The sequence below is a fragment of the Flavobacterium piscis genome (genome assembly GCF_001686925.1).
Taxonomy (GTDB): domain Bacteria; phylum Bacteroidota; class Bacteroidia; order Flavobacteriales; family Flavobacteriaceae; genus Flavobacterium; species Flavobacterium piscis.
The window spans coordinates 1-115,343 of record NZ_LVEN01000044.1 but is presented as its reverse complement, the minus strand read 5'-3'; the positions used below and the strand labels follow the sequence as shown (position 1 = coordinate 115,343).

General features: G+C 33.8%; 102 protein-coding genes, 1 tRNA gene and 1 pseudogene (1 of these 104 running past the window's edge). 62 read left to right on the top strand and 42 right to left on the bottom strand.

Annotated elements, in window-relative coordinates; translation table 11 throughout:
• The 4 genes from FLP_RS20205 to FLP_RS20190 form a co-directional block, all read right to left on the bottom strand.
• A protein-coding gene (locus FLP_RS20205) for a dihydrolipoamide acetyltransferase family protein (RefSeq protein ID WP_065451301.1) crosses the window boundary here: on the bottom strand, nucleotides 1–93 show its start. It extends 1,227 nt beyond the left edge of the window; only the first 93 of its 1,320 coding nucleotides appear in the window; its start codon is at nucleotides 91–93; its stop codon lies off the left edge, out of view.
• A gap of 84 nt (nucleotides 94–177) precedes the next feature.
• Complete coding sequence (locus FLP_RS20200; protein ID WP_065451300.1) at nucleotides 178–1,341, bottom strand: glycosyltransferase family 2 protein; 1,164 nt, start codon at nucleotides 1,339–1,341, stop codon at nucleotides 178–180.
• Nucleotides 1,342–1,371: 30 nt separating this feature from the next.
• Nucleotides 1,372–2,553, bottom strand: coding sequence for a BamA/TamA family outer membrane protein (locus FLP_RS20195; protein WP_243397539.1), 1,182 nt, complete (start codon nucleotides 2,551–2,553; stop codon nucleotides 1,372–1,374).
• A 348-nt stretch (nucleotides 2,554–2,901) separates the two neighbouring features.
• Entirely contained in the window at nucleotides 2,902–4,092 is a 1,191-nt protein-coding gene (locus FLP_RS20190; RefSeq protein ID WP_065451299.1) for a DUF5009 domain-containing protein, read from the bottom strand.
• 116 nt (nucleotides 4,093–4,208) lie between these two features.
• Between FLP_RS20190 and FLP_RS20185 the strand changes: the two genes are divergently transcribed.
• Nucleotides 4,209–4,946: a tyrosine-protein phosphatase gene (locus tag FLP_RS20185; protein WP_065451298.1), complete on the top strand. Its 738-nt coding sequence runs from the start codon at nucleotides 4,209–4,211 to the stop codon at nucleotides 4,944–4,946.
• On the opposite strand, the gene FLP_RS20180 is transcribed toward FLP_RS20185, so the two are convergent.
• Complete coding sequence (locus FLP_RS20180) at nucleotides 4,947–6,365, bottom strand: undecaprenyl-phosphate glucose phosphotransferase (protein ID WP_065451297.1); 1,419 nt, start codon at nucleotides 6,363–6,365, stop codon at nucleotides 4,947–4,949.
• A gap of 118 nt (nucleotides 6,366–6,483) precedes the next feature.
• On the opposite strand from FLP_RS20180, the gene FLP_RS20175 reads away from it, so the two are divergent.
• The 5 genes and pseudogenes from FLP_RS20175 to FLP_RS20155 all read left to right on the top strand — a co-directional run bounded on the left by FLP_RS20175 (nucleotide 6,484) and on the right by FLP_RS20155 (nucleotide 11,219).
• On the top strand, nucleotides 6,484–7,476 hold the full coding sequence (locus FLP_RS20175; protein ID WP_317044555.1) for a T9SS C-terminal target domain-containing protein: 993 nt from the start codon (nucleotides 6,484–6,486) through the stop codon (nucleotides 7,474–7,476).
• Between the two features lie 91 nt (nucleotides 7,477–7,567).
• Entirely contained in the window at nucleotides 7,568–9,430 is a 1,863-nt protein-coding gene (locus FLP_RS20170; protein ID WP_065451296.1) for an ABC-F family ATP-binding cassette domain-containing protein, read from the top strand.
• A 110-nt stretch (nucleotides 9,431–9,540) separates the two neighbouring features.
• A pseudogene (locus tag FLP_RS20165) lies at nucleotides 9,541–9,910 on the top strand (four helix bundle protein).
• A gap of 79 nt (nucleotides 9,911–9,989) precedes the next feature.
• On the top strand, nucleotides 9,990–10,445 hold the full coding sequence (locus FLP_RS20160) for an FKBP-type peptidyl-prolyl cis-trans isomerase (RefSeq protein WP_065451490.1): 456 nt from the start codon (nucleotides 9,990–9,992) through the stop codon (nucleotides 10,443–10,445).
• 231 nt (nucleotides 10,446–10,676) lie between these two features.
• Nucleotides 10,677–11,219, top strand: coding sequence for a DUF4564 domain-containing protein (locus tag FLP_RS20155; protein WP_065451295.1), 543 nt, complete (start codon nucleotides 10,677–10,679; stop codon nucleotides 11,217–11,219).
• Between the two features lie 106 nt (nucleotides 11,220–11,325).
• Here the strand turns inward: FLP_RS20155 and FLP_RS20150 are convergent, their stop codons facing one another.
• Nucleotides 11,326–12,876: an SDR family oxidoreductase gene (locus FLP_RS20150; protein WP_065451489.1), complete on the bottom strand. Its 1,551-nt coding sequence runs from the start codon at nucleotides 12,874–12,876 to the stop codon at nucleotides 11,326–11,328.
• Between the two features lie 151 nt (nucleotides 12,877–13,027).
• Between FLP_RS20150 and FLP_RS20145 the strand changes: the two genes are divergently transcribed.
• Nucleotides 13,028–13,819, top strand: a complete 792-nt coding sequence (locus FLP_RS20145) for an O-methyltransferase (protein ID WP_065451294.1) — start codon at nucleotides 13,028–13,030, stop codon at nucleotides 13,817–13,819.
• 55 nt (nucleotides 13,820–13,874) lie between these two features.
• On the opposite strand, the gene FLP_RS20140 is transcribed toward FLP_RS20145, so the two are convergent.
• Nucleotides 13,875–14,534, bottom strand: a complete 660-nt coding sequence (locus tag FLP_RS20140; RefSeq protein ID WP_065451293.1) for a DUF6565 domain-containing protein — start codon at nucleotides 14,532–14,534, stop codon at nucleotides 13,875–13,877.
• A gap of 309 nt (nucleotides 14,535–14,843) precedes the next feature.
• On the opposite strand from FLP_RS20140, the gene FLP_RS20135 reads away from it, so the two are divergent.
• The 4 genes from FLP_RS20135 to secA all read left to right on the top strand — a co-directional run bounded on the left by FLP_RS20135 (nucleotide 14,844) and on the right by secA (nucleotide 20,142).
• Nucleotides 14,844–15,530, top strand: coding sequence for an ABC transporter ATP-binding protein (locus FLP_RS20135; RefSeq protein WP_065451292.1), 687 nt, complete (start codon nucleotides 14,844–14,846; stop codon nucleotides 15,528–15,530).
• A gap of 174 nt (nucleotides 15,531–15,704) precedes the next feature.
• Complete coding sequence (locus tag FLP_RS20130; RefSeq protein WP_065451291.1) at nucleotides 15,705–16,274, top strand: cob(I)yrinic acid a,c-diamide adenosyltransferase; 570 nt, start codon at nucleotides 15,705–15,707, stop codon at nucleotides 16,272–16,274.
• Between the two features lie 217 nt (nucleotides 16,275–16,491).
• Entirely contained in the window at nucleotides 16,492–16,713 is a 222-nt protein-coding gene (locus FLP_RS20125) for a DUF2795 domain-containing protein (protein WP_007138072.1), read from the top strand.
• An 87-nt stretch (nucleotides 16,714–16,800) separates the two neighbouring features.
• On the top strand, nucleotides 16,801–20,142 hold the full coding sequence (gene secA, locus FLP_RS20120; protein ID WP_065451290.1) for a preprotein translocase subunit SecA: 3,342 nt from the start codon (nucleotides 16,801–16,803) through the stop codon (nucleotides 20,140–20,142).
• A 205-nt stretch (nucleotides 20,143–20,347) separates the two neighbouring features.
• On the opposite strand, the gene FLP_RS20115 is transcribed toward secA, so the two are convergent.
• A complete protein-coding gene (locus FLP_RS20115) occupies nucleotides 20,348–21,082 on the bottom strand; it encodes a GntR family transcriptional regulator (RefSeq protein WP_065451289.1) in 735 nt (244 codons plus the stop codon).
• Nucleotides 21,083–21,343: 261 nt separating this feature from the next.
• Between FLP_RS20115 and FLP_RS20110 the strand changes: the two genes are divergently transcribed.
• The 12 genes from FLP_RS20110 (at nucleotide 21,344) to FLP_RS20055 (ending at nucleotide 41,270) form a co-directional block, all read left to right on the top strand.
• Nucleotides 21,344–24,025 (top strand): ROK family protein, encoded by a 2,682-nt coding sequence (locus FLP_RS20110; RefSeq protein ID WP_083195917.1) that lies wholly within the window; start codon nucleotides 21,344–21,346, stop codon nucleotides 24,023–24,025.
• A 50-nt stretch (nucleotides 24,026–24,075) separates the two neighbouring features.
• Nucleotides 24,076–27,138, top strand: a complete 3,063-nt coding sequence (locus FLP_RS20105) for a SusC/RagA family TonB-linked outer membrane protein (protein WP_083195916.1) — start codon at nucleotides 24,076–24,078, stop codon at nucleotides 27,136–27,138.
• 11 nt (nucleotides 27,139–27,149) lie between these two features.
• Nucleotides 27,150–28,739: a RagB/SusD family nutrient uptake outer membrane protein gene (locus FLP_RS20100; protein ID WP_065451287.1), complete on the top strand. Its 1,590-nt coding sequence runs from the start codon at nucleotides 27,150–27,152 to the stop codon at nucleotides 28,737–28,739.
• Nucleotides 28,740–28,750: 11 nt separating this feature from the next.
• The gene (locus tag FLP_RS20095) at nucleotides 28,751–29,935 is read left to right on the top strand and encodes a SusE domain-containing protein (RefSeq protein WP_123921691.1); all 1,185 of its coding nucleotides are present in this window, start codon (nucleotides 28,751–28,753) and stop codon (nucleotides 29,933–29,935) included.
• A gap of 51 nt (nucleotides 29,936–29,986) precedes the next feature.
• Complete coding sequence (locus tag FLP_RS20090) at nucleotides 29,987–31,180, top strand: glycoside hydrolase family 76 protein (RefSeq protein ID WP_065451285.1); 1,194 nt, start codon at nucleotides 29,987–29,989, stop codon at nucleotides 31,178–31,180.
• Complete coding sequence (locus FLP_RS20085) at nucleotides 31,177–32,346, top strand: glycoside hydrolase family 76 protein (protein WP_065451284.1); 1,170 nt, start codon at nucleotides 31,177–31,179, stop codon at nucleotides 32,344–32,346. The genes FLP_RS20090 and FLP_RS20085 overlap by 4 nt, the downstream gene beginning before the upstream one ends.
• A 21-nt stretch (nucleotides 32,347–32,367) precedes the next feature.
• Nucleotides 32,368–34,719: a GH92 family glycosyl hydrolase gene (locus FLP_RS20080; RefSeq protein ID WP_065451283.1), complete on the top strand. Its 2,352-nt coding sequence runs from the start codon at nucleotides 32,368–32,370 to the stop codon at nucleotides 34,717–34,719.
• A 34-nt stretch (nucleotides 34,720–34,753) separates the two neighbouring features.
• Nucleotides 34,754–35,920, top strand: a complete 1,167-nt coding sequence (locus tag FLP_RS20075; protein ID WP_065451282.1) for an MFS transporter — start codon at nucleotides 34,754–34,756, stop codon at nucleotides 35,918–35,920.
• Nucleotides 35,921–36,120: 200 nt separating this feature from the next.
• Nucleotides 36,121–36,498, top strand: a complete 378-nt coding sequence (locus FLP_RS20070) for a hypothetical protein (protein WP_243397592.1) — start codon at nucleotides 36,121–36,123, stop codon at nucleotides 36,496–36,498.
• A 368-nt stretch (nucleotides 36,499–36,866) separates the two neighbouring features.
• The gene (locus tag FLP_RS20065; protein ID WP_243397591.1) at nucleotides 36,867–37,244 is read left to right on the top strand and encodes a hypothetical protein; all 378 of its coding nucleotides are present in this window, start codon (nucleotides 36,867–36,869) and stop codon (nucleotides 37,242–37,244) included.
• Between the two features lie 92 nt (nucleotides 37,245–37,336).
• Nucleotides 37,337–39,499 (top strand): TonB-dependent receptor, encoded by a 2,163-nt coding sequence (locus FLP_RS20060; RefSeq protein WP_065451279.1) that lies wholly within the window; start codon nucleotides 37,337–37,339, stop codon nucleotides 39,497–39,499.
• A 172-nt stretch (nucleotides 39,500–39,671) separates the two neighbouring features.
• Complete coding sequence (locus FLP_RS20055) at nucleotides 39,672–41,270, top strand: PepSY-associated TM helix domain-containing protein (RefSeq protein ID WP_065451278.1); 1,599 nt, start codon at nucleotides 39,672–39,674, stop codon at nucleotides 41,268–41,270.
• A 602-nt stretch (nucleotides 41,271–41,872) separates the two neighbouring features.
• Here FLP_RS20055 and FLP_RS20050 read toward each other — a convergent pair.
• The 4 genes from FLP_RS20050 to cysC all read right to left on the bottom strand — a co-directional run bounded on the left by FLP_RS20050 (nucleotide 41,873) and on the right by cysC (nucleotide 44,806).
• Nucleotides 41,873–42,535, bottom strand: a complete 663-nt coding sequence (locus FLP_RS20050) for a TrmH family RNA methyltransferase (protein WP_065451277.1) — start codon at nucleotides 42,533–42,535, stop codon at nucleotides 41,873–41,875.
• 72 nt (nucleotides 42,536–42,607) lie between these two features.
• Nucleotides 42,608–43,567, bottom strand: coding sequence for a hypothetical protein (locus FLP_RS20045; protein WP_065451276.1), 960 nt, complete (start codon nucleotides 43,565–43,567; stop codon nucleotides 42,608–42,610).
• 15 nt (nucleotides 43,568–43,582) lie between these two features.
• Nucleotides 43,583–44,260 (bottom strand): aspartyl/asparaginyl beta-hydroxylase domain-containing protein, encoded by a 678-nt coding sequence (locus tag FLP_RS20040; protein WP_065451275.1) that lies wholly within the window; start codon nucleotides 44,258–44,260, stop codon nucleotides 43,583–43,585.
• A gap of 18 nt (nucleotides 44,261–44,278) precedes the next feature.
• Nucleotides 44,279–44,806 (bottom strand): adenylyl-sulfate kinase, encoded by a 528-nt coding sequence (gene cysC, locus FLP_RS20035; RefSeq protein WP_065451274.1) that lies wholly within the window; start codon nucleotides 44,804–44,806, stop codon nucleotides 44,279–44,281.
• 454 nt (nucleotides 44,807–45,260) lie between these two features.
• On the opposite strand from cysC, the gene FLP_RS20030 reads away from it, so the two are divergent.
• From FLP_RS20030 to FLP_RS20015, 4 genes are all read left to right on the top strand, one after another.
• Complete coding sequence (locus FLP_RS20030; RefSeq protein WP_065451273.1) at nucleotides 45,261–45,962, top strand: SIR2 family NAD-dependent protein deacylase; 702 nt, start codon at nucleotides 45,261–45,263, stop codon at nucleotides 45,960–45,962.
• Entirely contained in the window at nucleotides 45,959–46,651 is a 693-nt protein-coding gene (locus FLP_RS20025) for a sterol desaturase family protein (protein ID WP_065451272.1), read from the top strand. The genes FLP_RS20030 and FLP_RS20025 overlap by 4 nt, the downstream gene beginning before the upstream one ends.
• Nucleotides 46,652–46,741: 90 nt before the next feature.
• The gene (gene purB / locus FLP_RS20020) at nucleotides 46,742–48,088 is read left to right on the top strand and encodes an adenylosuccinate lyase (protein ID WP_065451271.1); all 1,347 of its coding nucleotides are present in this window, start codon (nucleotides 46,742–46,744) and stop codon (nucleotides 48,086–48,088) included.
• Between the two features lie 174 nt (nucleotides 48,089–48,262).
• Nucleotides 48,263–50,512: a cation:proton antiporter domain-containing protein gene (locus FLP_RS20015; protein ID WP_065451487.1), complete on the top strand. Its 2,250-nt coding sequence runs from the start codon at nucleotides 48,263–48,265 to the stop codon at nucleotides 50,510–50,512.
• A gap of 94 nt (nucleotides 50,513–50,606) precedes the next feature.
• Here the strand turns inward: FLP_RS20015 and FLP_RS20010 are convergent, their stop codons facing one another.
• Nucleotides 50,607–51,245, bottom strand: coding sequence for a peroxiredoxin (locus FLP_RS20010; protein ID WP_065451270.1), 639 nt, complete (start codon nucleotides 51,243–51,245; stop codon nucleotides 50,607–50,609).
• A gap of 111 nt (nucleotides 51,246–51,356) precedes the next feature.
• Nucleotides 51,357–52,268 carry an AEC family transporter gene (locus FLP_RS20005; RefSeq protein ID WP_065451269.1) on the bottom strand — a complete coding sequence of 304 codons (912 nt, stop codon included), beginning with the start codon at nucleotides 52,266–52,268 and terminating at the stop codon, nucleotides 51,357–51,359.
• A gap of 116 nt (nucleotides 52,269–52,384) precedes the next feature.
• Here FLP_RS20005 and FLP_RS20000 point away from each other — a divergent pair, with 116 nt between their 5' ends.
• From FLP_RS20000 to meaB, 3 genes are all read left to right on the top strand, one after another.
• Entirely contained in the window at nucleotides 52,385–52,792 is a 408-nt protein-coding gene (locus tag FLP_RS20000) for an Rrf2 family transcriptional regulator (RefSeq protein WP_065451268.1), read from the top strand.
• Nucleotides 52,793–52,849: 57 nt separating this feature from the next.
• Nucleotides 52,850–53,491 carry an NAD(P)-dependent oxidoreductase gene (locus FLP_RS19995; protein WP_065451267.1) on the top strand — a complete coding sequence of 214 codons (642 nt, stop codon included), beginning with the start codon at nucleotides 52,850–52,852 and terminating at the stop codon, nucleotides 53,489–53,491.
• Nucleotides 53,492–53,641: 150 nt separating this feature from the next.
• Complete coding sequence (meaB, locus tag FLP_RS19990) at nucleotides 53,642–54,739, top strand: methylmalonyl Co-A mutase-associated GTPase MeaB (protein ID WP_065451266.1); 1,098 nt, start codon at nucleotides 53,642–53,644, stop codon at nucleotides 54,737–54,739.
• A gap of 61 nt (nucleotides 54,740–54,800) precedes the next feature.
• Here meaB and FLP_RS19985 read toward each other — a convergent pair whose 3' ends face one another.
• A complete protein-coding gene (locus tag FLP_RS19985) occupies nucleotides 54,801–56,735 on the bottom strand; it encodes an LTA synthase family protein (protein ID WP_065451265.1) in 1,935 nt (644 codons plus the stop codon).
• Nucleotides 56,736–56,874: 139 nt separating this feature from the next.
• Nucleotides 56,875–57,102, bottom strand: a complete 228-nt coding sequence (locus FLP_RS19980; protein ID WP_041517047.1) for a hypothetical protein — start codon at nucleotides 57,100–57,102, stop codon at nucleotides 56,875–56,877.
• Nucleotides 57,103–57,561: 459 nt separating this feature from the next.
• Between FLP_RS19980 and FLP_RS19970 the strand changes: the two genes are divergently transcribed.
• Nucleotides 57,562–58,077, top strand: coding sequence for a hypothetical protein (locus tag FLP_RS19970; RefSeq protein ID WP_065451263.1), 516 nt, complete (start codon nucleotides 57,562–57,564; stop codon nucleotides 58,075–58,077).
• A 387-nt stretch (nucleotides 58,078–58,464) separates the two neighbouring features.
• On the opposite strand, the gene FLP_RS19965 is transcribed toward FLP_RS19970, so the two are convergent.
• The 3 genes from FLP_RS19965 to FLP_RS19955 form a co-directional block, all read right to left on the bottom strand.
• A complete protein-coding gene (locus FLP_RS19965; protein WP_065451262.1) occupies nucleotides 58,465–60,246 on the bottom strand; it encodes a cytochrome-c peroxidase in 1,782 nt (593 codons plus the stop codon).
• 95 nt (nucleotides 60,247–60,341) lie between these two features.
• Complete coding sequence (locus FLP_RS19960; protein ID WP_065451261.1) at nucleotides 60,342–61,799, bottom strand: PhoX family protein; 1,458 nt, start codon at nucleotides 61,797–61,799, stop codon at nucleotides 60,342–60,344.
• Between the two features lie 193 nt (nucleotides 61,800–61,992).
• A complete protein-coding gene (locus tag FLP_RS19955) occupies nucleotides 61,993–62,874 on the bottom strand; it encodes a PPK2 family polyphosphate kinase (RefSeq protein WP_065451260.1) in 882 nt (293 codons plus the stop codon).
• A gap of 268 nt (nucleotides 62,875–63,142) precedes the next feature.
• Between FLP_RS19955 and FLP_RS19950 the strand changes: the two genes are divergently transcribed.
• The 13 genes from FLP_RS19950 (at nucleotide 63,143) to FLP_RS19890 (ending at nucleotide 73,152) form a co-directional block, all read left to right on the top strand.
• Nucleotides 63,143–63,844, top strand: coding sequence for a TPM domain-containing protein (locus FLP_RS19950; RefSeq protein ID WP_065451259.1), 702 nt, complete (start codon nucleotides 63,143–63,145; stop codon nucleotides 63,842–63,844).
• A gap of 38 nt (nucleotides 63,845–63,882) precedes the next feature.
• Nucleotides 63,883–64,719, top strand: a complete 837-nt coding sequence (locus tag FLP_RS19945) for a DUF6929 family protein (protein ID WP_065451258.1) — start codon at nucleotides 63,883–63,885, stop codon at nucleotides 64,717–64,719.
• Between the two features lie 482 nt (nucleotides 64,720–65,201).
• On the top strand, nucleotides 65,202–65,702 hold the full coding sequence (locus tag FLP_RS19940) for an RNA polymerase sigma factor (RefSeq protein ID WP_065451257.1): 501 nt from the start codon (nucleotides 65,202–65,204) through the stop codon (nucleotides 65,700–65,702).
• Nucleotides 65,703–65,704: 2 nt separating this feature from the next.
• The gene (locus FLP_RS19935; protein WP_065451256.1) at nucleotides 65,705–66,646 is read left to right on the top strand and encodes a hypothetical protein; all 942 of its coding nucleotides are present in this window, start codon (nucleotides 65,705–65,707) and stop codon (nucleotides 66,644–66,646) included.
• Nucleotides 66,647–66,850: 204 nt separating this feature from the next.
• Entirely contained in the window at nucleotides 66,851–67,045 is a 195-nt protein-coding gene (locus FLP_RS19930; protein WP_065451255.1) for a TonB-dependent receptor plug domain-containing protein, read from the top strand.
• Nucleotides 67,046–67,184: 139 nt separating this feature from the next.
• Entirely contained in the window at nucleotides 67,185–67,772 is a 588-nt protein-coding gene (locus FLP_RS19925; protein WP_065451254.1) for an LURP-one-related/scramblase family protein, read from the top strand.
• A 113-nt stretch (nucleotides 67,773–67,885) separates the two neighbouring features.
• A complete protein-coding gene (locus FLP_RS19920; RefSeq protein ID WP_065451253.1) occupies nucleotides 67,886–68,602 on the top strand; it encodes a 3-ketoacyl-ACP reductase in 717 nt (238 codons plus the stop codon).
• 86 nt (nucleotides 68,603–68,688) lie between these two features.
• On the top strand, nucleotides 68,689–69,198 hold the full coding sequence (locus FLP_RS19915; protein WP_065451252.1) for a hypothetical protein: 510 nt from the start codon (nucleotides 68,689–68,691) through the stop codon (nucleotides 69,196–69,198).
• A gap of 159 nt (nucleotides 69,199–69,357) precedes the next feature.
• Entirely contained in the window at nucleotides 69,358–69,819 is a 462-nt protein-coding gene (locus tag FLP_RS19910) for a hypothetical protein (protein ID WP_123921690.1), read from the top strand.
• Nucleotides 69,820–70,450: 631 nt separating this feature from the next.
• Nucleotides 70,451–70,822, top strand: coding sequence for a hypothetical protein (locus FLP_RS19905; RefSeq protein ID WP_065451250.1), 372 nt, complete (start codon nucleotides 70,451–70,453; stop codon nucleotides 70,820–70,822).
• Between the two features lie 99 nt (nucleotides 70,823–70,921).
• Nucleotides 70,922–71,494, top strand: coding sequence for a hypothetical protein (locus FLP_RS19900; RefSeq protein WP_065451249.1), 573 nt, complete (start codon nucleotides 70,922–70,924; stop codon nucleotides 71,492–71,494).
• Nucleotides 71,495–71,510: 16 nt separating this feature from the next.
• Nucleotides 71,511–72,332: a hypothetical protein gene (locus tag FLP_RS19895; protein ID WP_065451248.1), complete on the top strand. Its 822-nt coding sequence runs from the start codon at nucleotides 71,511–71,513 to the stop codon at nucleotides 72,330–72,332.
• Between the two features lie 7 nt (nucleotides 72,333–72,339).
• Nucleotides 72,340–73,152, top strand: coding sequence for a hypothetical protein (locus tag FLP_RS19890; RefSeq protein ID WP_065451247.1), 813 nt, complete (start codon nucleotides 72,340–72,342; stop codon nucleotides 73,150–73,152).
• A 172-nt stretch (nucleotides 73,153–73,324) separates the two neighbouring features.
• Here FLP_RS19890 and mtaB read toward each other — a convergent pair whose 3' ends face one another.
• Nucleotides 73,325–74,659 carry a tRNA (N(6)-L-threonylcarbamoyladenosine(37)-C(2))-methylthiotransferase MtaB gene (gene mtaB / locus FLP_RS19885; RefSeq protein WP_065451246.1) on the bottom strand — a complete coding sequence of 445 codons (1,335 nt, stop codon included), beginning with the start codon at nucleotides 74,657–74,659 and terminating at the stop codon, nucleotides 73,325–73,327.
• Between the two features lie 503 nt (nucleotides 74,660–75,162).
• Between mtaB and FLP_RS19880 the strand changes: the two genes are divergently transcribed.
• Complete coding sequence (locus FLP_RS19880; protein ID WP_065451486.1) at nucleotides 75,163–75,681, top strand: hypothetical protein; 519 nt, start codon at nucleotides 75,163–75,165, stop codon at nucleotides 75,679–75,681.
• A 102-nt stretch (nucleotides 75,682–75,783) separates the two neighbouring features.
• Here FLP_RS19880 and FLP_RS19875 read toward each other — a convergent pair whose 3' ends face one another.
• The 12 genes from FLP_RS19875 to hisS all read right to left on the bottom strand — a co-directional run bounded on the left by FLP_RS19875 (nucleotide 75,784) and on the right by hisS (nucleotide 86,915).
• The gene (locus tag FLP_RS19875; protein WP_065451245.1) at nucleotides 75,784–76,311 is read right to left on the bottom strand and encodes a GNAT family N-acetyltransferase; all 528 of its coding nucleotides are present in this window, start codon (nucleotides 76,309–76,311) and stop codon (nucleotides 75,784–75,786) included.
• Nucleotides 76,312–76,323: 12 nt separating this feature from the next.
• On the bottom strand, nucleotides 76,324–77,115 hold the full coding sequence (locus FLP_RS19870; protein ID WP_280513379.1) for a Cof-type HAD-IIB family hydrolase: 792 nt from the start codon (nucleotides 77,113–77,115) through the stop codon (nucleotides 76,324–76,326).
• Between the two features lie 87 nt (nucleotides 77,116–77,202).
• The gene (locus FLP_RS19865) at nucleotides 77,203–77,421 is read right to left on the bottom strand and encodes a putative signal transducing protein (RefSeq protein WP_065451243.1); all 219 of its coding nucleotides are present in this window, start codon (nucleotides 77,419–77,421) and stop codon (nucleotides 77,203–77,205) included.
• A 19-nt stretch (nucleotides 77,422–77,440) separates the two neighbouring features.
• Nucleotides 77,441–78,250, bottom strand: coding sequence for an alpha/beta hydrolase (locus tag FLP_RS19860; RefSeq protein WP_243397615.1), 810 nt, complete (start codon nucleotides 78,248–78,250; stop codon nucleotides 77,441–77,443).
• A gap of 83 nt (nucleotides 78,251–78,333) precedes the next feature.
• Nucleotides 78,334–78,999: a DEAD/DEAH box helicase gene (locus tag FLP_RS19855; RefSeq protein WP_065451241.1), complete on the bottom strand. Its 666-nt coding sequence runs from the start codon at nucleotides 78,997–78,999 to the stop codon at nucleotides 78,334–78,336.
• A 51-nt stretch (nucleotides 79,000–79,050) separates the two neighbouring features.
• Entirely contained in the window at nucleotides 79,051–80,214 is a 1,164-nt protein-coding gene (locus FLP_RS19850) for a sigma-54-dependent transcriptional regulator (RefSeq protein WP_065451240.1), read from the bottom strand.
• A 111-nt stretch (nucleotides 80,215–80,325) separates the two neighbouring features.
• Nucleotides 80,326–81,642 carry an ABC transporter permease gene (locus FLP_RS19845; protein ID WP_065451239.1) on the bottom strand — a complete coding sequence of 439 codons (1,317 nt, stop codon included), beginning with the start codon at nucleotides 81,640–81,642 and terminating at the stop codon, nucleotides 80,326–80,328.
• Nucleotides 81,643–81,741: 99 nt separating this feature from the next.
• The gene (locus tag FLP_RS19840) at nucleotides 81,742–82,662 is read right to left on the bottom strand and encodes an ABC transporter ATP-binding protein (protein WP_065451238.1); all 921 of its coding nucleotides are present in this window, start codon (nucleotides 82,660–82,662) and stop codon (nucleotides 81,742–81,744) included.
• A gap of 162 nt (nucleotides 82,663–82,824) precedes the next feature.
• On the bottom strand, nucleotides 82,825–83,937 hold the full coding sequence (dnaJ, locus tag FLP_RS19835) for a molecular chaperone DnaJ (RefSeq protein WP_065451237.1): 1,113 nt from the start codon (nucleotides 83,935–83,937) through the stop codon (nucleotides 82,825–82,827).
• A gap of 81 nt (nucleotides 83,938–84,018) precedes the next feature.
• Nucleotides 84,019–84,597 carry a nucleotide exchange factor GrpE gene (locus tag FLP_RS19830; RefSeq protein WP_065451236.1) on the bottom strand — a complete coding sequence of 193 codons (579 nt, stop codon included), beginning with the start codon at nucleotides 84,595–84,597 and terminating at the stop codon, nucleotides 84,019–84,021.
• A gap of 549 nt (nucleotides 84,598–85,146) precedes the next feature.
• Nucleotides 85,147–85,217, bottom strand: a tRNA-Trp gene (locus tag FLP_RS19825).
• A 270-nt stretch (nucleotides 85,218–85,487) separates the two neighbouring features.
• A complete protein-coding gene (hisS, locus tag FLP_RS19820) occupies nucleotides 85,488–86,915 on the bottom strand; it encodes a histidine--tRNA ligase (RefSeq protein ID WP_065451485.1) in 1,428 nt (475 codons plus the stop codon).
• A 203-nt stretch (nucleotides 86,916–87,118) separates the two neighbouring features.
• Between hisS and FLP_RS19815 the strand changes: the two genes are divergently transcribed.
• Nucleotides 87,119–88,363 carry an ABC transporter permease gene (locus tag FLP_RS19815; RefSeq protein ID WP_065451235.1) on the top strand — a complete coding sequence of 415 codons (1,245 nt, stop codon included), beginning with the start codon at nucleotides 87,119–87,121 and terminating at the stop codon, nucleotides 88,361–88,363.
• A 206-nt stretch (nucleotides 88,364–88,569) separates the two neighbouring features.
• Here the strand turns inward: FLP_RS19815 and prmC are convergent, their stop codons facing one another.
• The 3 genes from prmC to FLP_RS19800 all read right to left on the bottom strand — a co-directional run bounded on the left by prmC (nucleotide 88,570) and on the right by FLP_RS19800 (nucleotide 90,820).
• Complete coding sequence (gene prmC / locus FLP_RS19810; RefSeq protein ID WP_065451234.1) at nucleotides 88,570–89,436, bottom strand: peptide chain release factor N(5)-glutamine methyltransferase; 867 nt, start codon at nucleotides 89,434–89,436, stop codon at nucleotides 88,570–88,572.
• 81 nt (nucleotides 89,437–89,517) lie between these two features.
• Nucleotides 89,518–90,327, bottom strand: a complete 810-nt coding sequence (locus tag FLP_RS19805; RefSeq protein WP_065451233.1) for a hypothetical protein — start codon at nucleotides 90,325–90,327, stop codon at nucleotides 89,518–89,520.
• Nucleotides 90,328–90,334: 7 nt separating this feature from the next.
• A complete protein-coding gene (locus FLP_RS19800; RefSeq protein WP_065451232.1) occupies nucleotides 90,335–90,820 on the bottom strand; it encodes a GNAT family N-acetyltransferase in 486 nt (161 codons plus the stop codon).
• A gap of 106 nt (nucleotides 90,821–90,926) precedes the next feature.
• On the opposite strand from FLP_RS19800, the gene ribD reads away from it, so the two are divergent.
• From ribD to FLP_RS19785, 3 genes are all read left to right on the top strand, one after another.
• Nucleotides 90,927–91,976, top strand: coding sequence for a bifunctional diaminohydroxyphosphoribosylaminopyrimidine deaminase/5-amino-6-(5-phosphoribosylamino)uracil reductase RibD (ribD, locus tag FLP_RS19795; RefSeq protein ID WP_065451231.1), 1,050 nt, complete (start codon nucleotides 90,927–90,929; stop codon nucleotides 91,974–91,976).
• Nucleotides 91,969–92,571: an HAD family hydrolase gene (locus FLP_RS19790; RefSeq protein ID WP_065451230.1), complete on the top strand. Its 603-nt coding sequence runs from the start codon at nucleotides 91,969–91,971 to the stop codon at nucleotides 92,569–92,571. Before ribD ends, FLP_RS19790 begins: the two co-directional genes overlap by 8 nt.
• 222 nt (nucleotides 92,572–92,793) lie before the next feature.
• Nucleotides 92,794–93,426, top strand: coding sequence for an IMPACT family protein (locus tag FLP_RS19785; protein WP_065451229.1), 633 nt, complete (start codon nucleotides 92,794–92,796; stop codon nucleotides 93,424–93,426).
• Between the two features lie 31 nt (nucleotides 93,427–93,457).
• Here the strand turns inward: FLP_RS19785 and FLP_RS19780 are convergent, their stop codons facing one another.
• Nucleotides 93,458–93,862, bottom strand: coding sequence for an acyl-CoA thioesterase (locus FLP_RS19780; protein WP_065451228.1), 405 nt, complete (start codon nucleotides 93,860–93,862; stop codon nucleotides 93,458–93,460).
• Between the two features lie 187 nt (nucleotides 93,863–94,049).
• Here FLP_RS19780 and dnaA point away from each other — a divergent pair, with 187 nt between their 5' ends.
• From dnaA to scpA, 10 genes are all read left to right on the top strand, one after another.
• Nucleotides 94,050–95,477, top strand: a complete 1,428-nt coding sequence (dnaA, locus tag FLP_RS19775; protein WP_065451227.1) for a chromosomal replication initiator protein DnaA — start codon at nucleotides 94,050–94,052, stop codon at nucleotides 95,475–95,477.
• A gap of 9 nt (nucleotides 95,478–95,486) precedes the next feature.
• Nucleotides 95,487–95,951, top strand: a complete 465-nt coding sequence (locus tag FLP_RS19770) for a low molecular weight protein-tyrosine-phosphatase (RefSeq protein ID WP_065451226.1) — start codon at nucleotides 95,487–95,489, stop codon at nucleotides 95,949–95,951.
• 69 nt (nucleotides 95,952–96,020) lie between these two features.
• Nucleotides 96,021–96,734 carry an SAM-dependent methyltransferase gene (locus tag FLP_RS19765; protein ID WP_065451225.1) on the top strand — a complete coding sequence of 238 codons (714 nt, stop codon included), beginning with the start codon at nucleotides 96,021–96,023 and terminating at the stop codon, nucleotides 96,732–96,734.
• Nucleotides 96,735–96,755: 21 nt separating this feature from the next.
• Nucleotides 96,756–97,166, top strand: a complete 411-nt coding sequence (locus tag FLP_RS19760) for an energy transducer TonB (protein ID WP_083195914.1) — start codon at nucleotides 96,756–96,758, stop codon at nucleotides 97,164–97,166.
• Between the two features lie 46 nt (nucleotides 97,167–97,212).
• The gene (locus FLP_RS19755) at nucleotides 97,213–98,340 is read left to right on the top strand and encodes a methionine aminotransferase (RefSeq protein ID WP_065451223.1); all 1,128 of its coding nucleotides are present in this window, start codon (nucleotides 97,213–97,215) and stop codon (nucleotides 98,338–98,340) included.
• Nucleotides 98,341–98,417: 77 nt separating this feature from the next.
• Nucleotides 98,418–99,299 carry an SDR family oxidoreductase gene (locus tag FLP_RS19750; RefSeq protein WP_065451222.1) on the top strand — a complete coding sequence of 294 codons (882 nt, stop codon included), beginning with the start codon at nucleotides 98,418–98,420 and terminating at the stop codon, nucleotides 99,297–99,299.
• A gap of 275 nt (nucleotides 99,300–99,574) precedes the next feature.
• A complete protein-coding gene (gene udk / locus FLP_RS19745) occupies nucleotides 99,575–100,183 on the top strand; it encodes a uridine kinase (RefSeq protein ID WP_065451221.1) in 609 nt (202 codons plus the stop codon).
• Between the two features lie 204 nt (nucleotides 100,184–100,387).
• Nucleotides 100,388–100,723: an FtsB family cell division protein gene (locus tag FLP_RS19740; protein WP_065451220.1), complete on the top strand. Its 336-nt coding sequence runs from the start codon at nucleotides 100,388–100,390 to the stop codon at nucleotides 100,721–100,723.
• Nucleotides 100,724–100,745: 22 nt separating this feature from the next.
• Nucleotides 100,746–102,110 carry a methylmalonyl-CoA mutase subunit beta gene (locus FLP_RS19735; protein WP_065451219.1) on the top strand — a complete coding sequence of 455 codons (1,365 nt, stop codon included), beginning with the start codon at nucleotides 100,746–100,748 and terminating at the stop codon, nucleotides 102,108–102,110.
• Nucleotides 102,111–102,154: 44 nt separating this feature from the next.
• The gene (gene scpA / locus FLP_RS19730) at nucleotides 102,155–104,296 is read left to right on the top strand and encodes a methylmalonyl-CoA mutase (RefSeq protein ID WP_065451218.1); all 2,142 of its coding nucleotides are present in this window, start codon (nucleotides 102,155–102,157) and stop codon (nucleotides 104,294–104,296) included.
• Between the two features lie 53 nt (nucleotides 104,297–104,349).
• Here scpA and FLP_RS19725 read toward each other — a convergent pair whose 3' ends face one another.
• The 4 genes from FLP_RS19725 to dapF form a co-directional block, all read right to left on the bottom strand.
• Complete coding sequence (locus tag FLP_RS19725) at nucleotides 104,350–105,000, bottom strand: peptidoglycan-binding protein LysM (protein WP_065451217.1); 651 nt, start codon at nucleotides 104,998–105,000, stop codon at nucleotides 104,350–104,352.
• A 579-nt stretch (nucleotides 105,001–105,579) separates the two neighbouring features.
• The gene (mltG, locus tag FLP_RS19720; protein WP_065451216.1) at nucleotides 105,580–106,620 is read right to left on the bottom strand and encodes an endolytic transglycosylase MltG; all 1,041 of its coding nucleotides are present in this window, start codon (nucleotides 106,618–106,620) and stop codon (nucleotides 105,580–105,582) included.
• A gap of 10 nt (nucleotides 106,621–106,630) precedes the next feature.
• Complete coding sequence (locus FLP_RS19715; protein ID WP_065451215.1) at nucleotides 106,631–107,164, bottom strand: GNAT family N-acetyltransferase; 534 nt, start codon at nucleotides 107,162–107,164, stop codon at nucleotides 106,631–106,633.
• A 63-nt stretch (nucleotides 107,165–107,227) separates the two neighbouring features.
• Complete coding sequence (gene dapF, locus FLP_RS19710) at nucleotides 107,228–108,010, bottom strand: diaminopimelate epimerase (protein ID WP_065451214.1); 783 nt, start codon at nucleotides 108,008–108,010, stop codon at nucleotides 107,228–107,230.
• Nucleotides 108,011–108,169: 159 nt separating this feature from the next.
• On the opposite strand from dapF, the gene FLP_RS19705 reads away from it, so the two are divergent.
• Nucleotides 108,170–109,570 (top strand): trypsin-like peptidase domain-containing protein, encoded by a 1,401-nt coding sequence (locus FLP_RS19705; RefSeq protein WP_065451213.1) that lies wholly within the window; start codon nucleotides 108,170–108,172, stop codon nucleotides 109,568–109,570.
• Nucleotides 109,571–109,802: 232 nt separating this feature from the next.
• A complete protein-coding gene (locus FLP_RS19700) occupies nucleotides 109,803–111,251 on the top strand; it encodes a glyceraldehyde-3-phosphate dehydrogenase (RefSeq protein ID WP_065451212.1) in 1,449 nt (482 codons plus the stop codon).
• A gap of 114 nt (nucleotides 111,252–111,365) precedes the next feature.
• Here the strand turns inward: FLP_RS19700 and FLP_RS19695 are convergent, their stop codons facing one another.
• Entirely contained in the window at nucleotides 111,366–111,824 is a 459-nt protein-coding gene (locus FLP_RS19695) for an Lrp/AsnC family transcriptional regulator (RefSeq protein WP_065451211.1), read from the bottom strand.
• Nucleotides 111,825–112,025: 201 nt separating this feature from the next.
• On the opposite strand from FLP_RS19695, the gene ald reads away from it, so the two are divergent.
• The gene (gene ald / locus FLP_RS19690; RefSeq protein ID WP_065451210.1) at nucleotides 112,026–113,144 is read left to right on the top strand and encodes an alanine dehydrogenase; all 1,119 of its coding nucleotides are present in this window, start codon (nucleotides 112,026–112,028) and stop codon (nucleotides 113,142–113,144) included.
• A 132-nt stretch (nucleotides 113,145–113,276) separates the two neighbouring features.
• Here the strand turns inward: ald and pafA are convergent, their stop codons facing one another.
• Nucleotides 113,277–114,896 (bottom strand): alkaline phosphatase PafA, encoded by a 1,620-nt coding sequence (gene pafA / locus FLP_RS19685; RefSeq protein WP_065451209.1) that lies wholly within the window; start codon nucleotides 114,894–114,896, stop codon nucleotides 113,277–113,279.
• Nucleotides 114,897–115,343: the final 447 nt, after the last annotated feature.

Here is a 115,343-nt window from a genome sequence, read left to right as displayed (position 1 = left end):
AATTTTGTCTCCCACTTCTTTCAACCAGTTGGTAATAGTTGCTTCAGCGACACTCTCTCCCATTTTAGGAAGTTTTAATTCAAATCTTGCCATATTGTTAATCTAAAGGATGATTTTGATTTTCTGATTGCGAAATTACTGAATATTTTAAATATAAATTACACTTAATTTAATTTTTTACTCAATTTTTATAATTTGCCCTCTGTCATTTCGGGAATTACTCCCAATAATAAAATTTGTGTTTTTGGGGAAAATCTTAAAAGTAACGTTCTTATCCTTAAGAGTTTTTATGATTTTGATACATTTTTTGAATGAAACATACTGATTATCCAAAATAATCTCCACCTTTTTACCCTTAAAAATCAGGGACGAATTTACCATTTTTTCTTTTTTTAAATCTAAAAACCGTACTTTATTTTTTAAAATAGAAGGTAATTTTTCAGACAAATATTTATTTGAAGAGTAAAAAATGATACTTTCAGGCAATGGTTTTGCCTTGGTTTTTCCCTGAAACATTTTTATAAAAGAGAAAAACCAAATACCAATTTGGATAAAAAATTCAAAAAACCAGGATTTCTTAAAATGTTTTTGATAAAAGAAATTCATCGCTTCCTGAAACCGTTGCATGTATTTTTCGTCTTTTACCGTACTTTCGCCTTTATAGTGCAAAACAGTTGTTTCATGAAAGTAGAAATTCGTTTTTTGTTGCTGTAACACCCTATACGACAAATCGATATCATCAGCATACATAAAACATTTTTCATCAAAACCGCCAAGTTCTCTGTATAAATCTCGTTGCATAAACATAAAAGCCCCAACAAGGATATCTACTTTTCCAGTTTCGTTTTTTCGTAAATGCTGGGCATAATATTGATTAAAGAGTTTCCATTTTGGAAAAACTTTATATAAGCCAAAAACTTTTGTAAACGCCACCCAGGGCGTTGGAATGCCGCGTTTGCTTTCCGGTAGAAAATTTCCTGTTCCGTCAATTAATTTACAACCTACGATTCCAAGATTGATTTGCCTTTCGGCGAAAGCCAAAATCTTTATAAAGGTATCCCCTGCAACAACGGTATCCGGATTTAAAATGCAAATGTATTTTCCAGAAGCTTGCTCAACCCCGATATTATTTCCTTTTGGAAAACCAAAATTCGCATCATTCTCAATTAATTTTACATCAGGAAATTTACTTTTCATCATCAAACAACTCTCATCAGACGAATTATTATCTACTACAATAATTTCGGCATCAAGTTTAGAAAGTGCTTCCTGAACACTTAAAACACATTGTTCCAGAAAGTAACGAACATTATAATTAAGAATAATTACCGATAATTGCATGAAAAACGAAGGAATTGATTTTTGGGAAAGTTAGAAATTTTCGGCCAAACCCAATCGCAATGACCAATCGTTTTTACTAACACCAAAATCAAGCACCAGATTACTATTATTTTTTTTGTTCCATTTAATGCGCAAACCTGTACCAATAGCGGGATTCCATTTCTTAAAATCATAAGTATCCAATTTTGAAACCGAAGAAAGATTGGCGAAAAATACAGCGCCCCAAAATCCGTTTTTAGAAATATCGGTTCGATATTCGCTTTCAAAATAAAGCAATGCATTACTGCGGAATCTGTTTCTGGTAAAACCTCGGCCTGTTTTCCCGTCGCGGTCCCAGCCAATACTTGGCAAGTCGAGATAATGTGGTTTTCCGCCAAAAGTCGACCAATAAAAAGCTCTGTAAGCAAGAACTCTGTGTTTGTATTTACTAAAAGAGTGGTATTTTCGGGCATCAAAATAGATTGATTTCCATTTTTGTCCATCTACTCCACTGGTATTCATTCTATAATCTGCTTCGACATACAAACCCTGTTCCGGATTTACGTTGTTTTTTCTCGAATCGTACAATCCCTGAATGGCAACACCAAAAGAAGTTTCGTCAGAGAAATCGCCGTTCATATATTTCACATAATCGGTTTGATCATCAATATAAGAATCTTCAGAAATATTTTGATAATTATCATACAACAATCCTAAACCCAGCCGAAAATCTCCAATAATTTTTCGGGTTGCAAATTGATAAAAACGCCATTGCTGATAATCAAGAGTCGACATTTCTTTGTCTGTATTATGGCCGCCCAATCCGTAAGTATCCTGCGGATAAATCATAAAACGATAATCTCCAATAAAATTCCAGTTGTTGTTTTTGGTATAAATATAGGATTGAACAGGAAAAACATATTGTTTGGTAAAACTAAAATAAGGCGAAAAAGTAACCTGAGACATTCTCGTTGTATTACTGTCTCCAAGATAAAAAGTCGTTAAAAATGAAACTACTAATCCAGCATTTTTATTTGCATCTATAGGAACAGGAAGCAGAGAAAAGGCTACTTTTTTATCAGAATTTATTCGAAGCGAATCATTTTTATGAAAGAGCTGATACAAAACATCTAAAATATCTTTTTTGCTTTTCGCGATAGAATCATTTTGCGAATAACAAAAAGGCATCAGGAAAAAGAAAAATAAAACTGTAAGAGATTTTAGATTTTTCATTTCATAAAACTTTAAGAAACAAGTTCTTACAAATTTAAAATTAATTTTAAAAATGCAGCTGTTTTAGAAATAATAATAAAAAGAAAATCCTAACAGACACTAAGTTCGCAAAGCTTTGTGTTTATAGCTCTGCGAACTTAGCGGTTATATTTTGCCACTGATTATCAAGATTAAGAGGATTTCTCAAATTGCAATTCTAAAAAAACAAAATTTGCGTCTTCGCGACTTTGCGAACATATTAAAATCCAGCTTTAAAAAAACTTTACGAACTTTGCGTAAATCTTAGCGCCCTTTGCGGTTAAATTCTCATTACAAATAAACCCATAAAACTTTGCGGTTAAGCCATCTCTATAAATGCAATTGAATTTTATACTTATTACATAATTTCATCACAAACAGCATAATAGTCGAAAATACCAACGCCCAGAGAATTCCCGGAACTCCTTCGCGAAAGTATCCCGGAATAATATGAATATTAAAAGCTTTGCAGAAATAATAAATTACGCCGGGTAAAATATAAATCAGTAAAGGATTTGCTGCTGCAGGCATAAAGAAATTACTCCATTTGGTGATCTTTTTAATCTCCATTAACCAGTACAGAAAATAGAATAATACGGTACAGATTGCCGCAGAAAACATCGTCCAGGATGGCGTTCCTTTTATTTTTGAAATTCCAAAATAAGGTCTTAACAAATATCCTGTTACAAAAAATAAAACGGCAAAACCTATTACTGCCCAGTTGATTTTGGCAGCTACTTTTCGGTCAAAAAACAATAACGAAATTATTACTCCTGCAGCAACTAATGCGGCGTGGGTTAAATGTCCGGCAATAAAACTCAACCAGGACGTTTGCTGTATAAAAGATCCTTCGGTTAAATTGATTGTATTTGCTGCTACACAAACAATTAAGAAGGCAATCATTGCCCATAATTTTCCTGAAACCAGCCAATAATAAATTACTGTAAACAAATACGCCCAACCTATTAAGCCCAAAATACCCCACCATTTTGGCGTCATTCCTATTTCGCCCGTATCCCGAACATATAAAAAATACAACGCAACCAAAACTAACATTCCGCCATATTGCAATGTGTTTTTTAACCAAACCGGAAAATCTTTACCATATTTATTCCAGATCGGGATTGGCATTGCATAAGCTAAAAGTCCCCAGAAAACTGGCGCGATAATCATTTTTGAAGCATCATAACCATACTCTGCATTCACCATAAAAACACCAATGATAATTAAAGCTAAAGCCCTTTTTAAAGTATGCGTCCAGATTGTTTTGGCACTATCTCTTTTGAGTAATCGGGCGTTAAAAGCAAACGGAACAGACATTCCTACAATAAATAAAAAAGCAGGAAAAACAACATCTACAAAAGTCATGGCATCAGCATCAGCCGGCATGTGTTTCATCCATTGCGGAACATTTGAAATACTGGCCAGCTCATTTACGAAAATCATAACAAATATTGTAATTCCACGTAAAGCATCAATAGAAACAATCCTTTGATTGTATAGATTTTCTTTAATTTTCATAAAAAAGTAGGTTTATAGCAATCTCAAATATAATATAATTCTAAAATGTTCGGTTACATTTGTTACATTAAAAATTTAACCCTCACAAATTATTCTCATTTACATACTTTTGCAATATGCTATCCTTTTTAAAATCAAAACCGTTTCTTAAAGATCTTCTTTCGAATAATTACGTTGATATTCATTCTCATTTAATACCGGGAATTGATGATGGTGCAAAAAACATAACTGACACAACAAAACTTATCACTGCATTTCAGGAAATTGGAATATCCCACATTATTACTACCCCTCATATAAGTCATTATATTTATACTAATTCTTCGGAAACTATTACTGTAAAACATAAGGAAACAGCATTGTTTTTAAAAGAAAATAATATCAAAATTCCTTTTCAGGCTGCTGCCGAATATTTTATGGATGATTGGTTTGAAAGTCATTTTAAAACCGAAAAATTGCTCACCTTAAAAGACAACTATGTATTGGTTGAAATATCGTACCAAAGAGCTCCAGTACGATTATACAAGACAATTTTTGAATTGCAGGTTGCAGGATATATTCCGGTTCTGGCCCATCCGGAGCGTTATTTATACTATCGAAAAGACTTTGGTGAATATGAAAAACTAAAAAAAGCGGGATGTTTATTTCAGCTCAATTTGCTGTCTACAGTAGGTTATTATGGAGAAAGAATAACCAAAATCGCAGAAGAGCTCCTTAAAAAAGGAATGTACGACTTTGCAGGAACTGATGTGCATCATATGAAACATGTTGCTTCATTGGGGCAAAAAATAAAAATTGACAGTATTTCGAATCTAAAAGAAGTGATCGATAACAATCAGTTTTTTAAACTTTAATTAATAGGCGTTCTCTTCGCCTTTGAATATATTGATGATTGTTTTGATGATAATTTTTATATCGAGTAATAAGCTCCAATTTTCGATGTACCAAATATCATATTCGACTCTGCTTTCCATATCGCTTAATATTTTTGTCTCGCCGCGAAAACCATTCACCTGTGCCCAGCCTGTAATTCCGGGTTTAGCATATTGTCGCACCAGGTAATTATTGATTAAATCACTGTACTCTTTTGCCAGATTTACCATGTGCGGTCTTGGTCCTACAACAGACATATCTCCCCATAAAACATTAAAAAACTGCGGCAGTTCATCTATACTTGTCTTACGAATAAAAGAACCAAATTTAGTAATACGGCTATCTCCTTTTTCTGCCTGTTTTCTATGTGCCAGACCATTAACATACATACTCCTGAATTTCAAACACATAAAAGACCGATTGTCACGTCCTGAACGTTCTTGCTTAAAAAAGATAGGTCCCGGCGATTCTATTTTAATAATCAGCATTATAATTGGAAACAGCCACGGAAAAACCAATAAAATGACAAAAGCCGCAAAACAAATATCGAATACTTTTTTTATGAGCCTGTTTACAGGAAATTCTAAAGGTTCTGTTCTGAACATTAATACCGGAGTGTTTTCATAAAAAGAAACCTCGACTTTGCTTGATTTTGTGTACAGCTGAAAATCAGGAATAAACTTAATCCGTACCATGTTTTGTTCGCAAATGCGCGTTAATTCGTTGATTACTTCAATATTATCAATATGCAAAGCCACATACATTTCATCGACTTTTTTTTCGATAACGAATTCCTGAATTGCCTTAAAACCTCCTAAAACCGCAGTGGGATTTACAATTGCTGTATCTATTTTTTCATCAAAAAAACCTAAAAAGCGATATCCATATGTTAAATCCCTGGCGAGTATTTTGCGGATTTTTTCTCCTGAGGGATTGGCTCCCACCACAATAAAAGTTTTAAAATTATACCCTTTTGCCCGAATATATTTTAAAAGCTTCATTGATAAATATCGACAGACCATCAACAATACGAAGAAAAACAGATAAAAATAACACAATCTCAATCTTGAAATATCTGTATAGTTTAAGTAAACAACAAAAATTGAGATTAAAGCGGCATGAATGATTAACTTTTTTATGGTTCTGACCAATATAGATTCTATAGGCTCGACCCTTATACTTCTGCTGGAATCGTTTTGAAGTAATAGTCCTACCCAGATTAAAATTGCCAACAACGCAACTGTTCTTTCTTCTTTGGATAAAAGCTTGTCTAAACTGCCAAATCTGGCCAACGCAGAAAGTACTGTGGCCATATTTAATAACACTACATCCACAGCCACAAACAAAAGTTTAAAATAGCGTGAAAAACGGTAATGTGACAATCTTTGTAAAATTTTCATACTAGGGAATTATACTTACAAATATTAAATAAAAATCTGATTAATCAGCACCGCAAAATACCATTTTAATTATATTTTTCAACAGTATTTTAAAGCTATTCTTTAAAACTTTACTTTTATGTTATGCAAATTTAATATTGCAGCCATGATAAAAACGATTTTCTTTTTTTTCCTGATTTTTTCATCGGGTTATGCTCAAATTCGAGGTTGCACAGATCCTCTTTCTAAAAACTATAATCCGGACGCAACAGTAAATGATGGAAGCTGCTTGTACAAAAATTTTAAAATAAAAGCGGACTACTCTGTAAGACTTAGCGATTCGCTTAAGGAAACTTCAGGATTAATTGCTTTCGACAATTTATTATGGACACATAATGACGATCACGACAAAACGATCTACGGATTAGATTCTTTGGGCAAAATCAGGAAAAAGATTGTATTAGACAAAGTAGTAAACCATGATTGGGAAGAGATTTCTCAGGACAGTACTCATTTATATATAGGTGATTTCGGAAATAACGCTTCGGGAAACAGAACGGATTTGAATATTTTAAAAATTGAAAAAAAATCTTTTTTAGAAGGAAATCCAAGCATTGAAAGCATTTCCTTTCGATATGCTGATCAAACTGATTTATCTGCTAAAAAACCAAATACTACCAATTTTGATTGTGAAGCCTTTATCGTTTCAAAAGACAGTATCTATTTGTTCACCAAAGAATGGCGCTCTTCTAAAACCAATATATATGTTTTACCCAACCAATCAGGCAATCACGTTGCACAACTAAAACATACGCTTGACACTAAAGGTTTGGTTACCGGCGCAACTTATTTAGAATCAAAAAAACTCGTTGTACTTTGTGGCTATTCTAAAATTGGAAAACCTTTTTTATATCTTTTATATGATTATAAAAACAATGATTTTTTATCCGGGAACAAACGCAGGATTACTTTAAAATTCCCCATTCTTCAGATAGAAGGAATCGCGACTCAAGATGGCTTGCATTATTATTTAACCAATGAATCTTTGGTTCGAAAACCTATTATTAATGTTCCGCAGCAAATTCATCGCATTGATTTAAGTCCTGTTCTTAATTCCTATCTCCATAAATAATTCGCAAATAGCGATATAAAAGTTTACTTTTGCAAAAAAGTTATGTTTTGCAAAACATTCTTAACTTATAATTTATAACACCTAGTTTATAGTGAATTACTTATCTGTAGAAAATATATCGAAGTCATTTGGCGAAAAAACGCTTTTTGACAACATTTCATTTGGAATCAATAAAGACCAAAAAATTGCTTTTATTGCCAAAAATGGTTCTGGAAAAACAACCATTATGAGCATTATTAATGGTTTAGACGAACCAGATACTGGTCAGGTAGTTTTAAGAAAAGGTATTAAAATGGCTTTTTTATCGCAAAACAACAATTTGCAGGAAGAATTGACTATCGAAGAAAGTATTTTCGCCTCAGATAATGAGACTTTAAAAGTAATTGAAAAATACGAAAAAGCACTTGAAAATCCGGATGACGAAGAAGCTTATCAAAAAGCTTTTGACGGAATGGACCAGCATAATGCTTGGGATTTTGAAACGCAATACAAACAAATTCTTTTCAAACTAAAACTGGAAGATTTTAAATTGAAAGTAAAAAATCTTTCGGGTGGACAAAAAAAACGTCTTTCATTGGCGATTATCCTAATCAATCGCCCTGATTTATTGATTCTGGATGAACCTACCAACCACCTTGATCTTGAAATGATCGAATGGCTTGAAAGTTATTTTGCCAAAGAAAATATTACGTTGTTTATGGTTACGCACGACCGTTTCTTCCTGGAACGTGTTTGTAACGAAATCATTGAATTGGACAACGGAAAATTATACCAATACAAAGGAAATTACTCGTATTACTTAGAGAAAAAAGAAGAGAGAATTAACTCTGAAAATGCCAGCGTTGACAAAGCAAAAAATCTATTTACAAAAGAATTAGAATGGATGCGCCGTCAGCCAAAAGCGAGAACGACAAAATCGAAATCGCGTCAGGATGATTTTTATGTAATTAAAGAAAAAGCGCAAAGTCGTCGTCGCGAAAACAAAGTCGAACTTGAAATTAATATGGAACGTATGGGAAGCAAGATTATCGAGCTTCACAAAATTTCGAAAAAATTCAAGGAGCATGTTATTCTGGACAACTTTAGTTTTGATTTTCAACGTGGAGAACGTATTGGAATTATTGGTAAAAACGGAACCGGAAAATCAACCTTCTTAAATCTCCTTACGGGAACACTTCCTCTAGATAGTGGTCGTGTTGTAAAAGGCGAAACGATCAAAATTGGTTATTATACACAATCCGGAATCAATCCGAAACCAGGACAACGTGTAATTGATATTATCAAAGAATACGGAGAATTTATTCCGCTTTCAAAAGGAAGAATGATTTCGGCTTCACAATTGTTAGAGCGTTTTCTTTTTGATGCCAAAAAACAATACGATTTTGTAGAAAAATTAAGTGGTGGAGAATTAAAACGTTTGTATTTATGTACTGTTTTAATTCAGAATCCTAACTTTTTAATTCTGGATGAGCCAACAAACGATTTGGATATTGTTACGCTAAACGTTTTAGAAAGTTTTCTTTTAGATTATCCGGGATGCTTATTAGTAGTTTCTCACGACCGTTATTTTATGGATAAAATTGTCGATCATCTATTCATATTTAGAGGGCAAGGTGTTATTGAAAATTTCCCAGGAAACTATTCTGATTTCAGAGCCTACGAAGACAGTGCCGATGTAGCTCAAAAAGAAGAAAACAAAGCCGAAAAGAAAGACTGGAAACAAAACAATCCAACTGGAAACCTGACTTTCAACGAGCAAAAAGAATATCAAAAACTAGAAAGAGAAATTAAAGATTTAGAAATTGACAAAACTAAAATCGAACAATTATTCTCTGACGGAAAAGTAGCAGATGCTGATATCGAGAAAAAAGCAAACGAATTACAAAACATCATCAATAAAATAGATCAGAAAGAAGAACGCTGGTTCGAGCTTTCGGCTAAGATTGAGGGATAGTTTTTTTAGTTTTCAGTCTCAGTGACAGTTTTCAGTTTGATATTGTAAATACAACTTTCTTAAAAGTAATCTTTTTCTTTCTTTTTTTTATTTTTGTAAAAAAGAAAGAAATGGATTTTAAGGAATTGTTGGCTTATAAAAAGTCGTTTGAACTTGCGATGGAAATTTTTGAACTTTCAAAAGATTTTCCAAAAGAAGAAAGATATTCATTAACTGATCAGATAAGACGTTCTTCAAGAAGCGTTTCAGCAAATATTGCAGAAGCATATCGAAAAAGAAGATATGTAAATCACTTTATAAGTAAATTGACTGACAGTGATGCCGAAAATTCAGAAACTAACGTATGGTTAGAATATTCACTTAAATGCGAATATATCAATCAGGAAAAATTTGACATCCTGAACATGAAAAATATTGAGATTGGAAAACTTATCAATTTATATGATCAACAATCCGAATAAATTTGGATGTAGTATTTAATATCCTCAAAACAAAACTGAAAACTGAGACTGAGACTGAAAACTTTATTATATTAGCCCCCTTAAAAAATCCACATTTTATGAAATACCTTTTAACTTCATTACTAGCGTTAACGCTTTTTATTTCTTGTTCAAAAGATGAACAAAAAGATTATACTGCTGAAAACGAAAAAGAAATCACTGATTATATTGCAAAAAATAAACTAACAGCTCAGAGAACTGAATCTGGTTTGTATTATGTAATCGATGTTCCGGGAACAGGAACTCAACCTACTGCAAAATCAAACGTTACTGTAGCGTATAGAGGTGCATTTACTAACGGAACTGTATTTGACCAAAGTAATTCAGACGGAGTTTCTTTTAACTTATATGAAGTTATACCAGGCTGGACAGAAGGAATTCCTTTTTTCAAGACTGGAGGAAGCGGTATTCTTTTAGTCCCTTCAAGACTTGCTTACGGAAATGGTGGAAGGGACAAAATTCCAGGAGGAGCAGTACTTATTTTTGATGTTAAATTGATAAAAGTTAACAACTAAAACAACAACTTTACAACTTATATAAAGCCACAGCAGATTTAAATTTGTTGTGGCTTTCTTATTTCTATCCAAATAATGACTGATGATATAATCCCAAAAAAGTGCTATCAATTTTATAAAAATAAGAATTGTATTATATAATGATTATGAAAAATTGTGTAAATACTAAATTAATCTATTTTACGAGCTTTGTTAAAGTGAAAATGAATTCACAATTTAAATATACATAAAATGGAAAATTTACATAATCCTGATGGAACAAAACGCGAAGTATTAACTGGAATGTTTTCAGATCGTGACAGCATCGAAAGAGCTTACACAAATTTAAATGAAAGAGGATATACTAAGGACGAAATAAACCTTATCATGTCAGACGAAACCAGAAAAAAACATTATTCTGACAAAGATGATCATTCAGAATTAGGAACAAAAGCAGCCGAAGGTGCAGGAACAGGATCTGCAATTGGAGGAACAATTGGTGCTATTGTAGGTGTTGTTGCTGCTTTAGGAACTAGCCTTGTTATTCCCGGATTAGGACTAATCATCGCTGGTCCGCTTGCTGCAGGATTAGCCGGTGCTGGTGCTGGAGGAATTACAGGAGGTTTAATTGGAGCTCTTGTAGGATCAGGAATTCCTGAAGACAGAGCAAAAATTTATGAAGACGGAATTAAAAATGGCCACGTAGTTCTAGGCGTTCACCCACGTAATAGTGAAGATGCTGAATATTTGGAACAGCAATGGCAAGCAAATAATGGTGTAAATATATACAGATAATCTATTTGCTTTTTATAAAAAACCACAACAGAATTAAATTTTGTTGTGGTTTTTTTTGGTTCAGGCAGAAAAACTGAAAACTGCGACCGGGACTGAAAACTAAAATCTACCAAGGAATCGGGTTGTAATCTTTCAGAAACTTTCCGCACCAATGCTTTCCGGTATTGATTCCGTCAAACAAAGGATCCATAACACGTGCAGCGCCATCAACAATATCCAATGGCGGTTGAAAATCTTCTAATTCCTGTTTCTTTTTGGCCAGTTCGGCAGGATCTTCATCTGTTACCCAGCCGGTATCAACAGCGTTCATAAAAATACCATATTTGGCCAAAGTTCCAGATGACGTATGCGTTAACATATTCAAAGCGGCTTTTGCCATATTAGTATGTGGGTGACGGTCTTCTTTAAAAAAGCGATGAAACTTCCCTTCCATTGCCGAAACATTTATAATATGTTTTTTACCTGTATTATCTTTTTTCATTACTTCCGAAAGTCGGTTGCATAATACAAAAGGTGCAACGGAGTTTACCAATTGCACTTCGATCATTTCTGTAGTTTCTATTTGTCCTAAACGCAAACGCCAACTATTGGTTTTACGTAAATCGACTTGCTGTAAATCGGCATCGAGTTCTCCTTCCGGAAAAACTTCATTAGCGACCAATGCATTATCAAAAGAATACGGAATTTGAGACAATTGAGCCGAAGCACGCAAACCAATTCCAGGTTCAGGTCCGTGCCAGGTTACCGGCATATTTTCATTAGATGAAGCGCCACTTGTCAGCATTTTCAATTCATCCAGACAATTCAAATGATCTCCTAATAATTCCTGCGCTTGTTTAGGCAATGCATTTATTGGTAATGCTTCATTTTGCATTAAATGCGAATAAAATCCAGCTGGGCGTCTCACGGTTTGGGCGGCATTATTAATCAAAATATCAAGGCGTTCGTATTTTTGTTCAATAAAATTGCAAAAAATCTCTACACTTGGTATATGTCGCAAATCTAAACCATGAATTTTTAAGCGATGTCCCCAATCCATAAAATCCTCTTCTTTCGCAAAACGCAAAGACGAATCGACCGGAAAACGGGTTGTAGCAATAACAGTTGCTCCTCCACGCAAAAGCATTAAAGTAATATGATAACCAATTTTTAAACGAGAACCGGTAATAATAGCAACTTGCCCTTTTACATCGGCTGTCTGGAAACGTTTGGCATAATTAAAATCACCACAATCTGTACACATCGTATCATAGAAGTGATGCATTTTAGTAAATTCTGTTTTACAAACGTAGCAATTTCTTGGAGTTTCGAGTTCTAATTGTTCTTTATGGGCAAGATCATTTAGAGCCAGTAATTTCGGCGCTACAAAAATACTTGCTTCACGCGCATGACGAATTCCGGTTTCTTTACGAGCGGTTTTGTCTTTCTTTTCTTTTTTTCGTTTGGCAGCCTGAAGTCCGTCTTTTACTCTTCGGGAAAATTCATCTCTATCAGGTCTCGAAAACATTCCGGCTTCTTTGATCAAAGCAATTCGCTGTTCTTTCGGAATATCAAATATCTGATCTGTATTAGAATTCAATTGTGCTAAAATAGCAATGCATCGATTAATTTCTTCAGAAGATATCTTACTTGTATCTTCTATTTCTTCCTTCAACATCATAAAAAACGTATTACTATTAGCTTAAATTAAAGTTGGCAAATATAGTGTTTTTGAATTCGGAAAGGTTTTAAAGAGAAAGCAACAAACTCTTCACTTTTGACTATTGATCATTATCTTACTATCTTCGCACACAGATGTAACTATTTCTATGCTATTTCAAATAAAATCTTATTTAAAATTCCTTTGGAATTCAAAAAACGAACACGGAGTTCATTCGCCATTCGTATTTAATTTACTAACGAAATGTTTTTACGATAAAAAGTCAAAACCGGAATATTCGATTCTAAAAAATTATAGAAAATCGCTTTTAAAAAATAAAAGTTTTATCGAAGTAACAGATTTTGGCGCGGGATCAAAAGTTTTTAAATCGAACAGAAGACAAATATCTAAAATAGCCAAGACAGCAGGAATCTCTTCAAGACGTGCCGAGTTACTTTTTAGAGTTACTAATTATTTTCAGCCTAAAAACGTTTTGGAAATAGGAACTTCATTAGGTTTAGCAACTTCTGCTTTGGCCTTAGGAAATCCAAAAGCAAAAATAATTACACTCGAAGGCTGTCCGGAAACAGCAAATCAATGTCAATTGCAATTTCAAAAATTCAATTTCAATAATGTAGATTCGGTAATAACTGAATTTGAAAATTATCTGCAAGACATCAAGCTGAGACTGAAAACCGAGACTGAAAATTTTGACCTGATATATTTTGACGGTAATCATTCAAAAAAAGCAACTTTAGCTTATTTCGATCTTTTATTAACCACTATAACCAATGATTCTGTTTGGATTTTTGATGACATTCACTGGTCTCCAGAAATGGAAGAAGCTTGGGAAGCGATCAAAAATCACCCAAAAGTCACCGTAACCATTGATACTTTTCAATGGGGTTTTGTATTTTTTAGATACGAGCAGGAAAAAGAACATTTTGTAATTAGGGCATAAAAAAAATGACAATCATTTCTGATTGTCATTTTAGTACTAATTCAAGAATACTTAATTATTTTTTAGCTTCTTTATTTTCTTCTGATTTTGCTCCCATTCTGTTAACAGTATACATTGGAGCAAATTTCAATTTTAAACCTGCGATTTTTCTATTATCTTCAGATGTAAGACCTTCTTTTTCAACTGTATTTTTACGGCTATCCAAAGCTTCATACATCAATTTCACTTCATCCCAGTCTTCACGAGTATATTTATCTTTATTATCCTCTACAGTATGTACAAATTGTTGGTATACACTATGAATATTTTTAGCGTTTACCCAGTCAAAATTCATATCATCACCAATTTTTCCTTCACCAAATAAGGCGTTTCTTAATTGTTGTTTTGGGCTTGGAGCCGGAGGGGCAAGAACGGTAGTCATTTCATTTTTGAACTCTTCGTATTTTACCTTACTTGCATTTATTTTTTCTGTTGCTGCAGAATTGTCTTTAAGATCTGCAAGTGCAGTTTGAGCTTCAGCAGCTTTTCTGTCATATTCAGCCTCAACAGTTGCCCAATCGGCTTTCAAATCATCAGCTTTTACATTTTTAACCGAATCCACGTAAGCTACGTAAGCATCGACTGTTTTTTGAGCTTTCTCTTGTTTTTCATCTTTACAAGATGTAAATGCTAATGCAATTAATGCAACTCCCGATAATAATTGTATGTTTTTCATAATTTTGATTATTTAAGATTAGATAACAAATATAGTTAAATTTTTAAATAAACTTAAATAATTATCATTTTTTTAATATTTAAAATTAAAATAATTCAACAAAATTTAATAAATATGATAATTATGTAAAAACATTTCACAATCATATAACAAGTTTTTAAATCAATGAAATATAATAGTATTAAAAAAATTTGACGAAAAAATGCGAAGCCTTATAAATGGCTGTTTTTGTAACAAAAATCAATTTCAGGCTACTTATCATTTATTGAAAAGTGTTTTGTACTTTTAAATCCAAAATTGTAAATCGAAATGGCAAATCCATTAATTAAAATAACCAACATCAAACGAGATTTTGTATTGGGCAACGAAATCGTCTATGTCTTAAAGGGTATAGATTTAGAAATCAACAAAGGCGAATACGTAGCTTTAATGGGGCCATCGGGATCCGGAAAATCGACTTTAATGAATTTATTAGGTTGTCTGGATACGCCCACTTCAGGACATTACGTATTGAATGGAAAAGATGTGAGCCAGATGAAAGACGATGAATTGGCCGGAATTCGAAATAAAGAAATTGGATTTGTATTTCAAACCTTTAATCTTTTACCCAGAACAACTGCTTTAGATAATGTGGCATTACCCATGATTTATGCAGGATATTCAAAATCTGAACGTAGCGAACGCGCGATTGAAGTTTTAAAACAAGTAAATCTTGCCGACAGAATGGATCACCAGCCCAATCAGCTATCAGGAGGACAACGCCAGCGTGTTGCCATTGCCCGCGCTTTGGTGAATAAACCTTCGATTATTTTGGCCGATGAACCTACAGGAAACCTAGACAGTAAAACTTCTGTAGAAATTATGAAATTGTTTGGTGACATTCATGCCCAGGGAAATACGGTAATTTTGGTAACGCACGAAGAAGATATTGCTGCTTATGCACATCGCGTAATTCGTTTGCGAGATGGTTTGATTGAAAGCGACACAACTAAATAATTTTAGATTTCTGATTTTAGATTCATTTGAAATTTTAGATTGTTGATTTTAGATTTTAGATTATTTTCTAAATCTTAAATTTCTGATTACATCATTAAATCTAAAATCAGAAATCTACATTCTAAAATAAACTTAGAATCTTAGCATCTCAGAACCTTAGCACCTCAAAAAAAAATGAAAGTATATACAAAAACCGGAGACAAAGGAACGACAGCTCTTTTTGGAGGTACGCGCGTTCCTAAAGATCACATTCGTATTGACAGTTACGGAACTGTTGACGAATTGAACTCTTATATAGGACTCATTCGCGATCAGGAAATCGATGCGCATTATAAAACGATTTTAATCGAAATTCAGGATAGATTATTTACTGTTGGAGCCATTTTAGCCACTCCCGCAGAAAAAGAAGTTTTAAAAAACGGTGAACTTCGATTAAAGAATCTGGGAATTATTGATTCTGACATTGAATTATTAGAAAACGAAATTGATAAAATGGAGGAAAGTCTTCCACAAATGACTCATTTTGTTTTACCAGGTGGCCATCAAACTGTGTCATATTGTCATATTGCGCGTTGTGTATGCCGCCGTGCCGAGCGTTTGGCAGTACATTTAAGTCATAATGAACACGTTCCAGAAATCGCAATCATGTACTTAAACCGACTTTCTGACTACCTTTTTGTCTTGGCACGGAAGTTGTCCTCAGACTTAAAAGCGGAGGAAGTGAAATGGATTCCGAGAAAGTAAACAGTCGCTGTTTTTAGTTTTCAGACTATAAACCAGCACCAAAAACTGAATACTAAAAAATACAGTAATTAGCAGCAAATTTTAGTTTTAAGACTGAAAACTGGCACTGAAAACTGAATACTAGTAAAGACGTTCTTAAATTTTATTAAAATAAATCAAAATTTACTTGTCTTTTTCAGTAAAAAATTTATTTTTGCACAAACTAAACAGATAACAGATGTATTGGACATTAGAATTAGCATCTTATTTAAGTGATGCGCCATGGCCTGCTAACAAAGATGAACTTATAGACTACGCCATTAGAGCTGGTGCTCCATTAGAAGTAGTAGAAAACCTTCAATCAATAGAAGATGAAGGAGAGATATATGAATCAATGGAAGAAATTTGGCCTGATTATCCAACAGACGAAGATTATCTTTGGAACGAGGATGAATATTAAAAAATAAACCAAAGAAAAAAGTCTCATCACCGAGGCTTTTTTTTTGGTTCAAATACACATTTACATAAAATAGAAATACAATAAATCATGAGTTTCATAAACAGTATTATTAAAGTCTTTGTAGGTGATAAATCACAGAAAGATGTCAAAGCTTTACAGCCCTATTTAAACAAAATTAAAACATTCGAAACCAGCTTAATGAGTTTGTCTCACGACGAATTGAGAGCCAGAACCGCGTATTTTAAAGAAAAAATAAAAGAAGCAAGAGCTGATAAAGATGCTAAAATTGCTGCACTTAAAGCAGAAGTTGAAAACATCGAAGACATCGACAAAAGAGAAGATCTTTATGATGCTATCGATTCTCTTGAAAAAGAAGCATACGAAATTTCAGAAAAAACTTTATTGGAGATTCTTCCTGAGGCTTTTTCTGTTGTTAAGGAAACAGCGCGTCGTTTTAAAGACAATTCATTTATTGAAGTTACTGCAACGCCAAAAGACCGCGAATTTTCTGCCACAAAAACGTATATCACTATTGATGGTGAAAAAGCAGTTTGGGCAAACAAATGGAATGCTGCCGGAAAAGAAATTACATGGGACATGATTCACTATGATGTTCAGTTAATTGGTGGTATGGTATTGCACGAAGGTAAAGTTGCCGAGATGCAAACGGGTGAAGGAAAAACTTTGGTGGCTACATTGCCGCTTTACTTAAACGCTTTGACCGGAAACGGTGTTCACTTAGTAACGGTGAATGATTACTTGGCAAAACGTGATAGTACATGGAAAGCACCTTTATTCGAATTTCACGGTTTAACTGTTGATTGTATTGATAATCACCAGCCAAGTACAGAACAAAGAAAAAAAGCATACGACGCTGATATCACTTACGGAACCAACAACGAATTTGGTTTTGACTACTTAAGAGATAACATGGCACATTCGCCAAACGATTTAGTGCAAAGAAAACACAACTACGCTATTGTCGATGAGGTCGATTCTGTATTAATTGATGATGCAAGAACACCGCTTATTATTTCAGGACCGGTTCCGCAAGGAGATCGTCATGAATTTAATGAGTTGAAACCAAAAATCGAAAACTTAGTAGCACAACAACGTCAGTTAGCGAATGGTTTCTTAGCTGAGGCTAAAAAATTAATCAAAGAAGGAAACACTAAAGAAGGTGGATTCTTATTATTGAGAGCTTACAGAAGTTTACCTAAAAACAAGGCATTAATTAAATTTTTGAGTGAAGAAGGAATCAAACAATTGCTTCAAAAAACTGAAAATCAATACATGCAGGATAACAATCGCGAAATGCATAAAGTGGATGAAGCTTTGTATTTTGTAATTGAAGAAAAAAACAATCAGGTTGAATTGACTGATAATGGTATTCAATACCTTTCTGGAGATACAGATCCTGACTTTTTTGTACTTCCGGATATTGGAACTGAAATTGCTGCTATCGAAAAACAAAAACTGGATAAAGATGGTGAAGCTGAAGCTAAAGAAAGATTATTTCAGGATTTTGGAGTAAAAAGCGAGCGTATTCACACGCTGACTCAACTTTTAAAAGCATATGCTTTATTTGAAAAAGATGTAGAGTACGTAATCATGGACAACAAAATTATGATTGTCGATGAGCAAACAGGTCGTATCATGGATGGTCGTCGTTATTCTGACGGATTACACCAGGCGATTGAAGCTAAAGAAAATGTAAAAATCGAAGCTGCTACGCAAACATTTGCAACTGTTACATTACAGAATTATTTCAGAATGTACAGCAAATTAGGTGGTATGACAGGTACAGCAGTTACAGAAGCTGGAGAGTTATGGCAGATTTATAAATTAGACGTTGTGGAGATTCCAACCAACCGTCCGATTTCAAGACAAGACAAAGAAGATTATATCTACAAAACTACACGTGAGAAATTCAACGCGGTAATTGAAGATGTTACTGAATTATCAAACGCAGGAAGACCAGTATTGATTGGAACAACTTCTGTAGAGATTTCAGAATTATTAAGCCGTATGTTGAAAATGAGAGGCGTTACCCATAACGTTTTGAATGCTAAAATGCACAAACAAGAGGCTCAAATCGTTGAAGAAGCAGGTAAAGCCGGAGTTGTAACTATTGCAACGAACATGGCTGGTCGTGGTACCGATATTAAATTATCTGCAGAAGTTAAAGCTGCAGGAGGTTTAGCAATTGTGGGTACAGAGCGTCATGATTCCCGTCGTGTAGACAGACAGTTACGTGGTCGTGCAGGACGTCAGGGAGATCCGGGAAGTTCTCAATTCTATGTTTCTCTTGAAGATAACTTAATGCGTTTATTTGGTTCTGAAAGAGTTGCTAAAGTTATGGACAGAATGGGATTGCAAGAAGGTGAAGTTATTCAACATTCAATGATGACTAAATCTATCGAGCGTGCTCAGAAAAAAGTAGAAGAAAACAACTTTGGTGTTCGTAAACGTTTATTAGAGTATGATGACGTAATGAACTCTCAACGTGAAGTAGTGTACAAACGTCGTCGTCACGCCTTATTTGGTGAGCGTTTGAAACTGGATATCGCGAATATGCTTTATGATACTTGCGAATTGATCGTAAGCAACAATAAAATAGCAAATGATTTCAAAACGTTTGATTTTGATTTAATTCGTTATTTCGGAATTACATCTCCAATCTCTGAAGCAGATTTTACAAGATTATCAGATATTGAAGTTACAGGAAAAGTATACAAAGAAGCGTTGGCTTTTTATACTGAAAAAACAGAAAGAAGCGCAAGAGAAGCTTACCCAATTATTCAGGGAGTTTACGAAGAGCCAAACAACCAATTCGAGCGTATTGTAGTTCCGTTTACTGACGGAATCAAAACTTTGAATGTTGTTACAGACCTTAAAAAAGCGTATGACAGCCAAGGTGCTCAGTTGATTGCTGATTTCGAGAAAAACATCACTTTATCAATTGTTGATGAAGCCTGGAAAAAACACTTACGTAAAATGGACGAATTGAAACAATCTGTTCAATTGGCCGTTCACGAGCAAAAAGATCCATTGCTTATTTACAAATTAGAAGCATTTAATTTGTTTAGAGGAATGTTAGACAACGTTAATAAAGAAGTGATTTCATTCTTGTTTAAAGGTGATTTACCAGCTCAAAACGTTCCTGAAATCCACGAAGCAAAAGAAGTTCGACAAAAAGAAAACTTCAAATTGAGCAAAGACGAAATTGTAAACAGCGAAGACATCAACCGCGAAGCTGGAGAAACACAACAACGTCAGGTTACAGAAACTATCGTAAGAGACATGCCGAAAATCAACCGTAATGATACTGTTACAGTTCAGGAAGTTGCAACAGGCAGAACTGAAGAAATGAAATTTAAGAAAGCAGAAACTTTAATCGCTTCCGGCGCTTGGGTTCTTGTTAAATAAGTTACAGTTCACAATCGCAGTTTTGAGTTTCTAAACTTTGACTATAAATTACATCAAACCCGACAAGTTTTAAAAACTTGTCGGGTTTGTCGTTTTACAAAGTTCCGATTCAGATAGAGACTGAAAAAAAAAAAAGAAACTCCAACTTATAAATTTATAATTGGAGTTTCTTATCTAAAATGCCATTATTTTATTATTTCAGATATTATATTTCGCGCTCGAATTCAAGTGTATAGGTAAAACTGTCCGCTTTATAATATCCAACATTCCATTCTAAAGGTCTGCTGCCCGGATCAAATACAAATCTTTTACGCTTTAAGATTGGATCTCCTGCCTTTATTTCCAGCTTTCCAGCCAAATAAGAATCTGCACTAATGGCACTAATCTCTTCTTTAGATAATTTTACAATCGAATTAAAATCCTGTTCAAGTATTTCGTACAATGGGCGAGAAAAATCCTCATTCCCTGTTAATCCTATTCGCGGATTAAAATAGGAAATAAAATAGACAAACGGATATTCTGCTTTTCCTCTTAAGCGTTCTAGTTTCAAAATCCTTATATCTTCTTTTATATCAAAAAACAAGCAAAGCTCTTCAGTTGGTTTTACCCAGCTTAAATGCAATTCATAATTTTTGGTCTCTATGCCTAACGCTTTCATTTCTTGCGAAAAGCTCAACCAATTTTGAGCTTTAGAACTAATAGAGGATTTCTTTACAAATGTACCTACTCCCTTTTTTCGCATTAACAACCCTTCATAAACTAGCTTATTGATAGATTGACGCAAGGTTGCTCTTGATATACCTAATTGTTTAGACAAAGCGACCTCATTAGGCAATTTCACTCCTTTTTGATACTCCTCAGACTTAATTGCTACTCTTAATTGCTCTTCTATCTGAACATGCAGAGGAATAGAACTGGCGTGATTTAGTGTTATTTTCATAGGTATTTAATAAATTCTTTGAGAATTACTCATTTTTATAAAACATTTAAAATCAGCTGTTTTAAATAAAAAAATTCAACATAATAAGGCAGTAAAACCTATTTATTCAAGTTATTAGAGGCAAAGTTACTTTATTTTTTTGACAAAAGTAACAACCTCCTTTTGTAGTTTGATAACAATTTATTTACTTTGCTATAACGATATTGTACATACATATGTACATATCAAATTTAAAAGCTATTTATCTTAACCTTAAACCACATGAAAATTTATTATTTAGGAATAGACATAGGAGGTTCGCATTTATCAGGAGCTTTATTAAATTCTCAGACCGGAGTACTACTTGCAGATTCATATCAAAAAAACCTTTTAGATTCTAATGGCTCTTGTGATGATTTTATAAAATCTTTTGAGAACCTTATTGATAAAATAACACATAACACAAACATTACTTTAAATCAAATTGCTGCCGTAGGTATTTCTATGCCAGGTCCGTTTAACTATGAGGAAGGTATCTCAGAAATCAATGGTGTAAAAAAATACGATTCATTATTTGGATTGAATGTTAAGCAAGCAATCAAAAAAATTGTAAAAAATAGTCCGGTGTACTTTTTAAATGATGCCGAAAGTTTTGCAATGGGAGAATATCATGCAGGCGCAGCAAAGAATAAGTCCCGATGCCTTGTACTAACATTAGGAACCGGCTTTGGAAGTACTTATCTGATTAATGGCAAGGTACAATCTGGAGAAAAAAACGGTGTTGCTCCCAATGGTTACTTATATAATATCCCATTTAAGAAAGGAATAGCCGACGATTATTTTTCGACGCGCTGGTTTGTTAAGAAATGGAATAAATTAAATCGGGAACAAGTGGTTACCGTAAAAGAGATAACAGCTCTGGCAGACCTTAACGACTCCGATGCTATTTTTCTATTTAATGAATTTGCCCAAAACTTTATCCGGTTTATGACTCCATGGATTAATAAATTCCAGCCAGAAAGTCTTGTTCTGGGAGGAGGATTAGCAAAAGCATCTCATCACTTTCTAGATACAATTAAAGAAGAAATTAAAAAAATAAATAAAACTGAAATTAATATATGCACACTATGGGATAAAGCTGCCATCATGGGAGCTGCCCTATATGCGAATAACTCTTTAAAAATGCAAGATTTAAAAAAGAACAACGACTGGCGTAAAACGCAGCAATTTTTAGCTCCCGAAAAGAAAAACAACATTAAAAACAATTATGAAGCCTACCCTTCATATCCGCTTGGAAAAAATAAGATAAAAGCCGGAATAGAAGAATTTGCTACATGGATCGAACAGCATAAAACCATTACAATTGATGGTTATATTGGTGTTTTTTGGCAGCACCTCATAGAGAGCCTGGACGAAGAGCTAAATAAAAGAGGCAAAAGTGTACGCTGGTTTCATGTAGATGCCGCAATGAAGTCATCGGATGAATTAGATGAAATGTTAGTACCTTATTTAGGTGGTGATGATCCTCTTTTTGGAAAAATAACAGATAAGAGTTTAATTGACTGGTTTGATACCAAAAAACTACAATTAATTAAACCAGACACTGCTGCCGATATCAATATTATTATTGGCTGTGGTGCTTCCCTGGCCAACTGGCAAGCTCCATTAGTCTATTTTGACTTACCAAAAAATGAACTACAGTTTAGAGCTCGTGCCGGAATGGCGAATAATTTAGGTGCAGCTAATCGTATTGACAACCGCAGAACATACAAACGCTTTTATTTTGTTGATTGGATTGTTTTAAATAAACACAAAAATGAAATACTTCCTGCTATCGACTTAATTGTAGACGAGCAACGACCAGACAATTACTTATTCATGTCAGGCAACGAACTTCGTGAAGGCCTGAGCCAAATGGCAAAAAATGTTTTCAGACCAAGACCATGGTTTGAGCCTGGCGCTTGGGGAGGAACATGGATGAAAGAAAAAATGGAAGGTTTAAATAAGGATGTTGATAATCTAGCGTGGTCATTTGAACTTATGGTTCTCGAAAACGGAATAATGTTCGAAAGTAACGAATATTTATTAGAGGTTTCTTTTGACTTTTTGATGTTTAACAATTACAAAGAAGTACTGGGAGATTGCGCAGAAAAATTTAAATATGATTTCCCAATCAGATTCGATTTTCTGGACACTTTTGATGGAGGAAATCTTTCGATTCAGTCCCATCCAAGTCCTCAATATATAAAAGAAAATTTTGGAATGCCATTTACGCAGGATGAAACGTATTACATCCTGGACTGTAAAGATGAGCCATTGGTTTATTTAGGGTTTCAAGACGATATTCAGCCAGAAGAATTTCATCAGGCATTGACAGACAGTCAAAAAAATGTAAAAGAACTGGATGTAGACAAATACATACAGAAATTTATAGCCAAAAAACATGATCTGTTTTTAATTCCAAATGGTACTATTCATGCGTCCGGAAGCAACAATTTAGTTTTGGAAATTAGCAGCGCACCTTACATTTTTACTTTCAAAATGTACGATTGGCTTCGTCTGGATTTAGATGGAAAACCGCGTCCGATTAATATCGAGCATGGTATGAAGAATTTAAATTTTGAAAGAAAGGGAGCTGCTGTCGTTCCTGAATTAATTTCGGTTCCTTATACAATCACAGAAACAGAAGACTACAAATTAGAACATCTGCCTACGCACAATGAGCATTTTTACGATGTGCATCGCTATACATTGCACAACAAAATTACTATTTTGACTCATAACAAATGTCATGTTTGGATGCTTATCGAAGGAACATCAATCATTATAGAAACTAAAAATGGCATTAAACAACGATTCAATTATGCCGAGACATTTGTTGTTCCTGCTTCTGCCGAAAGCTATACGATTTATAATGAAAACCCAAATGACAAATCACTTTTGATAAAGTCTTTTATAAAATAACAATCTCTGCTATTAATTAACCAAACAAAAAAATAAAAAATGATGTATTTATGAAAAACCAGAAAACACCCAGTCCGCTTTTTGGGATATGCATATCCCAAAAATCAATGCTGTTCTTATCATTATTTTTGATAATTAACCTTGCCGTGTTGCATGCCCAAAATTCAATTTCCGGAACTGTCACAGACAGCAGGACATCCGAGACTATAATTGGAGCAACTGTTAGCATCAAAGGAACTAAGATTGCTACCATAACAAATGCTGATGGAGTTTATACATTAAAAGCACCCGAAAATTCAGTAATAATAGTCAGTTACATAGGTTTTGAAAGTGTCGAAAAAGAAGTAAAAGGCAATACGACACTTAACTTCATTTTAAAAGAAGAACAAAATCTTTTAAAAGAAGTTATTGTCGTGGGTTATGGAACTCAAAAAAAAGCCAATCTAAGTTCTGCAATTACTAATGTACGTTCAGACGTTTTTGAAAACAAACCCGTAACCTCTGCATCGCAAGCTTTACAGGGTACAATTGCAGGCTTAGTGATACAACAAGGTTCAAGTGAACCCGGGCAGGGAACCAATATAAACATACGTGGAATTGGTACTTTTCAATCAGGCACTTATCCATTAATCTTAATAGATGGTTTGGAAGGAAGCATTGACAATATTAACCCAAATGACATTGAAAGTGTATCCGTTCTTAAAGATGCATCATCTGCTGCAGTTTATGGTTCCAGGGCCGCCAATGGTGTAATCCTGATTACTACCAAAATGGGGAAATCAGGAAAAACCAGAATATCCTATGATTACATCTATGGTTTACAACAGCCAACCAACATGCCTAAATATGCAAAGGCCTGGGAATATGCAGAGCTAAGAAATGAAGCTTTGATTAACTCCGGATTACCTGCAAAATTTACACCTGATGAAATTAGTAATTATAAAAAAATAGGTCAGGGAACGGTCTGGCTAAACGAAATTTACAGAGACAAAGCACCGCAATCTACACAAAATCTTTCTGTAGAAGGCGGCGGAGAAAAGATTTCTTATCATGTTTCTATAGGTCATATTAATCAAAAAAGCTTATTTGAGGGAAATGACAATTATGGTCTGAAAAGAAATAATGTGAGGATTAACATTCACTCCAAATTATCTGAAAAATTAAATATAACAGCCAGCGGAGCCTATAATGGTTCGGCGATAAAAGAGCATGCTTACTGGACAAACTGGCTTATCGAGCAAGCAACCAGAATACCGCCAATTTATCCCGTAAAAGATGCAAACGGAAATTTCACCCTTCCAAGTGGCAGTAATTCCAACGGATTGGCACGTTTAACCAATGGCGGAATGCGAACTTATCAAAATGATGGTTTTTCAGGAGGTCTTACAGCCGAGTGGTCTATCATAAAGGATTTGAAACTGAAAGGATTTTTTGGAGCTAATCTTGCCGATAACAACAATCATGAGTTCAGAAGATCAATTGATTATGCTCCTTATTCCGGAGGAGGAGATAATGAAAGTTCGGTTATGGACCGTTTCGACAGGACGTTATTACTCAATTCAACTCTTACACTTAATTATAATAAAAAATTAGGCGAAAATCATTCCTTTAGCGGTTTGCTAGGAATATCTGAAGAAAATAGCGACAGAAGATGGTTTCAGGCCAGAAAGATAGGAATTCCCGGTAATGAATTTGGGGTTCTAGGTAATGGAGAACTGACTGATGAAAAAAACACTTATGGCAGCGGGGAAGAATGGGGAATTCAATCTTATTTTGGAAGAATAAATTACTCTTATCAAGATCGTTATCTTCTTGAAGCCAATGTTAGAGCCGATGGTTCTTCCCGTTTTGACAGTGAGAAGCGATGGGGAGTTTTCCCGTCATTTTCTGCGGCATGGCGTATCTCCAAAGAAAATTTCATGAAATCAGCAGATTATTTAAGCAATTTAAAAGTTCGTGCTTCGTGGGGACAGGTTGGTAATCAGGATATAGGACTTTACAAATATTTGAGAACAGTATCCATCAATACGCAGGCATATTCATTTAATGACAATCTTGCCAACGGTGCCTATTTTAGTGAGGCAAATCAAAATTTGAGTTGGGAAACCAGTCAAATGCTGGATTTTGGAATTGATGCCGGTTTTTTTAATAATAAACTATCCTTTACAATTGATTTATATAGTAAAGACTCAAAAAATGTATTGGTAAATAATCTGCCTGTTCCCGGTATTTACGGGAGCGGATCCCCTACTCAAAATATTGGTTCTGTTAACAATAAAGGCTGGGAATTTAGTGTGAATTATGCATTCGAAACAGGTAAGGTAAAACATACTATCAATGCAAATATTGCCGACAATGTAAATGAGGTTACCAATGATGGCGGAAGAACTCTTATTTCCGGAACCGATGTCGTTACTATTTTGAAAAAAGGATATCCAATAAACTCCTATTACGGATTAAAAAGTGATGGCTTTTTTCAAAATGCAAGTGAGGTGAGCGCTGCTGCGAAGCAAAACTTTAATGCTGCAGGGGCAAAACCAGGAGATATAAGATACATTGACAGAAATGGAGACGGCGTAATTAAAGAAGAAGACGATCGATTTATTTTAGGAAATCCGTATCCTCGTTATACATACGGTTTTACCTATACAGCGAATTGGAAAGGACTCGATTTAAGCATTTTTATTCAAGGTGTTGGAAAACGCAGCATGTGGATTCGTGGTGAAGGAGTTGAGGCTTTTCATAACAGCAACGAAGGCCCTGTAATGGATTATCATATTGACAGATGGACTCCCGCAAATCCCGATGCCTCCTATCCACGCTTAACTATTGGTACTGAATCAGCAAATAATGCTGCCAAATCAGACTTTTGGATAGAAGACGCCTCTTACCTGCGCTTAAAAAACATACAACTGGGATATACAATTCCTTCCCGATTTACAGATCAGTTGGGAGTTAACAAATTCAGAGCTTATATAACGGGGCAAAACCTACTGACATTCACCAAACTAAAAGCGGGATATGATCCTGAAGTGAATTCCAGCGAAGCATCAAACGGCCGCGTGTATCCAATAACCAAAGTTTTAGCCATTGGGCTAAGTGTTAACTTCTAAAATATTTAGATATGAAAACAAAACATATAGTAATCGCACTTATAATGTGTGTTTTTTGGGGATGCGAAAGTCTCGACACACCATTATTAGATAAAGAATCGGATTTATCTTTTTGGGACAAACCCGACGATGCTCTTAATGCTTTAAACAGCTGTTATCCTGACCTGTACAATGCAGATCAATTTATATTTAATGAATCGCTTTCTGATAATTCATACACAAAAAGTAATAACGGATCACTTGTCAGAGATGTAGCAAATGGCAGTTACGATGCATCATCGCCATTAATTCGTGATGTCTGGAATTCCAGATATGTAGGAATCAAACATTGCAATATTTTATTAGATAACATTAATAAAATAACCAACTTAAATGCTGACTTAAAAAACAGATACATTGCCGAAGCGAGAGCCATCCGTGCTTTCCATTATTTTATATTAATGAATAATTATGGAGATGTACCTTTAGTTACAAAAGAGATCAGCATCGAAGAATCAACAAGAATTAGCAGAACACCCAAAGGCGAAGTGTTGCAATTTATTTTGGATGAACTGGATGCTGCTAAAATATTACCCAACTCATATGGCGCAAAAGATAAAGGACGTTTTACCAGAGGTGCAGTAATGGCATTAAAAGCAAGAGTTTTACTTTGTGAAAACCGCTGGCAGGAAGTAGCAGCAATCTGCGATGCGCTTATAAATAAACAGGAAGCAGGATTTTTAGATTTATTTTCAGGTACGTACTCTGATCTATTTAAACCTCAGAATAAAAATAATATAGAAGTTCTTTTAGATGTTCAATTTATGCCTGTAAACAGAGAACAGGGCACTCAATATTATTTAATTCCGCCTTCTTTTGGCGGCTTCGCGGCAATTTCTCCAACACAAGAACTGGCTGACAGCTATTTGTTATTAAACGGGAAAACTATTTCAGATCCAAGTTATAATGAACTAACACCATATAACAATAGGGATCCACGTTTAGACGCTACACTTATCAGACACGGTTCTCAATTAGAAAACCCCAATGGTACTTTTACGACGATAAATACCGCTCTGGGAACTGGAGATAATTCTATAAATAATTCATCAAATGCTACTCCAACCGGATATTACGTCTCTAAATTTTATGACAAAACAGCTCGTAATATGCTGCAATCTGGCTCCAATTTAATTTTGATTCGCTATGCTGAAGTACTGCTAATGTATGCTGAGGCAAAAGTGAAACTAAATGATTTTGGTCAGACAGAATGGAATATGACAATTAAAAAATTACGTACAAGGGCAGGATTTACAAATACAAATGCCCTGGATTATCCTACTGTTTCAAATGCTGAAATGGAAGAAATTATCCGTCGCGAACGCCGTTCAGAGCTTGCAATGGAAGGATTAAGATTAATGGATTTACGCCGTTGGAAAACAGCCGAAACAGCTTTGAATCAATGGGTTCACGGAATAAAAACAAATGAAGCTATACTTATCGATAATGGATACATCCGTGTTGAAAAAAGAATGTTTGATCCTGGTAAAAACTATCTGTGGCCAATACCGCAATCAGAAAGAGATTTAAATAAAAACTTAACTCAAAATCCAAATTGGTAAAACCTAAAGCTATGAAAAAGATATATACTGGACTTTTTAGTCTGATAGTCCTCCTTGTTTTAGGAAGCTGTACCGACAATTATGAATTAGAAGTTGGTTTTGATGCACCGGAATCATTAATAAGCCCTACGGCTAACCAACTTCTGGCAATAGATTTAGAAAACGGATCTCCAACTGTATTCGAATGGACAAAAGCAACATCCTATTATGGAGGTGTTGTGTTATATGAAGTTGTATTTGATAAAGAAAATGGGAACTTTAGCAGCCCCATCTATAAAGTGGTTTCTAATGGCGGAGGCAGTGACAATTGGTTATCACTAACACCAAAACAGCTTATCATTCTGGCCAAAAACGCTAACATAGGCATTGATTCTGAAGGAATTGTAAAATGGAAAGTGGTGGCTTCTCAGGGAGGCGAGAAAAAAGACACACAAGAAACCCGCATTTTAAGATTAAAACGTCCGGCCGGAATTGCCGAAATTCCAACTGAATTGTATATCTACGGAAAAGGATTTGAAGCACAAAGTATCGAATCAGCAATGAAATTTAAAAAAGTTGAAGATGGTGTTTTCGAAATTTTTGCGTCTCTTAACAATGGTGAAATAAATCTATGCAATTCACTTTCGGATCCAAAAATTTACTACAAATTAAGTGCCGATAAAAAGTTGATCGAGTCTGAAACAGAAGCGGGTACTGCAATTACGGGAACCGGAAATGCTTATAGAATTATTGTCGATTTTAATTTACTTACCATTAAAACCACAGAAATTCAGTCGATTCAAATGATCAGAACATGGCAGTACAATCTTGGAGATTTAACATATATTGGCAATCACAAATTTGAAGTAAAAAATATTGCCCTCCCATTTTACCACGATTGGGGTTATCCTGAAGAACGTTATCGTTTTTGGATTACTACCAATGAAGGAAAAGAAATTTGGGGAAGTTATCATAATGATCAAATGAACGGTTCAAATATTCCCGGAATACCGGCATTTGGAACCCCTCCAGATGGCACTCAACCTGCTCAATATTATAACATTTACAATCTGGCAGACCTGCCAGCTCCGGGTCAAAGTCAGGACTGGATCGGGATGTACAAACTTCCTAAGGATTCTGAAAACAAACATGCAAATGTCGTTATCGATATGTCACCTAATGGAGATTATAAACATTCGGTTACTATAACTAATTAAAAATAACAGGCTGTTTGATGCATTCAAACAGCCTGTTTAAAACTTTATATTATGAAAAATATTCAAAAAACAGGTCTCTTGTTAATTTCAATACTTTTTTTTTCCTGTCAGGAAAATCAAGACAATGAATTAACATCCCCAGACCCCACTGATCCGGTTGTCAGCATTAGTTATAAAGAAAAAGCAAAACAAACATTTGATTTAATTCAGCAAAACTATAAAATCAACAGCAGTGGACTTTATCTCGAAAATTTCCCTAAACAAAGTGATGACAGGCAAAGTTCCTTTCTTTGGTCACTTGATGCTCTTTTAACTGGCGTAAACCAATTAAAAGCAATAGGATATAAAGATCTGGCCTTAAGTGACCCGTACAATGCGCTCGACAAATATTACGATTCCCAGCGTTTGCCCAGTGCCTATGCTGCATTTCCGGTACAGTACAGTTTAGATGATCGTTTTTACGATGACAACGCCATTATTGCACTTGAATTAATTGAAGATTATGAAATCAATAAAAATCAGGCATCCTTAGACAGAGCAATACAACAGGTTGATTTTAGTATAACTGGGGAAGACAGCAAAGCTGGCGGCGGAATATATTGGGTAGAGCAATATAAAAATAAACCCGAAAGTGATCTTTGCAACAAAGCAGTATGTGCAACTGCTTTTACAACCACTTATCTCCTTAAACTTTATCAACATACCAAAAACGAAGAATACCTGAAATTTGCTAAAAGATTATATCTCTGGCTCAATGCAAATACACAAGATCCGGTAGATCATCTTTTCTGGAACGATATCAGGGTAAGGGACAACTTTGTTAACAAGACCAAATGGACCTATAATTCCGGTGCAATGATTACCAATAACATTTTATTGTACGAAATATCTAAAGATCAGATCTATCTTAATGAAGCCAGAGCAATTGCATCATCTGCTTATCGCATTTTCACAAGAACAGTCGATGGTAAACTGTTTTTCCCGGATCATGATTCCTGGTTTAATGTATGTCTTTTTAGAGGATATCTGGATCTTCTTAAGCACGATCCCAATGCGCAAAATTATGTAAATACCTTTATTAGCAATGCAGATTATGCCTGGGAAAAAGCCAGAAACAATTACGGATTATTTTATGAAGATTGGTCAGGAATTAAGCCCGGAAGAGACAAATGGTTGTTACAACAAGCTGCATTAGTAGAGATTTATGGCCGCATCGCCTTACTAAAAGGAGAAAAACAGTTATGAAAAAATTAATCCTCCTTATTACCTGTTGTCTGTTTGCTGTACAAGCTGATAGCCAAAACAAAGAAACAGCCTCTTACAAAACGTATAAAAACAGAGCGGAATCGTTTTATGCTCTGGTTTACGGTTTATATTATTTACCTCAACATAATTTATTTTCTGAGTATTATCCAAATACAAATCAGCCAAATATCAATTATTTTAATGATGGAGAAAAATCGGCAAAAGAAGTTTCTTTTCTTTGGCCTTTTAGCGGTATGACATCTGCTGTAAATTTGCTTTACAAAATTGATCAAAAAAAATACAGTAAGACATTGGGCAATTTGATCGAAGCTCAAAAACAATATCGCGACACAATTAGAAAACCAATAGGTTATCAGGCATATCCCGTAAGATTTGAAAAATCTGATCGTTATTATGACGATAACGGATTAGTGGGGATTGATTATATCGAAGCTTACGCTAATACAAAAGAAGCTCATTATCTAAAAGATGCCAAAGAAGTTTTTGAATTCATTATCAGCGGATGGAATGATGATCTCGAAGGGGGAGTTACCTGGCTTGAAGGTGTTCACAATCAAAAACCAGCCTGTTCTAACGGAAAAGCAACTGTTTTAGCTTTAAAAATTTATGAGCAGACAAATGACAAATATTATTTAGATTGGGGTTTAAAATTTTACAATTGGATGCACTCTCACTTACGGGCAGAAGAAAACATTTACTGGAATGATATGAAAACGGCCGATCGTTCAATTTTAAAAACTGCCTGGACTTATAATACCGGAACAATGCTTCAGGCAGCCGTAAGCTTATATAAAATTACACGCAATAAAGAGTATCTTACGGAAGCGCAGTCACTGGCAGAAGGATCTTATTTGTATTTTGGAAAAAAACAAGCCGATGGCCGTATCTCAATTTTAGATGACCCGTGGTTTACTGTCGTATTATTTCGCGGCTATCAGGATTTATATGAAGTAGATCACAACTCAAAATATGTAGATACAATTATTACAAACATCAATTATGCCTGGAAAAATGCCCGCGACAATAAAGGTTTGGTTTACAGCAATTGGAATGCTGAAAAGGATGAATCAAAAACACCAAAATGGCTGCTTAATGAAGCTGCAGTAATTGAACTTTATGCCCGAATTGCATTAATAAAAAAATAAAACACTTTAAATTATTTTATAATGAAAAAGATTTCAAACCTATTATTTATACTCATGAGCTGTATATTCAGTACAGTTTATAGTCAAAAAGAACAAAAAAAATTATCTGATTATGTACATCCAAACATAGGAACAGCCCATAGCCGATGGTTTTTTTATACTCCCGCTGCTGTACCTTTTGGACTGGCGAAATTAGGTCCTTCTACCAATGCCCATATTGGTAATGAACATGGCTGGGAAGCAACAGGATATGACGACCGTGACACATCAATCGAAGGTTTTGCCTGTCTGCATGAATTTCAGGTTGGAGGAATTGTTCTCGCACCCTCTGTTGGTAAATTACAGACAATTCCGGGAACTCTTGAAAATCCGGACGAAGGGTATCGTTCCCGATTTGACAGAAAAGACGAATATGCTACTTCCGGATATTATTCGGTTCTACTAAAAGATTATAAGATAAAAGCAGAACTTACCGCTGCAAAAAGAGTCGGTTTCCAGCGTTATACTTTTCCAAAATCAAACGAATCTCATATTATATTTGATATCGGAAACAGACAAGGCGAAAGCGGTGCAGTAAAGGAATCAAAAGTAACCATGACCCCAGATGGCCGCATAGAGGGTTATGTAATTACTACTCCGGAATACGTAAAAAAATATCAGGCAGGTGCCGAAGTGGCCATGTACTTTTCTGCCGTTTTGGATAAAAAACCAAAGACTTTTGGTGTATTCAACAAACAAGAAACACAACCTGACAAAAAAGAAATTTCGGGAATTGGAGCTGGTTTATATTTAACTTTTGACACGAAAGAAAATGAAACAATTACTGTAAAAATTGGTCTGTCGTATACTTCAATTGCAAATGCCAGATTAAATCTTGACACCGAGGCAAAAAGCACCAATTTTGATAAAGCAAAAAAGGAAGCACTTGCTACCTGGAATGAATACTTGGGAAGAATCACTGTTGAAGGTAAAAATGAAACCGATAAAATAAAATTTTATACAGGTCTATATCATGTTCTTTTAGGAAGAGGATTGTACAACGATGTGAATGGAGCCTACCCTATGAATAACGGGCAAATTGGTCAAATTCCATTAAATAGTGACGGAACTCTTAAACACAATTGTTACAATACAGATGCAATTTGGGGAGGATTTTGGAATTTAACCCAATTATGGGCTCTCGCCTATCCGGAATATTACGCTGATTGGATACAAGGACAACTACTGGTTTACAAAGATGCCGGCTGGCTTGGAGACGGACTTGCAAATAGTAAGTATGTTTCCGGCGTTGGTACTAATTTTACAGGTTTGGCAATTGCCTCTGCGTACAATTCAGGTATCCGAAATTTTGATGTAGCATTAGGTTATGAAGCTGCCTTAAAGAACGAAATTACCTGGAAAGACAGGATTGAAGGTGCAGGAAAAATGGATGTAAAACAATTTATAGAACATGGCTACTCACCACAACTGGACGACATAGGTTTTAATACCGTAACAGAAGGCTCCGGATTTTCAGCTTCGCACACATTAGAATATTCATACAGTGCTTTTGCAGTAGCACAATTTGCTAAATCATTGGGAAAAACCAAAGATTATGAACAACTAATAAAATTATCCAAAGGCTGGAAATTGTTGTATGATAAAGAGACTAAATTTATTCGCCCTAAATATGCCAACGGAAAATTTGTTGATAATTTTGATCCTTCACAACCATGGAGAGGTTTTCAGGAAGGCAATGCATGGCAGTATACTTTTTATGTTCCTCATGATATAGATGAATTAGTGGCAACACTGGGAAAAGACACCTTTAATGACCGATTGGAAACTATTTTTGAAAAATCTCAAAAAAACGTATTTGGCGGCGGCACTAAGATTGATGCATTTGCAGGATTATCAGGATTTTACAATCACGGAAATCAGCCCAACCTGCATATTTCATGGCTGTTTAATTTTTCAGGAAAACCCTATCTCACTCAAAAATGGGTACATGCCATTTGTGATGAATTTTATGGAACAGAAGGAATACACGGTTATGGTTACGGACAAGACGAAGATCAGGGACAATTAGGTGCCTGGTACGTAATGTCATCTATAGGTTTATTTGATGTTAAAGGCCTAACCGAAATTAATCCGTCATACCAAATAAGCAGTCCTTTGTTTGATAAGGTAAGTATTAAATTACCTAAGTCATTAAACAGAAAAGATTTTACAATTGAAGTGACTGATAATTCTAAAAAGAATGTTTATCTGCAAGAAGCCGCTTTCAATAATACAGATTTAAAAAATTTAAAAATAAATTTGGATGAGATAAAAAAAGGCGGGGTCATGAAAATGACTGTTGGCGATAAACCAAGTCAAAAATGGTCTAACTAATTTTATTTACTAATAAGAACTTAAATAATAAATCATGCAAAAAGAGCACACTATTTTTAAACTCTTACCAATTTTACTGGGATTTTTTATCATGGGATTCTGTGATTTAGTAGGTATTTCGGTTACCTACGCACAATCTCAATTCAATTGGAGCGAGACCCAGGCCGGTTTTTTACCCTCTATGGTTTTTTTATGGTTCTTCATATTATCAATTCCCGCTGCAATAGCAATGGACAAATACGGTAGAAAAAATCTAGTTTCAGTGGGGTTGCTTATTACATTAATAGCTACTGTTATTCCTGTTGTTTCTTTTAATGAAACAAGCTGTTATATTACCTTTATTTTATTAGGAATAGGCAACACGATTTTACAAGTTTCATTAAATCCGTTGCTTACAAATATTGTCAATGGTAAACAACTCACCAGCTTTATTACCGGAGGACAATTTATTAAAGCAATCTCCTCTTTTGCAGGACCATTATTAGTTGGTTATTTTTCTTTAAAATATGGATCTTGGGAGAAGAGTTTTTACATTTATACCCTAATTACTTCTATTTCATTGGTCTGGTTATTTTTTACCAAAATAGAAGAAGTTTCATTTGAAAAGAAAACGGCCAGCTTTTCAAAAACAATTGGTCTGTTAAAAGACAACAATATTTTATTGTCATTTCTCGGTATTCTGTGTATTGTTGGTCTGGATGTAGGTATGAATACCGTAACGCCAAAACTACTAATAGAAAGAGCTGGTTTAGCCAAAGAAGCTGCCACATATGGTTCAAGCTGGTATTTTGCAGCCCGTACAATTGGTACCGTATTTGGTGTGCTTTTATTGAGTAAATTCTCTGAGAAATCCTTTTTTAAAATCAATATGATTGTCGTACTGTTGGCATTAACAGGCTTAATTTTTGTGCAAAATCAATCTCTAATTCTCTTGTTGGTTTGCATAATTGCATTTGGATCATCGAGTATTTTTGCTGTAATCTATACTTTAGCCATAAAATCACAGCCATCTTTAACAAATGAAATATCAGGATTAATGGTAACCGGAGTAGCAGGCGGAGCTATAATCCCTCCTTTAATGGGATTTGCAACAGATTACATTGGCACTCAGCAAGGTGCCGTAGGCATAATTATATTATGCGCTGTTTATCTCGTTTATTGCTCGTTTAGACTAAACAATTCGATAATAGAAGCGAAATAAAAGAACTACCAAAACGCATAAAAAACATTTCTTATTCCGGATTTAATACTGGAAGCTTTATAAAATTTTATTACTTTTTGCTCTAAAAAATCTTCAATTATAATTTATAGTTGGAGATTTTTTTTTAGAAAAAACTCAAAATCATTCGTTATAAAACGAATAAAATGTATTTTTGCTGCCGAAACAAAGAAAATCAAATCTTGAAGAAGTTTATTATCATAGTACTTTCTTGTATGCTTTTAGTGCCATCCTTTGGCAGTTTCTTTGTTTATACCTTTTTCAAATTAAATCAGGACGAAATCTCGAAAACTATTTGTGTACAGCGCAAAATGCTTTTTAACTCCTGTAACGGCCGTTGTGAACTTCAAAAAAGTTTAAAAAAATACGCCGACAATGAAAAGAAAATGCAAAACAATCTCAAAGAAAAAGCAGAGTTTGTTTACATTCAAAATACAACTACAAACGAATTCAAATTAGTGAGTCCAATAGCATCTCAAGTAGCATTTTTTGCTTCTTTAGATCAAAAACCTATTGCTGTTGCGACAACTACTTTTCGACCTCCATCCTATTTTATATAATTTTTAAAATCACATTTTCAAATTAGTATTGAGATGTATTTCGTTGTTCGCCAAACAACGAAACCGTGTTTACGCACATTTTAAATTTAAAATTATATAAAATTCATAAAATGAAAAGACATTCCAGCAGGAGATTCTGCAAAGCTGGTTTGACAATTCGTACCGTTAGGCACCAAATATGGCTAGGAAATATCAATTGAAATAAATTTAGCGTGCCATAGTTACACTACAAAATGATAATTATGGCGTACCTACGGCACGCCAACGAATTTCAAATCAAAAACGCTACCAATATTTTGTACCTAAAGGTAAATTTCAACTTTTAATTTGCATTAAAAATAAAAAAACACAAAACAACGAAACAAGCTTTGAAAAAAATCATAATCATATTTCTTTCCTTTATGCTTTTGATGCCATCATTTGGCAGTTTCTGCGTTTATACTACATTCAAATTAAATCAGGATGAAATTTCGAAAACCATTTGTGTGCAGCGCAAAATGCTTTTTAATTCCTGTAATGGACGTTGTGAGCTTCAAAAAAGTCTTAAGAAATATGCTGACAACGAAAAAAAAATGCATGATAACCTGAAAGAAAAAGCAGAAGTCATTTATATTCATACTATTTCGTTGAGTAATTTAAAATTAGTTGTACCAATAACTACACGAAAAGCCATTTTTGCTTATTTCGATAAAAAACCAATTTCGGTTTCAAACTCTATCTTTCATCCACCATCTTACTTTATATAAATTTTAGTCCCGCTTTTCAATTCTTTTGAGAAGCCTTTCCCGTATTCTGCCAAGAGAATACCGGTTGATTTTTTAAAATTTATATAATTAAAATGAAAAAAATATCCCTCATCCTATTACTAATTATAGGACAATGTGTCGCAGCTCAGAATAAAACAGAAAAAGACACAACAAAATCTCAGGAATTGGAAAATGTTTTTATAACAGCCAATCGTACAGCCACTTTACGCAAAGAAACTCCAGTTGCAATAAGCAAAATCACGGCCAAAACAATCAACGAAACCAAAGCTACGGCGGTTTACGAAATCATCAATAAAACACCGGGAGTATTAATGGTGAATTTAGGAAATGAGCAGCACATGATGTCTATTCGTCAGCCAATGACCACCAATGCTTATTATTTATACCTCGAAGATGGTTTGCCAATTCGCCCAATGGGAATTTTTAATCACAATGCTTTACTGGAAATTAATCAGTTTAATTTGCAAAGTATCGAGGTTGTAAAAGGCCCTGTTTCTTCGCTATACGGACCTGAAGCGGTTGGAGGAACTATCAATTTGATTTCGCTAAAACCACCAGTTGATCCGGAATTTAAATTTGGTGTTCAGGCCGATAATTATGGTTACAGAAGATTTCAGGCTGCCGGCGGAGCAACAATTGGCAAAGTTGGTTTTCATATTGCGGGAATTTCCAGTTTACAGGAAAATGGCTGGATGGCGTATTCTGATTACAATAAAGACAATCTGAATGCGAGGATCGATTACAATATTTCTACTTCTACCCGATTGATCAGTAACACGATGTACGGAAAATATTATTCTGACATGAGCGGAACGGTTAACGAAGATGCTTTTAACAACAGAACATACAAAAGCACTTCTAATTTCACGTATAGAAAATCTGATGCTTTACGAACGCGATTAACATTAGAACACGATTGGAACAGTAATTCGAGCAGTTATATTACAGGATATTTACGTGATAATAAACTAGGCCAAAATCCTTCGTATGGAATCAGATGGAGCCCAACTGTAAATCCTACAACGGCAAAAGGCGAAGTAAATTCGAATAACTTTAAAAGTTATGGGGCGATTGGACAACATACTCAGAAGTTTGATTTTTTAAATACCAAACTTGTTGCGGGTGCTTTATACGATTATTCTCCAGTAACCTACTGGTCGTATGTTATTGATCTAAAGGCCAATTTGAATCCCGGAGAAGCGGGAAAACAAACCGTCGATTCTTATGAAATCATTGCACAGCATCCGGACTCAAAATTAGCCGATTATACTGCAGACATTTATAACGCTGCAGCTTATGCGCAAATAAGTTTTAACCCGATTGAAAAACTGATTCTTACGGTTGGCGGGCGTTATGACAATATGAAAGTGAATTATGACAATGCTCTTGACAATTCTACCGGAAGTAAACTTTATGATAAAGTAACCTTTAAAGCTGGTACCAATTACAATCCAGTTGAGTTTGCCGGATTTTATGGCAATTATTCACAAGGTTTTGCGCCTCCCGGAATCACTTCTATTTTTAGAACAAAACCCGGAACAGGCGGAACAACTGGCATTCCTGCAGATTTTTATTATAATCTTGAACCTGCCACTTTCAATAATTACGAAGTTGGCGGCTGGCTTTCTTTCTTTCAAAATAAATTAAATTTTGATTATGCTTTGTATTATATGGAAGGTAAAAATGAGTTACTAAACATTAAACTCGCTGATAATTCAACGGATTATCGTTCGGCTGGAGAAACACGTCATAAAGGAATTGAGTTTGGCGCTTCGTATCGTCCTTCAAAACAATTGAATATTCGTCTGGGCGGAACTTACGCGCAACACACTTATATCGATTTTAAACTTTCGGACAAACCAAGCGATCCTGTTCAGGATTTAAACGGAAAAGAAATGCCTGCAGCACCCAAATGGTCCGGAAATTCTGAGGTAAGTTATTATCCAAACTGGCTTCCAAATCTTAGAACTTCTGTAGAATGGCAGCTTGTTGGAAGCTATTATCAGGATCAGATAAATACTGTAAAATACAGCGGATATAATATATTCAACGCCAGAGTGGGTTATCAATGGAAAAAAATTGAAGTATACGGAAACGTGCTTAACCTAACGGATAAATTATATGCTTATAATGTTTCGAGAGCCAATACAACAAATGCTCAACCTACTTACACAGCAGCGGCACCAAGAACATTTGTATTTGGAATACAGTATAATTTTTCCTTAAAAAAATAAGTTTTCACCACAGATTAAAAGGATTAAAAAGATTAAGGAAGTTTAAATTTTGAACCATTAAGATATTAAGTTTCATTAAGCTTAACTTTTCTTAATCTCTTAATGGTTCAAAAATCTTTTTAATTCTTTTAATCTGTGGTGAAAAATCAAGCAAATCATAAAAACTCAAAATATGAGCAAAGAAATAAATCAAGCCAAAAAATCTAAAAAGAAAGATTCTAAATTTATCAGGAAAGTCAAACAGCACATGTACAAATGGCACCGTGTGATTGGGTTAATTACCATTATTCCAGTAATTTTCTGGACACTTTCAGGATTGATGCATCCGTTTATGGCACATTTTTTTAAACCTGAAATTGCACACGAAAAACTCGAAACGCAAGTAATTGATAAAACGCAATTGCACTTTTCGATTCAGGAAGTTTTACAAAAAAATGAACTAACGCAATTCAAAAATTTCAGAATTGTCACTTTCAACAATAAGACCTATTATCAGCTAAAAACTATAATTGGCGAACTTTGGTATTTTGATACCGCAACAGCCAAAAAACTGGAAAACGGAGATCAAAAATATGCCGAATGGCTTTCGCGTTATTTTCTGGACGATCAAAAAAGCGCAGTAAAAAATAGTGAAGTTGTAACCGAATTTACTTCGCAATACAAATATGTCAATCGTTATTTGCCGGTGTACAAATTAAGTTTCGATCGCCCTGATGCCATGCAGGTTTATGTAGAAACATCTTCCGGTAAATTGGCCACTTATAACCCAACATCAAGACAAGCGTTTATCTGGTTCTTTGATACTTTTCATAACTGGTCTTTTATTGATGCCATTTCAAACAATAGTATCCGAATCATTACGATGATTTTCTTATTGTCTATCATTGGCTTTTCTGCCTTGAGCGGAATTTTAATTTATGGTTTACTATGGAAACAATTTAAAAAAACAGATAGTTTAGCTCCTAAAAAAGGACTTAGAAAATACCATCGTCAAATTGGAATTTGGGTTTCGCTTTTTACTTTGACATTTGCTTTTAGCGGAGCCTATCACGCCACGACAAAATGGAATCCGTATACTTTATCGCAAATGGTTTACGAACCCACATTCGAAACAAAAGAAATTCCGGTGGCCAATAATAAGCTGGATTTAGACTGGAGCCGTTTTCAGAACGCGAGTATTATTACTTTAAATGACACCACATATTTCCGTTGTGAATTGCTTGAAAAACAAAAATTCAAAACATCGAAATCAGATTCTAATGCAAAATGGAATAAAAAAGATGATCCAAAATCTGAGGTAATTTATATTAATGCTGCAACCAATAAAGTCGTGCCAAATCTGGACTTTAAATACGCTGAATTTCTAGCTTATTATTTTACAGATGGAGCGCCTAAACTTGCTTGTTGCGAAATGGATCAAGGTTCAGATGAACCTCATGTTTCTTTAGAAAACGTAAAATTATTAGATTCTAAACTCTTAACCGATTTTAGCAGTCGTGAATATGGCTTTGTCAATAAAAGATTGCCTGTTGTAAAATTGGCATATGACACGCCGGAAAAAACAACGTATTTTATCGAAACTGCTACTTCAAGATTAGCTGCCGTAGTTAAAAACAGTGATATGGTCGAAGGTTATTCTTTTGCTATTCTCCATAAATTTTTATTTATGGATTGGGCAGGAAAAAATATTCGTGATCTTACAATGGTTGTAGCCGCATTAACCATTTTGATTGTTAGTATTTTGGGATTTATTTTGTTTTTGAAGAAATAGCTTCAAAGATACTAAGGCGCTAAGTTGCTAAGGTTCTAAGTTTGACAACTTCTGTTGAATTTTACTCAAAATTTCTCGTAATCCCGGTAGCTATCGGGAGCGAAGCTGCAAAGTTTTTTTTGCATAGCCCATAGCTTCAGCTAGGGGAATACGATTTAAATAGAAAAAAGGCTTTAGACAAACTTTATTGGTTTGGCTAAAGCCTTTTTGTTTCCGTTAATATTTTCATCCAGCTAAAGTTCAACTTCATTAAGTTAAGAAAAAATCTACAAAATTACTTAACCGTTTAATCAAGAAAGTAATTATAAAAATCCGTTTTTATCAGCGTTTTCGCTTTAGCGAATCAGTGAAATCAGCGTCTAATTTTGACGCGGATAAAACAGATTTACTTCGTAAAAACGCGGATAGAAACGGATTTGATTTGTAATAATTTGATTTTATAAAGACTTAATTTAATGACATTTAGCTTTAACTGGACGCTATTTAATCTTACTTTTTAAAATAAAACTTTGTGAATTCGCGAGATTAAATCTACAATTATTACTCACCTGTCAAACAAAAACTATATTCTTAGCAACTTAGTAACTTAGCCTCTTAGCAACTTATCTCGGATTCTCTTCAAAATAACGCGCTTCAATTCGTTTAATATCTTTAATCGAATTTTTAGCCCAGGCCAAACGTTTCTCCAAAATTTCCTCTTCGGATAAATGCCAGTTGATATCTGATTTTTGTAATCTGTTGGTTAAGTTTTGAATGATGATCGCGGCAGAAACAGAAATATTCAGACTTTCTGTAAAACCAACCATTGGAATTTTAAGAAAACCATCTGCTTTTTCGAGAATTTCTTCTGACAATCCGTCTCTTTCTGTTCCAAAAAATAAAGCACTTGGTTTTGTAATATCGAAATCCTCCAGCAAACAATCATTTTCATGAGGCGTTGTGGCAATAATTTGATATCCCTGCTCTTTTAAAGTCGAAATACAAGTCTTAACAGAATCAAACTGATTAATGTCTACCCATTTTTGAGCGCCCATTGCAATTTCTTTATCAATCTTCTTTCCGTAACGCTGTTCGATAACATTCAGTTCCTGAATCCCGAAAACCTCACAACTACGCATCACAGCGCTTGTATTGTGCATCTGAAAAACATCTTCGACAACAACCGTAAAATGTTTGGTACGATTTCCGAGTACTTTTAAAAATTTTTCTTTGCGGTTATCAGTCAGTATATTTTCAAGGAAAGCGAGGTAATCTAAATCAATCATTTTATTCGTGTTTGCCGCAAAAATACATCATTATTAAAACAGAAAGAAATTTCACCTCCATTTTCAACTCTATCAATACGCAACTACGCTGTTATTCAATTTTTCATGCAAAACATCGAGCCTCGAAAAGTCGATCTGCAAAGTTTCTTCTTTAAACTGATCTCCGGCAAAAACCGCGCTTTCATTTTTAGAATGTCTTTTTAAACGATCGTACATTTTGTTACCTTCATCATTAGAATAATGCACTTTTATAAAGGCTACGAATTTTTCAACAACAGCTTTCATTCCTTCATTATAATTGAGCATTACAACGTTTTGATCTGTTTTGTAAAAATCAAGAAATCCCTGAAAATATTTTTCCAATACCAAGGCGCCATATTGTTCAAAACTTACTTCATTAATCTCCTTAGGAGAAATACCAAAAACGTTAGAAGGCAATACATTTGGAACCATATGCATTCCCATCATTTTCTGATGGGATTTTAAAACTTCTGTTGGATTTCTATAAAGTAAAGCAAAAGGCATTTCAAGAAAAATGGATCTTAAATACGAAGCCTTAAAAATATGCCAGGCATCAAGTTTTATGATTAAATGCTGTTGTTCGGGAAATCTTTTTTGTCCCAATAATTTTATTATTGAATGTATTAGCATTGTTTTTTTATCCAAACTAAAAAGATCGCTTCTTAAAATTTGATCGATAATTGGCGCTTCAGAAATCATTACATTTTCTGAAGAACTCGCCAAAGACTGGCTCAACATTGTAGAACCGCATCTGGAGACATGAAAGACCAATGATTTTAGTTCGACCGAAATCAGTTCATTAGACCAATCTATAAGATTTTTTACCGTACTTATTACTTTAAATGGCTTTGAATTATAAGGATGACTTTTACACTTTGCAAGCGTTTCATCAAAAAACGGATCGGCATATTTTAGGTCTGCCAAATAAATCCATTCAAAATAAATTTCATTGTCTTTTTCGATTAATGTAACAGGAATCCAGTTGAAAAGTGGATGATTTATATTTTCCATTTTACGATTTTATTTTTATTGCAGATCTGCAATGATTTTAGCTCCGGCTTCTGATGGATTTCGGGAAAGCTCAGCAATAATCTGCTGTTTTACTTCATCTGAATATTGATTCTCCTTTGGTGATTCATTTACATCAAAACCCATCTTAGTAAACAATTCGTCAGACCAATCATTTCTTATACAATCAAGTGTAAAATGAATACGTGGCTCAGTACTTTTATTTTCTACGCTATGCGGAAGCTGAAAATTGGCATACCAACATTCTCCCATTTTCATAGGAACACGTTTTTTATCTACATAAAAAAACACATTATCGTTGGTTACAATAGGGATATGAATTCTAAAAAAACCATCTTCATAAGAGGTATCATTATCTACATGTTCTTTAATTTCACTTTTGGGATCTAATCGAAGTAATCTCACGGCTTCTTTTTCGCATTGAAACCAATCCATAATCTCTTTAAAATAATGACAGCGATCCAGTAAACTGGTATTTAGATATTCTTTGTTTGGAAAAGAGGTAATATCATTTACCAAACCCGATTGCGACCTGAGGGAAACGCTTGTCCAGTTTCCTTCGTATCGATTGGTATTAAAATGTGGTGTCCACAAATCATTTTCGCATATTACAAGATCTTCTTGCAATTGATCGATTGAAAAAGAAACCGGAAGTTTACTTGAAGAAGGATTCATATGCTGTGAAAAATTAAATTATTCAGATAAATTTTTAATGATGAAATCATATAGTTTATTAGTAGAAAAAATCTCCGTTTCCAAATCTGTTTTTAAAACTAAATCTGCATTGCATGGAATTTCGAAAACATCGCTTATTCCGGTAAAATGATTAATTTTATTAATGTCGTGATCCGGCAGCAAAGCTTTCTGATACAATCCTTTTGGATCTCTTTTGATAAGGTTGGCTATCGAACAATCTAAATATACCGTTCTCACAAATTCATAGGTTCTTAACTCGTTACGCAGATTTTCATAAGGATTAATGACTGACATTAAAACAATTGTATTTTCTTTCACAAAATTTTGTCCTACCTGAAACAAACGTCTGATATTTTCGTATCTGTCTTCTCTCGAAAATCCTAAATCACTACAAATAGTTTTACGATAAACATCTCCATCAACGATCTCAACACTATAACTTTTATCCGCTAACAAATGGCGAACATTCTGAGCCAATGTTGTTTTCCCTGAACCTGATAATCCTGTAAACTGAATTAAAATCATTGAAAGTTTATTTTACTTTACTCCACAATAAAAATAAGCCTTTTGTAAGACTCTTACAATAAGTATAATTACGCTTTTTTTCCTGTGAAAAATCAAAGTTAAAATGTGCCTACGGGCAATGTCATTAACTACAAAATTATTAAACAGTTTAATCAGGAAAGTAATTAGATAAATCCGTTTTTATCAGCGTTTTCGCTTTAGCGAATCAATAAAATCAGCGTCTAATTTTGAAGCAGATAAAACAGATTTACTTTCGTAAAAACGCGGATAAAAACGGATTTTATTTGCAGTAATTTTATTTTCTAAAAGCTTAACTTAATGAAATTGGCTTACGGCACGCTAAATTTTTTTTTAATTCTTTTTCTACCCACATTTAGTGTCTAACGGCACAAAATATTGACTTTAACTTTTTTATTCCCATAAATCACTATTTTTATCCTTCAATTGAATAATAATGAAAAAGAAATTGGTTGTTTTAACCGGAGCCGGTATAAGTGCCGAAAGCGGTATTAAAACTTTTCGCGACAGCGATGGTTTATGGGAAGGACATGATGTGATGGAAGTGGCAACTCCTGAAGGCTGGAGAAAAAATCACGAATTGGTTTTGGATTTTTACAATAAAAGACGTCAACAGCTTAAAGAAGTAGAACCTAATTTAGGTCACAAAATCTTAGCCGAATTAGAGCAGGATTTTGATGTGCACATTATTACCCAGAATGTAGATGATTTGCACGAACGTGCCGGAAGTACAAAAGTTTTGCATTTGCATGGAGAATTATTAAAAGTACGAAGCACGCGAAATCGCGATTTAATTCTGGATTGGCCGGACGATTTATATACGGGCGATCTTGATGAAAACGGACATCAGCTGAGACCTCATATTGTTTGGTTTGGCGAAGATGTTCCGGCACTTGAAGAAGCTATCGAAATTACAGAAACCGCAGATTATTTTGCCGTTATAGGCACGTCGTTACAAGTTTATCCTGCAGCGGGATTAATCTCTTACACGTATAGTATTACGCCTGTTTTTTATATTGATCCTAAACCAATTTCAATTCCCAATATTCAGAATAAAGTCGAAGTTATTGCTAAGGTTGCCTCTGAAGGTGTTGCGGAATTAAGAGAAAGATTATTTGAAATAGAAAAAACACCATGATATTCGAAAGCTGGTTACAGCAATTATCTCAGTTCAATTTACTTAGTTTATTTTTTTTCTTTTTAATCGAAAATTTTATCCTGATAATTTTTTCTGTTATTCTGGCAAAAATAATCGAATATGATAATACCAAATTAAATAACAGAGATCGCAAGTGGGTACTGTCAACCTTGATCTGCAATACCTTTATAACGCTGCTGGGTTTTGAATTATATCATTTTGGGGTTATTAAAATAGATTTTTCGCCATCGTTTTTTTCAATAATAACCGACACTTTATTGTTGATTGTTGTAATGGATTTTTTTATGTTTTGTTTCCATTTTCTGGCGCATTATTTAAAATGGTTTTCCCCTATTCACCAACTTCATCACACACATGTCGAAACAAGTGTTTATAGTTTGTATGTGCTGCATCCTGTAGAAACTTTAGGATTTGGCATTATCTGGTTATTATCGATTACAGTTTTAGACTTTAATTATCTTAGCATTATTATTTATCTTATTTTAAATCTCATGTACGGAATATTTGGTCATTTAAAAAAAGATCTCTTTCCTGATTTTTGGTATAAAAATTATGTTACAAAATGGATATCTACAACCAAATTTCATTCTGATCATCATAAAAATGAATCGCATAATTTTGGTTTCTATTTTACCATTTGGGATAAAATTTTCAAAACAATAATTTAATTTATTAGTTTCTATCATAATAACTCTTCGGTAATTTTCAGAAGTTTTAACAATAGCTTATATTTGTGCCTTTCGAAAAACAACATAACAATGACTACTTTAAACGAATTGAATGCTATATCACCAATTGACGGACGATATAGAAGTAAAACCCTTTCATTAGCACCATTTTTCTCTGAAGAAGCTCTAATAAAATACCGTGTATTAGTTGAAATTGAATACTTCATTGCCTTGTGCGAAGTACCTTTACCACAACTTGCAGATGTCAATCCAAATTTATTTGACAGCTTACGCGATATCTACAAAAATTTCTCTACAGAAGATGCTCTTTGGATAAAAGAAACGGAGAAAGTAACCAACCACGACGTAAAAGCGGTAGAATACTTTATCAAAGATGCTTTTGAAAAATTAGGCTTATCTCAATACAAAGAGTTCATTCACTTTGGTCTAACGTCTCAGGATATTAACAATACTGCTATTCCTCTTTCTACAAAAGATGCGTTTGAGCAGGTTTATATGCCATCATTAATTTCTTTAATTTCTAAATTGAAAGAATTAAGTGTAGAATGGAAGGATATTCCAATGTTGGCACGTACGCACGGACAACCGGCTTCTCCTACTCGTTTGGGTAAAGAGATTCTGGTATTTGTAGAACGTCTTGAAGAGCAAATGCGTTTATTATTTAATATTCCGTTTGCTGCTAAATTTGGTGGTGCAACAGGAAACTACAATGCACATCATGTTGCCTACCCACAAATTGACTGGAAGAAATTTGGAAATAAATTTGTTGAAACAGATCTTGGTTTACACCACTCTTTTCCAACCACTCAAATAGAACATTACGATCATTTTGCTGCATTTTTTGATGCTCTAAAAAGAATCAATACCATTGTAATCGATTTAGATCGTGATATCTGGACGTATGTTTCGATGGATTATTTTAAACAAAAAATCAAAGCGGGAGAAATTGGATCTTCGGCAATGCCTCATAAAGTTAACCCTATTGATTTTGAAAACTCAGAAGGAAACTTAGGAATTGCAAATGCTATTTTTGAACATTTGGCAGCTAAATTACCGGTTTCAAGATTACAACGTGATTTGACTGACAGTACTGTTTTACGTAATATTGGTGTGCCAATTGGACATACTATTATTGCTTTTGAAGCTTCTCTAAAAGGTTTAAACAAACTGCTTTTGAATGAAGGTAAATTTGCTGAAGATTTAGAGAGAAACTGGGCTGTAGTGGCTGAGGCTATTCAGACTATTTTACGTCGTGAGGCTTATCCAAACCCTTATGAAGCGTTGAAAGGTTTGACAAGAACAAATGAAGCTATTGATAAAAAAGCAATTCATAATTTTATTGCAACCCTGGAAGTTTCTGATGCTGTCAGAGCTGAATTAATGGCAATAACTCCTAGTAATTACGTAGGAATTTAAAGAAAACCTAAAATATTTTCTCAAAAAAAGCTATCTTTATCGAGATAGCTTTTTTTTATTTAAACCAGGAAATAGCCCAGATTACTTCACTTAACTTTTATTGTCTTAGGAGTTCAGTGAATTTCATTTGAAATGAAAAGCTGGATTAACCTCCTTAATATAAAATACCACTTTATGATTGCCTTAAGCGCCGCTGCAGAGACTACACACCACCTACAACCACTTATTAGCGACTTGGGATTAATCCTGATGACCGCCGGAATTGCCGTTTTGATTTTTAAAAAAATGAAACAGCCTCTGGTTTTAGGATATTTAATTGCCGGATTTCTAGCGGGAAACCATTTTGATTTTTTTCCGTCTATAACGGACATGAAAAGTGTAGAGGTTTGGGCCGAAATTGGGGTGATCTTTTTATTGTTTAGTCTGGGGCTCGAATTTAGTTTTAAAAAATTAATGAAAGTTGGAGGAACTTCCTCGATAACCGCCATTACCCAAATTTTATTCATGACGCTCATTGGTTATTGTGTGGGGCAATGGATGGGCTGGGGCAAGATGGATAGTATTTTTCTTGGTGCCACACTTTCGATTTCGTCAACCACCATTATTATTCGGGCATTTGATGAATTGGGTGTTAAAGGAAAAAAGTTCGCCGGGATTGTTTTTGGCGCCTTAATTGTCGAAGATATTGTTGCAATTTTAATGTTGGTTTTATTATCGACAATTGCCGTTAGTGATCAGGTTTCAGGAGGAGAATTATTACAATCTGTTTTAAAATTAATATTCTTTCTAATCATATGGTTTTTGGGTGGAATTTTTATTATCCCAACAATCCTTAAAAAAGCAAAACATCTTTTGACAGACGAAATGCTGCTGATTATTTCCCTGGCACTTTGTTTAATGATGGTGATGTTTGCTGCCAATGTAGGCTTCTCTCCTGCTCTTGGGGCCTTTATCATGGGTTCTATTATTGCAGAAACTACTCAGGCAGAAAAAATCGAGCATTTGATTCAGCCTGTAAAAGATTTATTTGGTGCCGTTTTCTTTGTATCAGTCGGGATGTTAATCAATCCGGAAACATTGGTTACTTATATGTTGCCGGTTGCGCTGATAACACTGCTGACTATTTTTGGGAAAGCATTTAGTTCTTCTATTGGTGCTTTGTTATCTGGTCAGCCGCTTAAACAATCTGTGCAAACGGGTATGAGTTTGGCGCAAATTGGTGAATTCTCTTTTATTATTGCGACTCTTGGTATGACGCTTAAAGTAACGAGTGATTTTTTATACCCAATAATTGTGGCCGTGTCTGCCATTACCACTTTTACAACTCCGTTTTTAATTAAATATTCTGATCCTTTTTCAGGATATCTGGAACAGAAACTTCCTAAAAAATGGATTAAAAATATCAACCGATATAGTGTCAATGCACAAGCTATAAAGTCTGTTAGTACCTGGCAAATTGTACTTCGTGCTTCGATCACACAAATCATTTTACACACTATAATTATTACGGCGATTATATTATTATCGGCTAAATTTGTGGCGCCTTTAGTAGCTGATACCCGTTTTGGAAATACGTTGGCCGCTTTGATTACCCTTGTCATAATTGCTCCTTTTTTATGGGCGCTTTCGTTACGCAGAGTAAAAGTTACTGAAGTCGAAGAATTATGGGAAGAACGAAAATATCGCGGTGCGCTTTTGATGCTAATTTTAATTAGAATGAGCCTTGGGTTATTTTTCGTTGGATTTTTATTGAATATTTTCTTCTCGCCTTTGGTTGCTTTTGTTGCCCTGATCATTGCCATTGGAGCCTATCAACTGTTTCCTAAAAAATTAAACGAGCAGTATCATAAAATTGAAACTCATTTTTTAAAGAATCTAAACGATCGCGAAAACAAAAAAATCGACAGAAGATACGCCAATTTAATGCCTTGGGATGGTCACATGTCTATTTTTGATATTGGTAAAGAATCAAATCTTGCGGGTAAAACTCTGGAAGAATTACGCATTCGTGAAAACATGGGAATCAATATTGCATTTATTCGTCGTGGTGAAATTACAATTCCTATTCCCACTAAAAATGAACGCTTGTTTCCGGGCGACGAGATTTGTGTTATTGGTACAGATGAACAAATTTCAGAATTCACCAAATATTTACAAAATGAGGTTGAGGCTGCTAACAACTCGCAGGAATCTGATATTGTGCTGCGCCAGTTAGAAATTTCGAATGACGATTTTATACAAAAAAGAATTGGCCAGTTTAGAGAAAAAACCGGTGGTCTTGTTGTGGGAATTGAAAGAAATGGTAATCGAATTTTAAACCCGGAATCACATTTGACTTTAGAAAAAAATGATATTATCTGGGTCGTTGGAGACAAAAAACGAATGAACGAACTCATGAAGAAAAGCGTTCCCGTTGAGTTATAGATAAAGATGCTAAGGGGCTAAGATTCTAAGATACTGAGTTTTTTCTCAACAATCTTAGAATCTTAGCCCCTTAGTATCTTAGCAACTTAGAACCTTATTTATTAGGTTGCGGTGTCATTCGCAAATAAGGTTTGATAGGTGTATGACCTTTTGGGAATTTCGCCGGAATATCACTATCAGGAACGGCTGGTGTAATTACAACATCCTCTCCGTCTTTCCAATTCGCCGGAGTTGCTACACTATAATTTGCAGTTAATTGTAAACTATCTATAACACGTAACAATTCTTCAAAATTTCTTCCTGTTGAAGCCGGATATGTTAGCGTTAACTTTATCTTTTTATCCGGTCCAATAACAAAAACCGAGCGTACCGTAAATTTCTCGCTTGCATTTGGATGCAGCATATCATATAAAGTTGCTATCTTTTTATCTTCGTCAGCAATGATCGGAAAATTAACGGTTGTATTTTGGGTTTCGTTAATGTCTTTTATCCACAATTTGTGAGACTCTAAACCATCAACGCTCAGCGCTATAACTTTTGTATTTCTCTTTTTAAATTCAGGAACATAATTGGCAACTGTTCCTAATTCAGTTGTACACACAGGGGTAAAATCTGCAGGATGCGAAAATAAAACACCCCAGGAATCGCCTAACCATTCATGAAAATTAATTGGGCCTTCGGTTGTTTCTGCATGAAAATCTGGAGCAATATCTCCTAATCTTAATGTTGACATAATTATATTTTTTTAGTTCATCTAAAATTAGTCAAAAAAGACATAAGGAAAACACGAATTTTTTAAAAAAAAGTTAAAATTCTATTTTTCCTATCTAGTTAATATTTATAACTAAATAAAACTTACCACAAAGTACCAAATAGCAAGGGTTACAAAAGAAATTGGGATTCCAAAACCAATCATCATACTGCTTAACTTGGGCTTCAAACCATAGGTCGAAGCTAAAATTGCACCTGTAATCATGGGTGCCATAGCCATTTCCATAATCGTTATTTTTATGGCTTCAGAATGTTGGTTGAAAACAAAAACATACAAGACCAATATAACAGAAGGCGTTACAATAAGCCTAAAGAAAAGTCCGAGCCTAAGAAATCGCCAATGCTGGCTTTTTCGATCAAAAGTAAGTTGCAATCCTACCGAAAGTAAAGCAAGAGGAGTTACTAAACTTCCTATTTTTAATAAAGCAGTCTGAAGATTTAAATCTAAATCATATTGAAAGACATTCATTAAACAAGCCACCACAAAAGTAATAAAGGGCGGAAAAAAAATTATTTTTTTGAAAATACTAAAAGCATCCGGACTTCCTTTTGAATAAAAAGCAGCTACAAAAACACCCAAAGTTGAAACCACAACAAAAGTTCCGGGCTGATCGACAAGGATGGCCGTTTCTAATCCTTTCTTTCCATATAAAGCTTCGATAATGGGATATCCCAAAAAGGATGAATTACTTAATCCTGCTGTCAGAACCAAACAGCCAATGAGTTTATTAGACCAGCCTAACCTTTTTCCTAAAAAATGAAAAAATACAAAAGCCAGTATAAAACTAATCCATCCTGAGGCTATTGGAAATAATAATTCGTTACTCCACTTTATTTTAGGAATGTGATATAAGGTTATTGCCGGTAAACAGATATAGATTACAATTTTATTTAAAACCTTATAAATATGGGTTGGAAATTGCTTTATATGCTGCAAGACCAAGCCTAAAGCCAGAAAGAAAAAGATAAGAATAAAATTGTTCATGGTGCTAAAAGCATCAAAAATAAGGATTTATAAATTGTCATTAAAAATTAATTTTTCGTTAAAATCTTTTTTATTTAGTAAAACATAACTAAATTTGTAATATATTTTATTACAGTATGATTTCAGGTAAATTTGCCATAACGATTCACATTCTTACTTTGCTCACCAAATACCCAAATGATTTTTTATCATCTGAGTATATTGCAGGAAGCATTAATTTGAATCCTGTTTTGGTTCGAAAAGAAATTGCCAATTTAAAATCTCATCATATTGTGGAAAGTAAAGAAGGAAAAAATGGCGGTACAAAACTGTCTGTAGATCCTTCGAAAATCACATTAAAAGAAATTTTCGAAATGACTTTTGAAACCATTAATTTAGGTTATGCAAAAAATCAGCCTAATCCTGATTGTCCGGTAGGAAAAAAGATCAATCAAAATTTAAGTGCATTATATACTGATATGAATCAAAAAGTGAGTTTGCAATTGGAAGGCATCTCTCTGGAAGATTTTTCTAATCAATTCTAAAAGTATTTTTTTATACAAAACTGTAACAATTTTTATTACTAATAAAATTTATATATTATGAAAATCGCAATTATTGGAGCTACAGGATTTGTAGGCTCAGCCATTTTAAAAGAATTAGCCAGCAGAAATCAAGAAATTACTGCGATAGCAAGAACTCCAAAAGATACAGCAAATGTAAACTGGAAAAGTGCTGACATTTTTAATGTTGATGCATTGGCAGCAATTTTGAAAGGACACGATGAAGTTATCAACGCTTATAATCCGGGATGGACAAATCCTAATATTTACGATGATTTTATTGCCGGATCTAAAGCGATTCAGGAAGCGGTAAAAAAATCTGGTGTGAAACGTTTTATCACGATTGGCGGTGCCGGAAGTTTATTTGTCGCGCCAGGTTTACAAGCGGTTGACACTCCTGATTTCCCTAAAGAATACCACGCCGGAGCAACTGCTGCAAGAGATTATCTGAATATCCTTAAAGAAGAAAAAGAACTGGATTGGGCATTTTTTAGTCCTGCTTTCGAAATGCATCAGGGAATTACAACCGGAAGAACCGGAAAATATCGTTTAGGTCTGGACAATCCTGTTTTTAACGACGAACAAAGAAGTATTCTTTCTGTAGAAGATTTAGCGGTTGTTATTGCAGATGAAGCTGAAAATGCAAAACACCATCAGGTTCGTTTTACTGCGGCTTACTAATTTTATTTAAGCCACGAATTTTACGAATTAGCACGAATACTTTTTTTTATTCTAATTCGATAGGGATAATAAATTCGTGAAATTCGTGGCAAACTAACTTTTTGAAACTGTTTTTGTTTTCTGTACTTTTACAGTACCAAAAACAATATTTTGTCAAGTTCCAAAAAACAATCCAGCAGCTTACACGAAAAAGCCGGAATTTCACCTCCTGAAATCACCAATGTTGCTGCTATACATCAAATTAAAAAAAACAGAAGACAACAACCCTCTTCTACTGAACTGATTGATGGAATTTTAAATAAAAATATTACCTCACTTAGCAGGGCCATAACTTTGGTCGAAAGCACAAATCCAGAACATGCTATTAAAGCTAACGAAGTTATTAATGGCTGTTTACCTCATGCCAATAAATCGATCCGAATAGGCATTACTGGAGTTCCCGGAGTAGGAAAAAGTACTTTTATTGAAGCTTTTGGAAGTTATCTGACTCGATTAGGCAAAAAAGTGGCTGTTTTGGCAGTTGATCCCAGCAGTTCGCTTTCGCACGGAAGTATTTTGGGCGACAAAACCCGCATGGAAGAATTGGTAAAGGACGAAAATGCTTTTATAAGACCAAGTGCTTCAGGAGATACTTTGGGCGGAGTTGCACGCAAAACCCGCGAATCGATTATTTTATGCGAAGCTGCAGGCTTTGACACTATAATTATTGAAACGGTTGGCGTTGGACAAAGCGAAACCGCTGTTCACAGTATGGTCGATTTCTTTCTATTATTAAAAATTTCCGGTGCCGGCGATGAACTTCAGGGCATTAAACGCGGTATTATGGAAATGGCCGATGCCATCGTCATCAACAAAGCTGATGGTGATAATGTAAAAAAAGCAAATCAGGCAAAGCTGGAATTCAACAGGGCTTTGCATTTATTTCCTCCAAAAAAATCAAACTGGCAGCCAAAAGTTACGACTTGCAGCTCCATTACAAAAGAAGGTATTTCGGAAATCTGGGATACAATTTCGAGTTATTTTGAGCAAACTAATCAATCCGGTTTCTTCCAGGAAAAAAGAAAAGAACAAAATCATTTCTGGATGATGGAAACCATAAACGAACAACTTAAACTGAACTTTTATAATCAGCCTGAAATTATTTCGCGATTGGAACAAAACAAAAAAGCAGTGCAAAACGATGAAATATCACCTTTTGCAGCTGCTCAGAGTTTACTTAAATTATATTTTAACAAAGGTTCAAAGTAGCAAAGGTTCAAAGCGACAAAGATTTTACACTCTGTTTCTTTGAACCTTTGTTCCTTTGGACCTATTTTTTCCTTAATTTATATTTATTCTCTTTATATAAATTTCCTGCTGTAATTACATGCGCCAAAGCATCTTTTGCTAATTCTTCATTTAATTTTACTGGAACTAAAGTTGTATCATTTTTGATTTCAAATTGCAAAGGTTTTAAATTAGGCTGCATGATGACAACCTGATTTTCTACACGGAATGCATTGATATCGTTAAACTGCATAATAGATCTTCCTTGTGTTTTTGGATCTAGTTTATTTAGATTTCTTCCTACCATTGGTGTTTCAAACGAAAGTCCTAAATAACTCAATAATGTTGGCGGAATATCAATCTGACTTGCCAATTTACTATATGAAGTTCCTTTTGGAACTCCTGGTCCTACAATCAAAGCCGGAATGTGAAACTTATTAATTGGTACTAGATTTTTTCCGTATGTTCTGGTATTATGATCTGCAATTACGATAAAAATAGTGTTTTTGAAATAAGGTTCTTTTTTCGCCATTTCGAAGAATTTCCCAATAGAAAAATCGGCATATTTCATGGCATTGTTTACCGTTGCAGGTTTTGCATCATAAGGTTTGATTCTTCCCGCGGGATATTCAAAAGGTTCATGATTTGAAGTCGAGAACATTAAAGAAAAGAACGGTTTATCTCCTTTTGCTTTAAAATAATTGTTGGCTTTGGTAACTAAATCTTCATCAGAATAACCCCAGGTTCCTTTGAAAGCATATTTGTTTCCATCAGAATCAAAATCTTCCTGATCTACAATATCCTGAAAACCATTTCCGTTGAAAAACGAAGCCATGTTATCAAAGTTCGCCATTCCGCCATAAATAAAACTGGTGTCGTATCCTTTTTGTTTTAAAGCTTCAGCCAAAGTAAAAAATCCTTGCTGAGAGTTTCCTAATTTCACTACGCTTTCTGATGGTGATGGCAAAAATCCGGTTACAACTGCTTCAATGCCACGAACGCTTCTTGTTCCTGTGCAATATAAATTGGTGAACAATAATCCTTCTTTCGATAATTTATCAAATTCTGGTGTTAATGGTTTTCCTCCTAAAATTCCAACATATTCAGCACCTAAACTTTCTTGTAGAAAAATAACCAGGTTATAAGGTTGCTTTAAAACTGTATCGGGTTGTTGTACATGTAGAAACGGAATTTCGGCATCTGTAAAATCATTTGGTCCGGCAATCATGTATTTTTTTACACGAGCAATTGCTTCGGCTTCATCCATTTTACCGTACATCTTGGTGTTTCCTTCATTTTTAATCGAATACGCCGCAAAAGCAACGGTATAAAATGAATTTAATCCCAGAGTATTTGTCAATTGATCTGTAGAGAAAACAGCGTTACTGGCATTGATAGGGCGTTTTGAAGTAAGACTTGAACGTGCTCCAAAAAACAATAAAAAAGCTACTAACGGAAAAAGCATTAGTTTGAATTTGTATTCTGTACTTGTAGTATGGAAATATTTTTTTCCTTTTTTGAAAGCAAAATAAATAACAACTCCTAAAATTATAAAAGTCAAGATAATAGAAGTTAGGTAACTTTTAAGAAGCATTCCAACAACTTCTTTAGGATAGATAAGATAATCTAAGAAGATCTTGTTTGGTCGCGTATCGTATTGTTTTACGAAATCCGGTGAAGCCAATTCTACAAAAAGAATCAGAAACAGGAATAGAAAGCTATAAATTACCAAAAAATTATTGGTGAATTTTAATGCTTTATTCGGTAGAAAAGTAATTAAAACGGCCGGCAAAAATGATAAATAACACAATAATATCAAATCCATTCGAAGTCCGATTGGGAAGATGTACCAGAAATCCGGTGTTTGCACTACTCTCTCTTTAAATATAAAAAATAAAAAGATTCGGCTTAAAGTAGTAATTAGCAATCCGATTGCTATGAAATTAAAAATGGGTTTTAAAAAACTTAATTTTTTCATTTTATCATTAAAGTTAATTTTTGGTGGAAACAGAGATTTAAATAAAAGTATTTTTAATCACTTTATTTTTTTAATCTCGCAAAGTCACAGAGTCGCAAAGTTTTATTAAATAATTTAAAAAAGATCGCGTGATACATCTCTACTCTTCGTAACGTTTTATTTCCCTGTCGTAAAACTCATTCGCCAAAACAATTAACCCTTCCATTTCAGCATTCAATTCTGCCTCGTCAAGATCTTCTGCCTCTTCCATAAATTCAACCTCATCGTCTTTTAGGTTGATGATGAATCGTGGGTAGTCAAGGTGAATGATGAAAATATCATCTGCAAAATCAGTATTGTCTCCGAGTAAAAATTTAGGTAATTCCATTTTTATATATTTATTATTTTGTTCTTTTAGCCAATGATTAGAAAGATTCTTTAAAAAAATCTGTAAAATCAATAGCTCTGTTTTTCGGTTCAAATTTAACTATTTGAAAGTGAATTTTGGATTAATTTTTTTGTTAGGTTATGAAGGCGCATATAAAGGACGTTGCAGCAGAAGTTGGTCCTCCCAAAATCCTATTCAAACTCCCTTGTTCCCTTAATTCTGTATATACTTTTTTAGTCGGCAAAGATACTCAGAAAGGGATTCTTAAAATCGAAATATATTTAAATTCCAATACTTCAAATTTTAAATTCCAAAATGAAACTTCAAAATAAATTAAATTCCCCACAGGTCTGAAAAAGGGCAATTTTAAAATTATGTAACAATTTTGAAAAATTATATAACAAAGCCCGAAGACGTTGAAAGTATTTTTACATCATTAATAATTCAAAAATATTAGCCATGAAAAAATTACAAATGTTATGCTTATGTGCCTTCGCTTTTTTATACGCCAACAAAACTTTCGCTCAGGACAGTGAAATCCAGAATTATGATCAGGGTTTTAGATTAGGCTTTGGTGTAAATGGAGGAATACCAACTGATAATGATTACAGATGGTCACTTGGTGGAGATGTTCGTTTACAATATGATTTGACAAAGAAAGCATCTTTGACTTTAACTACAGGTTTTACAAACTTGTTTATGAAAGATCAAAATGGAGTTGAAGTAAAAGATCTTGGATTTATCCCGGCAAAAGCAGGTTTTAAAGCCTTTGTATGGGAAGATCAATTTTATGTTATGGGTGAAGTTGGTGCAGGATTTGCCGTTACAAACGGTTATAATGACACTACTTTTTTATGGGCGCCAGGGATTGGATATGCCAACAAATACATTGACATTAGTGTCCGTTATGAGGACTATGATAAATTTAATACCAATCAGGTGGCTTTACGTTTAGCCTATGGTTTTAAATTATAAAATTTAGGTTTATTTTATTTTTTTGTTTTTGGTATAAACCCGGGAGATCGCATAGTCTCCCGGGTTTTGTATTTTTATAGCTTAAGCATTAAACCTGCGATGTGCATTTTACCGCAAAGACCGCAAAGGTTTCGCAAAGTTCGCAAAGTTTTTACCTGTTGAAAAGAATGCAAAGTTCGCAAAGCTGAAATGACAAAGCTTTGCTAACTTTCTGTTTTTCAAAACCTTACAAATAAAATCTTTGCGTTCTTTGCGGTAAAATTCACCTCTTTTTTCTATTCTCTTTTTTCTATTCTCTTTTTTCTATTCTCTTTATTCTATTCTCTTTATTCTATTCTCTTTATTCTATTCTCTTTATTCTATTCTCTTTATTCTATTCTCTTTGTTCTATTCTCTTTTCTCCAAATACTTCTTATCCGTCAAAGTTTTCATAAAAGCAATCAGCTGTTTTTTTTCCTTATCGGATAAGTTTAATTTGTCTTCAGGTAAAGTTTGGTTCGGAACGTCGAATCCTAAACCTATTCCTCCTCCATCATTATAAAAATCAATTACTTCTTCAAGTGTTTTATAAACGCCATTGTGCATGTAGGGCCCGGTAAGTTCGATGTTTCTTATTGTTGGTGTTTTAAACGAATTTTTATGAATGGCTGCCTGCGTGATGACAAACTTTCCTAAATCTCCGTCGAGTTTTTTATTTTTATTGGGAGTTCCCAGAATTTCACTTTCGGATCTGTCAAAGTTTGGCGGAACAGTTCCGTTTGTTAGCGGAACAAAATGGCAAGTGGCGCATTTGGCTTTTCCGGCAAACAAATTAAATCCTGCTTTTTCATCTTCAGTAAACGCTGTTTTATTTTGCATGTATGCATCAAACTTAGCATCGTAATGACTTAACGAACGAATATAAGACGCTAAAGCATTTTTGATTGCAAATTCATTAATTTCTCCTTTTGGAAAAGCCTTTTTAAAATCCTTCACATAATCACCATTCTTCTGAATCGCCAAAGCCGATTGTTCTAAAGAGCCGTGCATTTCATTTTCATTTTTAATAACTGCAATGGCCTGATCTTCGAGATAACTTACCCTCGAATCTGCAAAAAATACACGCTGAAAAGCAATGTTGGTTAGTGTTGGCGTATTACGCTGAATCATCGATTTTCCGTCTAATGCAACTGCTGTTTCTAAACCATCCGTAAAAGCTTTATCGGCATGATGACATGAAGCGCACGAACGTGTATTGTTTCCGGATAAAACAGGATCATTGAATAACTTTTTACCTAAAGCAATTTTTTCCGGTGTTGTTTGATAATCCGGAAAACCCGAAAATGCTTCGGCATCAAAAGCATCTTTATCGAATAAAGTTTGCGCGGTAACTTTCAGGCCTCTTTGTTCTTTCATTAACGGAATTCCTAATTCGGCTTGTGTTTTATAAATTCCTTTGCTTAACGGATTTAAAATTTCTTTGATAAAATATGCACGATCAAAAGCATTAAAATTGGTATTTGCTTTTAAATATTTCTTTCCTTTTTCTAAAATCTCAATTACCTGATTTCCATTCGAAACTGATTCGTTCTCCAGATAAATTTTATAATATTTTTCGATAGTTGCTAAAGCTACAGAAGCTTCAGGAAGTGAATTCAATATTACTGGAGAATCAAAACCTGTAATTCCCAAAGTAATTATTCGGTATACTTCAAGTCGCATAGCATCAAAAACATGCGCATCCGTTAGTTCATTAGACTTTGATACTTTTTCTAACCGAATTAGATTTGAAGATAAAACTCCCAATTCCTGAAGTAGTTCCTTTTTACTTTCTTTATTGTACTTCGGAAAAACCAATTCCTCGATAACCTGAAAACCTTCGGGCGGAACCGTTACTTTATCATTTTCTTCAAACTCAGGTATTGCAGGTCCGTTGATGGATTTTGAAACTGCCGGCGAATAATATTCGCTGATCATTTCGACCTTTTTATAGCTTTCATGTGCTTCCAGAAATTGTCGCTGAATTTGCGCTGCAGTAGAATCCGCTTGTACGGAGTACTTCAATTTGGCTACTTTTTCAACCAATAAAGTAATATCAGCCTGAAACAGTTCATTTACTTCCTGATGTTTGCTTTTTTTCTCACAAGCAACAAACACAACCAGAAAGAACAAACAATATATTTTTTTCATGATGTAATAAAAATTAAAAGAGGAATATTCAGAAAAACAGAAACCACTACCTCAAATAGAGATAGTGGACAACTGTTTTATAATAATTTAGAAATTTATCTCGCCAAACCTTTGATCACTACAATTTGACTTGCCTGATTTTCTTTAGGACGATTTGTTCCTCCGTCAGGACTCAAATATTTTTCTCCTGTCCAGGTATGTGGCTGAACGCTTAACATAAAAGTATCATCAATACCCACCTGATCTGATACGTCGATCAAAGCACCATATTCCCAATCTCCAAATTTAGAAGTTCCGCCTACGTTATATTTCGCAGCATCTGTAGCAGTACGACGGTGATCTAATTCAACTACAACTTTCAAAGCTTTAGTTGCAATGTTGTATTGGTAGATATAAGCATCGTGAGTTTCGTCTCCGTATCCGTTAGCATCTTCCTGAACGTATACATAGTTTTTAGTTACACAAATGTTATCCGGATTTTGGAATTTCCCCGCGATACCTGAACGGTTATCTCCGTCAAGAATAACCTCAAGAGTTCCTTTTAACGGGTCAGCAGCATCAAGATTTAATTTGTAAACTCTACCGTATTTTGTTCTTGAACCATCTGCATTTGTTCCTGTAGTATTTTGTCCTGTTACGTTAAAATACAATTCACGATCTGCAGCATCACCACCTTTACGGTAATCTAAATCTTCTACACGACCAAATTTAATCGCTTTTAGAGTATTTACTGATGCATTGATTTGCGCACCGGTAAGCGTAGTATGGTTGTCAATTTTCACAAAAGAAACCGGATATGTTTTACTAACTTCAATATCCTTTTCTCTTTGGTTGTCATCATTTCTTTTTAGCATATACAAAGAACCATTGGTTAAATCACCTACAGCATTTGATACATACATAAAAACCTGACCTCCGTAAGTTCCAGAATCGTCATCGCCAATTACAACTACTGTTTTCCCTTTGTAAGCAGATGTGCGCAATGGCAAAGCATTTTCAGCGCTTAAACGGCCAAATCCAGCCAATTCTTTAGATACAGATGCAGAACCTACACTTCCGTAAGGATCTAGTGCGTGCGTGCGGGATTCTTCACCAGATTCTCCACAAGTTAAATAAAGAGGTCCAAAACCATGTTCTTCTTTTGTCGCCATAGTTGCACCACACAATCTCCAGGTTCCTCCGCTAGAGTTTAGCAAATATTCCCCTTTTGTAGGTTTAAATGTTTTGTCAAGCGTAATTCTCGAAACAGCAAAATTATCTTCGTTGTTTACTAAAAAAGTAAAAGTTCCGTCAGTGTTTTTCAATAAACCTGAACCATCTGCAGAACCTCCAAAAACAAATTTCGGACTTTCCGGAAATACATCATCTGAACTAAAAAGAGAGTAAATTTTTAAACTCTCAAAACCTGCCTGTGCCTTTAATAAACTTGGCGTTACAGATTGATCCTTTAATACAACACTCGTTGGTGTTTCTATTTCGTCTTTAGAATCGTTATTGTTACAAGATGTAATCAACGAACCTAAAATAACCAGGGGTAGAATAATTCTTTTCATTTAGCTAAAAATTGGTTTTATTTTTTTTACAAAGTAAATCTGTACTCTTTAACTTAAAATGACTTTCATATTATCAAAAAAATAAGACTGAGATCAAAATCTCAGAAATACTACAAAAAAATTAACATTAAATTAGTAATTCAAAACACACGTAAACTTCTAGTAACATTGAGGCAAAAAAAAGAGTCTTACTTTAAGACTCTTTTTTTAGTTCTTCCTTGTACATTTCAAAATTGGCTTTTATGGTATCATCCAGTTCCGGTTCTTTAATGTCAGTGTATTGTTTCATTTCTTCCCAGATAATTTTGGCCACAATATAACGGGCCATCTCCTTATCATCAGCAGGAACTATATACCACGGCGCGTGTTCTGTCGAAGTTTTATTGATCGCCTCTTCATAATATTCCTGATATTCGTCCCAATGTTCACGTTCTTTCAAATCACCCGGCGAAAATTTCCAGTTGTGTTTTCCTTCTTCAAGTCGGCGTAATAAGCGTTGGCGCTGTTCTTCCTTGCTTAAATGAAGATAAAACTTCATCACAATCGTTCCGTTCTCTGCAATGTGACTTTCAAAATTATTGATTTGTTCAATTCTTCTTTTCCAAAATTTGGGTTTAATATCATCAACCGAATTAATTCCCGGTAAATTCTCTGCCAAAAGAAACTCAGGATGTACGCGCGTTACCAAAACATTCTCGTAATGTGTACGGTTAAAAATTGCAAACTTCCCTTTTTCCGGCAGAGCAATATAATGACGCCACAAATAATCATGTTCCAGTTCAGCCGAATTAGGCGTTTTAAAACTGTGCACCACTACTCCACGCGGATTAAATTCTTTAAAAACCTCCCTAATCAAACTGTCTTTCCCCGAAGTATCCATTCCCTGAAGGCAAATTAAAACCGCATATTTGTTATGCGCATACATGACATCCTGCAAATCGCTCAGTTTTGCCTGTACTTTATCCAGTTTTTCCTCCTTTTCGTCATCATCCGCTTTTACCTTTAATAAGGTCGGAATTTTTGACAATTTTATTTTATCTGTAACTTTAAAATCCTTCGGGTCTATCGATTTCATATATGTTGATTTTATTTATTAGAGGTCATATATGTTATCGCCTTTTCATATCTCTATAGAGATTTATAAGTGGCGATTTCATATATTCTACATTTTTATAATTATAAATATACTAATTTTACGAATCCAGATAGCTATCAGGACTGCTCATTGTAATACTTTCTCGATAAATTGTTTTTTTACAATTTCTTCTCAAAGTATTTATCCCGAAGCTTCGGGACTATCAGGGCTCAATTGTTTTCAAATAACATTATTGTAAAAACTATAAATGAAGAAAATCCGATTTCTAATTTTATTCTATTTAATTTTCACAAGCTTAAAATCAAATGGACAATCTATTTCAAATTTTTCATTAAAAATATGCGATTCTATTAAATCGGCTCATTCTGATACAATTAAACTGCAGCAAGCTGAAATATATTCCAAGTTTTTAGAAAAATATATTATCAATGAAAAAAAAGATTTGGATTTTTCCAATTGGAAAAATGCGGTTAATTCTATTAATTATAAACTAATAAGAGAACTAAACAAAACTTGTGATTCTTTTAAAATCAAGAATTCAGTTATTTTACCATTTTCAAATCTTGTTGAAATTGATTCAGTATTTTCACCTCAACAAAGCAGAAAAATTAATGATATCGCTAAAGAAATTAGAAATAAAAATAAAATGGAAATCATAATTCTATCAATTGATGAATTATATCCTGATAAAGACATTCAAAAATTTTCAATTAATAAACTTACAGAATGGAAAATTGGTGGAGTTCTTGAAAAGGGTGGCGCAATAATCGTTTTCAGTAAAAATTTAAAAAAAGTTGCAATATCAACAACTGAAATTGCAATGAAATATTTAACAAATAAAGATTGTGATAAACTAATTGTAGACTTTATGATTCCAAATTTTAAAAACAACAATTATTATGATGGAATATATAATTCATTAATTGAGATAAAAAATATTCTTAAATAAAATCATTTCTTATTACATAGCTTTCAAAACAAACATTCATGGAAAAATTCACATTAGAAATATTATTTCAAATCATAGGTATCGGTTCGGCATCAGGATTATTTTATAACAATGATGCACTTTATATTATTGGCGATAACAGCGGATTTTTATACGAATACAATATGCAGAATCAGCAATTAAATCAACACGCTTTAATTGATAATCCGTCGCAAAACATTCCGAAAAACATTAAACCCGATTTCGAATCGATCACGCATCATAATGATACTTTATATGTATTTGGTTCCGGTTCTACCGAAAACCGAAACAAAATGATCGAGTTTGATCTTAAAAACAAAACCATTTTACAAAAAAACAATCTCGTTGATTTATATGGTTTAATGCAAAGTTTTGGCGAAATAAAACCGGAAGATTTTAATCTCGAAGGTGCAATCTTCGATGGTGAAAACTGGTATTTATTCAATCGCGGAAACGGAGTTTCAAACAAAAACACCATTTTTACCATTCATGCTAAAAGTCTGGGCGAAGAATTTGCCTTGGTTGCTACCAATTATAAACTGCCAAAAATAAAAGGTGTTCGCTCCAGTTTTACCGATGCCATCTTGCTCGAAGACAAAATCTATTTCCTTTCTACCGCCGAAGACACCAAATCAACCTACGACGATGGTGAAATCCTGGGAAGCTTCATTGGCCGAATCGACCTTAAAACCATGAAAATAGATTTTACTCAAAAAATAACGTCAACCAATAAATTCGAAGGTCTAACTTTCTATAAAAAAGAAAATAACAAAATCGAGTTTTTATTGTGCGAGGATAATGATACGGATCTTTTAGAAACAAAGATTTTTAAGTTGGTTTTGCCGGTTAAGTAAATTTTATGAGACTTTGTGAATTTCTCTGTGAATCTCTGTGCCATTATTATAACACAAAGATTCACAAAGCTTTCGCAGAGATACGCAAAGATTATTGAAGATTACCAAAAAACGTAGAGGCGCAAAGCATCATGTCTCCCGCAAAGAATGTCAATTCGAATCGTTAATCTCGAATGAAAAAATTATTTGACCAACTGCAAAGATGGATTAAAATCCATCCCTACAATATAATCCGTTCCTCCGGAACTCTTTGTAAAATTCCGGAGCAATGACATAAACTGGTGAATATCTTTGCGGGAGACGCACTGCTGTGCGCCTCTACAATAAAACCTTTGCAACTTTGAACCTCTGTACCTTTGAAACTATGAACCTTTAAAAAAACTTTTTTTAACCTCCGTTCCAACCTTTTTATCTTTTCAACCCTCTTTAGTATAAAGACAACAATTGTGATAAACGAAACGCTAATTTCTAACTGCAAAAAAATGAACCGTGATGCCCAGCGTCAGGTTTATGAGCATATGGCTCCAAAATTGTATCGCCTCTGCAAACGATACCTCAAAAAGGAAGAAGAAATCGAAGAAGCTATGGCTGACGCTTTCTATACCATATTTACAAAACTGGAGCAGCTAAAAGAGGTTCTGGCTTTTGAGGCCTGGGCGCGCAAAATAACCGTAAATCATTGTTTGGCAACGATCAAGAAGCACACCAATTTCAATATGTATCTTGATGATGTCAAATTGCTTTCGCAACCTTTTACGGATGAGATTAATACATTAGAAGAAGAAGATTTACTCAATTTACTCAACCATATTCCAGACGGCTGCAAAACTGTTTTTAACCTTTTTGTAATTGAAGGTTTTGGACACAAAGAAATTGCCGCAATGCTAAACATTTCTGAAGGCACATCAAAATCACAATTGAATGCCGCCAAAACGAAGCTAAAGGATTTAGTAAATAAATTGTATTACCAAAAAGCAAAATAGTCATGGACAATCAAGATAAAATATTCAATAAATTTAAAGAAGCCGCAGAAAACTCGGAACAAAAAGATTTTCCCGGAATGGACAAAGTCTGGGCACGCGTGGAAGAAAAACTCGACAAAAAAGAAGATAAAAAAGCAATCTCGTTATGGAAAAAAATTGCCATCGCAGCTTCTCTTTTATTATTAATTTCAATAGGTTCTCAGTTTATAAAATCAGACAAAACAACAATTCAGAATTCTACAGTTGTTAATAAAGAAAAGATAAAACAAAACATTTTAGAGAATAATAAAGCTGTTGTTGCTTCAGATTCAGTACTAATTCCAAAACCGGAAGCGCTTAAAATTTTAGATAAGCAAGTTACCACTCAAAATAATGTAGCAGAAAATACCGCTTACGTTTCTGAGGCTACGGGAGCAGGAAGCGCAGATGCTATTATTAGTCAAGAACCTGCCAATGCACCTATACAAGCTGAGTATGCGCTAGAAGAAGATAATAATAATTTGAAAGATAAAGCGGCTCAAAACATAGATTATTCCAGAACTATAGAGAGAGAATCGGCTAAAGTTGCATTTGCTGATAAACAAACTCAGGTAGCTAAAAAAAGTGCTCCGCTAATTATTCTCAACGGAAATGCAATAGCACATAGCGACGACCAAAAAAGAGACAAAATGATGCAGGCCGAACTTCCTAATTTGCAACCTGAAAATGTAGATTCACTAGTTGTTCTGGACGCTCCATTATATATTATTGACGGAATTTATTATTCTGAAAATGATTTATTCGGCAAAAATCCCACAAGTCCTTATGCCCCTTTGAATAAACAGGAAATAAAAACCATAACTGTTCTTCAGGATCTTGAAGCCACATCAAAATATGGCGAAAAAGGCAAAAAAGGAGTGGTAATTATCACTACCAAAACAGGTAAGCCAACTCCTAAAAACTAAAAGAAAAAATCTAAAAAATCTTTGTCAAAGTGTAACGCTTTGACAAAGATAAAACGCATCATTTATTTCAAATTATCATCATGAAAAACGTAAAACTTATTTCATTAGCCCTTTCTATGCTTATATCTTTCGTTGCTAAAGCACAGGAAAAAACAACTACAAAAGATACATTGCAATCCATTTTAACCAATAAAATAATAATCTGTGCACCATCGGCCTCTTCTCAATGAGCCATTAACAATTCTGGACGGAATTGTAATAGATGCCAAACAATTTTCTAAACTAAACCCCAATGATATCGAAAGCATTCAGGTTTTAAAAGCTAATGATGCAACAGCTTTTTATGGAGAGAAAGCTATACATGGAGCTATTGTGATTAGATCAAAAAAGAAGGATTAAGCTTTAAATCATTACAATTCAAACCAATTTAATATTGATTTATTAACAAAATTATTTTTACATTTGATTTCCTTTTGAAAATCCTTCAAAATTTATTCAGATCAAAATTTTTATATAAATCAATATCAAACAAAATTTCATGAACCCAATTTTAAATCAGAATCTATTTCTTGTAAAAGAACATATCGGTATGTTTAAAGCCGCTAACAACTACGACATTTACAATCCGGAAAGCAATGAAATTATAATGAACTGCCGCGAGAATAACTTGGGCTTTTTTACCAAAATGTTACGCTTTACCGATTATAAAAGAATGACTCCTTTTGATATTGAAATTACTACGGCTTCGGGCGAAAAAATAATTTCTGTAAAACGTGGTATCGCATGGCTTCGTTCGACTGTTGAAGTTTTTGACGAAAAAGACCGTTTAGTGGGAACATTTAAACAAAAATTATTTTCGATTGGAGGAAAATTTGAAATTCTCGATAAAAACGAAAGAACTGCCGCCACGCTTCAGGGAAAATGGACAGGTTGGGATTTTAAATTCAGTCATGAAAACAAACAATTGGCCCAGGTAAGCAAAAAATGGGCAGGAATGGGTAAAGAGTTTTTTACCAGCGCTGATAATTATGTGCTACAAATTGAAGAAACTGTTGCGCCAGATAGTCCTTTAAGACAATTAATCCTTGCCGCTGTTATGTGCATCGACATGGTACTGAAAGAATAAATTGAAGTTGTTAAACTTAGATTAAGAAAATAACCGAAAGCATGATTTTAGGAAGCAAAAACTGTATTTTTGTGTTACTAAAATGATGCTTTTTGCATTTCAAAAAATAAATCATGACAGACTTAAAAAATAAAAATGCCTTAATTACAGGTGCAGGAAAAGGAATTGGAAAAGCAATTGCAATTGCACTTGCCAAAGAAGGAGTAAACGTAATTTTAGTTGCAAGAACTCAGGCAGATGTTGATCAATTGGCTGCTGAAACTGCTGCATTAGGTGTAAAATCCTTAGCTTTATCTGCTGACGTTTCTGATATTAATTCTATCAATAATGCTGTAGAAAAAGCTTTTGCAGAGTTTAAAAGCATAGACATTTTAATCAACAACGCCGGAATCGCTGCTTTTGGAAATTTCATGACATTGGAACCAACTGAATGGGAAAAAATTATTCAGGTAAACTTAATGGGCACTTACTACACAACCCGTGCAGTTTTACCTAATATGATCGAAAGACAAACTGGTGATATCATCAATATTTCGTCGACAGCGGGATTAAACGGAAATGCATTGACAAGTGCTTACAGCGCATCGAAATTTGCCGTTTTGGGATTGACTGATTCTTTAATGCAGGAAGTTCGTAAACATAATATTCGTGTTACGGCTTTAACACCGAGTACGGTTGCGACCGATTTGGCTTTAGATTTAAAATTAACGGACGGAAATCCGGATAAAGTAATGCAATCTGAAGATGTAGCCGAATTAATTATCGCTCAGCTGAAATTAAGCCGTCGCGTTTTCATTAAAAACAGCAGTATTTGGTCTACTAATCCTTAAAAATAAAATAAATAAACTTCAATCTTTTCAAATTCCAAATTCCAACCGCTCATCGAATTGGAATTTGGAATTTTAAAAAAAATAAAATGGAACAATATTTAAGACAATTAATATCAATAGAATTCACAGATAAAAAAGAACTTTTTACCGGATTTCTTATCGATTATTCTGACGACTGGATTTTACTGCGAAACAATCCTGAAGATTTTATACTGGATGGATTTGTGATTTTGAAGAACAAAAATATCGAAGCCATTCACAGAGATCAGGATCTTGCATTTACCGAAAAAGTAATTCGTTTAAAAGGTTTAAAAACAAATGCTGAGGATATTATCCCGATTAGAGATTTGAATTCGATCCTGAATTATGTAAATAACAAATACGGCATTTTTCAGATTTCGAAAAAATCAGCAAAATCAGCTTATTTAGGAAAACTGATCGAATTAAACGACGAGGAATTAACTATTGATTTTTTAGATATAAAAGGTCAGTTTGGTGGTGAATTGAGTTTTAATCCGCAAAAAATCAGAGTTATCGAGTTTGATACGGATTATATTAATTCGTTGAAATTAGTGATTCCGGAAGATCAGAAATAGAGTATGCATAAAACTATTCTATTATTCGCCGCCTTTCTTTTGATTTCCTGTTCACAAAAAAATAAATCCGAGAATCCCATAATCGAAAAATCAAAAAATGATTCTGTTTCGGTTAAACTTCAAGACAAAACTTCTCAAGCAGAAAAAACAATTAAACTCTTGATAGGTAAAAAAATTGAAGGTGACTTTGATGGTGACGGAAAAAATGAATTTGCGTTTGTTACCAAAACAAAAGAAGGTGAAGGAAATCCTATTGAAGACGGAACTCCTGACCAATACACGATTTCTTTTAGTAATTCAGCACTAAAACCCATTGTTATTGGCTGTTGCGAAGCTCAGCTTATTAACGAAGGAGATTTAAACCAAGACGGAAAAGATGATTTTTCAATCTTTCAGGCGCCTATGAACGGATGTACTTATTCGATGACAACCTATTCTTTGCAAAATTCAAACTGGAAACAAATTATAGAATCCTTTTTAATTCCAACTGGCTGCGAAGGATTTACAGCTGAAGATTTACAAAAAAGTATTTTCCTTGAAAATAAAACAGTTTATAAAATGGAAAGGGATCCTAATGACGAAAGTTTAAAATTGGTCCGAAAGAAAATTGAATTGAAATAAATGTCGCGAGTTTTTGCTATTCATTCTCTGAAATGGGTAATTCTAGAAGATCAGAAATAGAATTTATTCTAAATACAACTAACGTTTCAACTTTGACAAAGTTTTAAACCAAAGCTGCAAAGAACGTTCATTTTACGCAAAATAACCACAAAAATTGAATTTAAACTTTAACAAAGTTCTCGAAATCAGAAAGCACATTTTAAAGGGTTTTCTGATTTCGAGAACTTTTTTTATAACCATCTTCTAAAGCAAAATATAGCCTAAAATGACATTTGTAAGTCTTTTAAAGGCTTTATTTCCCAAACTTAAATCTGAAATTTGCACTCGTTAAAACAATAATGGCTTTCATTGGTTACATACTGCAATTGAAGACTTAAATGTTTTCTTATAGAGAACAGATTAAAAGAAATCGTAAAACTTAGTCTATTTTTTTAGTTGCAAATCATTAAGACATTTCACCAAAAAATTCAAAACAATGATATCTTACTGGCTCCTTTTTTTCTTCATCATAATTTTTTCAAGCTTACTAGTTGTAATTCTAATATTAGTTTTTCGTATAACTTCTTTCTCACAGTATAAGCGAACTATTGTTTTAACATTTCTAATTCCTGCCATTGGCCTATTTATTTATATGACTTTTGGATGCCTTAACATTTGTGTAGTCAAAAATAATGAAAACGTTAGCAGATATGTATTGGTATATAACACCACTTACAAACTTGAAAACGGAGTTATCTTAGCTGTAAACTTCCAAAACGAAGACTCTGCCTCCCTCATAATAAACGACACGGCAACTCCTTTGTTTTTTGATTTAATTGGCTACAGTAAAACAGGAAATACCTCAATAGAATATGGTCATAAAGATATTCTTCCATACAGTATAAATACTGTGACGCAATATCCGGATTATTTCTTTTCAGAGCCACCAGCAGAAATAACAGTCTCTGGCTCAAATTACGCTGCAACTAATTTAGTAATAGAAGGATGGCTCCATAAAAATTAATCATTAGTTATATCTAAAAGTGCCGCACATTTCTAACTATATCTATTTACATTTTTTTAAACGAAATAAATTTTTAAAATAAATTAAAAAGCCTAATATATGGAAACAAAATCAATACAGTTCCCAAGTAAAATCTATATAAATAAGCAAAAATTAAAAAATGAATCTATAATTTTTGGCTTGCTTACATTATCGTGCCTGTTTGGATTTTGGTACGGAACCGGAAAATTTTTTACTGAAAATTTCTATTATCCCAAATTGGTTATTTTTATGCCAATATGTTTTGTAATATTATTAATTGAAACGATCAAAAAGTATAAAATTGCATCAAATAATGAGGCAATAATGGCTCTTACAGAAAAAGGCATTGAGTTTTTTAATAAGGATTATACCGGAGTAGGTATTGTTCCCTGGACTGAAATTACTGGCGCAACAGAACTAGAAACTGGGAGTTCTTACTTTGGTTCTGCAAAGGTAAAAGAACTTTGCATTACTGTTAAAACACCTGCTTATTTTGATAAAATAGGAAATAGTACCCAAAAAAAGTTGATGAAATTTAATACCAAAAACAAAATCCAATCAATATTTAAAATTGAAGCAACAGTTTTAGATGTAGATACTATAAAGTTCAAAAAAACGATTTATCAAATGATCGAAAAAACTAATATTTAATTAATCCATAAAAGTCATGTTTTATTATCACAGTATTGTTTCAAAGCCTTTAACTTCGGTACTAATAGAAAAAGAGACTTGCCCGGTTTGCTCTAAAAAAGGAACTATCGAAGTTATATTATACATGAAATATGCAGCTGCAATAATCCCTATGTTTGGGCTAGGCAGACCAACCGCTGTACATTGTACCGAATGTGGTCATGAGATTAAATCAGTAAATACGCCTTTACTTGCTGAAGCATTTGGTCAAAAAAAATATTCTCCCGGAATAATTAATGCAATAAAAAACATTAAAGCCAATCATAAGCGCACACTCTGGCAATTACTTTATCCTTGGTCACTGTTAATTTTGCTGGGTTTATTATTTATTCTTGGTTTGTTAAAACAATACTCTGTTTCACATACCAATGCACAAACCAGCGAAATGCTTGCAAATCCAAAAATTGGAGACGTTTATAAGGTAAATATTGATTCTATGTTTTTGTTAAATGCAAATACCATGGGAAGTAAAAGATCACAAACCCTATTTAAAATCATAGATATAAAAAGTGACACTCTTTTGATGGTTCGCAGCAAATATAAAACAGAAGGAATTGGCGTTAAAGAAAGCGACTGGAGTTCTCTATCCCGAGAAGACAATGCGTTTGAGACTATTCCTTACAAAATAAGTTTAAAAGGAATTACTGAAAATAAAGAAGTATACGAATTCTTTAATCAAAAGAAAATTGATTCAATAAACAAAACAGATGTAGTAAAATCAATAAATCCTTTTCACTTTTCCAAATCAATTGGCCAAATTCCTAATTATAATGGAATTGAAATTGTAGAACGAAAATAACAACACTATGTTTTACATTATTAGCATTGTTACCAAGGCTCTAACCTCAAAACGATTAAGCGATGAGACTTGTCCGGTTTGTTTAAAAAAAGGTTGCCTCGAAGTAACGTTATATTCGAGATATGCTAAGGCAATCATTCCTTTTCTATCAATGGGCAGTCCGACTAGTGTACATTGTACCGAATGTGGTCATGAAATAAAATCAGTCAATGCTACTTATTTTGATAAAAAAGAATATACGCCTGGAATACTGAATGGTATAAAAGACATTAAGGCCAGTCGCAAACACTCTCTTTTTCAATTTATTAATCCTGTGACTGTTTTTATTATATTGGGATTAGCACTTATTTATGGTTTATTTTCACTTTGGTCTTTTAAAAACACTAATACACATATTAATGAGTTGCTTAAAAATCCTAAAGTTGGAGATGTTTATAAAGTTAATATGGATTCAACGTTATTAACGCCCGACGGAAGAGCTACCCAAAATAAGAGTTTTCAAACTTTATTTAAAGTTATAAATATAAAAAATGATACGCTTTTAATGGTTAGCAATAAGCATAAAAGCGAAGGAATAGGTGTCAGCGAAAATGATTGGAATTCTCTATCCCGGGAAGATAATGCTTTCGAAACTATACCTCATAAAATAAGTATGAAAGGAATTACAGAAAAAAAGGAAATATTCGAATTCTTCAATCAAAAGAAGATTGATTCAATAAATAAGACAGATGAAGTAAAGTCTACAAATCCTTTTCATTTTTCTGCATCAATTGGTAAAGTACCGAATTATAATGGAATCGAAATAGTAGAACGAAAATAGCATTACTAGTAAAAAACAAAAACGCTCTTTAATAAAGGGCGTTTTGTTTTTATTGTCTTTTAGCTAAGAGACAAATCACAATCGTGACTCGACAAAGATCAGGGATATTCTTTGCGGAATTTCTAGTGTGATTTCTTTCTTCGGTCGAAATACTATATCTTAAAAATACATTCTAAGCTTCCGCCAATTTTTTTATAAAATCTAAACGAACACTTCCATCTTCATCAATTTTAGTCAAATTAATTTCTTGCAGCGTATTTACTAACTCCGGATTCCAGGGTGTTTTTACTTTTACATAATTTTCGGTAAAACCATGAATGTATCCTTCTTTATTTTCGCTTTCGAACAAAACCGTTCTGTTAGATCCCAATTGACTTTCGTAAAAAGCACGGCGTTTTTTAACGGATAATCCGCGTAGCATTTTGCTTCGTTTTGCTCTTACGTTGGCCGGAACTCTTCCTGGCATATCTGCAGCTTCGGTATTGTCCCTTTCAGAATACGTGAATACGTGTAAGTACGAAATATCCATTTCATTAAGAAAATGATACGTTTCTAAGAAATGCTCATCGGTTTCACCGGGAAATCCAACAATCACATCAACACCAATACAAGCGTGTGGCATTACTTCGCGAATTTTGTTTACTCGTTCTGTATATACTTCACGTAAATAACGACGTTTCATTAATTTTAAAATATCATTGCTTCCTGATTGCAACGGAATATGAAAATGAGGTACAAAGGTTCTGCTTTTAGACACAAATTCTATTGTTTCATTTTTCAATAAATTAGGTTCTATTGATGAAATTCTCAAACGTTCGATTCCATCCACCTTATCCAAAGCCTGAACTAAATCCAGAAAAGTATGTTCGTGTTTTTTGTTCCCAAATTCTCCTTTTCCGTAATCACCAATATTTACTCCGGTTAAAACAATTTCTTTGATATTTTGAGCCGAAATCTCTTTAGCATTTTGCAATACATTTTCAAGAGCATCACTTCTTGAAATTCCTCTTGCTAACGGAATCGTACAATAGGTACATTTATAATCGCAACCGTCCTGAACCTTCAGGAAAGCGCGGGTTCTGTCTCCAATAGAATAACTACCTACATAAAAATCGGCTTCGGCAATTTCGCAGGAGTGAACCTCACCCATGTCGTTTTTACTCAAATCATTAATATAATCGGTAATTTTAAATTTTTCGGTAGCACCAAGAACCAAATCAACGCCATCAACTGCAGCTAATTCTTCTGGTTTTAATTGTGCGTAGCAGCCTACTGCCGCTACAAAAGCTTTATCGTTAAGTTTCATTGCTTTTTTTACGACCTGCTTAAATTGCTTATCAGCATTCTCTGTAACGGAGCATGTATTGATAACATAAATGTCTGCAATTTCTTCAAAATCAACACGATCAAAACCTTCGTCATTAAAATTTCTGGCGATTGTAGATGTTTCTGAAAAATTCAGTTTGCAACCAAGCGTGTAAAAGGCAACTTTTTTTCTGTTTTCCATGGGAATAAACTACGTTTTAAGTAGTAAGATATTATATTTACATCTCTTTTAAAGAGTTTGCAAATTTACGTACAATATTCTTTAAAATAAAATCAATAATATACTATATATCAATATTTTGCAGCAAACCAATATTTTAAACTGTCATAAAAAACTATCAATTAGCGGTCACAAGCCATGAAAATTTTGTTTTAGTAAAAATGATGTTTTCTTTTCGATAAGAATAAAATGACAAAAACATCGATTAAATGCAAATATCATCGATTAAATACATTTTTTTGCGTATTAAATTGAAATTTTCTTACATTTAGCTTTGTTTAATTCGTTCATTAAAAATAATTTTACTTCCTGCAAAAGCAGTGAACAAAAATTATATTATTTAAACAATAATTTGCGCATAACAATTTTGTTTTTCCCTCGTTATGTTGTTGTTTTGTTGTTATAAAAAATGGGAAGGCCGAAAACCAGAAAGAGTAGGCAAAAATTATAAATTAAAACTCCATATGAAAGCATTTTTACCCACAATCTGCTTGATGTTCTTAACCATTTTTAGCTCGCAAGCGCAAACTGCTGCTCCAGCTGCTAATCCATTTCCATCTATTAGTACATTGACAACTTGGGCGAGCTTAAATTCTCAATCTCAATTTGATATTGCAATTCGTGCGGTTGGATTTAAATTTGAAGTAAAAGAACCAGGTGAAGGCTCAACAGCTTACACTTATATTCGTAAAGTAACTGTAAATGAAGTAAACTATACTGATAGAATTGTTTACAGAATTACAAGTAATAATTCAGCAAGTATTATTTCGTTAGTAACAGCTTCTACTGATTTAGTTAGTTTGTACACACCACAATTGTCAACTTTTAAGAACAACAATTGTAAAACTGAAATGTCTAAAGACAAAAACACTACTTGTACTTGTTACGAAAGTGCGAATTTTGCAATCGATCTTTGCGACGAGCGTGTAAAACTTACAATGGGTGACGGAAATAAATACTTTGTTTCTGTAGCTAAAAAATAATCTAATATTTAGATATTAGAAAAACTACGAGCTGTTTTCCAAATCTTTGTGAATCTTAAACGAGATTAAGTTTACAAAGATTTGGAACGCATTTCTTAGGTTTTATAGGTTTGGATTTTTTAGTTCGTACCAAACTTCCACTTCTCCTTCATATTCAAAAGAATTTACGTATTGCAAACCAAGCTTTTCTAGAATTCTTCTGGAGTTTTCATTTCCTGCATCTGCATACGCGTAAATCGCATCTACCTCCATTACGTTAAAAGCGTGATTTATAAAAGCTTTACCAGCTTCGGTAGCGTATCCTTTTCCCCAATGTTTTTCGATAAAACGATATCCTATTTCATAAAAGTCTTTATGATTGTTGATTTCATTGGTAATAAATTTTATTCCGGACCAGCCTATAAACTCATTCGTTTCTTTTAAGATCACAGCCCAACGACCTGTTCCAAAATTCTTGTATTGTTGCTGAACCAATTCAATATAAGCCCGACTTTCGTCAATATGCGTAATAGGTTTATTCCCTACATAGGTATGCACATTTGGATTAGATTCCAATTCGAACATTCCAATATCATCTGTAGAAATAAATTCTCTAAGTATCAAACGTTCTGTTTGTATTGGATCTTTCATCGCAGGAATAATTTAGTTTAAAATGTAGCGTTGTACTACTTCAGCAACTCCATCATTATTATTTGATGCTACAATAACATCTCCTCTGTCCCGTAATTCAGGCGTTACATTGTCAACCCAAACTCCAAGTCCGGCATATTCAATCATCGTTAAATCATTTCCTGCGTTTCCTACGGCAATAATTTCACTTTGATGAATGTTTAGCTTTTCAGCCAGAAGTTTTAAACTCGCTGCTTTATCAATTCCGTTTTGAGCCGCTTCCAGGAAAAAAGGTTTCGACATTGCAACACTTAAATGTGGCATTGCCAATTTTAAATCTCCTTCAACTTCTTTGAGATAAGAAGGTTCTGCCAATAAAATACATTTTACTGCAGGTTTGGTAACTGCTGCTTTAAAATCAGGTACTTTATTGTGTGGCAATCCGGTGATTTCTTTTTCGATGTCGATGTATTCAGAATCTGTTTCGCTAACAATTTCACCATCAATATAGGTAATGATGTGCGTTTTCATTTTTACACTATAATCGTATAAATCATGAATTTGTTCCGGTGTTAAACATTGTTCGAACAAAACCAAATCATCTTTTACGGTACTAATTACAGCACCATTAAATGAAATAATATAAGAGTCGTACAAATCAAGCTGCAATTCTTTAGCATAAGCCGTCATGGCAGATGTTGGTCTGCCTGAAGCCAAAACTAAATGAACGCCTTTTGCCTGCGCTTCAAGAAGTACTTTTTTATTTAGGTCCGAAATTTTATGATCGTCTGTCAACAAGGTATCATCCATGTCGAGCACTAGCATTTTATATTGCATTATTTTTTAGTTTTCAGTCTCAGTTTTCAGTCTCAGTAACCACTGGAAACCGCGACTGAAAACTGAAAACTTCCTTTAGATACTCATTCTGAATTCTTCGATAACTGGATTTGCTTTTGCAAAATCTGTTTCCTGAATAAATACCTCAACGGCTAAATCAGATTGTCCAAAACCGCCTAAACGAGCTGACTGAATATTATCTTTTTTTGTAGTTTCTACACCTGCTTGTTCTAATCTTTCTTGTAAAGCAAGTGCCAATACTTCACTTCCTGAATATACTTTCATTAATCCCATAACATTCTGTTTTATATAATTATTCTAATATTAATTTTAATTGTTTTTGAAAATCATTGTTTTCATTCATACCAATATGCCCTTGATCTTTTAATGCGTAAAAATGCCCTTTAAAATCTAATAATTTATTCAATCGAACTGAATTTGAGCAAGAAATTAATTGATCATCTGTGCCATGAAAAATATAAATTGGTGCTTTTACTTTTGGCAGATACCTAAAAGTTTCTAAATGAAACTTTTTCATAAAATCAGGAAAAAATCGTACTCTACTGCTCGACAATTCTGTAAAACTATAATAAGGAGATTGCAGTATCAAAGCTTTAGGGTGATTCTCTGAAGCTAAAATAGTTGCAAGTCCCGAGCCAATTGAGTAACCCGTAATAATAATTTTATTTTCCGGATATCGTTTCGTTAATGTTTCATAAACAACAGAAACATCTTTATTCAATTGTTCTTCGTTTTCAATTTCACCTTCACTTTTACCAAAACTTCTATAATCTAAAATAAAAATATCATATCCTAAACGCGTATAAATTTTCGCGATCTTTCCCCAAGTTTCTAATGTTCCGGCATTTCCATGAAGATAAAAAATCAAACCTTTAGATTTTTCAGCTTCAAATAATAATCCGTTTAATTTTACATCATCAAAAGATGTGATATTTATTTCTTCAAATTTCTGCTGATAATCAAATTGATAATCTTTTGAAAGTTGAGAAGTCTGAAAAACCATTCCAACCTGATTGAAATACACATAGGAAACAATGAAGACATAAATAACAACAAAAAATGCCAGAAGCACAATTGTCAAAAATTTAAGTGTTTTCAGCATCTCCATAGATTATTTTTTAGTTTTCAGTCGCAGTCACAGTTTTCAGACTGAGACTGAAACTGAAACTGAAAACTGCGACTTTCTTACTCTTCTTCCTGAATGTCATCTTCTTCCTCATCAAGCTCCTCTTCACCTTCTTCATCCATATCAAATAAATAAGGCTCTAACATCATTTTATCTGCCAGAATTTCGATGCGTTCTGTCAATGTTTCAGCAAAAATAAGACGTTGCGTTTTGGTGACACTGTTTGAAATACGCATGATTTTAGTTTCATGACGTAATTTCAACATAGGATCAGCATCATCTATAATAAACATTTTCAAGCGGTTTACATTATAACCTGCGGTTGTAAACATATCGCTTAATTTATTGGGTGTACCAATTAAAACATCGATTCCGGTAGAAATATAATTTTTATCATAATCTGTATCACCTTTGTCGTGTACGCCGTAAACTTCAAGATTAGAATATTTTCCGTACTTTTCGAAAAGTGCTTCCATTTCTAATACTTTCGCTTTGTCTTCAACAAAAATCAAAGCGCGTGGTGATTCTTCAGTATGACCTGACAATTGCTGAATAACATTCAAAACAATAGTTGTCGATTTTCCGCTTCCGGCCGGAGAAAGAATAATGCAATCTGCACCACTTTTTATCGTCGAAAAAGTTTCCTGCTGCAAAACATTTGCTTCTGTTAAACCATTTTCGATTAATGCGTCTTGTAATTTTTCGTTTATTTTTTTTAGTTTCATCTTCTAATTTTAGAATTTAGATTTTAGATTTCAGATTGAAAAATAAAATCATTATTTGCTTGCAAACATTTTTACATCGGTTTCAGAAATTTCGTTTCCTCCTAAAATGATCAATCTTTCGACTACATTTCGAAGTTCACGGATATTTCCTGTCCAATCGTATTCCTGCAATAATTGTATGGCTTGCGCCGAAAATACTTTAACCACGTTTCCTTGTTCCGATGCTATTTTAGCAGCAAAATGCCTGATCAAAGCCGGAATATCGTCACGTCTTTCATTTAATGGCGGAACCTTAATTAAGATTACGGCCAAGCGATGGTACAAATCTTCACGGAAACGGCCTTCGGCAATTTCTGTTTTTAAATCTTTATTGGTTGCAGCCACAACACGAACATCGACTTTTATATCTTTTTCGGCTCCTACTCTGGTAATCATACTTTCCTGCAAAGCACGTAACACTTTGGCTTGCGCCGAAAGACTCATATCTCCAATTTCATCAAGAAATATAGTTCCTTTATCAGCGGCCTCAAATTTTCCTGCACGGTCTTTTACTGCTGATGTAAAAGCACCTTTTACATGACCAAACAATTCACTTTCGATCAATTCACTAGGAATCGCAGCACAGTTTACTTCTATTAAAGGAAAATTAGCACGTTCGCTTTTTTCATGTAATTGATGCGCTACTAATTCTTTTCCGGTTCCGTTTGGTCCTGTAATTAAAACTCTTGCTTCTGTTTGGGCAACTTTATCAATCATTAGTTTAATATGACTGATGGCTTCGCTCTCCCCTACCATTTCGTAGTTTTTGCTCACCTTTTTCTTTAAGATTTTATTTTCAACTACAAGTTGTTTTTTATCTAAAGCGTTACGAACGGTGTTCAATAAACGATTTAAATCCGGTGGTTTCGAGATATAATCAAAAGCTCCCAAACGCATGGTATGAATCGCGGTTTCCATATCGCCGTGACCTGAGATCATCACCATCGGGATTTCAGGTTTGATTTTTTTAGCTTCTTCTAAAACTTCTACACCGTCCATTTTTGGCATTTTGATATCACACAAAACCAAATCGTAATCGTTGTTTTTTATTTTTTCAAGACCCGCAACTCCATCTTCTGCTTCCTCTACCTGATACGTATCATTTTCTTCTGATAAAATTTTCACCAAAACTCTTCTAATCGATGCTTCGTCTTCTATAATTAGTATTTTACTCATTTTTTTTGAGGTGCTAAGGTTCTGAGTTGCTAAGGCTCTAAGGTTTTTATTTATAAAGAAACTAAAAAACTTAGTTTCTTAGTCCCTTAGAACCTTAGCAACTTTAAAAAATTAATATTTAAGCCATCTATACAATTCCTTCCAGGTTGGTTTCTTGCCGTACATTAAAATACCAATACGATAAATTTTGGCAGCGAACCAAACTACAAGGAAAAACGTAGCAAACAATAATGATACCGAAATTGCGATTTGCCACCACGGCACTCCAAACGGAAGTCGCATTAACATTACAATTGGCGAAGTTAACGGAATCATTGAAAATAGCACGGCAATTGTTCCGTGAGGATCATTGACAACCGTAAAAAATCCGATATAAACACTTAAAATTAGTGGCATTAAAATAGGCAAAAGAAATTGCTGAGAATCGGTTTGATTGTCAACTGCTGCTCCAATTGCTGCGTAAAATGAACTATATAAAAAGTATCCTCCAATAAAATAAATAACAAAACCTATTATAATACTGGCAATAGGCAAATTCCACAATTCGCTAATGTACATTTGAGCACTTCCCGACATTTCACTTTGCGCTGATTGCATCAATTCAGGCGAAATTCTTGCTGTTGGGCCAACATTTACACCAAAAAATGCCGAAGCTGCAAACATTAAACTCAACCCAATTACGGCCCAAATCATAAATTGCAATAATCCCGCAAGCGAAGTTCCGATGATTTTACCAATCATTAACTGAAAGGGTTTTACCGATGAAATAATGATTTCTATAATTCGGTTTGTTTTTTCTTCGATCACACTACGCATCACCATGTTTCCGTAAATGATAATGAACATCATAATCAAATAACCAAAAGCTCCACCAATCCCTATTTTGATTTCATTTAGTCCTTTTAGACTTTCTTCTCCCGAAGCTTTTATCAAATGAATATTGACTGAAGATTGGGCCTTTTGAATGGCTAAAGTATCAAGTTTTGCTGTTTCGAGATTTATCTTTGTAATTTTCTCTGCAATAACATTCTGTGTTTTTTCGATAAAAGAAATACTGGGACTGTTATTCGAAATAAATTCAATTTTACTTTCTAAATCTTTTAAATTATTTGTTTTTGGAATGATAATTAAACCATCAAAATTTTCATTTGTAATACTATCTTTAAGTGCTTTTGTATCTATTTCAGATAGATTTAGATATTTAAAGGCTGCTTCTTTTTTATTCTGTTTTACAAAATCATTCGCAAACAAACCTGTCTCATCGTGAATGGCGATTTTTTTTGTTTCAGCTTTCATCGAACTCAAATAACCAATAAATCCAGCGATTGCAACAAACAACAACGGACTTAAAAAAGTCATGACAACAAAAGACTTATTGCGGACTTTTGCAATGAATTCTCTTTTAATAATTAATGAAATTATGCTCATTTTTTAGATTAATTAGATTTTTAGACTTCTTAGATTATTAGATTTTTATTAGATCTCCAGATTCAGTCTACGAATCTAAGAAGTCTAGGATCTAAAAATCTATCCAGTAACTGTCTGAATAAAAATATCGTTTACACTTGGTATTTTTTCTACAAAATGGGTTACTTGTCCTCTTTGTGTCAGAATATTCAATAACTCATTTGGAGTCGAATTTCCTATCTGTATATCTAATTTTAAATCATCATTCAGGGATTTAAAACTTGCCGGCGAAACGGTAAACTTTTGTGTGATATCGTACATTAAACCTTCGACATTGCTGGTCAAAATTCCTACCTCAAAACTATTGGTTCTAAACTGACGTTTAACATCGCTTAGTTTTCCTTCGATTAATTTATTCGATTTATGAATCAAAGCAATATGATCGCAAAGTTCTTCAACGCTTTCCATACGGTGAGTCGAAAAAATAATTGTTGCACCTTGTTCTTTTAATGCCAAAATTTCATCTTTGATCACATTTGCATTTACAGGATCAAATCCGGAAAAAGGTTCGTCAAAAATTAGCAATTTTGGTTTGTGCAGCACACAAACTACGAACTGAATTTTTTGTGCCATTCCTTTAGAAAGTTCCTGGATTTTTTTGTTCCACCAACCCTGAATTCCCAAACGCTCAAACCAGTATTCTAACTGTGCTTTTGCTTCGGCTTTACTAAGTCCTTTCATTTGTGCCAGATACAAACATTGCTCGCCAACTTTCATCGAGGTATACAATCCTCTTTCTTCAGGAAGATAACCAATAGTCTGCACATGTTTTGGCTGTAATTTTTCTCCATCTAAAATTATTTCGCCGCTATCAGGTAAAGTAATTTGATTGATGATACGTATAAGGGAAGTTTTTCCGGCTCCATTTGGACCTAATAGCCCATAAATACTACCTTTTGGTACATTTAATGAAACTTCGTTAAGCGCTACATAATCGCCGTATTTTTTTACGACTTTATGTACTTCGAGTAAGTTGCTCATGCTATATTTAAGATTTTCTGCTTTGGTTTAACCATTGTGGTATTAAGACTGTAAAAGTAAATAATTACTAACGAAATTTTGTACTATTAATAAAAAAACCCATTCTATAATTTTATATAGAATGGGTTTTAAATTTATTTACTTTTTCAGAAAAAGCGGAACTTATGAAAACATATCTTTTACTTTCTCGAAAAATGATTTTTCTGATTTTTCAGGACTTGGAATAAAGTGCTCGTCATTTAAAGCATTTTCAAAAAATTGTTTTTGCTCTTTATTCAGCGTTTTTGGAGTCCAAACATTTACGTGAACTAGTAAATCACCACTTCCGTAACCGTTAATACTTGGAATACCTTTTCCTTTTAATCTTAGGATTTTTCCGGATTGAATTCCTTCTTCTAACTTTATACGCACTTTTCCGTTGATGGCTTCGATATCTTTAGAAACTCCTAAGACTGCCTCTGGGAAACTGATGTATAAATCATAGTGAACGTTTTCACCTTCACGTTTCAGGAATTCATGCTCCAGTTCTTCAATCGCTACAATTAAATCTCCTGGAATACTATTTCCCGGAGCATCGTTTCCTTTATTAGAAACTTTCAATTGCATACCATCAACAACTCCCGCAGGAATTTTGATCGATACTGTTTCGTCTTCCTGAACCATTCCCTGAGCATCTGCTTCAGAAGGTCTTTTATCTAAAATCTGACCAGAACCGCCACAAGTAGGACAAGTTGACGCAGATTGCATTCTTCCTAGAATAGTATTGGTTACACGCATTACCTGTCCCTGACCGTTACAAGTCGAACATGTTTTGTATGTTACTCCTTTAGCCTGAACTTTACGTTTTACTTTTACTTTTTTCTCAACTCCATTTGCAATTTCTTCTAAAGTAAGTTTCACTTTAATTCGAAGATTGCTTCCTTTAGCACGACGAGGGCCACCGCCTCCGCCTCCACCGAAACCACCAAATCCTCCACCAAAAATATCACCAAACTGGCTGAAAATATCATCCATATTCATACCGCCGTGGCCACCACCAAATCCTCCGGAACCATCAAATGCCTGGTGTCCGTACTGGTCGTATTTTGCTTTTTTGTTAGGATCGCTTAAAACTTCATAAGCTTCTGCGGCTAATTTAAAGTTTTCTTCTGCCTCTTTGTCGCCTGGATTTTTATCCGGGTGATATTTCAATGCACTTTTTCGGTAAGCTTTTTTAATTTCGGCAGCATCAGCATTTTTTGAAATGCCTAGTATTTCGTAAAAATCTTTTTTCATAATTTAGGTTAAATTGCAAATCAAAAATTCTAAATCCCAATACTTAAAAAATTGATCTTCAGAATATTTTATCTGTATTTTTTAGTTTCCGATAACCACTTTAGGGAAACGAATAATTTTGTCTCCTAATTTGTATCCTTTTTCAATAACATCAACAATTTTCCCTTTTAATTTATCAGACGGAGCTGGGATTTGGGTAATTGCTTCAGCAAAATCAGCATTAAAAGCATCACCTGCTCTTACTTCAACTTGCTCTAAACCTTTAGAAACCAAAGTACTTTTCAATTTTTCGTGAATTAACTCCACTCCTTTTTTCAAATTCTCATCTTCAGATTTGTTGATTTCTACAGTTGCTCTGTCAAAATCATCTAAAACAGGAAGCATTGCTAACAATACCTCTTGATTTGCCGTTTTAAATAAATCGATACGTTCTTTTGAAGTTCTTTTTTTATAATTTTCAAATTCAGCAAATAATCTCAAGAATTTATCTTTTTCTTTTGCCAAGTCTTGAGCCAATTGCTCTTCAACACTTAATTCTTCAACAATTAATTGTTCACCGTTTGCATTGTTCTCTAACGTTGCATCATCTAATTCCTGATCGAACTCTGTATTTTCCGTAGTCATATCACTTTTATTTTTAAAAATATTCTTAAACTTCATTTTTTATTCTTTCTGTTGGATTGCAAAAGTACTGCCAAATCTTATAAAATGTCAAATTGTCACTTTATTAATTATTAGTCTTTTAAAAAACGAAATTATACAATTAAATTTTAGTATAAATTTAAGACTATTACGTTATAGTTTATTTTATCTTTGGTAGCGTAAAACAAAAATCATTACCACCAAAATTGAATTTAAGGGTTGGCCTCGGCCTCAAAATAATTATTAATTCAAATTTACCTTATATTAAAAAAAGCTTCGCCTTAAGAGACGAAGCTTTTTTTTTATGCTTTCTGAGAAAGAAAAATTTACCGCAGAGATCACTAAGATTTAAGTTGTGTTTACACAATGTAAGTTCGCAAAGCATTGTGAACTTTGTGTTTTTACTAAACTTACAATTTAAAAAACTTTGTGTTCTCTGCGGTTAATTTTTTCAAATAAAAGTTCGCAAAGCTTTATGTTGATTTAGCTTTGCGAACTTTGTTTTTTTTTTAAAATATTCTTAGATAAAAATCTTTGCGCTCTTTGCGGTAAAAAATAATTTAATTGCACGGGCGGAGGGATTCGAACCCCCATCAACGGTTTTGGAGACCGCTATTCTACCCTTGAACTACGCCCGTAACTTAAGGTCGGCAAATTAAAAGTTTTTTTTCTTCTCTGGCAACTATTTCAGGCAGATTTAAAAAGATTTTAGCAAGATAATTGCTTATAATTTATTAACACAATCAACCCCAAAGCTTTGTGAATTTTGTATTCTTTCATAAGCTCAAAACCTTTGCGGACTTTGCGTAAATCTTGGTGGTCTTTGCGGTTAATTTCGCCACGAATTCACGAATAAAAATCATTTTAATCTGTAAATCTGTGGCTAAAAAACTTTGCTTTTAAAAATATTAAGCCAACAAAGCGTTTTTCAATCCTTCAAAATCTACAGAAATCTGCTCTCCTGAAACCAGATTTTTAAGCGAATAAGAATTCGAAGCAATTTCCTGATCTCCTGCAATTACTGCAAACGGAATCAATCGTTTATCTGCATATTGAAACTGTTTCCCCACTTTTACATTATCAGGATACAATTCTACTTTTATATTTTCTTTTCTCAATTTCTGGATGGCCTGCGAAGCATATAAAGCCTCGGCATCACCGTAATTGATAAACAATGCTTTTGATGTTGCTGCAACTGTTTCAGGGAATAACTGTAATTCTTCTAAAACCAAATAAATTCGGTCTAAACCAAAAGAAATTCCAACACCACTCATATTTTTTAAACCAAAAATACCCGTCAAATCGTCGTATCTTCCACCGCCGCCAATAGAACCCATTGACACCGTTTTTGGAGCCGCAACTTCAAAAATAGCTCCGGTATAATAATTTAATCCGCGGGCAAGAGTAACATCAAGATCTAAAGTCGCTGTTGCCAAACCTAAAGTTGCCACATTGTCACAAATAAATTTCAATTCCTGTACTCCTTTCATTCCTTCCTCAGATTCTGCTAGTAAATCTGAAAGCTGAGCAATTTTATCTGCAAATGATCCCGTAAAACTAAAAAGCGGCTGAACTTTAACCAAAGCTTTTTCATCAATACCTTTTTCGATCATTTCTTTTTTCACACCATCTTCACCAATTTTATCCAGTTTATCAAGAGCTACTGTAAAATCGATCAATTTGTCTGATGCTCCAATAACTTCGGCAATTCCGGATAATATTTTTCTGTTATTGATTTTGATTGTTACGCCTTCTAAACCTAAAGAAGTAAAAACCGTATCATATAACTGAACTAATTCTACTTCCTGCCATAATGACTTTGAACCTACAACATCGGCATCACATTGATAAAATTCTCTGTAACGCCCTCTTTGTGGACGATCAGCTCTCCACACCGGTTGAATTTGATATCTTTTAAAAGGAAATTCAATTTCGTTTTGGTGCTGAACCACATATCTCGCAAACGGAACTGTTAAATCGTAACGCAATGCTTTCTCCGAAATTTTTCCGGTAAATTTATTCAGCTCAATTCTTTGATTCAAATCTATTGTTTCGGCAGAATTAGTTTGCAGCGCTTCTATAGATTCCGGTAATTCAATTTTATTTTTATTAAAGAAAAAATTACCCGAATTCAATATTTTAAAAATCAAACGATCGCCTTCTTCTCCATATTTCCCCATTAAGGTATCTGAATTTTCAAACGAAGGCGTTTCGATTGGCTGAAAACCAAATTTCTCGAAATTATTTTTTATCGTCTGAATAATATATTGACGTTTTGAAACCTCTGCAGGCGAAAAATCTCTTGTTCCTTGTGGTATGCTTGGTTTTGAAGCCATCTTTTTTATTTTAGATTTTAGACTTCTGATTTTAGATTCTTTTAAAAATTCTAAAACCAAAAGCTCTTTTATATTAATTATATTTAGATTTTAGATTTTCTTCGAATCCTAAATCGTCTGCAAATATCTTATTTTTTAAAATAAATAATGCCAGTTCGAAAACAAACTTGTAACAAAAAACGTATTTTCGTGACAAATTGGTCATGATGCTAAAATTATTTAAAGAAAATATCCGAATTGCTTTTGGTTCTATCAAAACACAATTATTGCGTACTATTCTTACCGTATTAATTATCGCTATCGGGATTACCGCTTTGGTTGGAATCCTAACGGTTGTAACAGCACTCGAAAATACTATCTCGACCAATTTCGCTTCTATGGGAGCCAATACTTTCAACATTAACCAATACGAAAACAACCTTAAAAACAGAGGAAGTAACGAACGTGAAATTGTAAACCCAATTATTTCGTACCCTGAAGCTGTTGCTTTCAAAAACAAATACAAATATCCTTTTACCGAAACTTCTTTATCCTTTACAGCCACCAGAACGGCAGAAGTAAAATACTTAGACAAAAAAACCGATCCGGAAATTCAGATTTTGGGTGTCGACGAACATTTTATATCCAACTCGGGTTTAGAAATAAATCTGGGCCGTAGTTTCAATCAATTCGATGTCGACAACAATACCTATTCGTGTGTGGTAGGATCAGATTTCGAAAAAGGATTATTAAAAGATGTAAATCCACTAGATAAAATAATTTCCATTCGTGGCGCGCGTTTTAAAGTTATTGGCGTACTAAAAGAAAAAGGATCAACGTTTGGCAACAGTCAGGATTTACGTGTTTTAATTCCAATTCAGGTAGCACGTTCTTTATTTACTGCCCCAAATATCAATTATACAATGAGCGTAATGGTGGCTAAAAAAGAATTGCTGGACGAAGCCATCGACAATGCAACAAGCACCATGCGACGAGTACGAAAATTAAGCCCAACGCGCGACAACAATTTCGGAATTGGCCGTAGCGATGATTTAATCAACCGTATTTTGGGCATCACAAAATATTTAGGCTGGGCATCCTGGATCATTAGCGTTATTACCATTTTAGGATCTTCAATCGCTTTAATGAATATCATGATCGTTTCGGTGACAGAACGTACACGCGAAATTGGCGTTCGTAAAGCTTTAGGAGCAAAAAGATCAACAGTTGCTTTTCAGTTTTTTATCGAAACTTTACTTATAGGACAAATTGGAGGCTTGATTGGTATTATAATCGGAATACTTTTAGGCTTTGCCATTGCAACTGCAATGAGTTTTGCATTCGTGATTCCGTGGGTTGCTATTTTTGCAGCATTTGCAACTAGTTTTACCGTTGCGATTGTTTCGGGTTTATATCCTGCTATAAAAGCCTCAAAACTAGATCCTATCGAAGCTTTGCGTTACGAATAGTTTTCAGTTTTCAGTCACAGTTTTCCATTTTTCGGTTTCTTAAATATTTGAAGTAGAAATCAATCATTCAAAAGACCACTTGTCCCGCTTTTCATTTCAATCTTTTATTTTTTTAAAGAAAAAAAATAAAAGGATTTCCACTGCAATCGGGGCTAGATTAGAAGTTTCATTTTTTTAAGATCTTTCAGGTAATACTTTAAAAAAAACTACAAAGTTTTCGAAACCTTACCAAAAATCATGCGGTCATTATCATAGATATCTTTTCGCAATTCGATGTTTTCAAAATTCATTTTTTCTAACAAATCTTTCATTTCACATCCAAGATACTGATTGATTTCAAAATACAATTGCCCGTTTTCTAACAGATTACTTTGTGCCAATGCGGCTATCTTTCGATAAAAAACCAAGGCATCATTATCTTCTACAAAAAGCGCTAAATGTGGTTCATAATCCAGCACGTTCTTCTTGATTTCTTCTTTCTCTAGATTACGGACATACGGAGGATTAGACACTATAATATCAAAATTACATTTCAATTCTTCTGCATTCAAAACATCCTGAAGAATAAAAGTAATATCTGTTTTATTGTTTACAGCATTTCGCTTCGCTGTTTCTATAGCTTTTTTAGAAACATCCATCGCATAAACCTGAGCATTCGGAATATTTTTTGCCAATGAAATTGCAATACAGCCACTCCCTGTTCCTATGTCCAGAATTTTAATTGTTTTAGCCTTATCAACTTTTGAATTTTCATTGACAATCCATTCTACCAATTCTTCGGTTTCCGGTCTCGGGATCAAAACATTTTCATTCACTTCAAAATCCAATCCGTAAAAATTAGTTTTCCCCAACAAATACTGAATAGGAACTTCCTTTTTTAATTGCGCTAATAATAAATCCCAGACAGCAAAATCACTTTCCGAAAAAGTCAATTCGTGATTTAATGCCAAATCTATCTGACGCAATTTATGTTTGTCCTCTAATATTAAATAAAAAAAACTCTCCGCTTCATAAGCGTCATAAAAAGGCGATAATTCTTTTATAAATTGAGTTCTATATTGTTTGATTCTCATTTTGAGTTTATTTTTTAATGCCTCAATTTTTAAGCAAATATTTTAATCTATTTTTTTCAACAATCAATTTAGTTTACGATTCTAGCAATCAAACTGAATTACTATTTCAGAAACCTTTTTTACCGGTTCCTCATTTTCTGCCTTCGAAGAGAGAAATAACATTACGCGTTTTTCTTCATAATCTCTGTTGGCACCAAAAATAAAATCCAGTTTACCATCATTATCAATATCTCCGGCAAAAAGCAATTCAACAAAAGTATCATTGAAAGTCTCTACTTGCAAAAGCAATTTTTCAGGGCCGTTATTTGTTTTCAAAAACAACTTATAGTTTTCTACTTTTTTATAAATTTCCTCTTTATTATCATCTAAAATTCTTTTTTCAGTCGAAAGCACTTTTCCTTCAGCTCTAAAAAAATAATCAGCATTTTCGAATTTCAAAGTTACTTTTTCGCCTGGCCAGATTTTATTTTTATCCAATTTCAAAGACTTTATTTTCCCCAACTTCAATTTCGGATAATCCATAAACAAAATCGATTTGTTTTTAGAAACTATTGATCTTGTAGAATCTCCAACACATTCATCATATCCTTTTTCGATCGTAAAATCAGTTTTTCCTAAATAATAGGTTCCATTTTGCTCAAACAAATCAATCCAGTCTTTATTCAAGGAATTAGCAGGATTATTCCCTTGATCATCTCTGTAACTTCGTGGCAACAAAATTTCAAAATCGTTTTTAACATCCTCCTCAACGAAAACTTCATCACTTACAGCAGAATCTTTAACAACATGATTCTTAACCGGAGTTTGAGCTCCATGAGTTTTTATTACTTTATCGTCTTTGCAGGAAAACAAAATCGAGAACAACAAAAACGGAAGTATTATTTTTTTCATAGTAAATTTATAGGTTTTTCAACATCCACACTGGGCAAGAACTGTGCCCGGTATTTCCTAAAGGAGCATTTAAATATTCAAAACCGGATTTTTTATACAATTTTTGAGCTGCATGCATAAAAGGCATCGTTTCGATATAGCATTTTTTAAAACCAAAATCTTTTGCCTTCTCTAAACATTTTTCCATCATTTTACTTCCAATCCCTAAACCACGGGTTTCTGGCAGGAAATACATTTTTTGCAATTCGCAAATTTCAGGATCTCCATTTTCAAGCTTTGCAATTCCTGCACAGCCTACAATTTTACTATTATTTTCGACCACAAAATAAACTGATTGCGGTTTGTTATATTCTTCAAACATTAAATCCAAATACGGATCTTCGTATGCTGTACCCACTTTCGGAATTTCCATTTCATCAAAAACCGATCGTATTAATTGGGCAACTGCTTGATTGTCTTCTTTTTTAATTGCTCTGATAATCCAATTTTCCATATGTATGTATTCGTGTATTGTATTACAAAAGTAAAAATAGTTTTTTGATAGTTTCTTAACTATATCGTTAACCATCGAACTAAACAAAAATAACTACTTTTGTACCGTGAATATACATGAAAAATACATAAAACGCTGCATAAATTTGGCACAAAATGGCTTGGGAACTACATTTCCTAACCCTATGGTTGGTAGCGTAATTGTTTACGAAAATCAAATTATAGGTGAAGGCTGGCACAAAAAAGCCGGAGAACCGCACGCTGAAGTCAATGCCATTCGATCTGTAAAAGACAAATCATTATTAAAAAAAGCTACAATTTATGTAAGCCTGGAACCTTGCAGTCATTTTGGCAAAACGCCTCCTTGCTGCGATTTAATCATAGAACACCAAATTCCAAATGTTGTAGTTGGAACGGTGGATCCTAACGAAAAAGTAGCAGGAAACGGCATCAAAAAACTAATTGCCGCCGGAGCCAATGTAACAGTTGGTGTTTTAGAAAAAGAATGCAACGAACTCAACAAACGCTTTTTTACTTTTCATCAGCAAAAAAGACCTTATATAATATTGAAATGGGCCCAAAGTCAGGACGGTTTTCTATCTCCAGAAAAAGAAATTGAGCAGGATCGCAAACCGGTTTGGATTACAAATACCTATTCAAGGCAATTGGTTCATAAATGGCGCAGCGAAGAACAAGCTATTTTAGCAGGAACACAAACTGTAATCGACGACAATCCGAAATTAAATACCAGAGACTGGTCAGGAAAAAATCCGGTAAGAGTTGTTTTAGATCAAAACAATCGCATCCCAAAAGACAGTTTTGTTTTTGATAATATGGTAAAAACCATCGTGTTTACAAAATCTGAAACCAACCTTTCGGCAGAAAACACTAACTTTGAAGTAATTGATTTTAATCAAAATATAATACCGCAGATTTTGGCTGTTTTACATCAAAACCAAATTCAGTCTATTATAATTGAAGGCGGATTGCAGACTTTGCAATCTTTTATAGATGAGAATATTTGGGATGAAGCCCGAATTTTTATAGGAAACATTTCTTTTGAAAAAGGAACTAAAGCGCCAATGATTCAGATGAAAAATCCAATTAAAACCTACATTCAGAGCGATGAATTGCTAAACATTAGAAATCATGATTGATACTATAATTTTTGACTTTGGAGATATTTTTATCAATTTAAACAAACAAGCTACCATTTCGGGATTGCAGCAATTAGGCATGACGGAATGGAATGCAGAACTGGACCGTTTGAATCTTTTGTTTGAAACCGGAGATATATCGTATGATGATTTTCTGGCTGGTTTTCAGAAAGAATTACCAAATGCTTCGATAGAAGAAATCTTAAAAGCGTGGAATGCGGTTTTAGCAGATTTTCCTTTGTATCGATTAGAGTTTCTTCAAATGCTTTCAAAAAAATACCGATTGTTTTTATTGAGCAATACAGATTCTATTCATATTGAAACTTTCGAAAACGCAAACGGAATTTCATTTTACAGCGATTTTTATCAATGTTTTGAAAAAGTCTATTTTTCATTTGAAATTGGAATGCGAAAACCAAATCCGGAAGCTTATCAATATATTATTAACAAACATGAATTATCGCCAAAACGTACTTTGTTTGTTGATGACAAAAAAGAAAACACAGATGCTGCCGCCGCTTTAGGTCTTCATGTTTGGAATTTACAAGTTGGACAGGAAGATGTTGTAGATTTATTTGAGAAAAAGATATTGTAAATTGAATTTGGAGAGAATTTACCGCAAAGACGCAAAGATTTACGCAAAGTTCGCGAAGATTTTAACGAATTAAGAATACAAAGTTCGCAAAGCTTTGTATTGATTTAGCTTTGCGAACTTTTTAAGCTTATAAACAAACAGTTAACAATAAAACCCTGGCGAACTTTGCGATAAAATCAACTCTGCTAAAAAAAATAGTAAACATAATTTAGAATTTTACTTTTGGAATACGACGACACTTATAAAACCATAGCTTTTGAATCTGAAGAAGTGCTTTTTAAAGAAAAAGGAAGCAAGTTCTTTGGTTATGCTTTTCCTATAGAACACGAAGACGAAGTAAAACCCATCATCGAAACTTTAAAAAAGCAACATCCGCATGCGGTGCATTATTGTTACGCATATCAATTGGGCACAGCTCCTAAAATTTCGTATCGTGCCAATGATGATGGCGAACCAAGCAATACTGCCGGAGCACCAATTTACGGACAAATACAATCTTTTGGACTAACAAACGTTCTTGTAGTGGTTGTTCGAATTTTTGGCGGAGTAAAATTAGGTGTCGGCGGATTAATCGCTGCTTATAAAACAACCGCACAAATGACTCTTGAAGTTTGTGAGATTGTCGAAAAAACAATTGATGTTCATTTTTTAATTTCTTTTGATTACAAAAACATGAACAAAGTAATGCGGGTCATCAAAGAAAAAAAACTTGAAATTACGTCTCAGGAAATGGAAATCGATGAAGATTCAGGTTTACCAATTGGCAAAATCAAGACAAAAACGCGCAAAAAAAATGCCGAATCAGTATTCGACATTTTTGATTTAATGTTTGAAATCGATATTGAAATTATATAAATTGATATAAAAAGCTATCTCATTTTAACAATTATTCAAGTGTTTTAAACAATTCTAAAATATAATTTGGAGGAGCAGTTGGGCGACCTGATTTTAACGATATAAATACCAAAATAAACACGGCAGTTGTTAATAACTCATTAGCTTCATTATAAATCTCACAGTCAAATTCAATCTTGACTGAGGATTGACTTTTGAAAGTAGTATGAATTGTAAGAAGCTCATCATAACGTGCAGATTTTTTATAATTTATTTGCATCGAAACTATTGGCAAACCAATTCCGCTTTCTTCCATACTTTTATACGAAATCCCTTTATCTCTAAGCCATTCCACGCGTCCGATCTCAAAATAAGGAACATAATTTCCGTGATAAACGACTCCCATTTGATCGGTTTCTGAGTAACGAACACGCACTTGCGTTTGATGATTTTTCATTAGTTATATATTAAAAAAAATTAAATTTAAAAAGTTCACTTACAACTTTTTTTTATAAAATTAGAGGCCAAAATATTTTTTTTTACAGAAATTTGTTCACATATTTGTTATCCCGAAATACGGAATAAAATTGCTCCTTTTTTATTAGGAGAATCTTTATCAATAATAAAAAAATTTATCTGAATCTATGACTAAAACTGCTCAATCGGTATGGGAAAACTGTTTGTCCTTTATAAAAGACAATATTCAAGATCAAGCCTATAAAACTTGGTTCGAACCAATCAAATCAGTTGAGCTAACCGACAACGCGTTATATATTCAAGTACCAAGTAAATTTTTCTACGAATGGTTAGAAGAACACTACGTAAAATTATTGAAAGTTGCGCTTACCAAAGAACTGGGAAAAAACGCAAAGTTACTCTATAAAATTAAAATGGAGAACACTTATGGAAATAAACAGCCTTTTACCGAGCAGCTGCCAAGTTCCAACAGAGTTCCTATGAAACCGCAAGAGGTTGATGCTCCATTTAAAAACCTGAATCCTGAACTTAAGAATCCTTTTGTAATTCCGGGAATCCGAAATTTAAAAATTGAATCTCAGTTAAATCCTAATTATAGTTTTGACAATTTCCTTGAAGGAGACTCTAACCGTTTAGCTCGTTCTGCAGGTATGGCAGTTGCCAACAAACCTGGAGGAACATCATTTAACCCTTTATTGATTTTTGGTGGAGTTGGTTTAGGAAAAACACACCTGGCACATGCTATTGGTGTCGAAGTAAAAGACAAATATCCTGAGAAAACGGTTTTATATATTTCTGCCGAGATTTTCACACAACAATATATTGATTCGGTTAAAAAGAACAATCGTAATGATTTCATTCACTTTTACCAATTAATCGACGTTTTGATTATTGATGATGTTCAGTTTTTATCTGGAAAATCAGGAACTCAGGACGTATTTTTCCATATTTTCAATTATTTGCACCAAAACGGAAAGCAGGTAATTTTGACTTCGGACAAAGCTCCTGTTGACATGCAGGATATCGAACAACGTTTGTTGTCCCGTTTTAAATGGGGATTATCTGCTGAATTGCACCAGCCAGATTATGAAACCAGAATTTCGATCTTAAAAAATATTCTATATCGTGACGGTGTTGAGATGCCGGAAGATATTATTGAATATGTTGCCCGCAACATTAAATCGAATGTGAGAGAACTTGAAGGCGCAATCATTTCGCTAATCGCACAATCTTCTTTTAACAAAAAAGAAGTTACGATCGAATTAGCAAAAAGCGTTGTAGAGAAATTCGTTAAAAACGTAAAGAGAGAAATCTCTATCGATTATATTCAAAAAATTGTGTCTGATTATTTCCAGTTGGATATTGAAACACTTCAATCTAAAACCAGAAAGAGGCACGTGGTTCAGGCAAGACAATTGGCGATGTTTTTTGCAAAGAAATTTACTAAAGCTTCTTTGGCAAACATTGGTTCACAAATTGGAGATCGCGATCACGCTACTGTTTTGCACGCCTGTAAAACTGTTGACAATTTAGTTTCTACAGACAAACAATTCAAGAAATTTGTCGAAGACATCAACAAAAAATTAACGCTATAAACGCGAATCATGCCAGTAAAAATTTTAATGGTTTGCTTGGGAAATATTTGCAGATCACCTTTAGCCGAAGGTATTTTAGCATCAAAATTACCTGAAAACTTTATAGTTGATTCTGCAGGAACCGGATCATGGCACGTGGGTCATTCACCTGACAAACGTTCGATTGCAGTAGCCCAAAAAAACGGATTATGCATTGACAATCAAAAAGGCAGACAATTTAAAACAGCTGATTTTGATGAATTTGATTATATCTATGTTATGGATAGTTCAAATTACAGAGATGTCATTCAGCTAGCCAAAACTCCGGAACACAAAAACAAAGTGCATCTTATTCTAAACGAATTATTTCCGGATGAAAATGTAGATGTTCCAGATCCTTATTACGGAGCTGTAAATGGTTTCGACAACGTTTATCAAATGCTGGACGAAGCTGCCGAAATAATTGCAAAAAAACTTATCGAAAAACATTCATAATTTTAATGTATTTTAATTACTTAACTGATAATTGAAGTACATTTTTCTTTTAATATTAAACCATCACAAATGAAACTTCTAGGAAAACTATATTTAATTCCAACCACAATGGGCGAAAGCGATCCGATGGATGTTTTGCCACAAACCGTAAAAAGAAGTATCGATTTTATAGATCATTATATTGTTGAAAACGAGAAAACGGCCAGAAAATCAATAAAAGCAGTTTCTCCTGAGAAAAAACAATCAGAACTTATACTTTTCACTCTTAATAAACGCACTGAACCAAGTGAGCATTTAGACTTCATCAAACCTTTATTAGAAGGAAAAAATGTAGGTTTAATGAGCGAAGCCGGTTGTCCCGGAGTTGCAGATCCGGGTGCTGTAATTGTAAAATTGGCACACGAGAAAGGAATTCAGGTTGTACCTTTAGTTGGTCCTTCTTCCATCCTACTTGCCATGATGGCTTCCGGAATGAACGGTCAAAGCTTTACTTTCAACGGCTATTTGCCAATTGATAAAGATGAGAAAAAATCGGCTTTGAAACACTTTGAGAAATTATCTCAGGATAAAAACCAATCTCAGATTTTTATTGAAACTCCCTATAGAAACAACAAACTGGTTGAAGATATTCTACAAATCGTAAATCCTTCAACGCATTTATGTATTGCGACCGATATTACATTGCCAACAGAATTTATTAAAACCATGCGAGTTGCGGATTGGAAAAAATTAAAAGTTGATTTGCATAATCGACCTACGATTTTTATTATTCATAAAATGTAAACTAACTTTAAGACCATCATAATGAAAAAGTTTCTATTACTAATTTTGATTTGTTTTACTCAAAATATGTTTTCCCAAGACAACTATGTTCCTAAAGAAAATTTAAGCAATGATGAAAACAAAGTTTACAATACTGCAGGAATAGATCTAGCACCTGAATTTATAGGAGGAATTAATAACTTTTATAAATTCATTTCTCAAAATTACAAAGTTCCAAAAGAAAAACCTGCTTCTGTAAAAGGAAAAGTCTTTGCAAGTTTTGTTATTGAAAAAGACGGTTCATTAAACGATATAAAGATACATAAAGACATAGGTTATGGCACAGGTGAGGAAGCTATTCGGGTTTTAAAACTATGTCCTAAATGGAATCCCGGAAAGCTAAAAGACAAAGAAGTAAGAGTATTTTATGCTATGCCAATAGCTATCAATTAGTTTTTTCTGTAATATCTCCGAAAATTCTCCCTAATCAAACTTTTCAATGAGTAAATTACCGCACATAACCACCAGCATTTTCACAGTAATGTCTAAAATGGCAGCTGAACATAATGCAATAAATCTTTCACAAGGATTTCCAAACTTTCCTGTAGACGAAAGATTAACTGATATTATTGCGAGATTATCCAAAGAAAACGTACACCAATATACACCAATGGCAGGTTTTCCGCCTTTGATGAATCAAATTGCAAAACTGGTTCAGAGTTCATACAACAGAACTATTCTTCCCGAAACAGAAATTTTGGTTACTGCAGGCGCAACTCAAGGAATTTTCACTACGATTTTAGCCTTGGTAAAAACCGGCGACGAAGTAGTTATTCTGGATCCAAGTTATGATTCTTATGAATCTCCCGTTTTATTGTGCAATGCAAAACCCGTTCGTGTAGCATTAAACGATGATTATACGCCAAATTGGGAAACGATTGAAAAAGCCTGTTCCTTAAAAACCAGGATGATCATTATCAATAACCCGCATAATCCAACGGGGAAAATTTTAACGGAAGCTGATTTTCTTCAATTAGAAAAATTACTTTCAAAACATCCGGACATTATTGTTTTATCTGATGAAGTCTACGAATATATTACTTTCGAAGAAAAACATATTTCGGCTCATACCAAAGATTTTCTTTTAAATCGTTGTATCATGGTTTCATCTTTCGGAAAATCATTTCATATTACAGGCTGGAAAATTGGTTACACCGTTGCACCAGAACATTTAATGAAAGAAATCAAAAAAGTACATCAGTTTTTGGTTTTTAGCGTTAATAGTATTTCGCAAGCTGCCGTAAGTGAATATTTAAATGTTGTTGATGTCAATTTGCTTGGAAAATTCTACCAGGAAAAACGAGACTACTTCCAGAAACTGCTTCAAAATAGCCGTTTTGAACTAAAACCTTGCGAGGGAACTTACTTTCAGGTTGCTTCTTACGCCAACATTTCAAATGAAGATGATGTTACTTTTTGTAAAAAACTAATCACAGATCATGGCGTTGCTGCAATTCCAATTTCTACTTTTTATTCTGATCATAAAGACCAAAAATTAATACGTTTTTGCTTTGCTAAGGACAATTTTACATTAGAATCTGCAGCAAAAAAATTATGTGATATATAAAGTTTATTAAAATTTTATAACATTATTATGCGTGCATCCTATTTATTTAATTAATATTGTAATAAAAAGAAAAAAATATGAGCTATACAGATAAAATGTTAAGAGATGACGCTTTAAAAGGTAAAGTCATAGTAGTAACAGGCGGCGGAAGCGGTTTAGGAAAAGCAATGACCAAATATTTCTTAGAATTAGGCGCTCAGGTAGCCATTACTTCAAGAGATTTAGAAAAGCTAAAAAATACAGCCACCGAACTTGAAACTGAAACTGGAGGAAAATGTTTACCGCTTCAATGTGACGTTCGTCATTATGAAGAAGTAGAGAATATGCTTCAGGAAGTTCTAAAAGCTTTTGGAAAAGTGGATGTTCTTTTAAACAATGCTGCCGGAAATTTCATTTCTCCAACTGAGCGTTTATCTGCAAATGCATTTGATACTGTTATAGATATCGTATTAAAAGGTTCTAAAAACTGTACGCTGGCTTTTGGGAAACACTGGATCGATACCAAACAAAAGTCTTCTACAATATTAAATATCGTTACCACTTATGCCTGGACAGGATCAGCTTATGTTGTACCAAGTGCCACTGCAAAAGCTGGAGTTTTGGCCATGACACGCAGTTTAGCGGTAGAATGGGCAAAATATGGAATCCGTTCTAACGCGATTGCACCGGGACCATTCCCAACAAAAGGAGCGTGGGACAGATTATTACCCGGAGATCTTGCCGAAAAATTCGACATGGCTAAAAAAGTACCATTGAAACGTGTAGGAGATCATCAGGAATTGGCCAATTTAGCTGCTTATTTAGTTTCTGATTTTTCTGCTTATGTAAATGGCGAAGTAATCACGATCGATGGTGGCGAATGGCTAAAAGGCGCAGGACAATTTAATTTATTAGAAGCCATTCCCGAAGAACTTTGGGATCAGCTTGAAATGATGATAAAAGCAAAAAAGAATAAATAATTACAAGTGCTTACTAAATTCAGAATATTTTATTAAAACTATACTGATTGCACTAAATCCCGATGACATTGTTATCGGGATTTTTTATTTTTTTTTTACCATATAAGTCACAATCTTTTAACCATATAAGCGATATAAGTTCAGTTAAGTAGCATTTTGTTTAAAAATATTGTTACTTACATTTACTTATATCACTTATATGGTTTAAATAAATAATATGTTCATTCAATTCACTTAAATTATTATTTTTGCCAAAACAAATAATAAAAAAAAATATGCTCATTATTGGAATTGCAGGAGGAACAGGAAGTGGAAAAACAACAGTAGTACATCAAATTATGAACGAATTACCAGACACTGAAGTTGGCGTAATTTCTCAGGATTCCTACTATAAAGAAACCCATAATTTGTCGTTCGACGAAAGAGCATTAATCAATTTTGATCATCCGCGCGCGATCGATTTTGAGTTATTGGTAAAACATTTAAAAGCATTAAAAGAAGGCGAAACTATCGATCAGCCCGTTTATTCTTTCATACAACATAACAGAACTGATGATACAGTTTCGACGCATCCAAGAAAAGTGATGATTGTTGAAGGAATTTTAATTTTGACAAATCCGGAGCTTCGTGATCTTTTTGATGTTAAAGTTTTCGTTCATGCCGACTCTGACGAAAGATTAATTCGTCGTTTAAAACGTGATATTTCAGAACGAGGACGTGATATCGACGAGGTTTTAACCCGTTATCAAAACACCTTAAAACCTATGCACGAGCAATTTATCGAGCCATCTAAAGCTTTTGCAGATATCATCATCCCTAACGATAAATACAATACGGTAGCCATTGATGTAGTTCGCGCTGTAATTAATCAACGAATTTCATAATTTTTATCGTAAATTTATTCCATAATCCCGATAGCAATCGGAACCTGCTTTCGCCTCTATACTTTTATGTCCGCCGCAGCTGCTATAAAAGGATAGAGGCTCAAACGAAGTTCACTGAACACAAATGAAAACAGTAAACTAAGTGAAATAATCGGGGCTAGAACACCAATCGAAATTAAAAGAAATAATCAGTTGAAAGAGAAAATGAAATTTAAAAACCCATATAAAGGCAAGCGCTGGTTTAAATTACTGAGCAATAAATATGTTTGGGTTTTACTTTTTTTTATTGTCTGGATGTTATTTCTGGACAATTACTCTTATTTTGATCATCGTTTTCTGGACGGGCAGATTAACGAACTACAAGACAACAAAAAATATTATCAGGACGAAATAAAAAAAGATCAGGAACAGATCAAACAGCTTAAAAATCCTGAACAAATAGAAAAATATGCCCGCGAAAAGTACTTCATGAAAAAAGACAGCGAAGATATTTACATCATTCAATTTGAAGGAGATACTATTCAAGACACACAAGAATAACCAGAAAAAAGTAAAAAAACCAATGGCTACTACCCTATTCGACGATTTTAATTCGATTTCATCCAAACAATGGAAACAAAAAATTCAGTTTGAATTAGATGGAGCAGATTATAATGAAACCGTAATTTGGAATTCTCCGGAAGACATTCAGGTTAAACCGTTTTATCATATAGATGAATTTTCTAAGGCTGCTTCTGTTAAAACCCAAGCATCCAATTTTAAAATTTGTCAAAACATCTTTGTATACGACATTGATAAATCGATTCAAAGAGCTATAAATACTATCGACAGAGGTGCCGAAAGCTTACGTTTTACTATCGAAAATGAAAAAATAGATGTTCAAAAATTATTAGAAAATCTTCCTTTAGAAAACAGAACCGTTTACTTTAATTTGAAATTTATTTCAATCGATTTCGTAAAAGTATTAGACACCATTTCGATTCAGAAAAAAGCTATTTTTTATTGCAATATGGACCCTATTGGTCATTTTGCAAGAGAAGGAAACTGGTTTATTACAGCTGATAAAAATAATTTCGAAGCGATCGAAAAAATTGCAAAAGCTACTACAAACCTGACACTTTTAAGTGTCGATTCAGGTTTGTATCAAAATGCCGGAGCTAACATTACACAACAAATTACCTACAGTTTAGCGCACGCAAACGAATATTTGAATCGTTTACCAACAATTACAAAACCGTTTGTATTTCAAATATCAGTAGGAACAAATTATTTTTTTGAAATTGCAAAACTTCGTGCTTTACGAATGCTTTTCAAATTAATTGCTTCAGAATATCATCCGGAATTAGAATACCATTTTCTGGTAACACCAACTAAACGCAATAAAACAATTTACGATTATAATGTAAATATGTTACGTACCACAACCGAATGCATGTCGGCAATATTGGGTGGCGCAGATGCTGTGGCAAATTTACCGTATGATTCCTTATACCATAAAGACAACGAATTTGGCGACCGAATTGCCCGTAACCAATTGTTGGTTTTAAAACATGAAAGTTATTTTGATAAAGTAAATAATCCGGCAGACGGAAGTTATTACATAGAAAGTCTGACCATGCAATTGGCTGAAAAAAGTTTGGCTTTATTTAAAGATATTGAAGCAAATGGAGGTTTCTTAAAACTTCTAAACGACGGAACTATTAAAAAGAAGATTCAGGAGAGCGCTGCAAAAGAACAGGAATTGTTCGATTCTAAAAAAGAAGTTTTGTTGGGAACGAATAAATACCCCAACAAAGAGGATAGAATGAAACACGATTTAGAATTGTTTCCTTTCGTAAAAATAAAACCAAGAAAAACATTAATTACACCCATAATCGAAAAACGATTGGCCGAAAAACTGGAACAAGAACGATTAGATCTTGAGTAATCATTTTTCAAAGTAATTAATAAACTACTCAAAAGAGTATTTCCATGATAAGAAAAGACCTTAAACATATTAAGTTAGAAGTTAAAAGTGAGAAGTTAGACGAACTGACGAATAATTCAGAACCTATAACTGAAAATTTTTACACAGCAGAAGGCATCGAGCTCAAAAAAACTTATTCTGAAAAAGATATCGAGGATTTAGAGTTTCTTGATTTTGGAGCAGGTTTTGCTCCCAATTTGAGAGGTCCTTACGCTACTATGTATGTGAGACGCCCGTGGACAATTCGACAATATGCCGGATTTTCGACCGCAGAAGAAAGCAATGCCTTTTACAGAAGAAATCTTGCAGCAGGACAAAAAGGACTTTCTATCGCTTTTGATTTACCTACGCATCGTGGTTATGATTCTGATCATGAAAGAGTTGTTGGTGATGTCGGAAAAGCCGGAGTTGCAATCGATTCTGTCGAAGACATGAAAGTTTTATTTGATCAGATTCCGCTAGACGAAATGTCGGTTTCAATGACCATGAATGGTGCAGTTTTGCCTATTATGGCCTTTTATATTGTGGCAGCTGAAGAACAAGGTGTAGCAATTGAAAAATTATCAGGAACGATCCAGAATGATATTCTAAAAGAATTTATGGTCCGTAATACTTATATCTATCCGCCAACACCTTCTATGAAGATTATTGCAGATATTTTTGAATTTACGAGCAAGAAAATGCCAAAATTCAATTCGATCTCTATTTCCGGATATCATATGCAGGAAGCCGGAGCAACAGCCGATATTGAATTGGCGTATACTTTGGCAGATGGTTTAGAATATATTCGAACAGGACTTTCTACCGGAATGACAATCGATGAGTTCGCTCCTCGCCTGTCTTTCTTTTGGGCAATTGGAATGAATCACTTTATGGAAATTGCTAAAATGCGCGCCGGAAGAATGATCTGGGCAAAATTAGTGCAGCAATTTAATCCTAAAAGCGATAAATCTTTAGCTTTACGAACACATTGCCAGACAAGTGGCTGGAGTCTAACAGAACAAGATCCTTTTAATAATGTCGCCAGAACTTGTATCGAAGCCACTGCGGCCGCCTTTGGAGGAACGCAATCCTTACATACTAATGCACTAGACGAAGCGATTGCATTACCAACCGACTTTTCGGCAAGGATTGCCCGTAATACACAGATTTTTTTACAGGAAGAGACTAAAATTACAAAAACTGTTGATCCTTGGGGAGGAAGTTATTACGTTGAAAGCCTAACAAATGAAATTTTAAAAAGTACCTGGAAACTAATAGAAGAAGTTGAAGAATTAGGCGGAATGACAAAAGCGATTGAAGCCGGAATTCCGAAACTAAGAATTGAAGAAGCTGCAGCCAGAAAACAAGCAAGAATTGATAGCGGACAGGATATTATTGTGGGTGTAAACCAATATCGCCTGGAAAAAGAAGATCCATTGCATATTTTGGATGTGGACAACCAAATGGTCCGCAAACAACAATTAGAGCAACTTGAACAAATAAAAGCAACAAGAGATACTGAAAAAGTAAATCAATCACTCGAAAAATTAATACTTTGTGCCAAAACCGGACAAGGAAACTTATTGGAAATTGCTATCGAAGCCGCTCGAAACAGGGCAACATTAGGCGAAATTAGCGATGCTCTGGAAAGTATTTTTGGCCGATATAAAGCCCAAATTAAATCCTTTAGCGGTGTGTATAGTGCAGCAATAAAAAACGACGAGAATTTTGAAAAGGCAAAACAATTAGCAGATGCCTTTGCAAAGCAAGAAGGAAGACGTCCCAGAATTATGATTGCCAAAATGGGACAGGACGGTCATGATCGCGGTGCAAAAGTAGTTGCCACCGGATATGCCGATGTAGGTTTTGATGTCGACATAGGTCCACTTTTTCAAACCCCTGCCGAGGCTGCCAAACAAGCGGTTGAAAATGACGTACATATTTTAGGCGTTTCATCATTAGCAGCAGGACATAAAACACTTGTACCGCAAGTTATAGAAGAACTTAAAAAACACGGACGCGACGATATCATGGTTATTGTAGGCGGAGTAATTCCTGCGCAAGACTATCAATTTTTATTTGATGCAGGAGCTATTGCGGTTTTCGGACCGGGAACTAAAATTAGCGAAGCGGCTATTAAAATTCTGGAAATTCTAATTGACTAAAAAGCATAAAAAAATCCCGAATTGTATCGGGATTTTTTTTGCTTATGCAAATTTTAAATTTGATCGTGTATTGTAGCATCACTATCAGCTTCGATACGAGAAAGATCATAACCTCCAAAGGCTTTCATATAACTTTTTAATGAAGTTCCGTAAGCATCTCTAAAATGCCTGTTTCTATTTTTAAAAAAGTTTTTTACTGAACCAGCTCCTCCAAGGTGTGCGGCGGCTAAAATTCCCGATTCGGTAATTTCAATACCATTGATAATCTTTCCTTCATACTTTTCTATTTCATTACGTAAAATCCATTTGTTTTTGGACAGTAATGCAATAAATGCTTTTTCTTGTAATGCAGGATCTTTTAAAAAGGCTTTGTTGTTTTTAACACCAACCGCCCTTAATGCTTTAGAACCAAATTGGTATTTCCCCATATAACCTAACGAATTTACCAATCGGTATTTTCCCTGAGATTCTTTAAAGGCTACCGCTTCTTTAAAACTGATAAGGCGCTTTTCTGTAAATACAACATTTACCTTTTTGACTGTAGGATAATCATCCTCTTCCAGCGATGGAAACAAGTATTCAGATCCATCTGTTTTTTCTATTAGAAACCAAGGTTTAGTTTCTAGATTAAAGGGTTTAAAACCCAAACTTAAAAATGTAATAATAACGATCAAACTCGCATAAAAATACCACTTCTTTATCATAAATTGTTTTTCTTCAAATCCCTGTCACCTCTTTGAAATTTCTACGGTGCAAAGATAAGAAATACAAAACAACCCTGTAAATCAATAAGTTACATATTTTTAGAAATATAAATATAGCTACTAATCCCTTTATTGATGCAGATTACGAGGCGAAAACCAAGGTTTTAATTTAGCTTCAAAAGCGCCAAAATATAAATCTGAAAAATGCAATTTTTATCAATTTTTTAGCAAATTAGTTAAAATAGCAAGATTAAACCTACCAAACACTTATGATTTTTAAAGATAATTTACGGCATTTAAATTTGGTTTTTTCATTAAATTTATGTAAACTAAAATATAATATTTTGTAAATTTTAGTTTTTCAGATTAAATAAATTGAGAATTATGATCTGTATTTTTTAATTATTATTTTAAAATTAGAATGAAAAATGAGCAAAAATATTCAATAAAGAATCTTCCTAAATTTCTAGAAAATTATTTATTTTAAATAATAGAACAACATAAGTAAATAAGATAAAAAAACCGAAGAGTAAGTCTTCGGTTTCTTTGTCTTATTTTAATCATTAATAGTGAATAAAATTATCTTGTCACTCCCTGACTAGCGATCCAGTCAGAATATTTTTTTGCATTTATTTGATGCTGCTCATAAGTTGATGCAAATTCATGATAGCCAAAACGATCTATACTTGCACAGAAATAAATATAATCGTTCTTTTCAGGATTTAAAACCGCATCAACAGCTGTGATATCAGGCATTGCGATTGGTCCTGGAGGAAGTCCAATATTTACATAGGTATTGTATGGAGATCTCATAACCAGATCATTATAAAAAACTCTCTTGATAACCTGATCAAAATTATTATCTCTCAATTTTAAGGCATAAATAACGGTTGGATCTGCTTGTAAAGGCATTTCTAAACGTAAACGATTCAAATATACGCCCGCAATGCGAGGTCTTTCATCTTTTTTAACTGATTCTTTATGAACGATAGAAGCTAAAATGGTAGCCTGAACCGGAGTTAAACCTTGTTTTTTTGCTTTTTCGATTCTTTCAGCCGTCCAGAAATTATGATATTCCTTAATCATTTTATCGCGAAATTTCTCTGCAGAAGTATTCCAATAAATCTCATAGGTATTTGGGATAAACATCGCAAAAACATTTTCTTCATTAAAACCATTTTCTTTTAGAAAAGCCGGATCTTTAATTGCTTTCATTAAAGATAAACTGTCCGCTTCGATCTCAGCACCCACTCTTCCGGCAAAGTTTTCTAAGCGTTCCTGATTATTAAAAGATAATTTTACAGGAATATTGGCTCTCATTGCGCGAACCAAATCGATATTATTCATGTCTTTTTTAAGTAAAAAGCGACCTGATTTTACATTTTCAGGATAGCTTCTTTTACTGGCTACCATTTCAAAATTGTCGAAATTTTTAATGTAAGGCGCTAATATTTTCTTTACATCTGTATAATTTGCATTTGTAGGAACGTATACATATAGTTCCTTTTCGTCAAATTTAGTATTGGCACTGAATATTTTACTAATTAAAATAAATCCGTAAATCATTAAAACTGAAATTACGGCTACAGCAGTTATTGTGATGATTTTTTTTAAGCTCAAAGTATAAAGTTTAAATTTGTTTATTAATTAACTGAAAAATTGCTTCATCCTGATAGTGGTTATTAAGCAAAATCCAATCCTTTTTGATTCCTATTTTCTCAAAGCCAAATTTAGTAAAAAGAGCTATACTTGCTACATTTCCTACAGCAATATTTGCATACAGTTGATGTAAATTTAAATTATGAAAAGAATACTTGATTAAAAGTTCTAAAGCCTCAGAACCAATATTTTGATTTCTGTTTTCACCTTTCTGAATAACAATTCCAACACCTGCCCTGTTATTTTTAGGATCAAATTCGAATAAATCAATTAACCCAATCGCCGGAAAATCCTGATCCTGACAGATTGCCAAACGCAATTGTTTGGCTTCATAAATATCTTGTTGTGCATTTTCGAGATATTGGCGAACTAAAAACCGGCTATAAGGTGTTTGTGTATTACTGACTTCCCAAATGCTTTCATCATTTTCCATTGCATAAACAAACTCCAGATCATTAGGTTCTAATGCACGCAGATAAATATTTTCTCCTTTTAGTGTAATCATTGTTGATTTAGATTGCAGATTTTAGTCTACAAATTTTGGAATTTGGAATTTAAAAATTGAATTTTATACCTCTATTGTACCTTTAAAAACAAATTTCGCAGGACCGGTTAGGAAAACATTGGTAAAATGATCTCCAAGTTTATCAAAAGAAACAACTAGTTTTCCGCCTTCAACATTTAAGTTAATCGAAGTTTTATCTGTTTGACCTATAGCGTTCATTGCAATTGCAACTGCTGTTGCTCCCGTTCCGCAAGCCAGAGTTTCATCTTCAACACCTCTTTCATAAGTACGAAGTGAAAAAGTACCATCGTCAACCTTTTTTACAAAATTGATATTGCTTCCTTTTTCGCCATACAACTCGCCATATCGAATTGCAGCACCATTCTCTTTTACATTATAATGTTCTAGGTCATCAACAATCTGAACATGATGTGGAGAACCGGTATCTAAAAAAGTATATGAATCTTTCTTTTGTACTTGATCAACATCAATCATTTGCAGAGAAATAATAGCATCATCACCTACAGAAGCGTGATGCAAACCGTCTGTTGCTATAAATGTAGCTTCGTCTTTAATAACGCCTAATTGGTTGGCAAAAGCCACTAAGCAACGTCCGCCGTTTCCGCACATTGAACTCTGATTTCCGTCTGAGTTATAATACACCATTCTGAAGTCAGTTTCGGTATCATTTTCTAATAAAATAAGTCCATCTGCTCCAATTCCGAAACGTCTGTCACACAGGCGTTCAATCAATTTAATATTATCTTTTGGAAAGAAATCTGAACGATTATCAATCATTACAAAATCATTTCCGGTACCCTGATATTTATAAAATTCTATTTGCATTTTTTTTCCATTAATAATACAAAAGTACGAACAAATAATTAATGAAATGTTAATCAATGTTAAAGAGCGTTAAACCATTTTATTCGTTAATTTTTTGAATTATTTTTACGTGAAAATACATAAACATAAATTATAACAACTTAAACATATAATATAACTATGAAAAGACTTTCAACCTTATTTTTGGTTTCACTACTTAGCGGTGCTACTACACTTGGTGCTTACAAGTTATTATTTGAAAGCAACAATTCTTTTTTTGGAAGACAAAATTCTGTTGTAACTCTTGCCCCTAATTCGTTTGGAAAAAATGTTGCTTTATCTACTGAAACGGTCGATTTTACAGCCGCCGCAGATAAAACAATTCACACAGTTGTTCACGTAAAAAATGTTTCGCGAAGAACTGTTAGCAATCCTATGTTAGAATTTTTCTATGGCTACGGCGGCCAACAGCAGCAAGAACAAGTAGGAACGGGATCTGGTGTAATTATTTCTGAAGACGGATATATTGTCACGAATAATCACGTTATCAAAGATGCCACAGAAATCGAAATTACTTTAAACAATAAAAAGTCATATAAAGCAAAACTAATTGGTACCGATTCTAAAATGGATATCGCTTTACTAAAAATTGATGCTGATGAAAAATTACCTTACACCGCTTTTGCCAATTCAGATTCTGTAAAAATTGGCGAATGGGTTTTGGCAGTTGGAAATCCGTATAACTTGACTTCAACCGTAACTGCCGGAATTGTTTCGGCGAAAGCCAGAAATTTAGATACTAAAGGAATTCAGTCTTTTATTCAAACTGATGCTGCCGTAAACCCAGGTAATAGTGGTGGTGCACTAGTTAACACGAGAGGAGAATTAATTGGTATTAATACCATGATTTCATCTATGACAGGTTCTTATGTAGGTTATTCATTTGCTGTTCCTTCGAATATCGCCCGAAAAATTATCGAAGATATTATGGAATTTGGAAATGTTCAAAGAGGAATTCTAGGCGTCGAAGGCGGCGAATTAAATAGTACTGCCTCTAAAGAATTAGGTGTTACTGAAACTCAGGGTTTTTACATCAGTAAAGTTTCTAAAAATTCAGGTGCAGAAAAAGCCGGTTTGGGTAAAGGAGATATTATTGTAAAACTTGACGATCAAAATATTGCAACTTATGCTGATCTTTCTGGATATATCAATACAAAACGACCAAATGATGTTGTTAAAGTAACTTATATAAAAGAAGGAAAAACCAAAACAGTTCCCGTAACTTTAAGCAAAAACGAATTTTATAGTACCGAATTTAAAGGAATTGAATTAGAAAACATTGATGCTGCCGACAAAAAGAAATTCAGAATTGATTATGGTGTAAAAATCAGAAACATCAACAATGAAAACTTAATGCAATATCAAAACGAATTACAAGGTAATATTATCCTGAGTATCGATAATGTAAAAGCAACAAATATCGAGACGGTTGCTAAACTTTTAAACAGAAAAGATGAAGCACAAAGTGTTCGTCTGGAAATGATCAATAAAAATGGAGAAATCCTTAGAATTATTATTTAAAAGAAAAGTCTCAGTTTCCAGTAACAGTATACAGTTTCTTTACAGACTGAAAACTGAGACCGAGACTGAAAACTTATAAATTTAACAATGTAAAAAAGCCATCTTAGCAATAAGGTGGCTTTTTTATTTTTCAAAAATAAATCGCAAAATAGTTTACGAAATCGATTGAAATGGATACTTTTGCGCAAAATTTAAAAATATTCGTGTATTTATTTTTTCAATTTAATCAATTATGAGCAAAAAAACATTGTACCAAAAAGAGGTATCATTACAAGTCGACCGAAGAAGAGCTGGTGTCGAATTAATTAAAATCATAAGCGATTTATGGTATGACAAATCCATTGAAATGGTCTTATTCAAAAATCAATTATTGGATAAAAATGTCAGCGATATTATCAATTTACATCAATATGCAGGTGAATTCGTAGGCAAACCTATCACCATTTTTGATTCGGTTGAAATCGCAAAAGTTGTTTTATCTTTAGATCTTCCTCCTGCAAAATTAGATCTTGGAAAACTAACTTATGAATATCGTTTAGAAGATGAAAAATATCCCGATGCGAGATATTTTGTAATCGACAAATTGAAAAAAGCAAAATCATCAGAAGAAATTCAGCCAAAAGATGTTGTATTATATGGATTTGGAAGAATCGGACGTTTATTGGCAAGAGAATTAATGTCTAAAACGGGAAAAGGAAATCAATTGCGTTTGAGAGCAATTGTAACCCGTGATAAAAATGACGCAATTACTTTAGAGAAACGAGCTTCTCTTTTGCGATATGATTCTATTCACGGAGATTTTCAAGGATCTGTGATTGCTGACCCAAAAAACAATGCGCTGATTATCAACGGAACTACTGTACATATCATCACAGCAAATTCCCCGGAAGAAATTGATTATACCCAATACGGAATCAATGATACGTTAGTGATTGATAATACCGGAGCTTTTACTACCGAGGAAGCTTTAAAAAGACATTTAACATCTCAAGGTACTAGTAAAGTTTTATTGACAGCACCCGGAAAAGGAGTTCCTAATATTGTACATGGCGTAAATCACAATGAATATAATCCTGACGAAATAAATATTTTTTCAGCTGCTTCTTGCACTACAAATGCGATAACACCCGTCTTAAAAGCTATTGAAGATACCCTAGGAGTTGTAAAAGGGCACTTAGAAACCATTCACGCTTATACAAACGATCAAAATCTGGTCGATAATATGCATAAAAAATACCGTCGTGGAAGAGCTGCAGCTTTAAATATGGTTATTACCGAAACTGGTGCCGGAAGTGCTGTTGCAAAAGCATTACCCTCATTAGAAGGAAAATTAACTTCGAATGCTATTAGAGTACCCGTCCCAAATGGTTCTTTAGTTGTTTTGAATTTAGAAGTTAAAAAAGCGACTTCGATTTCGGCTATCAATAAAATCATGAAAAAATACGCCCTTGAAGGCGAATTGGTCGAACAAATAAAATATTCATTAAATAATGAACTTGTTTCATCTGATATTGTTGGTACATCTGCCCCATCTATTTATGACAGTAATGCCACAATAGTATCTCAAGACGGAAAAAACATTGTATTATATATTTGGTATGATAACGAATATGGTTACAGTCATCAGGTAATTAGATTAGCAAAATACATTGCCAAAGTAAGACGTTTTACTTACTATTAACATATAACCAAAACAAATCAACAAACCATTTATCTAAAACCATCAGGCCCTGTCTGGTGGTTTTTTTCTATTATCAAAAATTTACATGCTCTAAATCAGAATCTCAATTGTAAATTATATTGGCAAAACAGTTGTACTCTTTACTTCAGAAATTACAAAAACAGTATTAATAAGAGAAACCTCCGGTAATATCGATAATTTTTTTTGATGAAACTGATGATAACTTTCCATATCCGGAATGATAATTTTTAGCATATAATCAAAATTTCCTGAAACATAATTACACTCTACGACTTCAGGCAAATTTAAAATCGATTGATTAAATCCTTCTGATGTGTCATAAGTTTGCTTTGTTAAGGTAACCTGACAATAAACCGTAAGATTATTGCCGAGTTTTTTCTTATTCAAAATAGAAACATATTTTTCAATAACTCCATCTTTTTCAAGACGTTTTACCCGATCATGAACAGGGGTTAAAGACAAATTTATTTTGTTTGCGATGTCTTTTAGCGTGTAGTGCGCATTTTCCTGTAAAAGACGTAAGATTTTTTTGTCAATTTCATCTAAAGCCATAACGAAAACGTTTTCTGTAATTAATAAAAATAAGTCATTTTTTCTTTTTGGACGAGTTTAAACACTCTCAAATAGAATATTTTTCTGTAAAAGTATTAAATAAAATAATATTTTCTTATTTATAGGTCCTTAATCCATAATAAATTCTCTATCTGTAGTTTTGTAAAAGAATCTCAACAAAAACAAAAAAATCCAACAAAAATGATAATAGGTGTTCCAAAAGAAATAAAAAATAACGAAAACCGTGTAGCGTTAACTCCTGCAGGTGTTTCTGAAATGAAAAAACACGGACATGTAGTTTATGTTCAGGCAACTGCTGGTTTAGGCAGCGGTTTTAGTGACGAAGAATATACAACTGCAGGTGCAGTAGTTTTGGCTACTATCGAAGAAGTGTATGCTATTGCTGAAATGATCATCAAAGTAAAAGAACCAATTGCATCTGAATATCCATTAATCAAAAAAGATCAATTATTATTTACTTACTTCCATTTTGCTTCATCAGAGCCATTAACTCATGCAATGCTTGAAAAAGGTGCTGTATGTTTAGCTTACGAAACAGTAGAAAAAGCAGATCGTAGTTTACCATTATTGGTGCCAATGTCTGAAGTTGCAGGTCGTATGGCTATTCAACAAGGAGCTAAATATCTTGAAAAACCATTAAAAGGAAGAGGAATTCTTTTAGGTGGTGTTCCGGGTGTACCTCCTGCTAAAGTTTTAGTTTTAGGTGGAGGAATCGTTGGAACTCAAGCTGCAAAAATGGCTGCTGGTTTAGGTGCTCAGGTAACCATTATGGATTTAAGTTTGCCACGTTTACGTTATTTAGATGACATTATGCCAGCAAACGTAAATACAGAAATGTCTAATCACTACAATATTACAAAAGCAATCGCTACAGCTGATTTAATTGTTGGAGCCGTTTTAATTCCAGGAGCAAAAGCACCTCACTTAATTACTCGTGATATGCTAAAATTAATGCGTCCGGGAACTGTTGTTGTTGACGTTGCAGTTGACCAGGGAGGATGTATTGAAACTTGTACTCCTACAACACATGAAAATCCAACTTTTATTATTGATGATATTGTTCACTACTGTGTAGCAAATATGCCTGGTGCTGTTCCTTACACATCGACTTTAGCCTTAACTAATGCTACTTTGCCTTATGCAGTGCAATTAGCAAACAAAGGATGGGAAAAAGCTTGCAGCGAAAACGAAGAATTGAAAAAAGGATTAAATATTGCTAACGGAAAAATTCTTTATAAAGGAGTTGCTGAAGCTTGGAATCTTCCTTTTAACGAAGAGTTAGTGTTAGCAAACGCATAGTGCTAACATTAAAATAAGTGCTTACTAAAACACTATTTAAGGGCTTTTCTTAATTGAAAAGTCTTTTTTTTAGACATAAAAAAACCTGTCATGAATTTTGACAGGTTTTATTTTTATATCAAATAATGAAAACTATTTTTTCTCATCTAATACTTCTTGTAACACTTTTGCTTCAGTCCCATTTGGGAAAGTAACTTTAATTTTCTGTGCTATTGTTGGAGCAATTTCAGTAATAGCTTTCTTATCATAAGATTCTCCTTTTTTAATATGCCATCCATAAAAAATAGCAGGCACATGAGTATCATAACTATAAGGCGTTCCATGAGATGTTCCTGTAGTTGAATATTCTATATCACCAGGTTTATCAATAATAACCAAATCCCCATTTTGAGTTACATCAAAACCTTTTGCAACAAAATTTAAATAATAGTCATTTCCTGAATTAGCCAATATTTCTTCTTCAGTGTAAACCTTTTTAACTTGTGGCTGCGAAATCAAAAATTCTTTAAAAGCTTGTTTTACTTTTACCAAGTCTAACTTCTTATCTTTAATAATTTGCTTATTAAAGAAAACATTGAAATTTGAATAATTTAAAATTAAATCAACTCCAAATGTTTTAGTTGAGAAATCCTGTAAACTCTTTTTAACATCTTTAGACGGATAATTATCTACATTATATTTACGATCTTTCAAATAAATTACGTTTTCAGCACCAGCATGATCAGCAGTTAAGAAAAGTAAATAATTTCCTTTTCCAACAGTTTTATCTAAATAGGCCAAGAAATCGGCAATAGTTTGGTCGAGTCTTAAATAAGTATCCTGTAGTTCCATCGAACGTGGCCCAAGTAAGTGGCCTACATAATCAGTAGAAGAAAAACTTACAGTTAAAAAGTCTGTAATATTATCTTTTCCTAATTCTTCTTTTTCAATAGCTTTCTTAGCAAATTCAGCCAACAAATCATTTCCAAAAGGAGTCGCCCTTAAAATCCCTGCATCATTCTTCTCATACATTGACTTTAAATCATATGGGAAAACGGGAGCTGCACTTCCGTACAACTTACCCTCGTAAGGATTATTATCCGGTAAACTTTCGTTATAAGTAGAAGCTGGCTTGTACAAATCCCAACCTTTATTAATGTAAGGCATATAATGTTTCTCATTATTAAACTCAGTAACCCATTCAGGCAATTTTTCTCCGTAAAAAGTACTGGAAATAAAAGACCCGGTTTTACTATACCAAAAAGCCCAATTAGCAAAATGACCTGCTGGTAAAATTGCGCCACGATCTTTAAGGCTAATTCCAATAACTTTTCCTTCAAAATTAGTAGCCATTCTTACTTCGTCAGTAATAGTAGTACTTTGTAAATTCTTAGGAGACATTGCGCCTTCTTCAACTGTGCCATCCCCTACAGTTTTTACACCGGCATCATCTGTGCAATACATTTCCTTACCAAGGGTTCTGCTAAACCATTCATTCCCCACAATTCCGTGTGTCGCCGGAGTAGTTCCAGTATAAATAGAAGCATGTCCAGGAGCTGTATAAGTAGGCATATAATTATAATGCATATTCTGAAAAGTATATCCATTATTCATTAGTCTCTTAAATCCGTTTGGTGAAAAATCATCTGAAAAGCGATACAAATATTCCATTTTCATCTGATCTACTACAATACCTACCACCAACTTAGGTCGCTGTTGAGCACTTAAATTTGAGATAACAAACAATGTCAACAATACAATACTTTTTTTCATACTTCAATTATAATATTTGATACAAAAATACAGATTAGCATTTAGATAGGCTAGCGCACTATAATTTAAAACTTAAAAACGATTATAATTTAACAGAAAAATAGACTTAAAATTATATGGGCGTTTCCCTCCGGGCCGGGCTGTCCGCTAAATCTTTTGCGAGAGACGTTTTAGATTGCTTTGCCAGAAGTGTAGTGTGTCGCAAAAGGATATCGCTCCCATCCCTAACGCAGTTTACGGTAAAAAGGAAGTACTATTTTCAAAGGAAATTCCAACTTCTAAATCCCAAATTCCAATCCATAGAACCTCATAGTTTTTACTTTCAGAAGAGATCATGTAAATAAACTGTTATTTAACCGCAAAGAACGCAAGGGATTACGCAAAGTTCGCAACGAACAGCCTTTGCGACCTTAATAAAGACAGCATTACAGACAATAAAAAAAACCT

Coding starts and splice junctions, on each gene's coding strand:
- FLP_RS19920 (WP_065451253.1), top strand. CDS start 67,886: ATGACAGACTTAAAAAATAAAAATGCCTTAATTACAGGTGCAGGAAAA.
- scpA (WP_065451218.1), top strand. CDS start 102,155: ATGATAAGAAAAGACCTTAAACATATTAAGTTAGAAGTTAAAAGTGAG.
- FLP_RS19915 (WP_065451252.1), top strand. CDS start 68,689: ATGGAACAATATTTAAGACAATTAATATCAATAGAATTCACAGATAAA.
- udk (WP_065451221.1), top strand. CDS start 99,575: ATGCTCATTATTGGAATTGCAGGAGGAACAGGAAGTGGAAAAACAACA.
- FLP_RS20000 (WP_065451268.1), top strand. CDS start 52,385: ATGATTTCAGGTAAATTTGCCATAACGATTCACATTCTTACTTTGCTC.
- FLP_RS20095 (WP_123921691.1), top strand. CDS start 28,751: ATGAAAAAGATATATACTGGACTTTTTAGTCTGATAGTCCTCCTTGTT.
- FLP_RS19965 (WP_065451262.1), bottom strand. CDS start 60,246: ATGAAAAAAATATATTGTTTGTTCTTTCTGGTTGTGTTTGTTGCTTGT.
- FLP_RS20060 (WP_065451279.1), top strand. CDS start 37,337: ATGAAAAAAATATCCCTCATCCTATTACTAATTATAGGACAATGTGTC.
- FLP_RS19935 (WP_065451256.1), top strand. CDS start 65,705: ATGGACAATCAAGATAAAATATTCAATAAATTTAAAGAAGCCGCAGAA.
- FLP_RS19850 (WP_065451240.1), bottom strand. CDS start 80,214: ATGAGTAAAATACTAATTATAGAAGACGAAGCATCGATTAGAAGAGTT.
- FLP_RS20135 (WP_065451292.1), top strand. CDS start 14,844: ATGGCAAATCCATTAATTAAAATAACCAACATCAAACGAGATTTTGTA.
- pafA (WP_065451209.1), bottom strand. CDS start 114,896: ATGAAAAAAAGTATTGTATTGTTGACATTGTTTGTTATCTCAAATTTA.
- prmC (WP_065451234.1), bottom strand. CDS start 89,436: ATGAGAATCAAACAATATAGAACTCAATTTATAAAAGAATTATCGCCT.
- FLP_RS20140 (WP_065451293.1), bottom strand. CDS start 14,534: ATGAAAAACATACAATTATTATCGGGAGTTGCATTAATTGCATTAGCA.
- FLP_RS20040 (WP_065451275.1), bottom strand. CDS start 44,260: ATGAATCCTTCTTCAAGTAAACTTCCGGTTTCTTTTTCAATCGATCAA.
- FLP_RS20180 (WP_065451297.1), bottom strand. CDS start 6,365: ATGAAAATTTTACAAAGATTGTCACATTACCGTTTTTCACGCTATTTT.
- FLP_RS19760 (WP_083195914.1), top strand. CDS start 96,756: ATGAAAAAGTTTCTATTACTAATTTTGATTTGTTTTACTCAAAATATG.
- mtaB (WP_065451246.1), bottom strand. CDS start 74,659: ATGGAAAACAGAAAAAAAGTTGCCTTTTACACGCTTGGTTGCAAACTG.
- FLP_RS19900 (WP_065451249.1), top strand. CDS start 70,922: ATGGAAACAAAATCAATACAGTTCCCAAGTAAAATCTATATAAATAAG.
- FLP_RS20005 (WP_065451269.1), bottom strand. CDS start 52,268: ATGAACAATTTTATTCTTATCTTTTTCTTTCTGGCTTTAGGCTTGGTC.
- FLP_RS20090 (WP_065451285.1), top strand. CDS start 29,987: ATGAAAAATATTCAAAAAACAGGTCTCTTGTTAATTTCAATACTTTTT.
- FLP_RS19865 (WP_065451243.1), bottom strand. CDS start 77,421: ATGGGATTAATGAAAGTATATTCAGGAAGTGAAGTATTGGCACTTGCT.
- FLP_RS19860 (WP_243397615.1), bottom strand. CDS start 78,250: ATGCTGAAAACACTTAAATTTTTGACAATTGTGCTTCTGGCATTTTTT.
- FLP_RS19750 (WP_065451222.1), top strand. CDS start 98,418: ATGAGCTATACAGATAAAATGTTAAGAGATGACGCTTTAAAAGGTAAA.
- FLP_RS20015 (WP_065451487.1), top strand. CDS start 48,263: ATGATTGCCTTAAGCGCCGCTGCAGAGACTACACACCACCTACAACCA.
- hisS (WP_065451485.1), bottom strand. CDS start 86,915: ATGGCTTCAAAACCAAGCATACCACAAGGAACAAGAGATTTTTCGCCT.
- FLP_RS20190 (WP_065451299.1), bottom strand. CDS start 4,092: ATGAAAATTAAAGAAAATCTATACAATCAAAGGATTGTTTCTATTGAT.
- FLP_RS20085 (WP_065451284.1), top strand. CDS start 31,177: ATGAAAAAATTAATCCTCCTTATTACCTGTTGTCTGTTTGCTGTACAA.
- FLP_RS19700 (WP_065451212.1), top strand. CDS start 109,803: ATGAGCAAAAAAACATTGTACCAAAAAGAGGTATCATTACAAGTCGAC.
- FLP_RS19995 (WP_065451267.1), top strand. CDS start 52,850: ATGAAAATCGCAATTATTGGAGCTACAGGATTTGTAGGCTCAGCCATT.
- FLP_RS19715 (WP_065451215.1), bottom strand. CDS start 107,164: ATGATTACACTAAAAGGAGAAAATATTTATCTGCGTGCATTAGAACCT.
- FLP_RS19895 (WP_065451248.1), top strand. CDS start 71,511: ATGTTTTATTATCACAGTATTGTTTCAAAGCCTTTAACTTCGGTACTA.
- FLP_RS20080 (WP_065451283.1), top strand. CDS start 32,368: ATGAAAAAGATTTCAAACCTATTATTTATACTCATGAGCTGTATATTC.
- FLP_RS20050 (WP_065451277.1), bottom strand. CDS start 42,535: ATGATTGATTTAGATTACCTCGCTTTCCTTGAAAATATACTGACTGAT.
- FLP_RS20110 (WP_083195917.1), top strand. CDS start 21,344: ATGAAAATTTATTATTTAGGAATAGACATAGGAGGTTCGCATTTATCA.
- FLP_RS19815 (WP_065451235.1), top strand. CDS start 87,119: ATGATGCTAAAATTATTTAAAGAAAATATCCGAATTGCTTTTGGTTCT.
- FLP_RS20200 (WP_065451300.1), bottom strand. CDS start 1,341: ATGCAATTATCGGTAATTATTCTTAATTATAATGTTCGTTACTTTCTG.
- FLP_RS20175 (WP_317044555.1), top strand. CDS start 6,484: ATGTTATGCAAATTTAATATTGCAGCCATGATAAAAACGATTTTCTTT.
- FLP_RS19800 (WP_065451232.1), bottom strand. CDS start 90,820: ATGGAAAATTGGATTATCAGAGCAATTAAAAAAGAAGACAATCAAGCA.
- FLP_RS20145 (WP_065451294.1), top strand. CDS start 13,028: ATGCTATTTCAAATAAAATCTTATTTAAAATTCCTTTGGAATTCAAAA.
- cysC (WP_065451274.1), bottom strand. CDS start 44,806: ATGATTTTAATTCAGTTTACAGGATTATCAGGTTCAGGGAAAACAACA.
- FLP_RS19980 (WP_041517047.1), bottom strand. CDS start 57,102: ATGGAATTACCTAAATTTTTACTCGGAGACAATACTGATTTTGCAGAT.
- dnaJ (WP_065451237.1), bottom strand. CDS start 83,937: ATGAAAAAAGATTTTTACGAAATACTAGGCATTTCAAAAAATGCTGAT.
- FLP_RS19940 (WP_065451257.1), top strand. CDS start 65,202: ATGAACCGTGATGCCCAGCGTCAGGTTTATGAGCATATGGCTCCAAAA.
- FLP_RS19870 (WP_280513379.1), bottom strand. CDS start 77,115: ATGCTAGTGCTCGACATGGATGATACCTTGTTGACAGACGATCATAAA.
- FLP_RS20045 (WP_065451276.1), bottom strand. CDS start 43,567: ATGGAAAATATAAATCATCCACTTTTCAACTGGATTCCTGTTACATTA.
- FLP_RS19695 (WP_065451211.1), bottom strand. CDS start 111,824: ATGGCTTTAGATGAAATTGACAAAAAAATCTTACGTCTTTTACAGGAA.
- FLP_RS20105 (WP_083195916.1), top strand. CDS start 24,076: ATGAAAAACCAGAAAACACCCAGTCCGCTTTTTGGGATATGCATATCC.
- FLP_RS20195 (WP_243397539.1), bottom strand. CDS start 2,553: ATGAAAAATCTAAAATCTCTTACAGTTTTATTTTTCTTTTTCCTGATG.
- purB (WP_065451271.1), top strand. CDS start 46,742: ATGACTACTTTAAACGAATTGAATGCTATATCACCAATTGACGGACGA.
- FLP_RS20160 (WP_065451490.1), top strand. CDS start 9,990: ATGAAATACCTTTTAACTTCATTACTAGCGTTAACGCTTTTTATTTCT.
- FLP_RS20150 (WP_065451489.1), bottom strand. CDS start 12,876: ATGTTGAAGGAAGAAATAGAAGATACAAGTAAGATATCTTCTGAAGAA.
- FLP_RS20155 (WP_065451295.1), top strand. CDS start 10,677: ATGGAAAATTTACATAATCCTGATGGAACAAAACGCGAAGTATTAACT.
- FLP_RS19805 (WP_065451233.1), bottom strand. CDS start 90,327: ATGAAAAAAATAATACTTCCGTTTTTGTTGTTCTCGATTTTGTTTTCC.
- FLP_RS19780 (WP_065451228.1), bottom strand. CDS start 93,862: ATGAAAAATCATCAAACGCAAGTGCGTGTTCGTTACTCAGAAACCGAT.
- FLP_RS19765 (WP_065451225.1), top strand. CDS start 96,021: ATGAAACTTCTAGGAAAACTATATTTAATTCCAACCACAATGGGCGAA.
- FLP_RS20125 (WP_007138072.1), top strand. CDS start 16,492: ATGTATTGGACATTAGAATTAGCATCTTATTTAAGTGATGCGCCATGG.
- FLP_RS19705 (WP_065451213.1), top strand. CDS start 108,170: ATGAAAAGACTTTCAACCTTATTTTTGGTTTCACTACTTAGCGGTGCT.
- FLP_RS19985 (WP_065451265.1), bottom strand. CDS start 56,735: ATGAAAAAATTAAGTTTTTTAAAACCCATTTTTAATTTCATAGCAATC.
- FLP_RS19830 (WP_065451236.1), bottom strand. CDS start 84,597: ATGAAGTTTAAGAATATTTTTAAAAATAAAAGTGATATGACTACGGAA.
- FLP_RS19880 (WP_065451486.1), top strand. CDS start 75,163: ATGAAAGCATTTTTACCCACAATCTGCTTGATGTTCTTAACCATTTTT.
- FLP_RS20100 (WP_065451287.1), top strand. CDS start 27,150: ATGAAAACAAAACATATAGTAATCGCACTTATAATGTGTGTTTTTTGG.
- FLP_RS20130 (WP_065451291.1), top strand. CDS start 15,705: ATGAAAGTATATACAAAAACCGGAGACAAAGGAACGACAGCTCTTTTT.
- ald (WP_065451210.1), top strand. CDS start 112,026: ATGATAATAGGTGTTCCAAAAGAAATAAAAAATAACGAAAACCGTGTA.
- FLP_RS19735 (WP_065451219.1), top strand. CDS start 100,746: ATGGCTACTACCCTATTCGACGATTTTAATTCGATTTCATCCAAACAA.
- FLP_RS19925 (WP_065451254.1), top strand. CDS start 67,185: ATGAACCCAATTTTAAATCAGAATCTATTTCTTGTAAAAGAACATATC.
- FLP_RS19960 (WP_065451261.1), bottom strand. CDS start 61,799: ATGAAAAGAATTATTCTACCCCTGGTTATTTTAGGTTCGTTGATTACA.
- FLP_RS19875 (WP_065451245.1), bottom strand. CDS start 76,311: ATGAAAGATCCAATACAAACAGAACGTTTGATACTTAGAGAATTTATT.
- FLP_RS19740 (WP_065451220.1), top strand. CDS start 100,388: ATGAAATTTAAAAACCCATATAAAGGCAAGCGCTGGTTTAAATTACTG.
- FLP_RS19790 (WP_065451230.1), top strand. CDS start 91,969: ATGATTGATACTATAATTTTTGACTTTGGAGATATTTTTATCAATTTA.
- FLP_RS20075 (WP_065451282.1), top strand. CDS start 34,754: ATGCAAAAAGAGCACACTATTTTTAAACTCTTACCAATTTTACTGGGA.
- FLP_RS20185 (WP_065451298.1), top strand. CDS start 4,209: ATGCTATCCTTTTTAAAATCAAAACCGTTTCTTAAAGATCTTCTTTCG.
- dapF (WP_065451214.1), bottom strand. CDS start 108,010: ATGCAAATAGAATTTTATAAATATCAGGGTACCGGAAATGATTTTGTA.
- FLP_RS19755 (WP_065451223.1), top strand. CDS start 97,213: ATGAGTAAATTACCGCACATAACCACCAGCATTTTCACAGTAATGTCT.
- FLP_RS19725 (WP_065451217.1), bottom strand. CDS start 105,000: ATGATAAAGAAGTGGTATTTTTATGCGAGTTTGATCGTTATTATTACA.
- secA (WP_065451290.1), top strand. CDS start 16,801: ATGAGTTTCATAAACAGTATTATTAAAGTCTTTGTAGGTGATAAATCA.
- FLP_RS20115 (WP_065451289.1), bottom strand. CDS start 21,082: ATGAAAATAACACTAAATCACGCCAGTTCTATTCCTCTGCATGTTCAG.
- FLP_RS19890 (WP_065451247.1), top strand. CDS start 72,340: ATGTTTTACATTATTAGCATTGTTACCAAGGCTCTAACCTCAAAACGA.
- FLP_RS20030 (WP_065451273.1), top strand. CDS start 45,261: ATGAAAAAGAAATTGGTTGTTTTAACCGGAGCCGGTATAAGTGCCGAA.
- FLP_RS20025 (WP_065451272.1), top strand. CDS start 45,959: ATGATATTCGAAAGCTGGTTACAGCAATTATCTCAGTTCAATTTACTT.
- dnaA (WP_065451227.1), top strand. CDS start 94,050: ATGACTAAAACTGCTCAATCGGTATGGGAAAACTGTTTGTCCTTTATA.
- FLP_RS19950 (WP_065451259.1), top strand. CDS start 63,143: ATGAAGAAAATCCGATTTCTAATTTTATTCTATTTAATTTTCACAAGC.
- FLP_RS20055 (WP_065451278.1), top strand. CDS start 39,672: ATGAGCAAAGAAATAAATCAAGCCAAAAAATCTAAAAAGAAAGATTCT.
- FLP_RS19770 (WP_065451226.1), top strand. CDS start 95,487: ATGCCAGTAAAAATTTTAATGGTTTGCTTGGGAAATATTTGCAGATCA.
- FLP_RS19970 (WP_065451263.1), top strand. CDS start 57,562: ATGAAAAAATTACAAATGTTATGCTTATGTGCCTTCGCTTTTTTATAC.
- FLP_RS19905 (WP_065451250.1), top strand. CDS start 70,451: ATGACTTTTGGATGCCTTAACATTTGTGTAGTCAAAAATAATGAAAAC.
- FLP_RS19840 (WP_065451238.1), bottom strand. CDS start 82,662: ATGAGCAACTTACTCGAAGTACATAAAGTCGTAAAAAAATACGGCGAT.
- FLP_RS19955 (WP_065451260.1), bottom strand. CDS start 62,874: ATGAAATCGATAGACCCGAAGGATTTTAAAGTTACAGATAAAATAAAA.
- FLP_RS19945 (WP_065451258.1), top strand. CDS start 63,883: ATGGAAAAATTCACATTAGAAATATTATTTCAAATCATAGGTATCGGT.
- FLP_RS19845 (WP_065451239.1), bottom strand. CDS start 81,642: ATGAGCATAATTTCATTAATTATTAAAAGAGAATTCATTGCAAAAGTC.
- FLP_RS20010 (WP_065451270.1), bottom strand. CDS start 51,245: ATGTCAACATTAAGATTAGGAGATATTGCTCCAGATTTTCATGCAGAA.
- FLP_RS19855 (WP_065451241.1), bottom strand. CDS start 78,999: ATGAAACTAAAAAAAATAAACGAAAAATTACAAGACGCATTAATCGAA.